This window comes from Rhizobium sp. HT1-10 (assembly GCF_049472505.1).
In the GTDB taxonomy this organism is placed as follows: domain Bacteria; phylum Pseudomonadota; class Alphaproteobacteria; order Rhizobiales; family Rhizobiaceae; genus Rhizobium.
Map to the genome: position 1 here is coordinate 628,151 of NZ_JBCEBQ010000002.1, position 115,343 is coordinate 743,493.

Below are 115,343 nucleotides of genomic sequence, written 5' to 3' on the forward strand. Positions count from 1 at the left end.
CATCAGCCGCGCGGGATGGGCGAGCGTCTTGAGAAGGCTTGCCACCTCCGTCGCGCGAGCCGCCATGTCGCGCGGCGTCATCGTCGTTGTCTCCGACTTCGTCTCATCCGCGCTCATGTCCACGAACCTCCGCCGAGGGCATTGAGCGGGTATTTGAGATAACGCTTCCCATCGCTCTCAGGCTCGGGCAGACGCCCACCCTGCACATTGACCTGCAAGGCGTGCAGGATCAGCTTGGGCATGGGGAGCATTTTGTCGCGGGCGGTGCGCAGCGCGACGAACTCCTCTTCGGTCACGCCAGCGATGTGGATGTTGCTCGCCTTCTGTTCGGCGACAGTGCTCTCCCAACGGGGTGTGCGCCCGCCGGCCTGGTAATCGTGGCCGGTGAACAGCCGCGTCTCGTCTGGAAGCGCCAGAATATCCCTGATCGATCGCCAAAGGAGATGGGGATCGCCGCCAGGGAAATCCGTTCGCGCGGTGCCGCTGTCCGGCATGAAAAGCGTGTCGTGAATGAAGGCCGCGTCGCCGATGAGGTAAGTGACGGACGCAAGCGTATGGCCCGGCGCGAGCATGACCTTCGCTTCGAGAGAACCGATCTTGAAGGTCTCGTTGGCTGAGAAGAGCCTGTCCCATTGCGAGCCGTCAGTCGCAAGCTCCGGCCAGTTGTAGATCTCTTTCCACAGGCGCTGGACCTTGACCACTTTTTCGCCAATGGCTGTCGGTGCACCTGTTTTCTGTTTCAAATAGTGCGCAGCGGAGAAATGATCGGCATGCGGATGGGTGTCGAGGATCCAGGCGACGGTCAGCCTGTTGTCCCGGATGTAGTCGAGCAGCATATCGGCGTTTAGCGATGCCGTTGCCCCTGCCCGCTCGTCGAAATCGAAAACCGGATCGATGATGGCGCATTGGCCGGTCTCGGGGTCCGATACCACGTACTGGATGCTGGAGGTGCGGGCGTCGAAAAAGCCCTTCACGACCGCGCGACGCGAAAAGTGGGTCGCAAGCCAGCGGGACGCTGCGGCAAGGTCGATGCCGTGCCGCAAGCCAAATGCAATCACCTCGCCGGGTTCCATGCGGCCATCCAGAACCTCGCCAATCGCATGGAGAAGCAGTGCCCGCATTCCCGATTTGCAGTGGGCGATAACGGGGCCGTCGGATTGTTCGATGGATCGCTGGAAAGCCCGGACATCCGCCTCGGTCAGGGTCGCAACGGTCACGGGGATAAAGGCGTAGCCGAGCTTCGCCTGCCCGGCTGCCGCCGCCTCGGCATTTGTTCCAGGCTGCGATGGCTCTTCGCCGTCTGGTCTGGCGTTGATCACGGTTGTGAAGCCAAGATCGGCCAACGCTTGAAAATCGACGGCTTTCGGCTGCGCCATCACCGACAGTCTGTTGCTGATCTTCGTTATCGACACGGGCTCGCCTCATCTTTGCAATATACAGTTATATATAATGTATATTGTTAGAGAGTCAAGCGGTGTGCAGATAGCGTTAAGCCGGGCGCTGATGGCCCGGCTTATATTCTCACTCATGACACCTACCGCACGGCAACCTCGGCCGGGCGATGGCGGTCTATTTCTGCATGGGCGGCTGCAGTGCGGCCTGATCGGCGACCACGGCGGACGCTTCATTCAGAAGAACGTCCTTGGCGTTCTTGCGGGCATTTTCAATCGCAAGATCAGCGCTGAGGCTACGCTCGTTGGCCTGCAGGCCATCGTCCTGGCCGGGGTCGACGCCGTCATTGATCTGCTCGCGCGACTTGGAGCGTTTGACCTGCGCCTCGAGCTCCTTGCGGCGCTCGCTTTCGTTCAGCGACAAAGTCCCCTTCTCGCGTTGCGCCTTCAGCTCGTTGATATCCTCGAGCAGGCGCTGGAAGTCGCGATCGTCCTTTGTGCGCGCCTCATGGCGCTTCTGCAGCTCCGGCAGCACCGCCGCGATATCGCCTTCCGTCTTGTAGTTGGCCGGCTTGATCTGCGTCCAGGGGAGCGCATTGTCATAGCTTGCCTCGCCAAAGGTCTTCGGGTCCGACAGGGTTGGCAAGGCCACATCCGGCGTCACGCCGCGCAGCTGCGTCGTTCCGCCGTTGACGCGGAAGAACTGGGCGATCGTCAGTTTCAGTTCGCCGAACTTCGGCTTGGCATTATGGGCAACCTGGTCGAGATTGATCACCGTCTGTACGGTGCCCTTGCCGAAACTGGGTTCGCCGATGATCACGCCGCGTCCGTAATCCTGGATCGCCGCGGCAAAGATTTCGGAGGCCGAGGCAGAGCCGCGATTGATCAGCACGCCCACAGGACCGGTCCAGGCCGGTGCCGGAAGATCGTCGCTCTCGACGGCAACCTTGCCACCGGCGTCGCGTTGCTGGACGACCGGACCCTTGCCGATGAACAGGCCCGTGAGGTCGATGGCCTCAGCCAGCGAGCCGCCGCCATTGTTGCGCAAGTCGATCAGGATGCCGTCCGCATTGTCCTGCTTCAGCTCGGTGATAAGCTTGGCGACGTCGCGGCTGGCGCTCCGGTAGTCCTTGTCGCCCTTCCGACGCGCCTCGAAGTCCTCGTAGAATGCCGGCAGGGTGATCACGCCGACCTTGCGGGTCGTCTCGCCATCCTTGACGGAAAGCAGCGTTTTCCTGGCAGCCTGCTTTTCCAGGCTGATCTTGTCGCGGGTAAGGCTGATGACATGATGGCCACCATCGGCACCGACCTCCGCCGGCAGAATGTCCAGCCGGACGATCGAATCCTTTGCGCCGCGAATCATCTGGACGATCTCGTCGAGCCGCGTGCCGACCACTTCCTTGATGGGACCGTCAGCGCCCTGCCCGACACCGACAATGCGATCGCCGACCGCAAGCTTGCCGGACAATTGCGCCGGTCCGCCCGGAACCAGTTCGCGGATCGTCGTGTAGTCGTCGCGCTCCTGCAGCACCGCGCCGATGCCGACGAGCGAGAGCTTCATCGAAATGTCGAACTCGGCCGAAGCCGTCGCGCCGAAATAGTCGGTGTGGGGGTCGATCGAGGTCGTGTAGGCGTCCATGAACGACTGGAACACGTCCTCGCTCTTGTATTTATAGGCGCGATCCAGCGAGTTCTGGTAGCGCTTGTCGAGCGTGTCGCGAATGGCGTCATCCGCCTTGCCGGCCAGCTTCAGGCGCAACCAATCGGCCTTGACGCGCTTGCGCCAGAGGTCGTCGATCTCGGCCTCGGTTTGCGGCCAGGGCGCCTTGTCGCGCAGGAAGGAATAGCTTTCCTCGGTGTTGAAATCGAAGCCCTTCTTCAGAAGTTCGCGCGCATAGGTCATGCGGTCGACAACGCGCTGCTCATAGAGATTGAACATCGAGAAAGGCAGGCGCAGATCTTCCCGGCTGATCGCATCGTCGATCTTGGTGTTGTCGGCGTTGAACTTGTCGATATCCGCTTGCAGAAACAGCATCCGGTCCGGATCGAGCGACTTGATGAAGCGGTCCATGATCTTGACCGACAGGGCGTCATCAAGCGGGACCGGCTTGTAGCCGAATCGGCTAAGAAACTGCGAACTCAGATGTGCGGCTTGTCCCTGCTGGGGCAGCGGCGCCAGGACGGGCAGCGGTCCCGTTTCCAAGGCATGAGCTGAAGTTGCAATGGCCAGAAAAACGCCAAGAAAACCATAAAGTCTACGCATTCAGCTTTGATCCAATTTCTGTGTCGGGCGCCGCGGTTCAGCGTTGGTGGAACAATTTTGCTCTTTTGGCAACAACTCCACGCGCAGAGGCTCTTTCAGACCTGCATATTCCCTACGCAGCGTTGTTACACATCAACAATGCGCGAGCGGTATTGGGCTTGCCGGTTCGCAGAGGCCGCTCTGTTCGAACGGCCGTCGGCACAGTGCGTCGACGCACTTCGACCGCACGTCAACGCCAACTTTCTCCCGCGATCAGACCTGCGTGCCGGTCTTGCTCTGCGCAACCATGGCTTCGATGTGGTCGACGAGATCATCGGCAAGTCCCAGGCGGCCCGCCAGAAGGTCGAGATAACCGCGCTCGGCCCGCGAATCAGGCTCGATCGTCAGCCGCGACGCGGTGTAGAGTTCGACCTTCTGCTCTTCCGTTACGGCCGCCGCAATGATTGCGTCGAGGTCGGTCGGCGCGGTCAGCTCGCCGTTGATAAAGGTCGCCGCTTCGCCCGTCACATCGGCTGCCGCGATCTTGTCCATGATCAGTTTGCGTTCGGTCTCGTCGATATGGCCGTCGGCCTTGGCTGCCGCGATCATGGCGCGGATGAGCACGAGGACGAATTCATTGCTATTGGCGCCTGACGAGGGCGAGAAGGGCGAATTTTCCGGTGGGGGGAGCGCCGGCTGGGGCGCTTGCGAGGATATGTCTGAAGGTGCGGAGCCGGCCTGGTAGTTCTTGTAGGCCTGGTAGCCGAGCCCGGCGATGGCTGCGAGCCCGCCGACGGCCAGACCTTTTCCGGCGATGCTGCGGCCGGTTTTCGTCCCCAGCAGGGCGCCGACGATGGCGGTCGCTGCAAGGGGATTGTCGCGGGCCTTGCCGACGGCCTCTCCGGCCCGGTCGCGCACCGTACCGCCAAGCCCCGGCACTTGCGAGGTGAGGAACTGATCGAGAAGCTTTTTGGCATCAAACATTCGCAGGGTCTCCCTATTGATCGTTCTTAGATAGGTAAGGGTTGTGCCAATGCAAAGGCCATCGGCCCGGGGTCGTCGGCCCACTTTGTCAGCCACGAACAGAAAGGCGCCACCTTTGCGGTCTATTTGCTGCAGTGCACCATCATCTATGTAATTGAATGTCCTGCTGAAGGAACGCCCATGGTCCTGCCCCAATCAGCGCGTCTGCACCGAATGCTCGGCTATATCGGGTGGCCGCTCGCCCTGTTGTTCATCTGGGATATCGTCGTCACCCTGGCCTATGTCTACCTGCCACATCCGGGGCTCGACCTGCCCTCGCTACCGATGAGCCTGCTCGGTTCGGCGCTCGCTCTGTTTCTCGGGTTTCGCAACAACAATGCCTATAATCGCTGGTGGGAAGCCCGCACGCTATGGGGCGCCATGGTGAATGCGTCCCGTTCCTACGGGCGCGAGGTTTTTCACCTGATCGACACGCTCCCCGAAAGCACCGATCTGCGCCACGACCTGGTGCGGCGACAGATTGCCTATGTGAATGCGCTGAGATGCCATCTGCGCCGGCAGCCGAACCGGGAGGAGATCCGGCCGTTTCTTTCGGAGGATGAGCTCGATGAATTGAGCACTGCCACCAACGCGCCCAACGCGATCCTCAATGAGACCGCAGCCCTGTTGGCGATGGCCCGCCGCAAAGGCTGGATCGACTCCATCCGCAGCGTCCAGATCGAAAAGGTGCTGGTCGACATGAGCAACGCCCAGGGTGGCATGGAGCGGATCAAGAACACGCCGCTGCCACGCGAATACGCCTACTATCCGACGTTGTTCGTCCACATCTTCTGCATTCTCCTGCCGATCGGGCTGGTCGACAGCTTGACGATCTATACGCCGCTTGCCTCCACCATCGTCGGCTTCATGCTGCTGGCCATGGATCGCATCGGTTCCGACCTGCAGGATCCCTTCGAGAACCGCGTACACGATGTGCCTTTGACGTCCCTTTGCCGCACGATCCAGATAGACTTGGAGCAGCTGGTTGGGAAGCAGGCGGTGACCACGCCCATCCGTCCGGTCGAGAACGTGCTCTGGTGATCGGCAGCTCGGCCGGCCCTCTGGCCAGCCGTTTTCCGCCTGCCCCTCAGATATCGTAGGTATTGGCGGCGTTGATCGTCGATATGAACTGGCGGGTGCGCTCCTGGCTCGGCGCGGTGAACAGAAGCCGGGCATCGCCGGTTTCGACGACGCTTCCGGCTTCCAGGAAGACGACATTGTTGGCGATCTTCGAGGCGAGCCTCAGATCGTGTGTGGCCATCACCATGGTCGTGCCTTCGCTGGCAAGTGCGCTCAGCACGTCGACGACCTCGGCCGCAAGCTCTGGGTCGAGCGCCGAGGTCGGCTCGTCGCAGAGAAGCACGCGCGGCGATGGCGCGAGCGCGCGGGCAATGGCGATACGCTGCTGCTGACCGCCGGAAAGGGTTGCCGGCCAGGCATCGGCCTTGGCTTCCATGCCGACCTTCTTCAACAGCTCCATGGCCTTGGCGCGGGCGCGATCCGTCGGCCATTTCAGCACCGTCACCAGACCCTCCATGACGTTTTCGATCGCGGTCTGGTGCGGGAAGAGCTGGAAGTTCTGGAAGACCATGCCCGTCTGACGCCGGATTTTCTGGATCGACTGCCAGCTGGTCTTCTGCTGCGGCACGAAGGTCAGGCTTTCGGTGCCCAGCCGGATGGCGCCCGATGTCGGAATTTCCAGGAGGTTGATGCACCGCAGCAGCGTGCTCTTGCCGCCGCCGGACGGGCCGACAAGCGCGGTGACGCTGCCTTCCGGAATGCGGATGTTGATGTTCTTGAGCACCAGGGCATCGCCGAACCGCTTTTCGATATTGGTGAGCTCGATCATGCATTGGCCTCCATCATACCGCCATAGCGCGCGAAGCGCCGCTCCAGACGAACCTGCAGCGTCGACAGAACCGAGCTGAGGGCGAGATAGATCAACGCGGCCTCGATATAGAGGATCAGCGGCTCGTAAGTGGTGGCAACGACCCGCTGCGCCGCCTGGAACAGTTCCGGCACGGTGATCGCCGCAGCCAGGGAGGTGTCCTTGACCAGCGAGATGAAGGTGTTCGACAAAGGCGGCACGGCGACGCGGGCGGCCTGCGGCAGGATCGTCCGGATCATCGCCTGGCGCCAGCTCATGCCGATCGAATAGGCCGCCTCCCACTGGCCCTTCGGCACAGAGGAGATGACGGCGCGAATGATTTCGGAGGTATAGGCGCCGATGTTGAGCGTAAAGCCGATCAAGGCTGCCGGAAAGGCATCGAGCAGGATGCCGACGCTCGGCAGCCCGTAGAAAATCACGAAGAGCTGGACGAGAAGCGGCGTACCGCGAATGATCCATACGTAGAAGCGGGCGATCGATGCCACAGGCGCCGGACCGAACAGCCGGGCAATCGCCGTGATAAGCCCGAGCACCAGCCCGAGCGCAAAGGACATCAGGGTCAGCGGTATGGTGAAGACCAGCCCGGCCCATAGAAGCGGCGCCAGTGAGTCCGCCATCAGTTGTAACCAGTGCGGCAAGGACGTCTCCTCAAAACAGACGATGCGCTCAACGAAAGATCGTTGAGCGCCCGTCCGGTCAATATAGCAGTTTCAATGTCCTGTGAACGGCGCGAGCGTCCGTTACTTGGAGACGTCCTGGCCGAAATATTTGTCGGAGATCGTCTTGTAGGTCCCGTCCGCCTTGATATCGGCCAGCGCCTTGTTGATGGCGGCCAGCAGCTCAGGCTCCTGCTTGCGGACGATGACGCCCGAATAGCTGGCGTCGTCTTCATGGGCGACGACCTTCACGGGGGCGTCCGGCTTGTGCTTCTTGAAGTCGAGGAAGGAAAGGTTGTCGTTGATCGTGGCATCGGCGCGGCGCGTCAGCACCAGCTGGATCGACTGGTCGAAGCCATCCGTGCCGACAAGCTCGGCGCCCGCCTGCTCAGCAAGCTTGCCGTAATTGCTCGTCAGCGACTGTGCCGCCTTCTTTCCCTTGAGGTCGGCGAAGCTCTTGATGCTGTCATCGTTGTCACGCACGATCAGCACGGCCTTCGAGGCGATGTAGGGATCGGAGAAGTCGTATTTCTGCTTGCGGGCGTCGGTAATGCCGACTTCGTTGATGACGCTGTCGTAGCGCTTGGCATCGAGGCCGGCGATCAGACCGTCCCACTTGCCTTCGACGAACTCAGCCTTGACCCCGAGCTTGGCGGCAATCGCCTCGGCGATCTCCACATCGAAACCCACCAGCTTGCCGCTTCCGTCATGGAATGTGAAAGGCGCATAGGTGCCTTCCGTCCCGACCTTGAAGACGCCGGACGACTTGATGGACGAAAGGTTTTCGCCAGCATGGGCGGGAAGCAGCAGCGCCGCTTGGACGAGCGCAATGGCGGCGATGGTTTTGAGCAGTGTCATGGGGGTAACAATCCGGTGTTGGTGTTCGGGGTTGGAACATCGCAGAAAGAGCCCATCAGATATGCGTCGCAAACTGCAAAGGAAATGAGCAGATGCAAATATTTTTCTCTTTATCGGGGCGTTCGTAGATGGTGCCCTCTTCCGGTTAGACAGCCGCAGGCGCTCGTCGCGTGGCCGAACGCTTGCAAGCGCCTCTTCTGAAGAGACGATCCAAAGACTGATACGAATGGTGCATGCTGTGCGGCGATAGCCAGCGGTTAACCGGCGCCAGCTTAGACGAGCGCGCAGACGGTCTTGGTTTCGAGATAGTTCTCGAGGCCCTGCGCACCATTTTCATAACCCCAGCCGGACTCCTTGTGCCCTCCCTTCGGCAGCTCTGGCGAAAAGTAGGAGTGGCAATTGATCCAGACGGTACCGGAGCGGATTTGCGTGGAAATTCGGTGGGCGCTGCTCAGATCCGAGGTCCAGAGGCTTGCGGCAAGGCCATAGGGAGAGTCATTGGCGAAGGAAAGCGCCTCCTCCACGTCATGAAACGGCGTGACCGCCACCACCGGTCCGAAGATCTCCTCGCGCATCATCCGCATGTCCTGCCGAACGTCGATGACGACGGTTGGCTGATAGAATGTCTGCAGATCGCCCATCTGGCCGCCGCCGGTGACGACCTGCGCGCCGTTGCCTCTGCCCTCGCTGACATAGCTGGCGACGCGGTCGGCCTGCTTGCGGTTGACCAACGGTCCGAGGTCGGTCTCGGGATCGAGCCCGTGGCCGAGCTTGAGCTTGGCGGCCTCAGCGGCCAAACCCTCGACCAGCCGGGCGTAGACAGAGTGATGCGCATAGACGCGCGAACCGGCGACACAGACCTGGCCGCCATTGGCAAAGATGCCGCGCGCAATGCCAGGGATGGCGAGTGCAAAGTCGGCATCCGGCATGACGATGGCCGGCGACTTGCCGCCGAGCTCGAGCGTCAGCTTCTTGAGGTTTCCGCGCGCTGCGCCGACAATCATCTTGCCCACCTCGGTCGAGCCGGTGAAGGCGACCTTGTCGACGCCGGGATGGGCGGTCAGCGCCGCGCCGACGGTTTCGCCAAATCCGGTCAGAATGTTGACGACGCCCGCAGGCAGACCCGCCTCCATCATCAGTTCGCCCAGCCGCAATGTCGTCAGCGATGTCTCCTCGGCAGGTTTCAAGACGATGGTGCAGCCGGCCGCAAGCGCCGGGGCGAGCTTCATCGCGGCCATCAGCATCGGCGAATTCCACGGCGTGATAGCGGCAACCACGCCGATCGGCTCGCGCGTGGTATAAACGAAGATCTTTTTCCCGGCCGGCTGATAGCCGATCGATGTGGGAATGGTCGTGCCGAGGATCTTTGTGGCAAAGCCCGCGTAATAGCGGAACTGCTCTGCGGAAGCGGGTATTTCGCCAAAGCGCCCGGTCTTTAGCGACTTGCCTTGATCGAGTGTTTCGAGTTCGGCCAGTTCATCGACATTGGCCTCGATCAGGTCAGCGATGCGCCAGAGCAATTTGCCGCGCGCCGAGGGCGTCATGCCGCGCCATGCATCGCTCTCGAAGGCTTTCCTGGCTGCTGAGACGGCCACATCCACATCCGCCGCATCGGCCGAGGAAAGCTCGGCCAGCACCTTTCCCGTGGCCGGGTCGCAGGTGGTGAATGTGGCGCCCGATGCGGCGTCGACCCATTGCCCGTCAATCAGCAGCTTCTTCGCGGTCTTTGCGAGGAAGCGAAGAGTGGCTTCTTTTGTGGGCTCTGAGGATCGAATGGCGATGGTCATGGATGAGGATCTCCCGGCCCTGCGGCCAAATCGGCGGCCCGAAGCCGCTCGGATGCATTGAGCGCACCCCGAATGATAGAATGATAGCCGGTACACCGGCAGAGATTGCCTTCGAGGGCAGCAATGATGTCCGTCTCTGTGGCCGCCGGCTGCTCGATGAACAACGCCGTCAGGGCCATCACGAAACCGGGCGCGCAATAGCCGCATTGGAAGGCGTTTTCCTCGGCGAGACCGACCTTGACGAACTCGGCAATGGCGATCGCATCGACCCCTTCCGGGGTGATCACCTCGGCGTCCTGCAACTGCCAGGCCATGATGAGGCAACTATTGACCGCACGACCGTTCATCAGCACCGTGCAGGCGCCGCAGCGGCCGATGCCGCAGGCGATCTTGGTGGCTGTCAGGCCGAGCCCGTCGCGCAAGAGATCGGAAAGCCTCGTTTCCGCCGACACATCAAGATCTCTAGCTTCGCCGTTGAGCCGGAAACGCAATAGCATGGTGTCCGCCCTGTTCATGCCATCCTCCCGATCGCATCGAGAATATCTTCCGGCGAGAATGGAAGGCTCAAGGGTCGATGGCCAATCGCGTCGGCGACGGCGTTGGCGATCGCCGGCGTAATGGCGCCGATGCCGAGTTCGCCTGCTCCGCGTGGTCCGAGCTCATCTCCGGCATCGAGGCCCTCGAGAGCATAGACAGAGATGGTCTCGGCGCTGTCCCTGATCCCCGGAAGCATATAGGTGTCGAAATTGCCGGTGACATAGGCGCCGTCGTGCATGATCGCATCCTCGGTCAGAGTGAAGCCAAGCCCTTGGATGGCGCCCCCCTCCATCTGGCCGAGATAGGCGGCGACATCGATCACGGGGCCTGCCGCGGTGTGCTGGCTTATCTCCAGCACCCTGACCGCGCCGGTGATCCTGTTGACGGCCACACGGGCAAGGCATGCGCCGTAGGCAAAAATGTAGCGCGCGTTGCCAGCTGTATAATCCGTTTTCGGGAAGTCGAAGTTGACGGTCGCGGAGGGCAACGCGTCCGGCGCCAGCCCATGGGCCAGATCGCGGAAGCTCAAAAGAAGATCGCCGCTGTTGCTGCCGGCTTCGGCAAAGCCCCCTGGCGCCAGTTTCAGGCTGCCGGCGGGCCGTCCGGTCTGGCGTGCGGCGGCATCCAGCAGCTTCGGCGTGAGCAACGCGCCTGCGGACTTCGCCACCTGCCAGACGACATAGCCGCCACGCGATGCCGTGGTTGAGCCGGAATCGGGCGTTCGTCCGGTATCGCTGGTCACCGGCCGAACGTCGTCGCGCGAACAGCCAAGCCGGTCGGCAACGGCAGCCTTGATGGAAGTCCACAGCCCCTGCCCCATCTCGTCGAGCCCATAGGCCGCCTCGATGAAGCCATCGCTGGAGAGAGAAAGCCTGCCACCCGCCGGGTCCGGCACCAGCGACCCGAGACCATTGCCCTGATAGTTCAGCGCCATCCCGACGCCGATGACTTCCGCAGGGTCGGTATCAACCGCACCCTCCCAGAGGGGGCTCGCGGCAGCGGCATCGAGCATCTCGGAAAGCCTTTCCGATGAGGATACCGTCTGGCCGAGATAGCCGGGCGAACCGACACTGCGCAGATTACGGCGCCGGATGTCGACCGGCGTCAGGCCGCACAGGTCCGCCAGGAGGTCCATCTGGCACTCGATGGCGTAGGTCATCTGGTTGGCGCCGAAACCGCGGAAGGCGCCGCAGACGCCGTTGTTGGTGTAAGCGAGGCAACCGCGCGTCTCGACGTTGTCGACGGCGTAGGGGCCGGCGGCATGTTCGAGCGCGGTTTCCAGGACGCCGGGGCCGAGCGATGCATAGGCGCCGGCATCGGCGATCACGTCGACCTCCTGGGCGAGCAACCGGCCGTCGGCGTCACAGCCGGTGCGCATCCGGATGGTCATGGGGTTGCGCTTGATACCCGCCTGGACGGACTCGGCACGCGACAGCTGGATGCGGACCGGCCGGCCCGATTTGAGCGCCAGCAGGGCGAGCGCCGGCTGTACCGTCAGCTCGTCCTTGCCGCCGAAGGCGCCACCTGTCGGACTGGTGACCACCCGGATCGATGCCTCGGGACGGCCGAGAATGCGCGACAGTTGTTCCCGGTCACGGGCGCCGTGCTGTCCACCCGCGAAGACAGAAAGTATCCCATCCGGCTCGACCTCGGCATAACCACCCTCGGTTTCCATGAAGCCGTGCATCTGGCGGGGTGTGGTGTAGGTGCGCTGGACCACATGGGCCGCCTCTGTAAATCCTCGAACGACATCGCCGCGCGAAAAATGCAGGACACGCTGCAGATTGCCGCCGGTATGCACGGCAGCGGCGTTCTCCTCCAGGGCCGCCGTCGGGTCGGTCACGAAAGGAAGCGGCGCATAGTCTACCTTGATCAGCCGAAGAGCTGCCTCCGCTGTTTCCTCGTCGACGGCGGCCACCGCTGCAACCGCATCGCCGCGATAACGCACCTTGTCGAAGCACAGCGCCGGCTGGTCCTGCACGACGATGCCGAAAGCATTGATGCCATGGATGTCGCGATGCGTGACGACGGCCGCGACACCCGGCAAAGCCTCCGCCTCGCGCGTGTCGATCGATACTATCCGGGCATGCCCTATCCCGGCTCTCAATATGCGTCCTACCAGCATCCCCGGTGCGCGTCGGTCGGTCAGATAGGCCAACTGGCCGGAGATCTTGGGCTCCATATCCGGACGGATATGCCAGCGCTTGGCCTGGTCCTGTCGACCCAAGCGAATCTCCGCTTGGAGAGGCGGGGTCTTTGACCACACCACGGCACGCCGCCTTGTAGCCTTGCCTGCAGGGCCAAGGCCGTGAACCAGGGCATTGGCGGCGGCCATCCGGCGATAACGGCCGGAGCGAAAGGCATCATCGGGAGCGGCGATTTCGGCGAGCAACTGCGCGTGCAACGAGGCCCAATCGACGTCCGCCCAGCTTGCCCCCATCAGGCTGGCTTCGCTCAAAGTGAGGCGGGCCGGCGGCACGGCACCACCGCCAACGGTCAGACGAAGGTGTCGGATAATTCCGTCTTCCAAAGCCACGACACCCGCAACGCCGATGACACTCGGCGTAAAGGCTGCGCGCAGCCCGATCTTCCGGGCGGTCCAGCGAAAGTATGGACCGGTGTCGGGCAAGATGATCGCGGTGATGATCTCATGCTGGTCGGCTGTCCGCGATAGCCAATTGCCCAGGCTTTCCAAAGTGGTCCCGTCCGGGCGGACAACTTCCAGTTCCGCGTCGAGAGCCAGCAATGCCGGCAGCAGGCAGCCGTTGCGACCGGCTATATTGCCGCCGATCGTGCCGATATTGCGCACAGCAGGGCCCGCCACTGTCGTTGCAGACGCGGCGAGAAGCGGCAGCCGCTCGGCAACGACGGGGTTCCTGCACAGCTCCGCCAGTGGCACGAGCGCACCGATGCGCACGCTGCTTGCCCCATGGGATATCGCTGCCATTCCGGCAATCCGCCCCAGATTGACCAGCGTCTTCGGTTTGGAAACGCCCCTTGCCCACTCCAGCTGCAGCGCTGTGCCACCGGCAACCAGACGCGCCTCCTCATGATCCCGCCTCACCCGCAGAGCATCCTCCACCGACGATGGGTGAACCACGGAGAAGGCGCTGGTCTTCATCGTCAACCTGCTCCCATGGTGGTGCCGTAGCGGACGCCCTTTTCCTTCAGCCAGCGGCGGTAGGCGACGGAGGAGCTGTCGGCGCGGGTCGGTATTTCCTGGCGCGGCTCCAGCGGCAGAAGCAGCGGACGCTGGTTTTCGACGACGATCCGGTCCTGAAGAAAGATGATCTGCTCGAAATGCAGGAGGGCCGTGTGGCTGGACGCGTTGTCGACCAGATACATGACGGGCTGGGCCCGGCAGAGCCCCTCCTCCATCGGCTGTATGAACAGCGCGATGGCATCGAGCCTATCGGGCGCCGTCGGGCATACCCGGTACAGCATGACGGAGAAAGGCGTCGGCACCCTGTAGGTCAGATGCACGAAGGCGCCTTCGCTTTCCGTTGCAGCGATGCGCGGCTGGAAGAAGGTACAGTTCGTCGCCCAGACCTCATCGACGTCGCGCCGGATTTCGCTGAGGTAGCCCGGCACTTCCGTATGGGGTTCGGAGCCGAGAATGTCGGTGTGAATGAAGGGAAAGTGCGCCATGTCGAGGAAGTTTTCGACAACGCGCAGGCCGGAGGCCCGCATGGTCACCCATCCGCAGGGCACAAAGCGTCGATCCGCTTCATCCGCTTCCGATATCTCGAATATGTCCTTGTTGGGATGGCCGAGCGTCGTCCAGACGCAGCCATATTTCTCCCGCGCCGGCAATGGGGCGCCAGAGGCAATGCCGGAGTTGATCTCACGGATGACGGCATCGCCAGCCGGACCTCTTGACAGTTCGATGTCCTGACCGAGCAACTTCGTTCGCACCGTCGCCTGGCCAAGGTCAGCCGCAGTCTCCACGGCGTACCATTCGTCCAGTGCTGCCCTGTCGGATGTCTTTGCCATGGCCAATCCTCAGTTCGTCTTGGTCCATTGGGCGGTGCCGCCAGCATTCTCCGCGAGCCACGCGGCGCGGCGCGCGAAATGCGGTGGCGCGATCCGGTGTATCTCCGCGATGATCTCCTTCATGTCTCCAGTCTTCAGCACCCCGTCCTCGACGAGGATCTTGCCGTCTACCATCGTCATCGTGACATCGCCGCCGCGAACGGCGTGGACGAGATTGTGCTGCAGGTTGAAATAAGGCCCTTCGCCGAAGACAGGCGTCATGCGCGGGGTATCGGTGCGAACCGCAATCAGGTCGGCACGCTTGCCGACTTCGAGCGAGCCAACTTCATGATCGAGACCAATGGCCTTGGCGCCGATTATCGTCGCCATCCGCAACACGTCCCAACTGTCCATGGCCGCAGCATCGAGGTCCTTCAGCTTGCCGAGCAATGAGGCGACCTTCATCTCCTCGAACATGTCGAAATTGTTGTTCTCCTTTTCACCATCCGTGCCGATACCGACGGGTACCCCGGCCGCCAGCATCTCGCCAACCAGCGCGATGCCGCTGGCAAGCTTCATGTTGCTTACGGGGTTGTGGGCGATGGAGACGTTATATTTGGAGATCAGTTCGACTTCGCCGGAATCGAGCCAAACGCCGTGGGCGATCATCGTCCGCGGCGCCTCGAAGAAGCCGAGTTCCTCCAGCGCGAACATCGGCCGCTTGCCGTAACGCCGGTCGAATTCCGCGAGCTCGATCTCGGCCTCGCTGCAATGGGTATGGAAGCCCGTGCCATGTTTCTTGGCCAGCGCAATGGCCCGCTGCTGCCCGGGCTCGTCGGCGTAAAAGAGGTGTTCGAGCCCGACCCAGACATTGATGCGGCCATTCGCCTTGCGATGCAAGGTCTCGATCATCGCTTCATTCATGTCGAGCGTATCGAAGTAATTATACTCCTCGTGCTCGCCGACATAGGGAACGGCGACCAGGCGGTTGCCGATGGCGGAAGCGGCCTTTGCGCTACCTTCCATGAACCGCCACATGTCGACGATCGTGGTCGTTCCACCCAGCACCGATTCCGCATAACACAGCCACGACGCCGCTTCTGCCTCATGCGGCTGCAACATGCGGTGCATGGGATTGATGTGGAGTGTCAGCCAGTCCCAGACCGGCAGATGTTCCGCCGTGCCGCGCAGGAAGCCGGAATGCGCATGGGCATTGATAAGACCCGGCATCAGAACTGCGTTGGCTATCTTCTTGACCGGCACACTCGGATGCGCCTCGACCAAGGTCGCCAGTGGCGCCACCGCCTCTATCCGGCCCGCCTCGATCAGAACTGCGCCGTTCGTCACCACGCGGTTTGCGGCATCCATCGTCAGGAGGTAGTCGCCGGCGACGATCTGCTTTTCAGTTGCCATGATTGCTTCCAGTTCGTTGGTTTCGCGCTGCCTGCATCATGCGGCGGCCAGCAGAAAATCAGATGCCCGCTCACCGATCATCGTCGCCGGCGCGTGGGTGTTGCAGGTGGGGATGATCGGGATGACGGATGCATCGGCGATGGTCAGGCCCTCGATGCCCCGGACCCGCAGTCTGCTATCGACAACCGCCATGTCGTCGCGGCCCATCGCGCATGTCCCGCAGACATGGAAAAAGGTCGAGCAGGCGTTTCGGATATAGGAGACAATATCTGGCCGCCGGAGTGCCGCCGCAGGCGCGGCGTAGCCGCCGAACCAGTCGGCATAGGCGGGCGTGGCGGCGAGCGCCATGATCGTCTCGACCGAGGTTACCAGCGCGTCGAGGTCGCTCGGTTCCGCGAGGTAGTTGGGCTGTATCTCGAGCGCACCGCCCGGTTCGGCGCTGAGCAGCTTCATGTAACCAATACTCTTCGAGCGCATCAGGCCGCAGCCGATGGAGAACAGGTCTCCCGACAGGTCGTAGAGTTCACGGATGCGCGGCTCGGCGCTGTTGCCCTGGACCGGAAAGGCGTGCAGGTCGGCTTGCGGCAGGCCGGCGCTCGATTTCCAGTTCATCATCGTGCCGCCGCCGTTCCCGACGGTCGGACCCAATGGCTGCTTGGCGCGGAAGACGCAGGCCTGCACCAGCGGATGATCCTGGAGATTGCGGCCGACACCGGCGAGCGCAACGCGGGTTTCTACGCCCAGCCGCGCCAGCTCGACCGGGTCGCCTATGCCCGACATCATCAGCAGGCGCGGCGTGTCGATCGCACCGAGGGCGAGGATCACCCCGGTCGTTGCTTCCGTCACCGTTGCGCGACCGTCGACCATATGCGTGACGGACACACAACGACCCCTGGCGAGGCCGAGGCGGATCGCGAGCGAGTTCGTCACGATCGTCAGCCGGTCGTTTTCGAGAACCGGCTCCAGATAGCCCTTTGCCGAGCTCCAACGCTTGCCGTTCGAAACATTGAAGTTTGCCGCCGCAGCACCTTCGTTGCTTTCGCCGTTCGGATCGTCGATGACCGGAATGCCAAGCTCTGCAGACCCATCAAGCATTGCTTCCGCGATCGCATGGAGGGACGCACAGCGCTCGATGCGCAGCGGCCCGCCGGAGCCGCGCAACGCCGTCTCTCCGTCCTCCCAGTCTTCCGAGCGCTTGAAGAAAGGCAGCACGTCCTTGAACGACCACCCTTCAGCGCCGGCTTCTTCCCATGCGTCATAGTCCATGGGATGGCCGCGATACCACATCATTGCGTTGATGCTGCTCGAGCCGCCAAGCACCTTGCCACGCGGAATGCCGATAACCCGTCCATTCACCTGTGGCGTCGGCGCGTAATCATAGCCCCAGTCATAGGCGCTCCTACCCAGCGGAACCCAGGCGGCCGGATCGTCGATCTCTGCCACGCCAAGGCTGGACGGCCCGGCCTCAATGAGGAGGACGCTTGCATCGCTGCCGTCGATCAGCCGCCGTGCCACCGCACAGCCACCCGATCCCGATCCGACGACGATATAGTCGTAAGCTCTGGCAAGCGGCCTCTGCGGAATGGCGGCGGACATCGCGGGCGATCCCTTCCTCAATTGTGCTCGCTCGGGCCCATGATGACGATGCCCTCACTGGCTTCGACGTGGCGCACGAAAATGTACTTGTCCTCGCGCCCGTCGCTGTGCTTGCGCTTGATGTCCGGCTGGACACTGCCGGCGACCTTGGCGACGACGACATAGGGAACCTCCGCGGCAAGCCCGGCGGCGCAATGGGCATCGAACTCATCCACCGTGTGTGCCGTAAAAGCGTTTTCGACGCCGCAGCCGCGCGCAATTGCGGCGATGTCGACGCGCCCGAATGCCGTGTGGGTCGGTGGGCCACCGATCGACTGGTAGCATTCGTTGTCCCAGACGACCACGAACAGGTTCTTCGGCTGCTCGTTGCCGAGCGTGGCGAGGATGCCGAGATTGAACATCATGCCGCCATCGGTATCGAGCGAAACGATCCGCCGGTGCGGCAGACCCGCAGCAAGGCCGAAGGCCTGTGGCGTGACGCAACCGAGTTGTTGCTGGAAGAGGCTCGCTTCACGCATGTGCGGTGCTGCGTTGTACCACTCGTCGACACTGCCGCCGAGCGAAAGGATGACCAGCTCATCCTTGAGGCGTGCCGCGAGGGCCTTCATGCAATCGAAGCGTTTCATCGGACGATCTCCCCGCCAAGTGCGATTGCAGAGTGATAATAGGCGGCATAGGACCACTTGTAGGCGTCCGTGATCGCCCGCTCGATGGCATCTTCTTCCCGGACGACGCGGTAGGGGATGCGCAAGGCATCGAGGACCGGTTCCATGGTGATGCCATGGGGGATCGCCCACCAGTTGTTTTCGCCGAGCTCACCGCGATAGCTCATCAGCATGACGACGGGAATGCCGGCACCGAGCCCCATGCGCGCCAGCGGCTCGACAGACGCCCTAAGCCCCGAATTCTCCATGACAAGTGCTGCGCGCTTGCCCGATAGAAAAACGCCGCCGCAGATGGCAGCCCCCTCGCCCTCGTTCGTCACCCGAATGGTACGGATGTCCGGATCGGCATCGAGCGCGGGATAGAGCTCCTTGAACAGTGAATCGGGAAGGTAGCAGACGACACTGACCCCGGCCTTTTTCAGGCCGCGTATCACAGCATCAACAGCGGATTTTTTCATGGATGCATCCTCTCTTCCGGCCAATGGTGGCAAACCGGAGATGTCCCGAATAGACCTATAATCTCACTCCTATCGGTGCGAAAAAGGCAACACCTCATGCCGCCTCCTCGTCGGATCGGTCGAGCAACTGCGCAAGCAGGCGGCCCATCGCCGACGCTGCGTCGGACATCTCCTTTTCGGATCTGGAGAGCAGCATCAGTTTGCGTGGATTGATCTTGGCGTCCTGCAGCGGGATGAACTTGAGCGAGCCGTCGGCGATCTCCTGTTCGATGCCGACACGGGTCTGCAGCACCGTTCCGAGATCGCGCTTGGCGAGATCGATCATCAGGCCGATCGAGTTGGTACGCGCCCGCGGTGCCAGATCGACGAACGACCGGCTGAACGCCTCCTCGACCCAGGCACCGAGCGTCAGGCTGGCATCGGAGAGAATGACCCGTTCCCCCGAGAGATCGAAAAGCTTCAGCTCCTTCTTCTTCGCGTGTCGGCTGTCCGGCAGCGCGAGAACCCCAAGCGGCAGCGCGATGGTCGCGATGCGGCGGATGTTGCGCGCGACGCGCACGTCGAAGACAACGGCGAGGTCGCATTCGCCGGCAGCCACCGCATCTGCCGCCTGTTGCGATCCCATGACGCGGACATCCACCGATATTTCCGGGTGCCGCTTCCAGAACTCCTGAAGCGCCTCAGGCATCAGGCCGCGCGAGACGCTTTCGATGATGGCGATGGAGACCGTGCCGCGATGCAGCCCGTTCAACTCGTTGATCTCGGTGCACGCCCGTTTCAGCTCCGACAAGCTGAGCCGGGCATGGTAAAGCATCAGTTCGCCGGCGCTTGTCAGCTTCAGGCGCTGGCGGACGCGATCAAACAGCGGCGTGCCGAGCTCTTCCTCCAACTGACGCAAAATCCGGCTGATCGACGACGGCGCGACGTTCAGCGCCTGGGCGGCCTGGCGGATAGAGCCGAGCCGCGCGACCAGTTGGAAATAATGCAGCCGTGTGGCCACCAATCCCAGGCGGAAGGGGTCCATCATGACGGGATGCCCCAGCGCGTGGCCAGGGCGGAAAGGTCGTTGAAGCCCAAGACCGCGGCTTCGAACTCGATGCAGCCAATGGTCATAGCAAACCTCAGTGATAGTCGGGAATGCCGGGCATGGTCAGGAAGCCCGGCAGCGAGCGAAAATGCCGAATCCAGCGCCGCAGGGCCGGGTATTCGCCATGGTCGATGCCAAAATCGCGGCTGAGCGCGAAGGACGGGAAAAGTGCCAGATCTGCAAGCGTCGGGCCGTCGCCCGCGAACCATTCGACGCCTTCGAAGTGCCGCAGCGTCATATGGTCGTCCATGATCCGGAAGGCCTTGCGGGCGGCTGTGCGGAGCGCGGCTTCATCGCCGGGGGTGTCGAAAAGGGCCTGCAGCCGCGCCTCGACGGCGGGACCAAGGGCCGTCTCGCAGAAACCAAGCCACGTCACCACCTCGGCGAAAGCCGTTGCATCGGCCGGCAGCCAGCGCTGCTCCTGGTCATGGGATCTGGCGAGGGAGAGCAGGACGGCGGTGGTGCCGTAAACGGTAACATCGTCCTGCCGCAGAACCGGCAGCGTGCCCAGCGGGTTGAGCGCCAGCATGGCCGGCTTGCGATGCTCCTGCCCGGGAAACATGTCGACGGCAACCGTCTGCCATTCCAGTCCGAGCATGGAAAGGAGCAGCCGGGCGCGATAGCTGTTTTCATCCAGTTCATAGCCGTAGAGGGTGATGTTTGGCATCAGGCAAACTCCGCCGCTTGCTCGAGGGCGTAACGCATCTTTTCAAGGCGGCGCGCATGATGGGCCTGCCTTTTGGCATTGTCGGCGGAGGGCGGACCAACCAGGACAACGTGCACTGCGGCTTTTGTCGCCGTGATGGCCTGTACGGCGATAAAGAGCTTGTCACCGTCGCAGGCCAGCAGCCCGGTGTCAGTGCTGATGTGCTCCAGTCCCTCCGCATCCAGGGCCTCGATGGCATCGGCTGCGGAGCAATCGACATACAGGCTTCGAACCGGCGTCGACCCGACCGCTGGCCCGATATCCGGCATGGCGGCATCCGGCGAAGCGGTCGCCCAGACGATCCCGTATTTTTCCTGCGAGACATAGGTCGGAACCTTGATCGTCGAGGGCACGTCGAGCGTCGGATGGGCCGGGATGTAGCGACACTGGCCGCCGGCATCATATTGCCAGCCGTGGTAGAGGCAGGCGATATGGTCGCCACGCACGAAGCCGAAACTCATGCGCATGCCGCGATGTGGGCAGCGATCCTCCCAGACGTGAACAACGCCGCTGTTGTCGCGCCAAACGACGATCTCGCTGCCCTCGACAACCGCGCCGGCGGACGTTGCGGCCTCGATCGAGGACGACAGTGCGACCGGCACCCACCCTGCTTCCAATTTCATATCCTGCTCCTCTTCACGCGGCTGTCTTCCGCTCGATATCCAGAATAATGCAATCATAGGGCCCAAGGCTGCAGGCCATCTCGAAGGCATCGACGAGATCGCCCTGCCCTCGCACGGAGAGGACGGCAGCCGCGCCATCGCAGGCTCCAAGATCGATCTCGAGGTCGAGCCGGTGTGCCCTGTGCAGCGCAAATTCCGTGAAGCTCTCACAGATCATCTGGCCGCGAAAGGTGAAGGTCGCAGCCTCGATCATGCTTTCTTCGCAGGATGCGCCGCCCATTTGCCCAGCACCTTGACCCTGTTCGACTGCATCAAAAACACCCGTTTTGCATATAATTTAATCACGCCTTTTGTTTGTGCATCTTAGTCATTCCGTGACGTGGAATTCAAGCGGTTTCGCAGGTCGAGATGTTGCCTTTTACGCGTCTCTCGCCGCAAGAAATTGTCTCTATTCCGAACATATGCGGTCTGACAGTCTGCTTTCTCGTCAGAGAACGAGAACGTCAGAAACGTCGGATGACGGTTATCCCGCATTTTGGCGACGTCGATCTCTGCCGCGCCGAACGCCCTGCGTTCCAATTCCGAATGCGATCGCCGTGCCAGGTGCGATGAGACCGATCTGGCATGGTTGTTGCGTCACTGCACCGAGGCTGCGCGCATGCCGGCCATATGAAGGGGATGTCCATGCTAGACTTGCGTACGCTTTCACGCCGCGGCTTTTTGAACATGACTGCCGCAGGCGCTGCCTCGGTGATGCTGCCGGCGGCCCTGGGCCAGAAGGCGCTTGCCGCCTCGCCGCTTCCCGCCATCAAGGAAGAGGACGCCGTCGTCGGCTTCGGACATGTCGGACCAATTTCCGATGAGGGCTGGACCTGGTCGCACCATCAGGGCCTTCTTGCCGTCAAGCAGGCCTATCCGAAGCTGAAGAAGGTTCTCGAAGTCGAGAACATCCCCTATTCTGCGGATGCGACGCGCACCTATCGCCAGTTTGTCAGTGAAGGCGCCAACATCATCTTCGATACATCCTCCAACGGCGACTTCCTGCACGAGGTGGTCAAGCGCGCAACGGATGTTGCCTTCATGGAATGCGACGGCCGCGTTACCATGGATAATCTCGGCTGGTACTATCTGGCGCACTGGTATCCGACCTATGTCATCGGCGTCGCCGCCGGCCATCTTTCGAAGACCGGCAAGCTTGGTTATGTCGCCTCCTTCCCTGTCGCCTCCGTCTTTGCTTCCACCAACGCCTTCCTGATGGGCGCGCGCAGCGTCAATCCGAATGCCGTTCTGCAGACCATCGTCATCAATTCCTGGTTCGATCCGCAGGCGGCAACGCAGGCCGGCACGGCGCTGATCGACAACGGCTGTGATTTCCTGTTCGGTATCATGGACGAGGCCGGCTACCTGCAGGTGGCCGAGAAGCGCGGCGTCTGGGCGGCGATGTGGAACACCGATATCCGCCGCTATGGCCCGAATTCCTACGTCTCTTCGGTGATGATCGATTTCACCAAGTTCTACGTCGATCAGGTCGGCAAGCGTCTGGCCGGCACCTGGGCACCCAGCGAGCAGCTGTTTGCCATGGGCGCCGGGGTCGATCGCGACAAGTGGGGCGAGAAGGTTCCGGCCGATGTCGCCGCTGCTGCCGATGCCGTCCGCGAGAAGATCCTGGGTGGGTGGTCGCCATTCGCCGGCGAGTTGAAAGACGCCACCGGTAAGGTGCGCGTCGCGGCCGGCCAGAAGATGACCGAGCTTGAGCTCTACAATTGGGACTGGTCGGTCGAAGGCGTCTCCGGCCTTTCGGCCTGATCGCCGCGCCCATTCCTGAACCAGATCCCGGCCTTCCCAGGCCGGGATCGCAGCCCTCCGCTACCGGTGCATTGCAATGACGGAACATCCCCCACGCTTCAAGGCGCCATCCGGCGCTCCGCCGCTGGTGCAACTGCGCGGCATCTCGAAGTATTTTCCGGGTGTCATTGCCAATGAGGCCGTCGATCTCGATGTGATGCCGGGCGAAATTCACGCGCTTCTGGGCGAAAACGGCGCCGGTAAATCGACGCTGATGAATATCCTGACCGGGATATACCAGCCGGATGCCGGCGAAGTCATCATCGATGGCTATGCCAAACAGTTCGCGACGCCGCTGCAGGCGATCGCTGCCGGCATCGGCATGGTGCACCAGCATTTCAAGCTCGTGCAGGCATTCACCGTTGCCGAAAACATTCATCTCGGCTGGTCGGAAACGCCGCGTCGTGCTTCTGCCCCTGTGCTTGAGGCACGCACCGCAGCCCTTGCCGCACGCTTCAATCTCCAGACCCGACCCGGCGCCAGGGTGAGCGATCTGTCGACCGGTGAGCAGCAGCGGGTCGAGATCCTGCGGGTGCTCGCCCGTCAGGCCCGCATCCTGATCCTCGATGAGCCGACGGCGGTACTCACGCCGGCAGAAGCCAGGGAACTGTTCCGGGCGCTGCGCGACTTCGTGGCCGGCGGCAATTCCGTCATCTTCATCAGCCATAAGCTCGACGAAGTGCTCGAGATCTCCGACCGCATCACCATCCTGCGCGGCGGCCGCAAGGTGGCCACTGAAAATGCCGCGGATTGCAATCCGCGCATGCTGGCGAGGCTGATGGTGGGGCGTGACATCGTTCTTGCCGACATGCGCCAGCGTTCCCCGAATGCGGCACCCCTTTCGCCCAATCCGGTTCTCAGTCTGGAACAGATTTCTGCCGCCGGCGACAATGGCAGCGAGGCCCTGCATGGGATATCGCTCGACGTCCGAGCCGGCGAAATTCTCGGGATTGCCGGGGTTGCCGGTAACGGACAGCGAGAACTCAGCCAGGTGCTCACCGGCATGCGACCGGTCACCTCCGGTCGGATCCTGATCGACGGCCGCCCCGTCGACAAGGCGAATGCCGCTGCCTTTGCGGATAGCGGCATCGGGCACATTCCCGAGGATCGCTTGCACAGCGGCCTTGCCCCTGCGCTCAGCATTACCGCCAACGCCGTCATGCGCGAATACAAGACGAGCGCGCTCTCGGCCGGGGGCATCTACCGGCCCAATGCCGCGACGGCCCTCGCAAAGGACATCGCCGCTGCTGCCGAAGTAGCCATTCCCGATTTCGGCATGCCTGTGCGCAACCTTTCCGGCGGCAACCAGCAGCGGCTCGTGGCCCGCCGCGAGATGCGGATCGCCAGCAAGGTTCTGATCGCCGCCTATCCCAGCCGCGGTCTCGATGTGGGGGCGATCAACACGATGCTGCGCTACATCGTCGAACTGCGCGATGCCGGCGCCGGCATCATTCTGATCTCTGAGGAACTGGAGGAACTGCTGAACGTCTCGGATCGGATCGCCGTCCTCTACGAGGGCAAGATCATGGGCATTGTCGAAAACGATCAGGTCGATCTCGATGAAATCGGTCTGCTCATGGGCGGCCGCACCTTGTCGCGCGAGGCTGCCTGACATGAGTGCAGCCTGGCGTTTCCAGCGTCTTCCATCGGCCTCGCCGGTGATCGCATTTTCGGCGCGTGCAGCCGCCATTCTCCTAGCACTCGTGATTGCCGGCGGCGTCCTGTCGTTGACGGGGGCAAGCCCACTCAAACTCGGTCAGCAGGTGCTGAGCGCCAGCTTCGGATCGAGCTTCGGGTTTGAGGACCTCGGCCTGCTGTTCATCCCGCTCATTCTCACCGGCCTCTCCGTTGCCGTTGCCCAGCAGATTGGCGCCTGGAATATCGGTGCCGAAGGACAGTTCTATGCTGGCGCCTTCGCGGCTGCGGCCGTCGGGCTGTTCGTGCCCGGGCTTCCCATGCTCATCCTGCCGATGATGTTCGTGGCTGGTCTTTTCGGAGGGGCTGTCTGGATCCTCGTGCCGACGCTCGCCCGCGCCTATGCCGGCGTCAGCGAGTTGATCACGACGCTGCTGATGAACTTCGTCGCCATATTGCTGGTCTATTATGTCTCGACCAATGCCTGGCGCGACCGGACGGCGAATTCGGCGACGCGGCGGCTTTCCGCCGAGATACCGGAATTCTGGGGCTCCGTGCACTGGGGCCTGCCGGTTGCCATTGTCGTCGCTCTCCTTATTGCCGCCCTCCTCTCCTTCTCGCGCTGGGGCTACGAGGTCAGGATGGTCGGCTCGAACCCGGCGGCGGCCCACTATGCCGGCATGCCGGTACGCCGGCATCTGATCACCGTGATGCTGTTGTCCGGCGCCATCGCCGGTCTTGCCGGCATGCTGGAGATCGCAGGCACCGTCCACCGCCTTCAAGGCGGCATTTCCAACAATTACGGCTACCTCGGCATCATGGTTGCGGTGCTGGCCCGGAACTCCGCCATCGGCGTCATCTTCTCGGCGGCGCTGATGGCCTTCATCCTCAACTCCGGCATCATCCTGCAGACGCAGGGCCTGACCACCTCCGCCGTGTTGGCGATCACCGGATTGATCCTGTTTCTGACCGCGATCGGCGACGAGCTCGCCCATTATCGCATCGCCCGCGACAAGGCTTGAGGAGACGGATTATGGACCTTCTGACCGGCCTTTTCACCACGGCATTTCTCGCAGGCGGCGTGCTTGCCCTGGCGGCGCTTGGCGAGGTACTGGCCGAGCGCGTCGGCGTCGTCAATCTCGGCGTCGAGGGGCTCATGGCCATGGGTGCGCTCACCGCCATTGCAACCGTTGCCGCCTTCCCCTCACCGACCTTAGGTTTTCTGGCGGCACTTGGGGTCGGTGCGCTGTTCGGCATGCTGTTCGCCTTCGCCACCGTCATCCTGCGGGCAAACCAGGTGCTGTGTGGTCTTGCCCTGACGCTGATGGGCAACGGCCTTGCCTCAACCATCGGCCGGGCCTATTCCGGCATGCCGGCCCGCGCCGTGTTTGCAGGAATAGAAGTGCCGTTTCTGAGCAGCCTGCCGATCCTCGGCAAGGCGTTCTTCTCCCAGAACATCCTTGTTTATCTCATCTATATCATCCTCCCCGTCGGCCTCAGCTATCTCATGTTTCGCACGCGCCACGGGCTCAATCTCCGTGCCGTCGGTGAAAATCCGGCCGCAGCCGATGCAGCCGGCATTTCGGTCAATCTGATCCGCTTCATCTATGTCACGGCAGGGTCGGCGCTGGCGGCCGGATCGGGCGCCTATCTGACGTTGACGTTCGTGCCCTCCTGGTCGGACGGCGTGGTTGCCGGGCGTGGATGGATCGCGGTTGCCCTCGTCATCTTCGCCGGCTACAGGCCGATCCCGGCCGTTCTGTCCGGTCTGCTGTTCGGCTTCATCACCGCGCTGGGCTTTGTCGGGCAGGCGCGCGGCTGGCCGGTGGCACCGGCCTTCCTGTCGATGCTGCCCTACCTCGGAACCATGGCCTTCATCATCGTGCCCGTGCTCGCCTGGCAGCGTATGCGCCGGATCATGGCAGCACCGGCTGCGATCGGGCTGCCCTATTATCGCGATGTGCGCTGACACAAGCGGCGTGAGTGGGCAATGACAATTTTGCGCTGGACCATCAGGGCGCCTTGGCATCAACTGTAACGCCGACCAAGATCAACAGACGGGAGTGTTCCATGAGCAAATGTTTGGACCAGGCGGCCCTCGACCAGTGGTACGCACTCGACACCGAGACGGAAATTCCGTTTGGCACATCAGGCAACCGTCTTCTCGGCGAAGACCTCTTGGTGACCAGAGACGCGGACGGCTCGATCACGGTTGCGGCGGAAGGCCAAGCGTCACCCCTTCCCGTCATCAAGCGCTTCGGTCTCGTCTGGACGAGCCTCGGGCAGCCGGCCGGCGGTCTGTTTTCCCTTCCCGAAGCCGATGAGGACGATCGGCGCGTCGTTAATTGCGGCTCCGTCATGGTGCGGGCCTCGGGGCTGCGCATCGTCGAGAACTTTCTCGACATGGCGCATTTCCCCTTCGTTCATACCGACATTCTCGGCGCCGAACCCCATACGGAGGTCCTGCACTACAACGCAGAAATCCGCCGCGACGTGGATGAGGTTTGGGCGACCAATTGTCAGTTCTTCCAGCCGCAGGCAGCACTTTCGGCCACGGATGGCATCATGACCGATTATATCTACCGGGTCATGACACCGTTCACGACGCTGCTCTACAAGACCTGCCCGAACGCTGCCAACCGCTGGGACGTGATCTGCCTCTTCGTCCAGCCTCTCGATCCGGGCCGTTGCCGCGCCCACCCGGTCATGTTCCTGATCGACGACGTCTCGACGACGACGGAGCTTGTGCATTTCCAGCAGCTGATCTTCCTGCAGGATCGGATCATCCTGGAAAACCAGCGTCCTGTGCTGCTACCGATGGAAGCGCGGGCCGAGATCCCGACGCGGGCCGATGCCAGCTCCATTGCCTATCGCCGCTGGCTGAAGGAAAAGGGGATCACCTACGGCACGACGGCGATGGCGGCGTAACGGCGGAATTCTGATGGATCTGCGCAACAGGACACTCCGCGCCAGCGGCTTTCATTCCCCCGAGCGTGGTACGATCGACGTCCTCGAGGACGTGCTCATCGACATCGATGGCAATGGTAGGATCGCGGCGGTTCATCGCACAGGCGATCCCGGCTACGATGTCATCTGCCGCGAGCATGACGCCAGCGGCCGGCTGGTCACCTTGCCTGCGGGCTCCTACCTGTTGCCGGGCTTCGTCGACCTGCATGTCCATGCGCCGCAATACCCGCAACTCGGCAATGCGCTCGACGTGCCGCTCGAGGTCTGGCTGCAGACCTACACCTTTCCGCTCGAGGCCAGATATCGGGATCTGGCCTTTGCAAGGCGCGCCTATGGGCTGCTCGTTGACGACCTCCTGTCGAACGGCACCACCACAGCCCTCTATTTCGCCACCGTTCACCAGGAGGCAACGCGCCTGCTGGTCGATCTGTGCCTGGAGAAGGGCCAGCGGGCTCTGGTCGGCAAGGTGGCGATGGACAATGTCGACGAATGTCCGGACTATTATCGGGACGCCTCACCGGACGCGGCGCTCGATGGAACGCGGGCGCTGATCGACTATATCCGGTCCCACCCGGAAAATGCCGAAAGCCGGGTCCTGCCGGTGGTCACGCCGCGCTTTATCCCGTCCTGCACGGACGCGACGCTCGAGGGGCTTGGTGCCATCGCCGGCGAATGCGACTGCCACGTCCAGACCCATTGCTCCGAAAGCGATTGGGCCCATGGCTACGTGCTTGCCCGATATGGCCTGACCGATACCGAGATGCTCGATCGGTTTGGCCTGCTGCGGCGTCGCACGGTGTTGGCACATGGCAACTTCCTGACGGCAGACGATTTGGAGATGATCCGCGTCCGTCAGTCGGCGATTGCCCATTGCCCCCTATCGAACGCCTATTTCGCCAACGCCGTCTTTCCGCTTCGGGCAGCGCTCGAGAAAGGGCTGCATGTCGGACTGGGCACCGATATCTCCGGTGGACCCAGTGCCTCGATGCTGGAGAATTGTCGCGGCGCCATTCTCGTCTCGCGGATGCTGCAGACCGGCGTCGACCCAAGGCTTGAAGCCGATGCGCGATCGACCTTCGGGCCGGCGCAGATCAATTTTCGCGACGCGTTCCATATTGCCACCGCAGGCGGCGGGATTGCGCTTGATCTGCCTGTCGGGCAATTCACGCCGGGCTATAAGTTCGACGCCATCGTCATCGATACCGATGCTGACGGTGGAACGGTTCGTCTTTGGGATGATCTCGATCACGCTGAAAACATCCTGCAGAAAATTGTCTACACCGCATCCAGCGCCAATATCGCTGCCGTCTGGATCGATGGCGAGCAACGGTCGGGAAGTGGGATCTGATGAGTTCTGGATATAGCGGATAGAAGCAATCGTCCTCGTCACGGGATCGTCGCATTGAAGTCGTCAATTAGCGTCTGCCTCTTGTGTCTTGGATCGTGAAAATCGAAATGGAGTCTTGAAATGGCAAAGGAAATCTTCTGCAGCTTTGGTGTCGACGTGGATGCGGTGGCCGGATGGCTCGGCTCCTATGGGGGCGAGGATTCGCCCGACGATATCTCGCGCGGCCTGTTTGCCGGCGAAGTCGGCAGCCCTCGCCTGCTGAAGCTGTTCGACCGTTTCGGCATCAAGACGACCTGGTTCATCCCCGGCCACTCGATCGAAACCTTTCCCGAGCAGATGCAGGCCGTTGCCGATGCCGGCCATGAGATCGGGATCCATGGCTATACCCACGAAAATCCGATTGCCATGACGCGCGAGCAGGAGATCGAGGTGCTCGATCACTGCATCGATCTCGTCACCAAGCTTTCCGGCAAACGCCCGACCGGCTATGTCGCGCCCTGGTGGGAGTTCTCGAACGTGACAAACGAACTGCTGCTGGAACGCGGCATCAAGTACGATCATTCGCTGATGCACGACGATTTCACGCCCTATCGCGTCCGGGTCGGCGATAGCTGGACGAAGATCGACTATTCCAAGAAGCCGTCGGAGTGGATGGTCCCGCTGAAGCGCGGGGAGGAAACCGACCTCATCGAAATTCCCGCGTCCTGGTATCTCGACGACCTGCCGCCGATGATGTTCATCAAGAAATCGCCGAACAGCCACGGCTTCGTCAACCCGCGCGATATCGAGCAGATGTGGCGCGACCAGTTCGATTGGGTCTATCGCGAGATGGACTATGCCGTCTTCCCGATCACCATCCACCCCGATGTCGCCGGCCGGCCGCAGGTGCTGATGATGCTGGAGCGGCTCTTTGCCCATATGAGCAAGCATCCCGGCGTCAAGTTCGTCACCATGAACGAGATCGCCGACGATTTTGCGGCGCGTTTTCCGCGCAAGTAGAAGGCGGCTCGATCGATGTGCTCGCTTTGCGGCATTCTGGGAGGCAACGAGCACTGGGCCGATGCCGTTGCGCGTCCCGGCGTCTACACCCGAAACACCGAGCGCATCGATCGGCGGCGGGAAAGAGCCTCGCGCGTGCGCATCGCCAATCGCGTGCTGGCGGCCTTCGGCCTTTCCCTGTCCGATTGGCAGGGAACATCCTTCCTGCTGTCGACCCGCACCGGCAAGACAGAGATCATCGAGGATCTCGGTCATCTCTGGCCGGCGGCCGAGAAGCTCGCGGGCCGGGATCTCGATCCGCTCGCACCGGCGCTTCTCGACAGGCTGGATGGGGCCCATGGCTGAAGCTTATCCGGCCTTCACGCCGGTCAACCTGTTGACCGGCTTTTTGGGTTCCGGAAAAACCACCCTCCTCCGGCGGCTCCTTACCGATCCGGCCATGGCCAACACCGCGGTGCTGATCAACGAATTCGGTGAAATCGGCCTCGATCACCATCTCCTCGAGCGGATCGACGAGACCATGGTGCTGCTGCAATCCGGCTGCCTCTGCTGCACGGTGCGCGGCGAGCTGGCCGAGGCGCTGCGCGATCTTCATGCCAGGCGCGAGCGGGGAGAGGTTCCCGCCTTCGACCGCGTGGTCATCGAAAGCACCGGCCTCGCCGACCCCTTCCCGGTGCTGTCGACCCTCAAGTCCGACGCCGTGCTGCGGCATCACTTCAGGGCCTCGAACACCATCACCACGGTCGACGCCGTCAATGCGGCCAGCCAGAGCAAGGACTACGGCGAATTCTCCCGCCAGGTCTCCGTCGCCGACCGGATCGTCCTCACCAAGACCGATCTCGCATCCCCGTCCCAGGCAAACAGCGCGCTGGCCGCCATCCGCCGGCTCAATCCCGATGCGCCTCTCCAGGTCTCCACCGATGATGGGCTTGATCTCCGAGCTCTGCTCGATGAAGGTCATGACGTCGCTGAGGCAAGCATGTTTCGGTGCGACGAGCCGCTTGCATCCGAGGGTCCCTCTCACACAGGACAGATCCGCTCCTTCATGCTGGAGGCGGAGACCAGCACCAACTGGACTGCCTTCGGCATCTGGCTGACCATGCTGCTGAACCGCCACGGTGACCGTATCCTGAGGGTCAAGGGCATCCTCGACATCGAGGGCGAAGACCGTCCGGTGGCCATTCATGGCGTCCAATATCTGGTCCATCCGCCCGTGCACATGCAGTCATGGCCTGCGGGCGCACGGCGCACCGCCATCGTCTTCATCGTCGATGGTATCGAGCCCAGCTTGATCGCCCGATCCTTTCACGCCTTCAACGCCCTGGGTTGAGGTTGAGCCACAGCCAGCTAGCCTCCATACAAGACCCCACCGTTTGAACTGCCGTTGATATGGGTTGCTCCCCCTTGAACTCGTTGTTCCGGCTTCTCATATGCTGGTCAACCCATGGTCCGGGCCCCTCTGGCAGTCGCTTCCGGCGCGTCTGTGATGTCGGACCCTCCCGACAGACGATGCCGGACTAGGACCGAGGGACATGACCTTTCCCGACATGACAACCGAAAACCGTAGTTCGCGACGGATATCGCGCGACACGATGAGCCCGCGTGGTGCCGCCCCGCGCTGGCGTGGTCATTTGGACCTGATGGACCAGAGCCTGCGCAGCGCAGCGCCCACTGCGTACTGACCGCCGCATGGGGGACACGATGTCTTTGACGTCTGCGGTGTCAGCCCTCCCCTTGCGGCCGAAAGGCAACCCCAGAATAGGCGGGACGGTTTTGGCCCGCAGCAAATGCCCAATGGAGTTCGACATGACGAAGCCTGACAGTGCCCTCCCTGACACGGCACACGAAGACGGGATGGACGGTATCCGCGCCCGCCGCAATCACCTGGTCGCCCATTGGGCGGCAGCCAGGATGGGGCTCGATGAGCTGGCCAAAGCCCGATATGGCTTCGAACTGCACCAGGCCGATCACGAAGAGCCGGGAGATGCGGACGTCTTGCGCAAACTGAGATTTGACCTAGTTGCGAACGGTGTGGCCGTCGACAATGCGGAACTCAGCCGTATCATCAGCGAGTGCCATAAGCGCGCCTTGCGCGATACGCATTCCACCGACTGAACCAACTGGTGTCATCGTCTTCGGCAAGTGGGGCTCGCCATGAACAAACTCGTTTTCGGACTCTGTCTCTTCGTCGGGATCGCCGCGCTTGGAGGCGCAGCCGTCCATTGGCGCTGGATAGACCTTCCCTCCGGCTGGGGCTTGAGCCAGTCCACGGCAAGTCAGGGCCCGAACAGTGCGCCACGCACGATCGCGGTCGAGGTGGCAACGGCGAAACAGGGCACGGCAACCAGCGACATCGGCGCCATCGGCTCGCTGCAGTCGGATGAATCGGTGCAACTGGCGCCTGAGGTCGCAGGCCGCATCAGCGAGATCCGTTTCGACGAGGGCCAGCCGGTCAAGGGCGGGGCTGTCCTTGTCCGTCTCGATGATACGCTCGCCAAGGCGTCCGAAGAGGAGATGAAGGTTCGTCTCGAACTCGCCAACAGCAATTACGACCGCGCCAAGCGCATGGCCGGCAGCGGAAGCGGCACCGGCCGCGATCTCGATGTGGCGCTTGCAGAAAAGAACACCGCCGAAGCCCTGTTGAATTCGCAGCGCGCCCAGCTTGCCAAGCTCGACATCACCGCGCCGTTCGAGGGCGTCGTCGGTCTGCGGCGGGTCTCCGTCGGCAGCTACGTCGCTGCAGGCACGACCCTGGTCAACATTGAAAAGATCGACGTCATCAAGGTCGATTTCAAGATCCCGGAGGCCAATCTGCGGCGCGTGCGCATTGGCCAGAGCGTCGAGATTTCGGTCGATGCGATTGCGGACCGCACTTTTACGGGCAAGATCTACGCCATCGATCCGATGCTCGACGTCAACGGCCGTGCCATCAGCATCCGGGCAAAGCTTGAAAATGCCGATCTTGCCCTGCGGCCGGGGCTGTTCGCGCGCGTCGTCGTCAAAGGCCTGGAGGAGCGCCAGATCGTCAGCGTTCCGGAGGCCGCGATCGTGGCCCGTGGCCAGGACCGTTTCATCTGGACCATTGTCGATGGCAAGGCAAAGGAGACGAAGGTGACGCTCGGCGCGCGCAAGGCCGGAATGGCCGAGCTGGAAGGCGTGGCGGGCGGCGCGACCGTGGTGACTGCAGGCCATAGCCGCCTTCGCAACGGTGCCGCCGTCGATATCGTCGAGAACCAGACGCCGCAACCGGCGACATGAGGAGAGGCTGATGGGTTTCTCCGAACTCTGCATCCGTCGACCGGTCTTTGCGACGGTTCTCAGCCTGCTGATGCTGCTCGTCGGCGTGGTTTCCTATGACCGGCTGGCGGTGCGGGAATATCCTAACATCGACGAGCCGGTCGTCTCCGTCGTCACCAGCTACCCCGGCGCATCCGCCAGCATAATCGAAAGCCAGGTGACGCAGATCCTCGAAGGCTCCATCGCCGGCATCGAGGGCATCGACGTGCTGGAATCCACCAGCCGTTCGGAATCGAGCCGGATTACCGTCCGTTTCCGGCTGGAGATCGATCCTGACGTCGCGGCCAGCGACGTTCGCGACCGGGTGAGCCGCGTGCGCCAGCGCCTGCCCGACGAGATCACCGAGCCGGTCATCTCCAAGGTCGAGGCCGATGCCCAGCCGGTGGTCTATGTGGTCTTCCGCAACGACCGCATGAGCCCGCTCGAACTGACGGATTATGTCGACCGCAACATCGTCGATCGCTTCAAGAACGTCACAGGCGTCGCCGATGTGCAGATCTACGGCGAGCGCCGCTACGCGATGCGGATCTGGATCGATCGCGAGAGGCTCGCCGCGCTCAATCTGACAGTCCAGGAAATCGAGGATTCGCTGCGCGCGCAGAACGTCGAGATCCCGGCCGGACGGCTTGAGAGCAACGACCGCGAGTTTACCGTGCTCTCCAAGTCCGCCATCGGCACGGTCGGCGAATTCGAGAACATCATCGTCAAGCGCGGCAATGGGGTGCTGGTGCGCCTGAGCGAAGTGGCGAGGGTCGAACTGGGTGCGGCCGACGAGCGTCGGGCCGGACGCTTCAACGGCGACAATGCCATCGTCGTCGGCTTCATCAAGCAGGCCGTCGCCAATCCGCTCGATGTGTCCGCCGGGATAAACGCCATCCTGCCCGACATCAATGCCAATCTGCCCGAAGGCATGACGGGTGCGATCGGCAACGACAATTCGATCTTCATCGACCGCGCGCTGAGCGCCGTCTACACGACGATTGTCGAGGCGATCGTGCTGGTGCTGCTGGTCATCGTCATCTTCCTGCGCTCGTGGCGGGCCTCGATCATTCCGATCGTCACCATTCCGATCTCGCTGATCACCACCTTTGCCATCATGTTCGCGCTCGGCTTCAGCGTCAACACGCTGACGCTTCTCGCCATCGTGCTTGCCATCGGCCTGGTGGTCGATGACGCCATCGTCGTGCTGGAAAATATCTTCCGGCATATCGAGGATGGCATGGCGCCGATACCGGCCGCCATCAAGGGAACGCGGGAGATCGGCTTTGCCGTCATCGCCATGACGTTGACGCTGGCTGCGGTCTACGCTCCGGTTGCCTTCGCCACCGGTCGGACGGGCAAACTTTTCCTCGAATTCTCCCTGACGCTGGCCGGCGCGGTCATCGTCTCCGGCTTCGTGGCGCTGACCCTGACGCCGATGATGTGTTCCAGGCTGCTGAAGCACGAGGCAGCACCCGGGCGCGTCTCCCGCTTCATCGAGCGTGGTCTCAACGGCCTCGAGAATGGCTATCGCCGGCTGCTCACCGCATCGCTGAAGATGCGCCCGATCATCGCGCTGGTTGCCGTGGTCATCGCCTCGGGGAGCGCCTACTTCTATTTCAGCCTGCCGCAGGAACTGGCGCCGGTCGAGGACCGTGGCATCATCCGCGTGGTCGGCACGGCACCCGAAGGATCGACGCTCGCTTACACAGCGCGCTACTCCAAGCAGGTGGAGGCGCTGCTGAAGCCGATCGCGGAGGTCGGCAGCATCCAGACGATCAACGGCATGCCGGAGGTCAATCGCTTCATGGTCATTGGCCGGCTCAGCGATTGGGATGCGCGCGACCGGCGCCAGCAGAAACTGGTGGCGGATCTGCTGCCGGCGCTCAGGCGGATTGCCGGCGTCAATGCCTTCGCCAACAACCCGCCGTCGCTCGGCACCTCGAACAACGCACGCCCGATCGAATTCGTGCTGCAAAGTTCCGGCACCTACGAGGAGCTGGACGCGCTGTCCCGGCGGTTCATGGAGCGCCTATCCGACTATCCGGGGCTGACCAACGTCGACAGCGATCTCAAGCTCAACAAGCCGGAGATGACCATCAACATCGACCGGGAAAAGGCTTCCGATCTCGGCATTGATATCTCCGTGATCGGCAGGACGCTGGAGACGCTTCTCGGCGGCCGGCAGGTCACGCGTTTCGAGAACGACGGCGAGCAGTATGACGTCTATGTGCAGCTTGCCGCCGAAGATCGCACCTCGCCCTCCACTCTTTCGACCATCTTCCTGAAGTCGCCGACCGACCAGATGGTGCAGCTTTCCAATCTGGTCGCGGTCAAGGAGACCGTGGCGCCGCAGGAGCTGAAGCGATTCAACCAGCTGCGCGCCGTGACCATTTCCGCCAATCTTGCCACAGGCGTCTCGACCGGCGAGGCGCTGGCTTTCATGGAGACGGTCGCCAGCGAAGTCCTGCCGGATACGGTCCAGACCGATGTCGCCGGTCCGAGCCGTGAATTTCGTGCGTCCGGGCAAAGCCTGCTGGTGGTGTTCCTGCTGGCTCTCGGCTTCATCTATCTGGTTCTGGCAGCCCAGTTCGAGAGCTTCCGCGATCCCTTGATCATCATGGTGACCGTGCCGCTATCGATGACCGGCGCACTGGCCGCGCTCTATCTGGCCGGGGGATCCCTGAACGTCTACTCGCAGATCGGCCTGGTCACTCTTGTCGGGCTGATCACCAAGCACGGCATTCTCATCGTCGAATTCGCCAACCAGCGGCAACAGGCGGGCGACGAACGGTTGCCTGCGATCATCGACGCAGCCGTAGTGCGGCTCCGCCCGATCTTGATGACGACGGGCGCCATGGTTCTGGGCGCCGTGCCGCTGGCGATCGCCGAGGGTGCCGGCGCCGAAAGCCGGCAGCAGATCGGCCTCGTCATCGTCGGCGGAATGACCCTGGGAACCTTGCTGACGCTGTTCGTGATCCCGATGGTCTACTCGATTGCCGGACGAAGATTTGCCGCGGCTGCCGAAAGGGACCAAGTCGATGTGCCGCAAGCGCCAGCCACGCCTGCAGCTCGAATGCATTGATCCTTGGAAGATGTCGCGTCGTCAGAGCAGCCGGAACAGGGAAACGATGCCTTCCAGCACCGACGATCCGCAGAAAGGCCCGACCAGCGCCATCAGCAGGTTAAAAGCCAGAACAATGATAAGAAGTCGCTCCTGCTTGGCCGTCAGCTGCCTGTATTTCTTCTCCGGCTGTGGCTCTCTGCGTGGCTGGTAACTGTTGAGGTCGCGAAACATCCGTTTATCCTTTGAGTAGAGGACGAATAGAAAGGGGAAGCAAACGATGAAAAGGGACTGTCGCAAATCTACGCCATCTACGACCCCTTGCAAGCGCCAGTCGGTTCACCCGCTCAATCGTAGCTATTCCGGTTTGCGCAATCCGAGGTGAGAATGAGCGACAGGCGCCGTCTGTGAGGGAACCAAACCCGAAGGCTCGTTTCGTCCCACCGAACTTCTACGGCACCGGACTCCCATTGGATGACATCTATGTTATCCGCACGGACGCAGGCGGTCTGAAACGCCAGAGCGGGTTGCGCCTGATGCAAGCGTTGCGCGCAAACCCGGCGATGGCGGGTTCTATGCTTTCGCGCTTTCCCTTTCGACGAAGGCACGCCAGCCGCCATAGGCCGAGATGTCCTCGGCCCCCTCAAGGCCTATCTGCTCGACCAGGAATCCCTTTATCCGGCTGCCGTCGCTGAGGACAATGGTACCGATACCGAGCGGCGGAGGAATGGCGGCGACGAACCTGCCGAAGGCGGCGGCGGTGAGCCGCCAGACCTCGACCGCAATCCTTGTGCCGGTGTTTTCCGGGCAGCGAGTGAGGCCGGGCTTGGCCGGCGTCTGACCGGCAAGGCTGAAGAGCCGGTAGTCGGCTGATGTCTCCGCCTCACGCACAAATCGGGCATCGAGTTCACGCAGCTGGATATTGAGCGGCATGCCGGAGAGGTGCGCGCCCACCACAACAAGGTCGATTGTGTCGGCTTCGACGATTTCCTCCATCGGCATCGCCGGCGGCTGCGGCCATCCGGTGGCGCCGAGCGTCAATCCGCTTGCTCTTTGGATTTCTGCCGCAAGGGCGGCCGTCAGCCCGTCCTTGCCGGCGGAGGCGAGCAATGTCACGCTTGCCGGCAATCCGTCATCTCGCTTGCCCGTCGGCACGGCGATGCCGCACATGTCGAGTAGATTGACGAAATTGGTGTAGGTCCCCAACCGGCTGTTTTCGCGGATCGGTTCCTGCTCCAGTTCTGTCCGGGTGTAGTGACGGGGCGCCGTCGGCACGCAGAAGAGATCGACGGAGGCAATCAGCGGCGCGACTGACTTCTTCAACGCCTGCAGTGCATAGAGACCGTTGAAGGCGTCGGCGGCAGACAGGGACCTCGCGCCGCCGCAGATCTTGCGAGTCACGGGGTGGAAGCTTTCCTCCCTGCTGTCGAAGAAATCTTTGACTGCCGCATAGCGCTCGGCCACCCAGGCGCCCTCATACAGCAGATCGGCGGTTTTGTAGAAGTCGCCGAAAGGCACCGTGATCAGTCGGTGGCCGAGACTTGCGAACAGCGACAGCGCGTCTTCATAGGCAGCTTCCATGGACGCATCGCCGAAGAAGCGCCGGTCTTCACGAGCCGGAACGCCGATCGTCAGCACCGGCGGCAGGGCGCCATGGCCTGTCACGGGTATCGCTTTCGAATAGGCGTCCGCAGGATCGTAGGTCGCGGCGATGGAAAACACTTTCCAGGCATCGTCGGCAGTCAGCGCGAAGATGGAAACGCAGTCCAGCGTGCGGCAGGCGGGAATGACGCCGGTGGTCGAAAGGGCGCCGACACTCGGCTTCAGGCCGACGATGTTGTTGAGGCCCGCAGGAATGCGCCCCGAACCCGCCGTGTCGGTGCCGAGTGCGAAGGTGACGATGCCGTGCGCGGTGGCAACGGCTGAACCGGAGCTCGATCCGCCGGGGACCAGCGAGGCGTCGATCACATTGCGCGGCACCGGAAAGGGCGTGCGGACGCCGACGAGGCCGGTTGCAAACTGATCGAGATTGGTCTTGCCGATGACAATCGCGCCTGCCTCCTTCAGCAGGCGCACGACCGTGGCATCGGTTTGCGGCTGGTAGGCATAATCCGGGCAGGCTGCGGTGGTCGGCATGCCGGCAACGTCGATGTTGTCCTTGACGGCGAAAGGAACGCCCCACAGCGGCTTGGCGACCGGATCGTAATCACCGAGCTTTGCAGCCTGCGCAAGCAGGTCCTGCCTGTCGGCGATGTGCAGAAATATACCAGCGTCATCGACGGCGGCGATGCGCGCGAAAACCGTCTCAATCATCTCGGCGGCGGTCCAGCCGTTGGAATAAGCGGCGTGCAGCGAGGCAAGATCGAATGCCTGTCCTTCAGTCATTGTCATTCTCTTCCAAAATTTTCACAGGCCGGTCCCATTGAATGAGCACGACACATCCCGTTTCCGACCAGACCGAATGCTCGGTTCCGGTCCTGTTGATCACCAGGCTCCCCGGGCCGTAGTCGCCGGTTTCGTCGGATTGGACACCCTGCAGCACCAGGATCGTTTCCAGCCCCATGTGGCGGTGGCGAGGCACGGAGGCACCGGCCTCGTATTTCAAAAGGGCGACGCCCGGCTGATCGTCCTCGAAATTCTGCACCCAGTGGAGCGTCACTCCCGGCCGGAAAGGACCGAACTCAAGCGTCTTCCAGCCGCCGGACGTAAGGCTTTCGCGTGTCGTCTCAGCCATGGGTCAGTGCCTCCAGAATATCGTCGAGATGGGCCGTCCAGCCGACGATTGCCCCCTGGGCGCGGATCATCGCGATGGCAGCCATCTTGAATTCCTCGAAATAGCTCTCCGTTGCCTCCTCGCAGAGCAGGCACTCGTAGCCACGATCATTGGCCTCGCGCATCGTCGTCTGCACGCAGACCTCCGTTGTAACGCCGGCAAATACCAACTGTTCGATGCCGCGCGCTTTCAGGATCTCTCCGAGAGGTGTCGCATAGAAGGCGCCCTTGCCGGGCTTCTCGATCACCACTTCACCATGGATGGGCGCCACAGCATCGAGAATGGCGGTCCCGGCCTCGCCGGCAATCAGAACCCTTCCCATCGGTCCGAGATCGCCAATCCGCAGGCTCGGATTGCCGCGGTCGCGTTTGGCCGGCGGCAGGTCGGACAGATCCGCCCTATGGCACTCCATCGTGTGGATGACCGGCAGTCCGGCCGTCCGGAATCCTTCGATCAGCCTGGCGACGTCAGGGATGATCCTGGTGATGCGGCTGACATCGTTGCCGAGGCTTTCGCCGAAGCCGCCCGGTTCGGCGAAGTCGCGCTGCATGTCGATGACGACGAGCGCGATCCGCTCGCGCCTCAGGGGGAATGGAAAGGGCTGGGCTTTAATCTCTCGCATCAGTGGTGCCCCGCCATGTGGGCGCCGATAACCCCGATATCCGCATCGCGGATCGGTGTCTCGTAGACCAGCTTGCCTTCGGACATCACCATGATCCGGTCCGACATTTCCATCAACTCGTCGAGGTCCTCGGAGAGCAGCAGCACGGCTGTGCCGGCGTTGCGGGCCCTCATGATGCGGGCGCGGATTTCGGCGACGGCCGAAAAATCGAGACCGAAGCATGGATTGGAGACGATCAGCAGATCAACCTCGCCGGTGAGTTCCCGGGCGAGCACCGCGCGTTGGACATTGCCGCCGGACAGCGAGGCTATCGGCGATGACATCGACGCGGTCTTGACCTTGAAGTCGGCAATCAGCGCCGCCGCCCGCTGGCGCATTGATGCCTTGTCCAGCCAGGCGGCCGTCTCACCCGTCTTCGGTTTGACGTCGAAGGTCCGGAAGGCGAGGTTCTCGGCAACCGTCATCCTGGGCGCGCAGGCGTTTGTGAGCGGCTCCTCGGGAATGAAGCGGACATTGTGGATGCGGGTTTCCTGTCGCGTCGCGCCATAGGCCTTGTCCATGACGAAAACGCTGCCGGTTTCAGGCGGACGCTGGCCGGCAAGGATTTCCGCCAGCTTCTTCTGTCCGTTGCCGGAAATCCCGGCGATACCGACGATCTCGCCGGCATGCACCTTCAGGTCTTCGATATCGATGCTCTTCAATCCCGACCGATCCTTCGCCCGCACACCGCTCACCGTCAGCACCGATCTCGCCGCGTCATCGACAGGCAGACGCGAGTCGAGCTTGGCGAGCTTGACGTCGCCGATCATCATGGCAGCCATGTCCTTGGTAGTAAGGTCGCTGACCTTGCCGCCACCGGCCATCTTGCCGCGCCTCAGAACGGTGACGGCGTCGGCGAATTTCGTCACTTCGTGGAATTTGTGGCTGATCATCAGCACGGTCAATTCGCCGCGTTCGGTCATGCCGCGCACCAGGCCGAGCATCTCGTCTGCCTCCGCCGGTGTCAAAACCGAGGTCGGCTCGTCGAGCACCAGAAACGAGCGGCCGAGATAGAGCTGCTTGACGATTTCGAGCTTCTGCTTCTCGCCGGCGGCGAGTTCGCGCACCGGACGGTCGAGGGGGATCCTGAAGGGCATCCGCTCCATGAACAAGGCGAGATCTCGGTTTTCTTTCGCCCAGTTGATGACAGGAGGCACCTGCGCGCGGCTGATCACCAGGTTCTCGGCCCCGGTCAGCGACGGCACCAGCGTAAAGTGCTGGTAGACCATGCCGAGCCCGTAGCTTGCCGCATCCTTCGGCGAGTCGATCGTCACTTCGCGGCCTTCGACTGACAGCGAGCCAGATGTCTGGTGATAGAAACCCATGATGCATTTCACCAGCGTCGACTTGCCGGCGCCGTTTTCGCCGAGCAAAGCATGGAAAGAGCCTGCGGGCACGTCGATCGACACATGATCGAGCGCGGTGAAGCCACCGAAGCGCATGGTCATGTCGAGGGTCTGTATCCCCACGGCCTTGCCGCGCGGCGGTAACGGGGTGTCGCGGATCTGGATCATGTCAGCCCTGCCTTTCCACAATGATGGCAACGGGTCCGCCTCCAGGCGGCCCCTGGTGTTCGGCACCGCCGGAGACGTAGAGATCGGTCATGCCGAACAGGCCCGCAAGGACGCCGCCGACGAAGGCGCGTGCATGGCGGGTCGCGGAGATATCGCTGTCGTCAAGCATGGTGTGCCGGCGTCCGCGCACGGCGCCGGAAGGGTCTGCCTCGGCCTTGGCGAGAACTGCGACGAGGGCGGCGTCCATCGGCAGCCGCTCGCGTGCGGCTTTCACAGCGGCCAAGTCGATGGCATCTTGCATGACGGCATGATCGATGGCGAGCGGCCCCGACCAGCGGGGGCTCATGCCGAGCACGACGATTTCGTGGTCCACCAGTTCTACGCCGGCGGAGGTCGAGGCTCGGGCGGAGAAGATGTCTAGCCGGCTACCGATATCGGCATCGGAGATCACATCCGGATCGAGTTCGCGAAGCGCCACCGCCACGCCGAGCGCCGCGGCGCCGCGGGAGTAGCCCATGGATTTCAGGGCATCGCGGGTCACCGTCGTGCCGCCGGCTTGCTCGACCTGCTGCACCCGACTTTGGGTTAGAAGCGGGCATTTGATCTGGACGAAGTGGACGTCTTCCAGCGTCTCGATCCCGGCATCGGCGATGGCCGCGCGCACCGCGTCTGCCACCATCAGGACCTGTTGCCTGCGGCCGAGATGCTGCCAGGGCAAGGCCGGCGTGCGGGCGACGCCGATAGCGAGCGCGCCTGTGCCTTCCTCCGCCACCTCCTGCCTGCCGAACACGGTCCAGTGGGGCGATAATGCGCCCTCCGTGCCGCCGGACATTACGAGCGAGGCTCCGGATATGCCGTGTTTTGCAAAGAGCGTTTCGAAGCTTGAGGTGGCGAAGGCGCGGGTGAAGTCGTTGACGCAGCCATTTCCCTCCGTCTTGCCGAGGATTGCAACGAGATCGCCCGGTGCCAGGGCGGCATCGAACAGGGCCTCGACGCCGCTGGTGTCGTTGGGTCCATCAGCTGCAATACGGGCGACGAAGGCGCGGCGGGAGGGCATCAGCCGATCCCCTCGATGACCGCCTGCGACGTCGACACGGCGCCGAAGACGCCGCCCTGCATCTTGATCATCTTGATGGCGGCGAGATGGTTGCCATAGTCGGTGGCCCCGCAGCAATCTTCCAGCATGACGCATTCGAAGCCGCGGTCATTGGCCTCGCGCATGGTGGTGTGGACGCAGACGTCGGTGGTGATGCCGGTGAGGACGATGTTTTCGATACGCTTCTGGTGGAGGATGAGCTCCAGGTCGGTCGCGGAGAAGGATCCCTTACCCGGCTTATCGATGATGGCTTCTCCCTCGATCGGGTAGAGTTCCTCGATGATGTCCCAGCCCGGCTCGCCGCGCACCAGGATACGGCCACAGGGGCCGACATCGCCGATGCCGGCACCGATGCGCTGCGAGCGCCAGCGCTTGTTGGCCGGCAGGTCGGCGAGATCCGGCCGGTGACCCTCGCGCGTATGGATGATGTGATAGCCCTTTTCCCGCATGGTCGTGAGCACCGCCTTGATCGGCGCGATCGGTGCGCGCACCAGCGACAGGTCGTAGCCCATATGGTCGACATAGCCGCCGGGACCACAGAAGTCGGTCTGCATGTCGATGATGATGAGCGCGGTATTGTCGGGTCGCAATGCACCGTTATAGGGCCAGGAATAGGGATCGGCCTTGATGTAGCGCCCCGTGGCTTGCGTTTGTCCATCCATATCGAGACCTCCTCCTATTCGCCGCTTGGCTTCGATGTATTTCCATAGACACGTGTCGGCTTCTCGAAGCCGCATGTCGTTCCATCCTTGACCTTGATCTCATCCTCCCAGGGCAACCGGTATTGCCCGGCGATGAGATCGTGCATGTAGCTATAGGGCGCATCGCCGGCGCCGCCGGCCACGGCCACGTAGCCGCGATGTCCGAACTGGTAGATATTGTTCTCGACACCCCAGCCGCGCCGCGCCTCGCGGACCAGATCGGGACGCACTTCGGCGGTGATGATTTCGTTGACGCGGCCGGAGGTGCCGTGGGCGATGATCGCGCCGTCGAAATTGCAGATCATCCCCTCACCCATGGAATCGAAGCTTCCATCCGAACCGGACATGCAGACGCTGGCGGTGACCATGAGGTTGCAGAAGGCGTTGGACTGGTTGGTGAAGCGCCAGCTGTCGCGGATCGGCGCGGTATAGCCTGCGGTGCGGATCATGATCTCCGCGCCCTTGTAGGCGCATTCCCGGGCCATCTCCGGGAACATGCCGTCGTGGCAGATGATGAGAGCGAGCTTCGCACCCTTGGGTCCGTCGATGACGGGAATGCCGAGATCGCCGGGCTCCCAGGGCTCCACCGGCACCCAAGGGTGCATCTTGCGGTAATAGAGTTTAAGTTCGCCCTGGTCGTCGATGACGATGCCGGAATTGTAGGGCATGCCGTCGGGATTGAATTCCATGATGGAGAAGCAGCCCCAGATATGGTTGTCGCGGCAGGCCTTCTTGAAAGCGGCAACTTCCGGACCGTCCATCCGGCACATGATCTCCGGGTTGATGTCCATCGACAGGCCGTGCAGCGCATATTCGGGAAACACGACGAGATCCATGCCGGACTGGTTGCGCCGCGCCTTGCCGACGAGATCGACGATCACCTGCGTCTGCCTTGCGAGGTCGGCCTTCGTCACCGTGACCGGCAGTTGCAGTTGAACGAGGCCGATGCCGACGCCGTTTTCCGAAATGTTCAGTCCACCGAGACCGTTCATGGGATGTCCTTCTACTTGGTGATGGAGAGCGACGCCGGTGCCCCGGCAAGCGATCGGTTCGGAGAGGATGTGGCGATCAGGATGACCAGCGTCAGAACGTAGGGTGCGGCGTAGAACAGGTAGTAGCCCTGCGTCACCCCGACCGACTGCAATGCGGGACCGAGCGCCCCGGCGCCGCCGAACAGGAGAGCGGCCAGGAAGCAACCGATCGGGTTCCAGCGGGCAAAAATCACCAGTGCGACGGCCATCAGCCCCTGCCCCGAGGAAATTCCCTCGTTCCAGGAGCCTGGGTAGAACAGCGACAGATAGGCGCCGCCGACGGCCGCCAGCGATCCGCCGACCGCAGTTGCCAGCAGGCGCACGGTGTCGGGGTTGAGGCCCATGGCGCGCGCCGCGTCCGAACTGTCCCCCACGACCCGCAGGATGAGGCCGATCCGGGTGTTGCGAAAGCTCCACCACAACGCGACGGCGAGAAGAGCGCCAAGGACGAACAGCACATTGATGTTCAGCGCCGACTGGATCTGCGGCAGATGCGACCATGCGCCGAGCGGAATGGATGGCAGATGGGGCGCGACGGGTTTGATAAAGGACTTGCCGAGGAAGAAGGCGAGCCCCAGCCCGAACTGCATCATGGCAATGCCGATGGCGATGTCGTTGACCTTGGGAAACTTGCAGATGAAGCCATGGACGAGGCCGAAGACCGCGCCTGTCGCCATGGCCGCCAGCACGCCGAGCCAGGGCGAGCCTGTCATTACGGCGACGGCATAGGCCGTCATCGCGCCGAACACCAGCGTGCCCTCGAGACCGAGATTGATGCGCCCGGAACGCTCGGTGATCGATTCGCCGAGGCTGACGAAGATGAACGGCGTCGAGACGCGGATGGCGCCGGCGAAGATGGCAAGCGGGACCCCCCAAAGGCCGATTGAAGTGTCGTCCATCAGGCGCTCCTCTTCCAAAGGTCGGGATTGAAAATCCTGAAGCGGCCGTAAAAGGTCTCGCAGAACAGGATGATGACGAACAGTGTTCCCTGCAGCACGAGCACGGTCGCATCCGGCAGGCCCATCCGGCGCTGGATCAGCCCCCCGGAAGCGTCGATGCCGCCGAGCAGGATGGCGACGGGTATGATCGCCAGCGGATTGTGGCGCGCCAGGAACGCCACCAGAATGCCGGTATAGCCATAGCCGGCAGCCAGCGACGCATTGGCGCTGCCCTGCACGGCCGAGACCTGCACCATGCCAGCCAATCCGGCAAAGCTCCCGGCCAGCGCCGTGAAGCCGACGACCAGACGCCCGACCGGCAGCCCCTGGATCTGCGCGGCCCGAACATTGCCGCCGGCTATCCGGGCGGCAAAGCCGATGCTGGTGGCCTCGATCAGGATCCAGCACAGGACACAGGCAACAATGCCGATCGCCAAGCCCCAGTTGACGTCCATGCCGGGTATATGGCCGAGCATGAAATTGGCGGGCAGGGTCGCGGTCGACGGCTTGTTGAGACTGGCCGGATCGCGCAGCGGCCCCTCGATCAGATGGTTCATCAGGGCGATGGCAATATAGGCGAGCAGCAGAGAGGCAATGGTTTCGTTGACGCCGCGATAGTGTCTGAGGAAGCCGGCAAGGCCGATCCACAGGGCGCCGGCCAACATGCCGGCAATAGCCATCGTCGGAATGACCAGGATTGGCGGCATGGAGGCCGTCAGCGGCAGCGCGACTGCCGCTGCGGCAACGCCGCCAAGCACGACAGCCCCCTCCCCCCCGATGATCACGAGACCGAGACGGGCAGGCAGCGCCACGCAGAGCGCCGTCAGCAGGAGCGGCGCCGCGCGGCTCAGCGCGTTCTGGACGGAGAACCAGCTGCCGAAGCCACCGGCATACATCAGCTGGAAGAGGACGGCCGGCGACTTGCCGACCGAAAGGATGAAGAGCGAAAAAAGCGCCAGCCCGATGACGATCGCGGCAAGCGAGATAATGACCGGCTCGGCCCGCCGAGCCAGCCATTCACGGGCCGGCATAAAGCGCGCCGTTGCTGATGCCAGCGAAGATGTCGTTGACGTTTCGGTGTCGATCGCCATGGCGCGCCCTCCCCTTCGGATGATCAAGCCGTCGAGCCGACGACGCCTTCGGCGAGATAGTTCATGCTTTCAAGCTCGATGGCGTCTTCGGCAAAGGCCTTGCCCGCGGTAACGACGACATTTCCCTTGTTGTCCTTCAGCGGACCCTTGAAGACGGAGAAGCCGCCCGCCTTCATCGATGCCAATGTCGCCTCGAACTTGGTGCGGGCCTCGGCGGAGACGCCAGGCCCGAGCGGGCTCATCTTGACGAAGCCGTCCTTGATGCCACCGCGCACGAAATTGCCCAGCGGCTTGCCAGCCTGGGCGTCGGCAACAAAGTTCGTATAGACGTTACCCCATGCCCATTCGGCGCCGGTCAGGTACTTCTCCGGTGCGAGCGGGCTCTGGTTTGCATGGTATCCGCAAACGAAGGCGCCACGGCGCGCGGCCGTTTCGACCACCACCTTGGGACTATCGACATGGCAGGTGACAACATCGGCACCCTGATCGATCAAGGCGTTGGTGGCCTCTGCCTCCTTGACGGCCAGCGACCACTCGCCGGTGAAGATCACCTGGCAGGTGATCGTCGGATCGACCGAGCGGGCGCCGAGCAGGAAGGAGTTGATATTGATCAACACCTGCGGGATGGGCTTTGCCGCGACGAAGCCGATCTTCTTGCTTTTCGAGGCATAACCGGCGGCGATGCCGTTGAGGAACTGGCCCTGCCCGATATAGCCGAAGTAAGACCCGGTGTTCATCGGGTTCTTGTCCTTCTGCCACAGTCCGCCGCAGTGGCGGAACTGGATGTCGGGGTATTTCGCCGCCATGGCCAGCATGTGCGGGTCGAAATAGCCGAACGAGGTCGGAAAGACGAGCTTTGCGCCATCCAGGTTGATCATCGACTCCATGGTCTTTTGCACGTCGACCGTTTCCGGGACGTTTTCCTCTTCGACGACCGTCACCCCCGGCATGGCCTTGACCACGGCGGCGCCTTCGGCGTGGGCCTGGTTGTAGCCGTAGTCATCCTTTGGGCCGACATAGATAAAGCCGACAGTGAGCGCCGTTTGCGCGGCGGCGGCTGCGGTGAAAATCGAAGGAGAGAGGCCGAGGGCGGCACCGGCGCCAATGGTGGTCTGGAGAAACGTGCGGCGGTTCATAGGCAGGAGTTTGGTCATGATAATCTCCTCGCGGCAATGCCGGGTTAAATTGCTTACGCCAGGTATGATGCAACGACCGTGCCAACTCGAAAAGACTAACAATATCAGTGGATAAACACGAAGCAATGGCGCCACAGCACAAACTGTATGCAGTTTTGACAACGTGATGAATAGATAAGCGGCAGACCGAAAATTTGACAGCGGGCCGGTGCAATTCTTGGGTATAAGCTGGATAATCCATTATTTTCAGTAGCTTGCAGAAACGTTGACATGACGCTCTGAGATCTGCATGTGTATACACACCGATTCATGGTGCGAGACATCTGGTGAAGCCGCCTCCTAAAAAAACGATCCTCCGTGCTGGCACAACCGTCGAGCAGATGGTCCGCGCCATCGCCGATCTGATCATCACCGGAGAGATGCAGCCGGGAGAAAAGCTCGACGAGGTATCGCTCGCAGCACGCTTCGATGTCTCCCGCACCCCCGTTCGCGAAGCGCTCAGTCAGCTATGCGCGATCGGGCTGGTTGGCCGTCAGCCGAACCGGAGCGCCGTCGTTACCAAGGTGACGCAGCAGCATCTTGTGTCGATGTTCGAGGCGATGGCGGAACTGGAAGGCATCTGCGCCAGGCTGTCTGCCGAGCGGATGAGTGTCGAGGAGCGGCGAGAGCTGGAGAGCGAGCACCGGGCCTCCGCAAAGCTGGTCCATGTTGGATCGGAAGAAGACTACGCCGCCCACAACACCGAATTCCATTCGCGTCTGTACCGGGGCGCTCATAACGATCATATCTACGAGCTAGTGACCCAGACGCGCGCTCGGCTGGCACCGTTCAGGCGCGCGCAGTTTCGCCTGGTGGGGCGCATGGCGCGGTCCTACGAGGAACACGACACCATTGTCACGGCCATCCTGCGGGGAGACGCAGCTCTTGCAGGGCGCGCGGCTCATGCCCATGTTGCCATCGTCAGCGATGCCAGCCTCGTGTTTGCCGGCGCCACCGACTGACAGCGCCGACAAGCTAACGCGAACCTGCCGCCAAGCCCGTCACGGGTTGGGCCCGATGCCACAAACGCCCCCAAATCTAAAATCCTTGTCAGAATCAGCGAATCGGGGATAATGGCGACAATTCACCGCTAGACAGAAAAATATCGCCAGAACGGTCCGCTGCTATGAACGCTTTCACACCCTTGCCGTCGTTCGAATTCGACGACAAGATCTTGACCCAGGGTGCAGAAATTTCGCGCAAGCTTGATCAGCTGCGTTTTGAGAAATTTCCGCCCAACGCCCGCAAGACCCTGCGGAAATTTTCGATGGCCGAGGTGGCTCACTATCTCGGTGTCAGTCCCAACAATTTGAAGCGTCTGCATCTCGAAGGCAAGGGTCCCATTCCCGAGACCTCGTCGGGTGGACGCCGCCTCTATACGGCTGAGCAGATGAGCGAGTTGCGCATGCTGCTCGACAAGACCGGCAAGGCCGAGGCCAAGAAGTATGTGCCGCACCGCAAGCCGGGAGACAAGCTGCAGGTGGTCGCCGTCGTCAACTTCAAGGGCGGATCGGGAAAGACCACATCGGCCGCCCATCTGGCCCAGCACCTGGCCCTCACCGGCCACCGTATTCTCGCCATCGATCTCGATCCGCAGGCATCCCTGTCGGCCCTGCACGGCTTTCAGCCGGAGTTGGACAAGAACCCATCCCTTTACGACACCATCCGCTACGATGACGAACGCAAGCCGATCACAGAGGTGATCCTGCAGACGAATTTCCCCGGGCTCGACATCATTCCGGCCAATCTCGAGCTGCAGGAATACGAGTACGATACGCCGCTTGCCATGCAGGCCGGCAGCGAGGGCAAGCGCTTTTTCACCCGGCTTGGAAAAGCGCTGCTCGATGTCGAGGATCGCTACGACGTCGTCGTCATCGACTGCCCACCGCAACTCGGCTATCTGACGCTGACGGCGCTGACGGCCTCGACGTCTGTGCTGATCACCGTCCATCCGCAGATGCTCGACCTGATGTCGATGAGCCAGTTCCTGCTGATGCTCGGCAACATAACGCGGACGATCAAAAAAGCCGGCGCGGACGTGCGCATGGATTGGCTGCGCTATCTGATCACGCGCTATGAGCCCACCGACGTGCCGCAAGTCCAGATGCTTGGCTTTATGCAGTCTATGCTGGCAGAGGAAATCCTGAAGAGCCCGATGGTGAAGACGACCGCGATCTCCGATGCCGGCCTCACAAAGCAGACCCTTTACGAAGTCGAACGCTCGAATTTCACCCGTGGCACCTATGATCGCGCGATCGAATGCATGGATGCCGTGAATTTTGAGATTCAGGGGCTGATCCACCGGGCCTGGGGGAGGGTGTAGTCATGTTGACTGCCGTCAAAATCCGCAGATTTACGAATAGTTTCAAAGCCCTAGTTGATTTGGGAGGCCAATCCCATGGCGCGTAAGAACCCTTTTGCCCATGTCATGGAAGAGGGGGCATCGGATGAAAGCCGTCCGGTCCTCGATTATGCCATCAAGGGCGCCTCCCGTTCCATTCTGAATTCCATTGACGAACTTGCAAGCCGCGCGGACAAGCTGCTTGAGGGCGAGACCATAGTCGAGCTTGACCCTGGTATCGTCGACGTCTCCTTTATCAAAGATCGTCTAGAGGACAACGAGCAGGAGTTCGAAGAACTGCTTGTGGCGATCCGGGAGAGGGGGCAGGACAGCCCAATCCTCGTGCGACCGCACCCCGAGGCCGACGGCCGCTACATGGTGGTCTTCGGCCACCGCCGTCTGAAGGCGGCCCGGGCGCTTGGTCGACCGGTGAGGGCCGTCATCAAGGCGATGAAGGATCAGGAGCATGTGGTTGCCCAAGGTCAGGAGAATTCGGCCCGCGCCAATCTCTCCTTCATCGAGCGTGCAGTGTTCGCCGGGGCCCTATCGCGTCTGCGCTACGACAGCGACAACAACATCATCATGACGGCCCTGTCGCTGGACCGTGCGACGCTTTCGAAGATGCTGGCGGTGACCAGCATTCCGCCTGAAATTCTACAAGGCATTGGAGCCGCTAAGGCAATCGGCCGCGATCGTTGGTATGAGCTCAAGATCTTGCTGGAAAAACCATCCAGTCTCGACAAGGCCATGGATTTCGTTTCGGCGCCCGATTTTGCAGCCAAGACCAGCGACGAGCGCTTCAACAGCTTGATGGCCCATCTCAAGCAGGCGAAGCGGCCGAGCGGCAAGGCGCAGGAGAAGTCATGGTCCATCGCCGACAAGGGCATGGCAGTGACGGCAAAGCAGGCAGGAAAGGTCTTCTCATTGACGCTGAAGTCGAAGGACGCAGCGGCGTTTGGCAGCTACCTCTCCGATAGGCTGGAGGAGTTCTACAAAGAATTCTCCGGCGCAGAAAAGATAAAAAGAGGAGATTGACGGCAAAGAAAAAAGGCCCCCAAACGTTTCCGTCCAGGAAGCCTTCCTCGTATTCTAGCAGGTCGAGAATCGCATTTCCCGGAATCACTGTCAACCGTCCGAGCGCTCTTGGCGAGGTGATTTTTGTCGCCTCGCAGAGATCGCCTTCGCCCATTTGTTTCGATCTCGTGCGTAGCGACAGCAAGGCGTAACGCGGGGAATTGGTTAGAGCCTCTCGCCATGGGGAGTTCCCCGAGATAGCTGGTGCTTGGCGTCAGGCCGGCGCGAGAGATAGATTGTGAGCCCAAGAAGTCGGATCGCATGGATGCTTTTTTAAAATGGTTATCGTTCGATCCGGTACTTGATCTCGCCAGCAACTACCTGGCTGGCGTCAATCAGCCCACTAACTCCGGCTCTGGATGGTGATCGGCTTATTTCTCTGAGCCATTGCGGGCATTGGCCGCGAAATTGACAATCCGCCACCAACGGAAATATAGCTCGTTTTTGCTACCGTTAGAAAAATTAGATATTACATTTTATTTAGTTAACAGAAGCGCGAAAACTGCGGTTCTAGGGTTGAGAGCGGCACGCAACGCAAACCATTGGCCTTAGTTCGCGAGTGTCGTCGAACGGTTACGGAACCGGCGATGCCCACAAAGATTTGCGTTTTCTGGCAAATCATCGCTGGATTTGATTTATCATTTTCTTCATCAAAACGGAACCGGAAACCCGTGTTGTCTGGGATGGCGAGACATGCGGTGCGTATTTGCAGAGTTGCCCGCTTTCCGCTTGAAGCCCTTCATCCAGGCGGCATAGATGGGCATCTGCCGTGGGGCGGCACGGTCGCGTACCGGCAGATCCAAGCAGTTTCTGGTTACGGTAAAAGCGCCACTGAAATCGGTCGCCGGCGAATTGTTGAGAGCGGCCCGGCATGGTCGGGCTCGATTCATACCGGCGAAGACGACAGCCTCGGAAGGAGTGCGTTTCCCCCGCATATTTCCCGCGCCTTCCCATTGTTATATTGAGCAGGCGCCACAATTGCGTCCTATCCGCGAAATTGACGAGTAGCGTGTCGCGAGATGGGGGAGCATATGGCCGCGATAGAAGGTGCGATTGCAGGATCGCAAGACAGTAGCAGCTTGAAGGACTCCGGACACCGGCCTTCCAGATTTCCGCGCTGGGCACTGATCGGACTGTTCCTCTACGCGTCGGTCTTCACGCTCAACTATGCCAAGGATTTCCTCGTCCCGATCGTACTCGCCTTCCTGCTTTCCATGGTCTTCGCGCCGATCCGCAGGGTCTTCGACAGACGCGGCATTCCTTCATCGCTGACGTCGATCGTGATTGTTTTCGTCCTGCTCGGTGGTCTGTTGATGCTGGTGAGCGCCCTGATATTGCCGGTTAGCGGATGGATAGAGCGAGGCCCTCAAATCCAGAGGGACGTGCAGAGCAAACTTAGCGGCCTTTCGAGCACCTTCTCCGGCGTAGTGGACGCAACGTCCCGCCTGGGGGAGCTCACGAAGAGCCATTCGGAAGATGTCCAGCAGGTGGAGGTCCGCGACAGCAGCTTTATCTCCAGCGCCGCACTGTTTGCGCCAGCTGCCATCACGCAGTTTCTGTTCACTCTGGTGCTTCTGCTCTTTCTGCTTGCCTCTGGAGACATGTTCTACGAGAAATTGGTCCATGTCATGCCGACGTTCAAGGACAAGAAAAGGGCGATGCGCATCGCCCATGACATCGAACGCAAGCTATCGCGCTACCTCCTGACGATTACGATCATCAACGCTGGGCTAGGGGTTGCCGTCGCGATGCTCCTCTGGATGGTGGGCATGCCAAGCCCGATTATATTCGGCGTCCTGGCATTCCTCCTCAACTATGTACCGTATCTCGGTGCGTTTGTGGGGATCCTGGTCGCTACGGGTGTCGCGCTCGTATCCTTCGACGGCCCCGGATGGTCGCTCGCAGTCGGCGTTCTCTACCTCGCGCTTACCAGCATCGAAGGGCAATTGATAACGCCCTACTTCGTGGGGAGAAGCCTGCGCCTCAATACGGTCGTCGTTTTTATCGCGGTATCGTTCTGGGCATGGTTGTGGTCGGCCGTGGGCATGCTGGTTGCCGTGCCGCTGTTGGTCGCCGTAAACACCTTCTGCGAGCATATTGACTGCCTCAAGGGGCTAGGAGACTTCCTCTCGGAAAGGCATTCCGAAAAAGAGGAAGACGGCGCATCCGCGACGGCCGGCACACCGTAGGGCGCATCGTCAGCGGCGGCATGGGCGATCTTGGTGACCGGTTTACCGTAATGGTACCCTGCAAAGACAGCGTTCCGAGCGCGCGCCTCTCCGCGTCCCTTTTCAACTTTGCTTATTCGTTCACCGGCTCCTGCTGAAACGCTTAGCTCGGCAGGATTTTGAAATCGGCGCCTTCCGGCAGCAATTGTCCGCCGTCGACGACGATCGTTGTGCCCGTCACATATTTCGCGTCGCCCGAGACGAGGAATAGGAAGGCATTTGCAACGTCCTGGGGTGCTCAAGGCAACCGAACGGAATGGTCTTCACAGAAAGCGCGCCGCCCTGCCGGTGCGCCGAGTTAGGTCGTTGTAATAACTCGTTGCCTGTTGCACCGACCGATGGCGAGACTGCTCCATCGCCTCAGGCAACGGAATGCCGTGACTGGCAGCTTCGGTCAAATATCCAGATCGCAGGCCATGCGCAGAGTAGTCTGCCGGCTCCAGCCCTGCCATCGTCGCACGCTGCTTGACGATTGCATTCACAGCGCTCAGCTCAAGAGCGCGCGGGGAAACATTGCCCCATCGATCGATCTTGCGAAAGATGCTGCCGCTCTCGATACGCGCCGCGCGAAGCCACTCACTCAGTGCCTCTACCGGCCGACCGGTCAGATATACCACCTCGTCCTGGTCGGCGCTCGACGTCTTGGTCCGACCAAGATGGATGGCGAGCGACGGGAGGGGAGGGCCGCCTTCTATTGGGATCAGCGCCTCGACCGTGAGCTGTTCCTTGCGGAGGCTGGCGATTTCACTTCGTCTCCGGCCACCGGAGGCAAAAGCCACCATCAGAATGGCGCGGTCTCTGACATCACGCAGGCTACCGGATGCGCAGGTAGCCAGCAGTTTTGCCCGCACATCACCGGTGACGGCCTTGGCACTCTTGCGCTTTCTCGGCCGCGGCGTGGCGCGGACGGCCAGACGGATTGCCGACTTTAGCGTAGGTGAGGAGAACTCGCCTTCGAGGCCGCGCCATTTCGTCAGGGTCGACCAGGTCGCAAGCCGTCGGCCGACTGTATCGGGGGCGTGCGGGTCGAGCGACCGCAGAAACCCTTGGGTTCGCAAGCTTTGGGTAACGGCCTCCGGCATGCCGTGATCGGGTTCAGTCTTGCGCTTCTCCGAATCCCACAGATGGTGGGCGACGAATTTGAGAAGCAAAGCGACCGGCGCCGGCCAGGGCAGGGTGGCATCGCGGCGAGCGACCAAGCCTGCAGGTAGGCAAGGTCGGACGCAAGCGCGCGCAAGGTGTTCTGACCCATGCCCTCGTTGACGAGATGGCGCAGCGTCGCGACATCCTGGTCGGTGAGCAGCTAGGCGAGCTCGTCGCGGCGTTCGATCGGCAGCACGGCGGCGATGGTGTCGAGTTCTTCGGCACGGTGTTCAGCTGGAGACATGGATTTCTTGGACATCGCCGGGCCTCAGCGTAGTGTTGTTGACGGCCTTGCGACCGTCGGCGCTTTTCCAAGCATTTAGCATATTTGGACTCGGACCAAGAGCTGTTCCAAATCATACGCTAGCGAAATATGGAAGCAAATTCAGATAGATGACAAATAGGGATATTTCTCGAAATCTTGAAACTATGTCCGGTCATTAGCTTGCGACAGATATGGACACTCATCGTTCATGATTTGTCCAGTAAAACGCCTGATTTGGAACAGTTCTTGTTCCGCCCCCGTTTTGCAATGGTTTTCTCGCGCGCATTTCGAGTGCCCTGTACAAACAAGGAGTGCGTCATAAAAATACCAGTTGCAAGCGTGTATTATGGTCGACATTCGGCCCCGCCAGACTCGAAACGGCGCCTCGGACAGGCATGCGGTCATCATCAACACCCAACGCGCTCTGGTGGCCATTTATGGCCGAAATCGGCGATCAGCGTCTGGATCATGGCTATGATCTCCTCAGCCATGACCTCCTCCTTCTCCCCCTATATCACAGGTAAACCCAAGCGCTCCCGCAGCATGTCACTGGACTTAGGCCCCCGTATCCCTCTCTTCTCCAACTCTGGTATAACCAGTTCACTGAAGATCTGGAGATCGCGAGGCATAACGGGGCACATGACATTAAATCCGTCAGCCGCGCCGGTTTCAAACCATTCTTCCATGATCGAGGCAATGTCAGAGCCTGTGCCCACTGCGAGCAAATGGCCGCGGCCGCTCGCTAGCCGCATAAGAAGTTGCCTGAGGCTTAGCCGATCTCGACGTGCAATGCCAAGCAGTGCGTCCACGCGACTTCGACTCGCCTGCGATCCCTTCGCGTTCAAAAGCTCGGTTGGAAATGGCGCATCCAGCGCAAGCCCGGATAGGTCCCGTCCGAGAAATGACGATAGCTTCGCCATTAAATGCTCTGGCACAGCGAACGAATTCATCGCATTGATGCGATCCTCGGCGTGCTTTTTCGTGCTTGCAGTAATCGGTATGATCCCGGGCATAACGAGGAGGTGGCCAGGATTGCGCCCGCATTCTGCTGCAAGGCGCTTCATCTCGGCATAGAAGGTCCGTGCTTCGTCCAGGGAAGATTGGACGGTAAAGACGATATCGGCATGCCGCGCAGCAAATGCTTTGCCGGCAGGCGAAGATCCTGCTTGGGCAAGAACGGGATGGCCTTGCGGGGGACGGGGGATATTGAGCGGACCTCGAGTGCGGACATATGGCCCGGTGTGGTCGACTTGATGGACTGCTGCATTATCGAAATATCGGCCATTGATCTTGTCAGCCAACCTGGCATTGACCTCCCAGCTTTGCCACAGTGCCTTGACGGCGGTGACGACATCGTCTGCTCTTGCGTAGCGCTCCTGATGGTCAGGCATGGAAGCCAGCCCGAAATTGTGGGCCTCAAGCTCGTTTGAAGATGTGACGATATTCCAGCCGGCGCGGCCCTTGCTGATATGGTCGAGCGAGCCAAATCGGCGTGCAAGGTGAAACGGGTGATCGAAGGTCGTCGAGGCGGTGCCGATCAGTCCAATTTGCGTCGTCACCGCAGCAAGGGCAGACAGGAGGACCAACGGGTCCATCGCACTGGAGAGATGTTTGTCGGCTTCGTCCTGCAGAGCTAGCACATCACCAAGGAAAAGGGCATCGAACCCGCTCATCTCGGCCCGCTTTGCGATATCGATCCAATAGTCGAGCGTCATTGACGCATACGGATCGCTTTCCGGCATACGCCATGCGGCTTCATGGCTCCCGAGACCGTAAATCACGGCGTTGAGGTGAAGGCGGCGGGAAGACGCGGTATTGCGATTGGAAACCATCTTTGCCTCGCTCCGCTGGCACTATCCAGATCAGCTTGAGGGTTCATGACTATGACCGCCATGTCTCAGCCCCGGCGATACGGAGCACCCCTGTTCGATCGAGACATAGCTGATGTTAAATGGCAGGCGCAAGCTCAGGCGCCGAACATAAAGAAGAGGGGAGACCAAGGCCGACGTGGATCTATCCCATTCGCCGGCACTCGACCATCTCATCTGGTATCATTACCGTCTCCTAACCGCCGATATTGCGATCATCATCTCGGCAGTTGAAGATGCCAATACCGGATGAAATTTCCCCTATTGCGGAGTATTCATCCGGTATCGACACGTCACAGCATCTTAACAATTCTCTGGCGAAATGCGGCGATGAAAAAGCCATCTCGCCCGCAACCCCTTCTTCGCGATACCGACGCGCCGATCCGCGGTCGACCTCGTAAACGCCGTGACCCGCAGCAGCCGCAGCTTGCGTTGGATCCAATGCCCGAGCGCATCGAGCCCTGTCTGGCCCTTTTGAAAGCTAAACCGCCCGTCGGGCCGGAGTGGGCGTTCGAGATCAAGTGGGATGGATATCGCCTGGCGGTTCACGTCGAAGGCGCCAAGGTCCGCATCATCACACGCGGTGGCCACGATTGGACGCATCGCTTTCCTGCAATCGCCGCGGCCGCCAAGGATTTGGGGGCGGCAACGCTCATTCTCGACGGCGAGGCGGTCGTCTTGGACGGCGAGGGGCGATCCGATTTCGGCGCGTTGCAGAGAGCCCTTGGCGGCCGCAGTGGCAAGCGGCCTGCGGGTGAGGTGATATTCTACGCCTTCGATCTTCTCTATCTCGATGGCCATGACCTAACAGGCATGGACCTTTCGGAACGGCGGCACTTGCTCGAAGACCTGTCTCTCGACCCATCCGGCACGATCAGGTTGTCCGAGGACGTGACGGGCGACGGCCAGGCTTTGATGGAAGCAGCCCGAGAGCATGGCCTCGAAGGCATTATCGCCAAGCATCGCGACCGGCCCTATCGCTCGGGGAGGACCGACGACTGGCTCAAGATCAAATGCGTCCAGAGCGACAGCTTTATCGTGGTCGGATATGAGCATTCGACATCGGCAAGGGGTGGCATCGGCAGCCTGCTGCTGGCAGCAAGGCGCGGAAATAACTTTATCTACGTCGGCAACGTCGGCACCGGCTTCAAGGAAAGCGACGCTACCTACCTCCGAAAAACCCTGGATATTTTGAAGACGAAGAAGGCCCCGGTTGCCTTCGAAGGCCGCAGCAAAGACATCGTCTGGGTCCAGCCGACACTCATCGCCGAGATCGAGTATCGGGCATGGACGGATGATGGCAAGCTCAGGCATGCGTCCTACAAGGGTCTCCGCGAGGTCCAGGACAACGCCGCGATCATGGACCTTGCCGAACGTCTGTGAAGGAAAGTTTTGGCGGGCTGATTGCTCTTAAAGGAATTTAGCTATCTGGAACGACGACCTACTGTCGGCGCAGCTCAGATGCTGAAATCCAGACGCGTCCGTCGTAGGCCCGCTCCCCTCGCTCGGTCTTCATGCTTGCCAAGTGCTCGATCATACCGATGTCGTGGCCGCCGTTCGCCAGCTCGCTCGTCTCGCATTGAACGCAGACTGCATGCTTGGTCTCTCCATCCGCCATGATGATGAGTGTGTGCCCGCCCTGGGGAATAATCTTGTCGGGAACCGCAACAAGCCGCATGGCCGCCTCCATATTTCGCAAGTGGTATCCGATCCGCTCAAGGCTGGACCCATCTGGTTAACAAGAAGTTAATGAGCCTGCGTGGAGCAGATGTGACGGGTTGCGGCAATCCCCAGTTTCCAGGCTCGTTGGCTACGATGATGAGGCGCAGCGTATCGGCCGGCGAGCTTTCCTGCCGCATGCTCCTTCTAAGGCCGATCCTCGTCAAATTGCTCGGTGCCCGCAATGGGTTGAAGCCAAGCCTCGCGGCGCTTGACCCAGAGTTCGTAGGTGGGGATCAAAGTGGTCGGCGCTTCGTCCAGTGCGCCGAGTTTGATCTCACTTCTTTGTCGTCGACCGAAAAAAGCCGCGACCCGCAAGCTGGGCAAAACTCTCATCCTTCCCAATCGATAGTCTCTCCTGTCGTCTCGAAGTACGAAACATCCCAAACACCGAAGAACGTAAACGCCGATCCGCTCTCCTGGCGACAATCCGTGCAATGGCAGATCCCGACATATTTGGGCTCGCCGTCAACCTGAAAGCCAACTTGACCGCACCTGCAACCTCCAAATCGCAAAGCCATTTTGCCCCGCCTATCCTCCCTGCACGTCCGTCGAGGTGGCGTATTGATCAACAAAGGCAAGGACGAGGCGGGGCGTGTTCTAGCCCGCGCCGCGCCGGAGTGCCTCCGTCGCGGCAACGTTCCGATCGCCATTGGTGACCAGGGCGCCCGTCTGGCCGAGCGGGATATCCGGGTCGATCAGCCATTCACACGGGAAATGCGTCTGCCTCCTGGTCGCCAATGAAAACAGACTGGTGGGCATTGATGTGGAAAAGGTGGCGACGGGCCGATTGGATATTGGAAGCCTAGCCTTGCCGGCGGAGTACGCTCGGTTGACTGTAGTCAGCAGTTCGTCTCGGTGCAACCGTTGCCGTCCTACACGTTACCGGTGGTTGGTTTTCAGCGTGAAAGCAGGCAAGCTTCTCGAGCCAGGTTGCGACGTCATTGGGGATCTTGAGCTCGCCGCTTTCTAGCGCCTCAATCCAGGCTAGGTCGCATTGCAGGGCGTTGACGATGTCGACCGACGTCCAGCGTATTGACTGCAGGCACTGTCGGAAGCGGGCAGGGGTCATCTCAGATCCTCCGGGCTATCGAACCGATCACAGGATCGGACCGACTTTGTTACAACGCAACAGTATTCTCGCTCCGAGTCTTTTGCTGGACGAAATCTGGTGTCATGTGTGGCGGCAGGGCCGCAATCCTCAACGATGGTGCTACGCCGCCAACTGATAGTTCATCAATTATTAAACCTCATCGGGTGAAATATGCGCGTTCTAGATGCATAGAACTTTCAGCCGCGCAGTGCGTGCGCGTCGCCCTCAGCATAATGACTTTGCTTTCGGGATTTGTCATCTTTCGAAACCCGCCAATGTTTCTGGGCGGCAGGAGCCATCATGCAAAATATATCCATTGTGGGAAAATTCCTGACTGTGTTCGCCATTTTTGGCGTCTTCGCTTTGGGTGTCGCTGGGTACTCCGCAAGCCAGATGGAGACGATCGATGCGGCCTATAGCGACCTGATTGACCAAGACAACGCGGCAGGTCTTGCGGTCCTGCAGGCCAACCGGTCGCTCCAGATTGGCCGTGCGGCGATGGCCGATCTGATGATCGCCTTCACGGACGAGGGAAACGCCAAAGCGGCAGCTGAGGTCAAGGCCACTCGCACCGAGTTCGTGAACCAGATGGACAAAGCGATAAGCCTTGCGCCATCCAACGCGGATCTAACTCCCTTGAAAAATGACGGTCTGACCGTTTTCGATACGACCTGCACCAAAGCCATAACTTTGGGGAGCACCGCATCTAACACCGATGAGGCTGTTGCATCACAGAAAGTCTTTGGTCTGGAATGCCAGCCCGCTTTCGCTGTGGTGGGGGAAAGATTTACCGCGGAAGTGCAAAAAATCGCCGCCAGCAACAATGACAAAAGTGACAAGCTCTCAAACATCACCGATTTCACAGCCTTTTCGGCGGTCGCCGGCGTCATCGTTGGCTTCTTCGCGGTCCTTGGCATCGGGTTCATCGCAATCCGGGCATGGCTTGTCACGCCAATCCGTAATCTTGCCGGAACCATGGGAACTCTGGCTGGCGGCGACCTGAGCGTCGAAGTGATCGGAGCGGCACGGCGTGACGAAGTGGGTACAATGGCAAAGGCCGTCCAGGTGTTCAAAGACAATGGCCTGAAAGCCGTGCGGCTTGCTGCCGAGTCCGACAGCATGAGAGGCGAGGTTGAAGCAACACGCCTACGGACGGCGGAAACGGAGCGCGCGCGCGCAGAGCAAATGGCGCAGGCAACGAGCGGACTTGGCAAAGGCTTGAAGCATCTGGCCAGTGGTGACCTCACCTTCCGGCTTTCGGAGCCGTTTGCTGCCGATTTCGAGACCCTGCGGACCGACTTCAATGCAGCGGTCGGCCAACTCGCCGAAACACTGCGCGCAGTCGCCGATGCCACCAGCACAATCGATACAGGCAGCCGTGAGGTCAGCGCCAGTGCCGACGATCTGTCCAAGCGGACGGAACAACAGGCTTCCTCGCTCGAAGAAACGGCAGCCGCCCTCGACCAGATTACCGTCAACGTCGCAAATTCCTCCAAGCGGGCCGATGAGGCACGCAAGGTTGCCGTCCTTGCCAATGACAGTGCCGCGCAGTCCGGCCGGGTGGTCGCAGATGCCGTCGATGCCATGCAGAAGATCGAGCAGTCATCGAACGAAATCTCCAACATCATCGGAGTGATCGACGAAATTGCGTTCCAGACGAACCTGTTGGCCCGAATGCGGGTGTCGAAGCAGCGCGCGCGGGTGAGGCGGGCAAGGGGTTTGCTGTCGTGGCCCAGGAAGTGCGCGAACTCGCCCAGCGGTCTGCAAAGGCCGCTAAGGAGATCAAGGACCTCATCCGTAACTCCTCAATGGACGTTCAGAGTGGTGTCAAGCTTGTCAGCGACACGGGCGAGGCGCTGAAAACCATCGAAGGCTACATCGTCACGGTCAACCAGCACATGGAATCCATCGCGACCTCATCCAAGGAACAGTCGGTCGGTCTGGCGGAAGTCAATACTGCCGTCAACCAGATGGACCAGGTCACACAGCAGAACGCGGCCATGGTCGAGGAGACGAGCGCAGCAGGTGTCAGCCTTGCCAACGAAAGCGGCAGACTGCGGGAGCTAATCTCACAGTTCCAGCTTGGTGGGGGGGCCCGTCTCTCTGCTGTCATGGTTGCCAACCTAGATCATCAACCCGTGCAATCGCCTGTTCGCCGCCTTGCCGGGAAGGTCGCCAAGGCATTTTCCGGGAATGCTGCCATCAAGGAAAGCTGGGAAGAGTTTTGAAACCCAGGGCAGGTTTCAGAGCTTATCTGACGACTATCTTGTAAAACGGCTTTAGAAATAGCAGGGTCTCAAGCTGCACACCAAATTAGACATACCGGGGAAGGTCGCGCGAAGCGTCATCTTTCCCTGGTATCGTCTAACACCGATGCTGCGTGCTCTATGCCCATTGACGAGGCGGATGCGTGTTGCGGATATTGGCAACGACGCGTCGCGCTGGCTATCCCGTGTCAGATTGTCAGTGACGTCGGGTACGTTCCTCTGTCACGTTCTCGAAGCTCGGGGGCATGGTTTTCACGCACGTGCCGAACTTCTGGATCGAGGGGGCCTCGAGAATAGCGGCGATCTTGGATAACTTCTTCGCCAGCTGCGCATCGGTGAAAACCCGTAGACGTGGCTATGGCATATGCGACGGAGGGCAGCCTGAGATTGCCGTCTTTGCCATTGGGATCCAGATGGTGGTGCTCTATCTGGTCGTCCGTTTGGCTTCGGTAGATCATCCTCTGCCTGCTGACAACAAAAGGGACGGGGCGAAATCGCACCGACCTTCCTCATCTTCGTCCAGTCAGGATCTCCGCGGAGCGGTTGTCCCGGCCGGACGAGTGGATGACAGCGAGTAGCCGCTTCATCTCGATACGGGCTACTGCAGAGGGGCACCCATGAAGCTCGTTAGGCCACCTCTTTCCGCCATCGGTTCTGCCCAAGGCCACTTTCCTTTGCCAAACGCGAACGCGCTTCTGCGTAAGCAGGCGCGACCATGGGGTAGTCGGTCGATAGATCCCATTTCTCACGATATTGGTCAGGAGAAAGCGCGTGATGGCTCATCAGATGACGCTTCAGTGACTTGAAGCCATTCCCGCATTCTAGGCACGTCAGTTGATCTTCCTGGAGAGACTTGCGGACCGAAACAGCCGGCTTCTGCTTCTCGACGATGACTTCATCAGCGGCAAGTATCGACCTCGACGTCAATGCCGCGTGGACATCGGCTATCAGCAAACGGAGTTCACTCACCGGGATGACATGGTTGCCGACGTAGGCCGATACGATATCGGACGTCAGCACAGCCAGTCGGCTTTTGTTGTGGGTCATCGGTAATTTGTCCATCGATAATCTTCTTCCAATGCCGCATTCAGCGGTCGGGTAAGCCAAGCCATAAATATCTTTGCCGTTTTCCGTATAAATCCCCGGCGGGCAACAGCCTCGAGTATAACTGCGATTTGGCATCTTTGAGGCCGTCGCGAAGTGATTTTGGCGGCGAGATTGTCCTGCGAGCAATTAAATTCGCCGTTTTCCCTACGCGATTGACGCTAACGGGCGGCTCTTTGCTGACCCTAACCTTTTCCTGTGGGTTTCAACCAGCCCTGGAGACACTCCCAAGGTTCTGCGCTAGCTTTCCTCAAGGTCTGAAGGGGCAAGCGCATGAACACGATAGGCATCGAGCAACTGCAACCCAACCATTTCTACTGGGCTCGCCTCCTGCCGAATGAGGGTAGTCTAGCCTCCGAACCGAACGAAATTCAGGTCGTCCAGGTGTCGACGGTGTTCGGCGCCGCCTCTGAGTTCTGGACCGTCGCCGTGATGGGAAGCGACGAGCACTTCGATTTTGCCTCTTTCGAGTTCTTCCACAAGGTCCCGACCCCACCTTCGTCAGGGGAGCAGCGTTCGAACTTGAAACTGGTTTCATCGGTGTCGCTCGCCGCAAATCATTGAGCACGACCGAGTATCGCGGGTAGTGCCAGCATCAGGCGGTGGCAAAGCAAATGATCGAACGGCATCGAGCATGGGATGGGATCTGCAGCACGAAGTTCGCCATTAACTTCGAATGACACGCGGTATCAACCCTGCCAGATAAAGCGATCCGGCTACAAGCACCCACCCCCGGACGACAGCAGCCTCCACCAATGCTCGCATGTAAGCTTGGTGCGGTTCGATTTCGACGAGGCTCGTGATGCCTAGAGTTTCAGCCATACCCTTCAGTTGGAAAGGCACACGCGTCGTTGCGCCGACACTCGTGAAAATGATCGAAACATAGCAAATCTGAATCAGCTTGCGGGGACCGGCCGTCCGATTAGCCATTTTGTGCCACCGCACCCATAGTTCGGATTGTCCAGCGCCGCCCGTCGGAGCTCATCTCTGTTCTACTTAACGGTTCTATTCCAAGGCGCCAGAATGATTGTGCTGGGGCCTCGATGATCCCAAGGATCAGGGCGCGCACCATGGACTGGTTCGCGATGACCACATGCCGTCCTCCACGCTCCATCTGGGCGCCGAGCCAGATACGTGCCCTCTCAAGCAGCGCAACGATTGTTTCGCCACCATGTGGCGCAATGTTGGGATCCGTGAGCCAAGCCTGTAAGTTTTCTGGCTCTGCCGCCGCGATCGCCTGGAGCTTCGCACCTTTCCAGCGGCCATAGTCAAGCTCCGCCAAAGCCTCTTCGACCTCAAAGGTCCCCGAGATCATGGATGCCGTCTGGAGCGCATTTTCTTCCGGGGCCGATACAATAGGTGTTGTAGTTTTGCTGATCGAGGTGAACGCATGTTGGATTCGCACCTCCTCTCCTGGGAGCAGACCAAGATTGCCAAATGTCGATGTGTGAACCCCTGCACTCCTGCCGGCGCATATCAGCGAGACTCGAGTGGCTCTACATGTCTTCATCCTACCCCCTGCGTGAGCACCAAGTTGCGACATACTTCACATTGCCGCGTCACCTGACGCCTGTTATAGAAAAGTGGCCAGTATTCGGGAAGCCAGTGAAACTCTGGAGCGGTCGCGCCACTGTAATCGACAAACTATGGTCGAAAGCCAGACCCCGACAACCGACAGTCCGTATTAGAACGCGCCATTCAGGAGGACCGAATGACCACTGCTACTTACACTACAGGCACCATTATTGAACCGATCCCGGTCGGGCAAATTGTTCCTTGGGCGATTTTTGCGGGCCTGTTGGCTATGATCGCTCTGTATTTCATCAGCACGGAAGAGGGTGCGATGCAGATCGTGCCTGGCATGGAGGTGCATGAATTCGTTCATGACGGCCGCCACCTGCTCGGATTTCCCTGCCACTGAAGGAACACGCCTATGATGGGAAGACTTTTGGCAAGAGGCCTGATCGCAGGTCTCCTAGCAGGTTTGCTCGCTTTTGGCTTCGCCCGCGTGTTCGGGGAACCGCAGGTCGATAGGGCGATCGCTTTCGAAGAGCAAATGGCAGCGGCGACAAACGTACCTGCCGAGCCGGAGCTGGTCAGCCGTCAAACACAGGCGGGAATTGGCTTGTTCACCGGCATTATGACCTACAGTGTCGCCATCGGAGGGATTTTCTCGCTGGTTTTTGCTTTCATATATGGGCGTGGCAGTAAGCTCAGCCCCCGCGCCCTTTCTGCGGTGATTGGTCTTGCCGCGTTCGTAGCCATGGTGGTGGTCCCTGACCTTGAGTATCCGCCAAATCCCCCAGCCGTCGGAAGTCCGGATACAATCGGGGTTCGTACCCAACTATTTTTCGTGATGCTCGTCGTCTCAATCGGCAGCATGGCGGCCGCGTTCGTGTTGGCGAAGAAGCTGCGTGTTCGCTTGGGTACATGGGATGGCGCAATTCTCGCGGGCGTATGCTACGTCGCCTTCCTCGCGATCGTGCAGGCGCTGATGCCATCGATCAATGAAGTGCCCGAGAACTTCTCAGCGATGACGCTTTACAGTTTCCGGATCGCAACGATCGGCCTTCAGGTGATCATTTGGGCAGTGCTATCTCTTGCTTTCGGCTTTCTTGCTGAGAAGCTGTTGGCCGAAAACGGTAAATACCGTCCAGGCGCACTTGCGTTTCGCTAGGGTAAAGAGGGGCCGGCTTATCGCCGACCTCACGTCCGTTGAAATGAAGCGCGTTGTTTTACTGCTGACCGCATGCCTGCTGATCTCAGGTACGGCGGCGGCGCATTCGAAGCGGATTGCCTCCGGTGAAAGGAGCGGTCTGCAGTTTGGCAGCATCGGCCACGGAGAGCTCATAATTTTATCCCGGTACAGTGGGTTGATCTTTAAGCTTGCCCATTTTTTCCAATGAATCGGACCTTACATTCCGACGGCTGGCCAACTATGCCTCGATTGAATACTCATATTGTCTCTGGGGACTTGCGCCGCGTGCGGCCAACGATGAGGCAAGCCCGTTCAACGAATGTATGCATGCCTATCTGTCGGCACAGAAAGCTCTGCTTTTTCACATGCGTACCATGCGCGATGTGAAGGGACAGGCAGAGGAACTCATTTCCGTAATTGATGCAGAAGCCGCACTAAGCGGCGCAGCCTTGATAGGATGTGTGTTTAGCGGTGAGCAATTCACGACTGCGGAATTTGTGACCCCACATTGGGAATTGTTGCCGGATCATTGGCCGAGCCTTCTGGCGACGATACTTCTTCTTGTTACGTTTTTTTCTGTCGCCTTCGCTATAATTCCTTGGCTGCGTGGGACACCTACGACTTGATGATCTTCATCATTCTGCCCGTCTCAATATGCTACATTTGTGGATTAAACACGGCTCAAGAAGCTTCTCAGAAGCGTCCGACAACTCTCCAGCCTCCGAGTTTGCTTTGCCGTTGACGGGGCCAGTCGCGCCGATGCCCATCAAGTCGCAATCGTTTGGTCGGCTAGCGTCTGCGATATAGGGCGGGAACTTGACGAATCATCGAGGACTTGCCACGAGGCAGGAGAAAATCGAGATTTTCACCTTTTCGGACCCAATCTGTAAATGTCGGCCACTGATGCTGTGGTCGGCGGTTCCAGACGTTTTGAGTCGCTCGGTGAGCGGGAAATCCATTTTAGCGGGCAATGGCCGACATGATGCTTCCAATCGAGATCTATCCACCGTCGCATTCGAGTTTGGCTCACAGGAGAAGGGGTGCGGGCATCTTTACTGACACAAGCCATCGTTCTGGACGACATTGAGAAAAATTTTACCGTAGTGCTTCATATTTGGCATGTGACAATATCTTTGGATCAGCGAAAACTCGATGAATGGTGCGGCATTTTTCTTGGCGGTCAATTTCATCGTGGCCATGTCATTTGGTATCGTCTTTATTGTCATAGCGGGCAAAAGCCGATCACGTATCGCAGCGCTTTGGATAGGTGCCGGGTTTGCCGTAGCTTCGCTTTCCGCTGTCTGCGAGCTTCTCGTCGCCTATACCGACACGCCCAAACCATGGGCAATATCTGCTTTCGCGACAGTGCTCACAGGAATGACTTTGCTTACCCTTGGTGTCAGCATCCTATACGAGCGACGCCTAGATCTCCGCATCATCATAGTCTTTCTCAGTCTTAGTCTTCTCGTATGTTTTGCGATTTACGATCTGCCCCGGGGAACGCCCTTACAGGCATTTTCCTATCAAACCCCCTTCGCAGTAGCAGTTTTGACGGGCGCGTTGATCGTATTCAGATCGCATAGCCTGTCGGCGATTGATCGCTTTCTCGGCATTGTGCTACTGGTGACGGGCCTCCATTTTTTCGCAAAAGCAGCCTTGGCCATCAGAGTAGGATCAGGAGCCACTGCGACAGATTACGTCCATACCGACTACGCATTGATTTCGCAGAGTCTAACGGCAGTGCTGGTTGTGGCGGTCGGGCTGACATTGCTGGCGACGCTTGTTCTCGAAATCATGGCTCACGAGCGAAGTGAATCGGAAATTGATGCTCTATCTGGCCTTGCTAATAGGCGAGGCTTCGACCGGAGGGTCCAGGCTTTTCTGACAGAACAGCCATATGGCAACCACACCGTAATGCTCTGCGATCTCGATAACTTTAAAAACGTTAACGACAGTTATGGGCATCATGTGGGCGATCTCGTAATTCAAGGCTTCGGGAAGCTAATACGAGACCAGATGCCGGCGGGAGCGGTTGCCGGCCGGGTGGGGGGAGAAGAATTTGCGGTTTTCCTGTCAAATACCGACAGCGACGCTGCCATTCAATTTGCTCAATCCTTTAGGGCAGCTATAACGAAGCTGCCGAATCTCCCGCGTGACCTACATCCAACCTGTAGCATCGGCGTATCGTCGTTGACCGCTTCAGACAAGCTGGCCGAGGCTTATCGGCAGGCTGATGTCGCTCTTTATGCAGCTAAAAAGGCAGGACGGAACAGGGTGAAGCTTGCATCTCGAAGCTGATGCATCCTTAGCCTCGTGCTGGTAAATGAAAAACTTGCATGATTTTACATTCGCAATATCGTCCGTCTTGCTCGCATGGCGCAGTGTTCTCAAGGGGAACAGCCGTATTGGGCGGAGACGTGACGAATGACGTGTTATGGGCAGGGGAGCCATTGCAGATCCAAAGGCTGTAGGGCGGCTCACAATAGGATGGCTTAGGCAACGCATTTCCCACGATAGATACCTTGGAAATCGTTCAGACCATTCAGTTCAGCCGGCCTCAGCCATTGCCGCGACGGCAGCAATTTGTGGCCACTTCTCTTCGAAAGCTGCAACGCAATCGGGATCGAAATGTGTGCCGCTGCCTTTGAGTATCTCGTCACGCGCCTTCTCTACAGGCCAAGCCGCCTTATAGGGCCTTTTTGAGCAAAGCGCGTCGAACACATCTGCGACAGCCACAATCCTTGCCTCTAATGAAATGCCCTCACCAACGAGGCTGGAGGGATAGCCACTTCCATCCCATTTTTCATGATGACCTGCGACGATCCGTTCTGCAGTCTGAATCAGTTCGCTGCTGCTTTCACCGAGGATTTTTCTTCCGACCTCGACATGTTTTCGCATGGCAGCAGTTTCCTCTGGCGACAGCGGGCCGCGTTTGTTCAGGATACCGTCACTGATCGCAATTTTTCCGATGTCGTGCAGCGGCGTTGCGAGGTAGATCAACCGGGCTTTCTCCTCAGAAAGACCCAGTCCGCCGGCGATCAACTGAGCGATCTGTGCCACGCGGTCGATGTGATCCCCCGTTTCTCCATCCCGATAAGCCATCGCTCGGCTTAATCTCCAGATGATCTCTTCCTCGCGGATACGCATCACGCTCGTCGCGCTAATCACTTCAGCCTCAAGCATGCGTGCCCGGTCCGCCAAGGAGACCTGAGCTGAACGTAAGTTTAGGAGGTTTCTTACTCGCGTAGAAAGTTCTATTGGATCGAAAGGCTTGGTCACGAACTCAGTCGCGCCGGCGTCAAGGGCCTCTAGGCGCGTTTCGCGGTCTCCCTCCGAAGTGATCATAATTACGGGTATGTCGGGATGCAAAGCTACGGCCGCCCGGATCACCTCCAGGCCGCTCAGGTAGGGCATAGTTTGATCAACCATAAGGAGATCGACCGAATTCTGCTGTAGCCAAGAGAGACCTTCACGCGGATCGGCAAACGCGTATACGCGTCTTAGCAATGTCGGCGCCATTGTTGAAGCCTCCAAGGAGCAGGCAACTGGTCTCAAGGAAATCAACCTGGCCGTCAACACGATCGATCAGGGGACGCAGCAAAATGCTGCAATGGTCGAGGAAACGAGTGCGGCAGCCCACAGCCTTTCCAGGGAGGCGGCGCAGTTGTTCGAGCTTATCGGCCAGTTCAATACCGGAACCATGGCTGCGAGACCTCGGTCCGCACCGGTTGTTGCCAACCAGCAAACAAGACCGGTCGCATCCCCCGCGCGGCAGATGACGGCCAGATTAGCCCATGCGTTCAACGGCAACGCCGCCGTCAAGAGCGACGATAGCTGGGAAGAGTTTTGAGGTCGGAGCGTGAGAGGGGTTCCTTTGTCAGGATAATGCTTGTCCGAGATTAGGAGAAGGGACAGGGGAGACTGTTCGAGTGGCCTTAACGCTATTCTACGTTAGGTCGCGGCTAATTTTTGCCAAATCGCCATCACCATCCGCGGTGTTCGCGGATGGCTTGTGTGAGACGGTTGGGCAACACTTTTGGGCCGACGGGAAGCTACTTAGATCGGGAAAAGGAGCAATATCGTGCAAGACGCTGTCATACTTAAAATGACCCCTTCTAGGGCTTCGCGCCGTGCTCATACGCCAGAGTTGGAGCTGTTTAACCAGCTCAATACATTAAAGAACTGCCTAGAGAGAATGAAGGTAAAGTTAGAATTCATTGCTCAACGGGACAATGACGCGCAACACGGCGTCACCGACTAGGAAACCCGTGAGGCCCAAACAGCACCGAACCAATACGGCGTGGATATAGTCATAACGGTTGATAAAAAACCACTATTCCTTTTGCTGGTGCAACTGCAGAAATAATGGTGCAATAGACCTCCGATCCTGTTTCTGGCCACCGAGAGTCCTCGAAGCTGATATTGTGGCTGTCGCAAGAAATGCGCAGAATGACCGTGCTGTCGTCCTCGACATCAGCGCCGCGGATTTTGCCGCAAATGTTAGGGAAGTGAGCGAGGGCTACTGAATCAGCCGTGCAGCCCGTCCTGTTCGCCGGGTCGCGTTATTGTAGTAGCTGGACGCCTGCTGAACCGATCTATGCCGGGATTGCTCCATCGCTTCCGGCAAGGGGACGCCACGATTGGCCGCCTCGGTCAGGTAGCCTGATCGTAGCCCGTGCGCCGAAAACTCCCCCGGTTCCAGCCCGGCAAGCGCCGCCCGCTGCTTGACGATCTGGTTGACTGCACTCGGCTCCAGCGCCCGCTGTGAAACGTTGCCCCAACGATCGACCTTCCGAAAAATACTCCCGCTCTCAACTCTGGCAGCGGTCATCCAGGCATTCAGCGCATCCACCGGCCGACCGGTCAGATAAACGACCTCCTCGAGCTCGGAGCCCGACGTTTTGGTACGACCCAAATGGATGGCGAGAGAGGGAAGGGGAGGACCACCCTCGACGGCGGTTGGCAGCTCGACCGTGAGCTGCTCCCTGCGCAAACCGGCAATCTCGCTACGACGCCGACCGCCGGACGCGAACGCCACCATCAAAATTGCCCGGTCACGGATGTCGCGCAGGCTGTCCGTTTTGCACGTGGCAATCAGCTTTGCTAGGATGTCGCCCGTGACCGCCTTGGCGCTCTTGCGTTTCCTTGGCCGCGGCGTCGCCCGCACGGCGAGGCGTATCGCGGATTTCAGGGACGGGGAGGAGAAGAAACCGGTCAGCCCGCGCCATTTCGTCAGCGTCGACCAGCTGGCAAGTCGCCGGCGCACCGTATCGGGTGCATGCGGTCCGGACGAACGAAGGAAGCGTTGCTCGCGCAGGCTCTGCTCGACAGCGGCTGGCATGCCGTGGTGAGGATCGATATCGCGCTGTTCGGGCTGCCAGAGATGGTGGGCAACGAATTTCAGCAATATGGCCTCGGGCGCTGGCCAGGGGAGGGAAGCGCCGGTTGCGGCCAGCGACCATGCCTGCAGGTACGCAAGATCGGAGGTCAGTGCCCTCAGCGTATTTGCGCCCATGCCCTCGTTGACCAGGTGGCGCAGCGTTTCGACATCCTGGTCGGTCAGCAGTTCCGCGAGTTCATCGCGCCGGTCAATCGGCAGGACGGCGGCGATCGTGTCCAAGGTCTCGGTGCGTTTTTCGATCGAACGTGACAGCGAGATGCTCATTTCGGCAGCCCGTTGTCATCATAAAATTCATCGTGGTTAAAAGTTTGCCCGTCAGCCGCAGGTCTTCCTTCAGCCATCAGTTCCAAAAGCCTGCCGCTGCTCCGATCGAAATCTTCCCGCACAGCCACTAACACCGCAATCGGTACTCCTTCCCGGCAGATGATCACCTCATCGTTGCGCTCGGCAAGAGAGATGAGTTCCTCAAGCCGTTCGGCCGCCTCAACAGGTTCCGCGAAGATCTTCATTTGTCACACCTCCTACCAGACCCGCTCATGCAAGATCGCATCGAACGCCAGATCCGTCGAGACGAAGGTGCAGTGCTCGAGCCGCGCCTGGGCGGCGAGAATGCGGTCCCACGGATCGCGGTGATCCCAGTCGAACGCGGCTGCAAGCTCGGCATGCAGATCGCTGATGCCCAGGGTCTGCAGGCCGCTTTCTGTGACGGCTGCCCGCAGCTCCTGTGGCTTGAGGTCGAGCTTGTTCAGACGCATCTTGTTGTCCAGCTCATAGAACGTCACCGCACTCACGAGGATGGCGTTTGCCTTGTACTCGATCAGCGCTCGTGCCCTTGTGGACAGGCGATCACTGCCAATCGTCCACCAGTAGACGGCATGGCTGTCGAGCAGGACTTTCATTGCGTGCTGTCGCTATCGTTGGATTTGCCTTGCCAGACGCCGGTATCGTCATTCCAATCGCCAGCGTCGATCGCGGCCTGCTCTGCGTCGACTGCATCGAACAGGGTGTCGGGCAGGCCACGGTGACGCAGCAGGCCAAAGGGACGCCTGCCGCCGTCGGCCGCTGGACCGATGCGGGCATAAACTTGGTTGCCGCGCATGATGACGATTTCCTCGCCCTGACTGGCGCGCTCTAGGACTTCTGCGAACTTCTTTCGGGCTTCGCTGATCTTGTAGCTTGTCTGGGGCATGGGGTCTCCGAATTGGCTTCAGGGCATAGATACCATCGCTTCTCTCTACGTACAAGTACAACGTACATATCACCCCCGATAAGGGATACTTATCGATGGTTTAAACCTGCACCCACGACCATGCCATGTGACGAACTGCAATATTTATATAGAGTTCGTTTAGCAAATCATTTACCATGATTTCAATGGCTTACGATCTCGCGAAAATCAGCATCACAGCCCTGATGCGACCGGCTTTTGACGCTGGTGTCACGCTCACGCGTCTGGACGAGCGCATCGCCCGTTCGCCAGTCGGGCGGGGCTTTATCGAGCGCACCCATTTTGCCGATGCTTGCGCCTCGCTGTGGATCGACGGCGAACTCGTCCATCTCGAAGACCTCGTCCTTCACGACGACACCCGCGATATTCGCACGCCCACCCATGAGCTGACAATCGCCCGCGACGTGCTGCGCACTCGCCGGCGATTGTCAGCTCATCTCCCCGGCTGGGCATTATCGGCAGAGGGTATCCGAACTTTACGACAGACGTCGGACATCAATCCGGTCGGCGCTGAGGCGGTGGAGCCGGCCAGCGTCGTTCGGCCAGCGTTGGCCATCGATCCGGAAGGCGGGGGGGAAGACGCCGACGATATCGGACATCTGCCCGGCATCGATTATGCCGCCATCGATGCAGTTCTCGCCCGTTCGGAGGCGACAATCGAGAACGCAACACGGCCCGGTCGGAGGGGCGACCAAGAGAAAGATCCAATGATCTACGATCTCGACTGGGACGAGGATGCGCGGCTTGACGAATGGCGTGCTGTGCTGCGCCAAGTCGAAAACCTGCCGGCGGTGCTGCAGGCGATCGTCACCGTCGATGCCTGGAACGAGCTTTCTGTCTTGCAGCACGCGCCGTGGCTCGGCCGGTTGCTCTCCGTTTCCATCCTGCGCCAGGCTGGTGTCACCACTGGTACCCACCTCGCGGCGATCAACCTCGGCCTCAAAACCATTCCGGTTGATCGGCGCCGGCATCGCGACCGCGAAACCCGGCTGCTGGCCATCGCCCAAGGGTTTTTGGCGGCCGCGGAGATCGGCATGAAAGAGCATGATCGGCTGACACTGGCGAAAACGATGATGGACCGAAAATTGGAAGGACGGCGGACGTCGTCAAAACTGCCGGACCTGGTCGAGCTGGTGATGGCAAAGCCATTGGTGTCGGCCGGGATGGTGGCGAAGGCGCTCGATGTGACGCCGCAGGCGGCGCGGCGGATTGTTTTGGAGCTGGGCTTGAGAGAAATGACGGGGAGGGGGAGGTTTCGGGCATGGGGGGTGAGCTGAAATGAACATCCACTTCAATCGAGAAAGGTTGCGTGCAATGCAAATGTGTCACGTCGATTAAAGCGAAAAGCTCCTTGTTCCCCTGGGCTAACAGAAATCTTGTAGTTATCTTCCGTAGAAGGGGAGCCAAGCGATCATTTAACAGGCCAACTCGGGGTTGGTATTGCGAGGTTAGTTAGCCTAAGCTCAGTCTCCGGTTTTAGAATCAGCAAAAATTATTATGAGTGGAGCATAGACGTTGTCTGTCGATCAGGGTGCATTTGTGGAACTCCGCGGAAGGTCATGGCTCGTTGAAGGGATCCGCGAGGAAGGAAGTATCTTACGCACTTTCAACTTGTCATGCATCTCGGACGACGCCCAAGGGGAAAAGCTCGAGGTACTTTGGGATGCGGAGATTGGTGCGGCTCTCCTAGATGAAGATGGTTGGAATAAGGTCGGGGTCGGCCTGCCCGATCAAGCGGAGGTTTTAGCTGCACATCTGCGCGCGATTAGGTGGCGCTCGGCAACAGCAGCTGACCGCGACCTTTTACAGGCACCATTTCGCTGCTCGATCGCTTCCGGCTTTTCTCGGATGGCGACGACCGGCGCTTGCCCGCGCTGTTAAAGCGTAGCCGTGATGCGCAAGCCCTTGTTTCAACCGCGCTAGCCGAGCAGGTACTGGGTGCGCTGCATGAGCTGCTACGCGGTTTAGACGCCGCCGAACCGGCACTGGTGCGCGATCTCAGCATCACTCGTCCGGATCATCTCTATGAGGGGCTGCTCACTGTCCTGATGCGCCTCGTTTTCGTGTTATATGCTGAGGACCGCGATCTTCTGCCGTCGCTACCGGGGGCGCGGGCGCGGGAAATCTACGAGACCAGTTATTCCGTGCGCGGATTTTACGCGAAACTCACTGAGGACGCGACGCTTAACCCCGACACGATGGACGAGCGGCGCGGCAGTTGGGGCGGACTGCTGGCGCTGTTCCGCATGATCCACAAGGGGCATAGCACCGGCTTCGTGCAGGCGCGCAGCGGCAAACTGTTCGACCCCGATGAGTTTCCCTTCCTCGAAGGTCGAGCCGCGAAGGACGACGTCCCGCGCATCCTACATGTCTCCGATGGCTGCCTCCTGCGCATTCTCGAAGGGCTGATGACCATCAAGCTTCGCGGGCAAAACCGCGAGCGCCTCAGCTACCGCACCCTCGATGTCGAGCAGATCGGTTCGGTCTATGAAACCGTGATGGGCTTCACGGCCCAGGCGGCGACATCGCGCGTGCTGGCCATCAAGGCGGGCAAGAACAACAAAACGCCGGTGTTCGTGGCGCTCGATGATTTGCTGACCAAAAAAGGGAAGGACCGGATCAAGTCGCTTAAGGAGGATGTCGGGCGTGTGCTAACAGCGGCGCAGGCCAAGCCGGTCGAGGATGCGACAACCGTCGAGGAACTCGTTGCTGCGCTCGACTCCATGGTCGACGAACGTGGCTCTCCGAAGAAGCGGATCGCCGCATCCGGAACGCCGATCCTGCAGCCGACCGACGAGCGCCGCCGCACCGGCAGCCATTACACGCCCCGCTCGCTCACCGCGCCAATCGTCAAGCATGCGCTGGAGCCAGCCTTCGCGCGCCTCGGCCAGGATGCTACGCCGGAGCAGGTGCTGGACCTGAAGGTTTGCGATCTCGCCATGGGCTCGGGCGCGTTTCTGGTCGAGGCCTGCCGTGCAATCGGCGAGCGGCTGACCGCGGCCTGGGCGCGCTGGCCTGACAAGCGGCCCAAAATTCCGGCAGATGAGGACGAGGAGCTGCATGCACGCCGGCTAGTGGCGCAGCGCTGCCTCTATGGCATCGACAAGAACCCGCGCGCGGTCGATCTGGCGCGCCTGTCGCTTTGGCTCGCCACGCTGGCTCGCGATCATGAATTCACCTTCCTCGATCATGCATTGAAGTGCGGCGACAGTCTCGTTGGGCTCACGAAAGACCAGATTGCGGCAACGCATTGGGATGAATCCAGACCGCCAACGTTTGTGGGAAAGTTGGTCAGCGATCATCTGCGTGAAGCCGAGGAGGGTCGCGCCCGCATCCGCAACGCAGACGATTCTGCCACAGAGGCTGAGCTTCGGCCACAACTGCGTGCCGTAGATGCTGAACTTGACGTGGCCCGATATATCGGCGACGGCATAGTCGCTGCCTTCTTTCACGGTGATAAGGCGAAAAAACGCATCGAAAAGTTAGTCCAGTTTCAGAAGGCTGTTCAAAGCAATTTGGGATCGACGCGTTGGATTGAAGCGTCCAAAGCGTTTTCCTTATCGCTGCGCGCGGGCGAGCACGGCATCACGCCGTTCCATTGGCAGATCGAATTCCCCGAGGTCTTCACCCGCGATAATGGCGGGTTCGACGCAATTGTCGGCAACCCGCCCTTCGCGGGCAAGAATACGATCATCGCCGGCAGCGCCAAGAACTTTCTGCCTTGGCTGCAAACCCTGCATGCGGGCGCGCATGGCAATGCCGATCTTGTGGCGCATTTCTTCCGACGCGCCTTTGGCTTGCTCCGCCAGGGAGGTGTGTTCGGGCTGATCGCCACCAACACCATTGGTCAGGGGGATACGCGCGCTTCGGGCCTAGCGAAAATCATCGCAGAAGGCGGCGTGATCTCACGCGCCACACGCAGGCTGAAATGGCCGGGAGAAGCGGCGGTGGTGGTATCGGTCGTGCATATTGTGAAGGGTGCGGCGGAAGCGCCGGTACTCGATACCCGGCCTGTGCGCCGCATTTCGGCCTATCTGGTCGAGGGTGATCTCGACACATCGCCGTTGGCGCTGGCGGCCAACTCCAGCAAGGCGTTTGTGGGCTCATACGTGCTCGGTATGGGCTTCACGTTTGATGATGCCGCCGCCGCGAAGGGGCAGGCTGAAAGCCTAGAGACGATGCGGGCGCTGATCGCGAAAGAACCGAGAAACAAGGAACGGATTTTTCCGTTTATTGGCGGGGAGGAAGTGAACACGGACCCTCAGCACCGTCACGAGCGCTACGTCATCGACTTTTTCGATCGACCCTTGAAGCGCGATCCAACTTTGCGGTCTTGGGTGAATATGGACGACAGTGAGATTGCGAGATGCCGCGTCGAAGGGATCGTTCCGGCAGACTACCCGAATGAAGTTGCTGAAGATTGGCCGGACTTGATCGAAATCATCCGACGCCGGGTCAAACCCGAACGCGACAAGCAGACACGTCCAGCACTGAAAACACGCTGGTGGCAGTACGCGGAAAAGCGGCCGGGGCTCTACCGGAAAACTGCTCCCCTCCTGTCGGTTTTCGTGAACTCCAGCAAAGCTGCGCCCCAATATGCGATTGCGTTGCTGTCTAACGGCCTAGTCTATTCGCAAAACCTCAATGTTTTTGCCCTTGAAGGTTTCGCGTCCTTTGCGTGCCTTCAAACTTCGGCCCATGAGATTTGGGCTAGATTCGTTGGGACAACCATGAAGGACGATCTGACATATACAATCGAAGACTGCTTTCGCACCTTCCCGTTCCCCGTCAATTTTGAAACCGTCCCCTCCCTCGAAGCGGCCGGCGACGTCTATCACGCCTTCCGCGCGCAACTGATGGTCGACCGAAACCAGGGCCTGACCAAGACCTACAACCGCTTCCATGCGCGTGCTGAGAACGCTGCCGACATCGTTCGCCTGCGGGCGCTCCATCACGAAATGGACGTAGCCGTGCTGCGTGCCTATGGCTGGAAGGATCTGGCCGACCGCGCCGCGCCTGAATTCATCGAGCAGGACGCCGACGAAGGCAAAACACCCAAGACCCGCCTCGACTGGCCGACCGAGTTCAAGGACGAAGTTCTCGCCCGCCTCCTCGCCCTCAACGCCACCCGCGCCGCTGAAGAACGTGCCGCAGGGCTCGTGGTGGCGGATGAAGCGGAGGATGAGGACATTGAAGAAGGGGATGCGGAATGAGCAAGGCCGAAACGATCCGGACCGGCAAACTGGGCAAGAAGGAGCTTCGGCTCGTCAAGATGAACGGCAGGTTTTTCGGCCTGGCCGATGGCGTCAGATGCACGGAAGGCGACAATGCCGATGATGTCTGGCTGCAGTTGCATGATGACGCTGGTAAGAGCGACCCAACTTATTTCGGCTTCGATGGCGCACGCAGCCGCTTCCAGAAGTTCTTTCCCAACGGCTTCGATTCCGATGGCTATGCATCGCAGGAGCGCGACTACAAGATCGCAGCGAAAGCGAAGCTCGACGAAACCGTGCCGCTCAATAAGGCCGTCGATGGAAAGGGATATGGCGAAGCGGTGCTCGCGGTCTTTCGCGCAACGAATATGCTGTCGCCGTTCGAAAAGACGCGCCTGCAGGACGTACTACGCGGACCCCGCGCCGATGACTTCGTCCAAGCAGCAGCCCGCTTTACGCTCGACGGCAGCAAACCCAATCTCCTCGCGATGGAACTTGCACTGAAGCCACATGACAACGCCAAATGGACGGTCGTCACTTATCTTCCCTATCTCTGGCGGCCTGAGACGCACATGTTCCTGAAGCCCGAAGCCACCAAGGATTTTGCAACCCGCGTCGGCCATCGCTTTGCCTCGGACTATGAAGCCCGCCTGCACGTGCCGGTTTATGAGAGTCTGCTCGACCTCGCGAACCGGGCCACACAGGAATTGGTCGATTTGAAGCCACGCGACGGGATCGACATCCAAAGCTTCATCTGGGTGGTGGGCGACTACCAGGAGGGGCGCGAGGCAGTCTACGTTTAACAGTTTGCAATATTTTCTTGCAATTATGAATTTGCAAGATTACATCGGCAATCTCTGGAGTATCCAAATGGCGGCCAATTTCATCGGACCACGAATCAAGGCCCTGCGCGAGGAGCGAAACCTCAGCCAGGACGATCTTGCGCGCCTCTTCGGCTTTAAGGATCGCCAAACGGTTTCGGCGATCGAGACCGGCGAACGCCGCGTCACAGCGGAGGAACTGATGATCGCGGTCGAGAAGCTGGGTGCTTCACTCGATTATTTCACCGATCCCTTCCTGCTCATCGGCGAAGGCCGGTTCTCATGGCGGCAGACCAACGTCGGTCCGCAGCGCCTCAACGCCTATGAGCGCAGCGCCGGGCGCTGGATCGCGGCCTTCCGCGCCATCGCCCCGCAGGTGGGGCGGGTGGCGCCCTTGCTGCGCCGCGCGCTCGGCCTGCACAAAGGCTCGCGCTTCGAGGATGCCATGGAAGCGGGCGAGCGCTTCGTCGCCGAATTCGAACTCGGCGATGTCCCCGCCGCCCGCCTCGCCGAAGTAATGGAGCGCGAACTCGGCATCTTGGTTCTGCATGTCAATGCGTTTGACGGCATTTCCGGCGCGGCCTGCCGTCTGCCTGAGCTCGATGTGGTTTTGATCAACCGCCACGAGGTCGGAGGCCGTCGCCATTTTGACCTCGCGCATGAGCTGTTCCACATTCTCACGTGGGACGCGATGCCGCCCGAGCATTCCGAAGAAGCGCGCGAGACCGGCGGTAACCGCGTCGAGCAGCTCGCGAACAATTTCGCCTCTGCCGTGTTGATGCCCGCTGCGGTTCTCGATCGCTTCGGTGATTGGGCGGCAATCCCTGAGCGGGAACTTCCTGCCCGGCTGAACGCGGCGGCGGATGCGCTTTTGGTCACGGCCTCGGCGCTAAAATGGCGGTTAGTGGCGCTCGACCGGCTGAAGCCCGCTGCGGCGCGCGCCGTGCCAGACGCGACCCTGCGCAACAACGGCCGCGATGTCGCACCTGTGCCGCCGCCGCCGCTGTTCTCGAAACCGTTCTTGGAAGTGATCGCGCTCGCCGTCGATCAGGGCCGTGTTTCGGCGCGGCGAGCGGCGGGGTTGGTCGATCTTACTGTCGATGAACTCGACGACCTCCTCACAACGCATGGGGTTCCTTCCCCGCTTGAATTGTGAGGGACCATGGCACGCCATCATGGCCCGGTTCTGCTCGATACCAACGCCATACTGGAAAGCTACCGGGTGGGCTCGTGGCGCGCGCTCAGCGGTGGCTATGCTGTGGAGACCGTTGAGGATTGCATCACCGAGACGCAAACCGGCTTCCAGCGCCGTAGCCCGGAAATGCAGATCGATGAGGCGGAACTTCGTGCGTCCCTCAAGGCGATCCATCCGGTCAGAGACGCGGAGCGCGCCGTCGTCGCGGTGCGCGCGCCAGATATCGCTCTGGACGTAGGCGAGCGATCCCTATGGGCGCACGCGCTTACCCGTAGCGACGCCTGGGTTCTTTGTGGCCCCGACAAGGCCAGCATGCGCTTCGGCGTCCGCCTCGGCCTGAAAGACCGGCTGATCGCGCTGGAAACCCTGCTCACCGATGCTGGCCATCGCCCAAAGGAAGCGCTCAAGCCCGCCTACACCGCCAAATGGCTCGACAGGCTGCTCGGCGAACTCTTCATGTCGGAAGGATTTTGAACATGAAAACATCTGAGCAAGTCCGCGCCCAGATCGTCAACGTCTTCCGCCGCGATCTGATCGGTCCGGACCCGCAGGACGTTGATCTCGCCACCGAGCGCCTGAACGAGAGTCCCGCGCGCTGGTATCTCGCCGGTTTCATTGCGCCCGCCGAAGACCCGCTCGGTCTTGATGGCGACAATGACGATGCCGATCCATCGGCGCAGGAAGAAATGGAACTTGATGTCGAGGAGCCGGATGCGGACGGCACGAACGGCGCGGCTGCCGACAACGAGGAGCCGGAGGCGCCGGTCACGCGAAGGCGCTTCCTTCCATCCTCGATCGGCTTGACGGTGTTGCTGGATCCCGATGTCACCGAGATCGAGGCGCGGGTGTCATGGGGCGATTATCGCACCGAGCCGCAATTGCCAGAGGAAGTTCTTCTTCCCGAACCTAAGGGCGAGGAAGTCGACGAGGACGGAAAAAAAAGGCGTATCGAGCGGCCGATGGTCGATTGGGTCCGCAGCCCGAAGGAGCGCTTCGTTGCCTTGCAGGTGCAGGAAGGTCGGGGCACCCCGGTTGTCGTGCCGGAAAGCGCAGCCGAGCAAAGGCGCGGCGGTGGCCTCGTGCTTGAAACGCATTCGCGCCTGTTCAGCTACACGACGCCGGACGGCCAGACCGAACGCGTGCGCGCGTTAACGGTATTCCTCGTCAATCGCCGCGCCACGGTGCACCGCTTCTATTCCGATGTCAGCTACGCCTTTCAGGCGCGGCTCGAACTCGTATCGGAAACCGGCTTTCGGCCGCGTCGTGACCTGTCTGGCTACCGTGCCCAGGATTGGGATTTGCGGATCGCCGATCTGCACTATCGCGATCTCAACGAATGGGCCGTGGGTCGAAATGCCGCCGCGGGCTGGGATGCGCCCGAGGGCAACGCTCACGGTGTGACGCGAGTCTGGACCGACCCCCTGCCATCGGCCGAAGTCGAACGCGTCGCGCCGAACGAAGACGCGGATTTGAAAGCGCGTGTCTCTTTCGGGATGGAGGCTCTGGCACAGTTGGCAGAGGGAGATGGCTTGGGGCTCAGGTCAGCCCTTGCCGATCTGCCAAGCCTATATGGCGCCTGGATCGATGCCGAGCGGGGAAAGCTCGGCGGGCTGCCCGCACGGCGCAAGGAAACTGCGGAACGCCTAATCGCTGACATGGAGAAGGCCAAGGCCCGGATCGCAACCGGCATCGAGCTACTCGCAACAGATACCAAGGCGCGGACCGCCTTCCATTTCATGAATCTTGCCGTAGCGATGGCGGCGCGCCGCCGCGTTGCAGGCGCGACAGGTGATCCTGCGGCGCTTGCCGAGCCGCAATGGCGCCCATTCCAGCTCGCGTTCGTGCTGCTCAATCTGGCGGGCCTAGTCGATCGGCGCCACGTTGACCGTGAGACAGCGGACCTCCTGTTTTTCCCTACTGGCGGCGGCAAAACCGAAGCCTACCTCGGCCTCGCGGCACTCGTCATCGCCCATCGGCGGCTCGGCGGGTTAGGCTTGCTTGGAGCCGGTGTGGCGGTAATCATGCGCTACACCCTTCGCCTTCTCACACTTGACCAGCTTGCCCGCGCGGCCGGCGTCGTTTGTGCGCTGGAACTCATGCGCACTGACGCTAAGAACATTGATGACAAAGGCCGACGCTTGCTCGGTGACTGGCCCATCGAGATCGGCTTATGGGTTGGCTCCGACGCCTCGCCGAACAAACTTGGTGGTAAAGGCAACAGTGATGAAACCACCGCCGTCGGACGGGTGCGGCGTTATCAAAGCGGACGTGACAAACGTGCTCCGGCTCCGCTGAAGGCTTGCCCGTGGTGCGGGACGGAGTTTAAGCCGTCATCGTTCTCATGCACCCCAAACATGCATGCGCCGACCAATCTCGAAATCCGCTGCGTCAACACTAGTTGTGACTTCAGTCGAAGCCGGCCGCTGCCCGTCCTCACAGTCGATGAGCCGATCTATCGCCGCCTGCCAGCGTTTCTGATCGCAACTGTCGATAAGTTCGCTGCATTGCCCTGGGTCGGTGAAACCGGCGCTTTCTTCGGTCACGTTGACCGATTCCAAAAGGACGTAGGCTTTTACGGCGCCGCTGAGCCGGGCCTTGGAAGCCCACTAGGCAATGGCTGGTCGCTCGATCCGCCCGATCTGATTATTCAAGACGAATTGCATCTTATCGCGGGGCCGCTTGGGACAGTCGCCGGTCTATATGAAGCGGCCATTGATCATCTCGCATCTCGAGGTTCCGGGGAAACGCGCATTCGCCCGAAGATCGTGGCTTCGACTGCAACGGTCAGACGCGCAGCAGATCAAATTTCGGCGTTGTTCGATCGCAGCAATACGAGCATCTTCCCGCCGCCCGGGATTGATCGGATTGACAGTTTCTTTGCACGGACGGTTCCTTCAACCACCAACGCAGCCAGGCTTTATCTTGGCATTGCCGCACAAGGACGCGGCCCAAAGCTAGTCTTTCTGCGTTCCTTGACAACGCTCGTTGCCGCGGCTCAGGCGGCATATGATGCGAACCTTCCCACTGATGCCAAGCATATAAACCCGGCCGATCCGTTCATGACGGCGCTTTGCTATTTCAACGCTTTGCGCGAACTAGGGGGGGCCCGCCGGATTGTTGAAGACGAAGTGCGTGATCGCGCGGCCCGCTATGGCGCCCAACGCCGCAGGGTTGACCCGACCGATAGCCCTTTCGCCGACCGCCGGATCAAGGAACCTATGGAGCTTACTTCGCGCGTCTCAACCGACGAGGTCGCGAAGGCGAAGCAGCGCCTCGAGGCCGTATTTGGCCGGGAGGCAGAGACAGTCGACATTGCCCTCGCGACCAACATGATATCGGTTGGACTCGATATTACGCGCCTCGGTCTCATGGTGGTGCAAGGTCAGCCAAAGACCGCTGCGGAATATATCCAGGCGACCAGCCGCGTGGGCCGAGACCACACGAGGCCCGGCATTGTGCTTGCGGTGCTGAACCTGCATAAGCCACGCGACCGCATGCATTTTGAACAGTTTGGACAATTCCATCGCACTTTCTACCGGGCCGTCGAAGCGACAAGCGTAACACCTTGGGCGGCGCGGGCACTCGATCGTGCTTTGGCAGCTGTTGTGGTCGCCGCCGCACGGCATATCGACGCAACTCTTACGCCAGAAGCTGCGGTCAGTGAGCTTAAGAATAACACCGGGATTCGCAGCCTTGTGCGCGACACGATCGTAAGTCGGGCACCAGAGAAGATGATCGCAGGCGGGCGAGCAGCGCTCGCGAAGTTGATAGATGACATCCTAGATGCCTGGATCGATACCGCTGACGAGCAGGCAGCTGGCGGAAATTCCTTCGCTTACGCGAAGAAGACAAGCCCGCATCGGCTTCTGCACATGCCGCTTGAGCCAGAGATCGGAAATCTGGCGGCGCCCCATCGCCGGTTTATCGCTGGGCGTTCGATGCGCGACGTGGAATCGAACGTTGCTCTGAAGGTCAAAGACCCGCATGGAAACACCATCGCAAACGCGGATGACTTGTCATGACAAAGAACGCTCAGCGGCTAAGCCAACTTATATCGACCTTTGGTCCTGGTGCAATGATCGACTTGCCGACCCGATCGGTTGTGGTCGGTGGTTTGGAGCAGTGGGACATGAAGGGCAATGCCTTCACCACGCTTGCCGAGCCGCGCTTGACGATGCGACTCGAGCAAATTTTGAAGGAGCAAGGGCGCCTCAATTCTGCCGCCCACCTCTCACTGCGCACTCCCCCTATGTCGGCAAACGCCCGAGACGGGATTCCCAACGGGGTTGCGGCGCCGGTATTCCCGACATGGTTTATCTGCGAGCAGCTCGAGACGAATTCTTCCGTAGTGAGTACAACGAGACGGCGCCGGCTGGTGCGTTGGCAGGATCTCGACAGTAAAGGACGTCGACGCTTCCAATTTGACGACGGGCGGAAAAGCGATGTGACGCCAATCCGGTTTGTTTGTGCATGCGACAATGGCCATCTTCAGGACATCGACTGGCGGTGGGTTGTCCACGGTTCAGTCGCTTGCCAAGAGGCGATGTGGGTCGAAGAGAAGGGAACGAGCGCCGACCCTGCCGATACAAATGTCATTTGCGGCTGCGGGCGACATTTGTCGCTTCAGGATACGTTTCAGCCAGGGCGGCTTGGAAAGTGTCGTGGGGAGCGTCCATGGCTTCTCGACAGAGACCCAGCAGGATGTGGCGATAATCTCAAGCTTCTAACTCGAACAGCAACGAATACTTATTTTCCTCAGGTCCATACCGTTATTTCGCTCCCCTCCGAGGAAGATGAGCTAAGTCAACTCGTTGAAGACTTGTCCGGGGATTTGGTTGGCGTCCAGACAGTCGAAGATGTTGGGCAAGCAAAGCGATTCAATCCAAAAGTCGCAGCTTCGCTTGGTCCTTTCGCCGACGATGAAATCTTCGCGAGACTTGTACGCATTCGCGAAGGCGCAAAGTCCGACGCAAGTCGATCGCCCAAGCTTGCCGAGTTTGACACCTTTGCAAGTGGAAGCCCGGAAATCGGCACCAACCATCCAACTGCCAAACTATATGCGCAAACGCTCGCGCGCGCGGAATGGGCCGACCCTGCTGCCGAGATCGATATTTCAGGTATCAAAAACCTAGTCGCGGTGCATCGACTGAGAGAAGTTTCCTGTCTCTATGGATTCACGCGGTTCGAAGCGGCGCCAACCAGCGCTGATGGAGATATTGAGGATGTCCAGTTGAGCGTTCGTGGAGCACCAATTTCGCGTGATGCGGATTGGCTCCCGGCGATTGAGCAGTTTGGAGAAGGCATATTCATTCACTTTGACGAAATTGCCATCAAAGACTGGTTACACGCTGACGCGACAGCGCATCGAAATCGGCAGCTCCTCGTTGGCTACAACCATTGGCAAAAGCGGTTTACGGGAAAAGCTCCCGCGTACCCTGGTACTTCTTACGTGCTCCTCCATAGCATCTCACATGCCCTAATGGCTGAGATAGCGTTAGATTGCGGCTATCCTGCAAGCTCTCTAAAGGAGCGGGTCTATGCTTTGTCCAGTAAGAAAGGGGCGGGAGAGATTGATCGATGTGGCATCCTAATCTACACCGCAAGCACGGGGGCTCAAGGTACTCTCGGAGGCCTCGTCGCGACCGCTCCTCGTTTTGCAAGCATCCTCAAAAATGCCTTGGAGCGCCTTGGAATTTGTTCGAATGACCCGGTGTGTGCGGATCACGAGCCAGATGACCGCAGCGGTGATCGCGCGACCCATGGTGCCGCTTGCCATGGTTGTCTGCTAATTGCTGAAACAAGTTGCGAAATGAGGAATCTCTTTCTTGATCGGAGTCTGCTTATCCCGACAATGTCCGGAGATCAGTCGTGCTTCTTTAAGTAAGATAGTGCGTCCAAAGTTGTCGTGCTTCTTAATGGTTGGATCACCTCAGGCAACTGAGAGCCACCAAAGTACTGATCTCTCTATCTCGCCGATGTCGTTTCGGCCATACATGAAGTATTTGCCCCTGTCCTAAAGGTTCATCTGCGAGTTTAAAGTGTTCGAAATTTGAACTCGACTATTTAAGCTCAAAGATCCGATACCGCAGGAATGCTATAGCCCTGAAGCCGGCTGCTACTCAGCGCTTTGAGTAGAGTAGGGCAGTTCTTAGGTGGTCTGCCCACGGTGCGGCCACAGGGATCTGCCCCGCCTCAATGAGGTGGAAATCCTAATTTTTCAAAGAACGCACGGTGACGCTCTTTCGCGCTTTTTAGAAGTCCATCAAAAGAAATCACCTGAATGTAGGCGTTGTATGCTGGTTTGGGGTGGTGACCAAAATAACCCATACCGTCAGCGGTCTTCGTAAGGTTGAAGAGTTCGCAGCTTTGGACGAGATCGTCAGTCAAATCTGCAATGACGTAAATGAAGCCGGGAATTTGCTCCGCGTTCGGAATTTTGCGACCTCGACGTGTGGCGGCGCCATTTCTTAGCCGCGAGAGGTAGTCCAAGGATTGAAGTATCGGATCCGACTTCTCGTCTTTCCCAGCAATGTAGCCTTTCCGCATTGGTTTTTTAATTTCAATAACGGTAAGCGACGCGGGCGGCGGCCCCTTTTCACCCAGAAGAACCGGCATGTCATACATGCGCAGCGCTACAACGTCGGGTTCTTTACCGCTCGAGTCGCTCGTGATCGGCATAGCCGAAAGCGGCTTATCGGACGCGAGGAAATCGTGAAAAGCTAGGCGCTCGTCAATCAACCATAAGTTTTCACGCCGGAACTCGTAGTCTTCAGATGTCTTTCGCATCGGCACAATGAGTTCATGAATTTTGTCTTCCCTCGCGAATTTCCCATCGTCGTCCTGATAGATCGCCGCCCCCAAAAGGTCGAGAATAATGCGCCGATGGGTAACGTAATCAACTAGGCTAGACTCGTTGAGGTCAGCGACCGTGTTCAGATATTTTTCAAGGCGGTTCTGATAATCAACCTCAGTTTCGTCCTTCAGCGGGACCATGATGTCATGACCCTCTTCGAGGATCCGCTCCTCAAGTTTATACAGTTGCCGGTGCAAGACTATGTCTAGGTCACGATCGGACGTATTGGGGTCTACGATGAGCTCTTCCGTATCAACATGTCGAAGGACCGCCTTATACCTGGGCGCTTTAGTTTGAATAAAGCTGTCTATCCGTTCAGCGCTTGCCTCAATATTTTGACGTAGGCTGGCTTCCAAGAACGATTTCACGCGCGGCACGACCGCGTCGCGGATATCCTGGAACGTCAGCTCCGCACCGCTGAACAAGCCGACGCCCTCATCCTCAATGTGAAAACCGATCCGCTGCTCGACAACCCTTTCGTCTAAATACGGGCCCGTCAGATATGCCGCGTACGTGAAGGTCCCTTGGTCGTCGCACATGGTACTTGTGAGACCGGGAACTCGGCCCTTAAGACTCTCACCTTTAACCAAACGACCGGCAGCACAATAGTTGAGGGTGTTCGACTTGTTTAAGTTCGCGCGGAACTTCACGTGGGTAATTTCGAACGGATGTTCTCCGATCAGTAACTCTTCGGCACGGGCATCGGAATGCATATGCTCGTCAAAAAGATCGTCGAGTAAGATGCTTTCCGCGTTATCGATCACCCGCATCATTGGTACGCCCTCAGCCCGCACAAAATACCAAAGGCAATGCTCCAAGATCCCACCAGCGATGGCTCGAAGAGTTTTGGGAGATTGATCGGCGTAGGCCCGAACAAATCCCTTCAAAGACACGCTCGTCCCGCGTGGTGCACTTGACTTTTGCGGGTCTCCGTCGGGCACAACATCCCGATCTGGATTGAACGTGAAAATTCTCCGAAGGAGTGTAGCGTCAGACATGCCAAAGACGCTGTCGATTCTCACATCTCGGAAGGCTTTTAGCCACATGAGCCTGCCGATGCCTCGACTGCCTTTCTGAGCCTTGTATAGAGAATCAAGAGTCTTGAATGAAGACCAGTTCTCTTCGGTGAAGCCGATCCCGTTGTCCTCGATCAAAAACCCATCGATACGATCTTCAGAGCGTCCGTCAGTTGAAGATAGCAGGGTTTCCTCGCGAATGACCGTGATCGCGATCGTATGGTCGCGCACGGGACGGCCACTAAGCGCAGCCTGCTCTTCGATCGCATGTATCGAGTTCACGATTGCTTCATACAGTGGGATCATCGCCTTGCTGGCTGGCAGGTGCGTATTCCGAAGCCTTCCTTGCAGCGTACTTTCCATAGCCCGTTCCCCCATTGAACTGGCAGTCTTATTTCATCCGCGATCTTGATCAAATAACAAAATTATTGTCCTGACTTTTCCTAAGAAGCCTATTGCGGTTGCCACGGGCAATTTGGCTCTGGCTTACGAATGTCACTAGCTTCAGCCGTTGTCTCCCGATAAGCCATAGGACGAATTTGATCAAAAATTCAATTGATAGTCAGATACTTATAATATTCAGCAAGCTGACCGATGGTTCACCTCCCGTGACCTTGCTTCAACTACTTAACTTGACTGCCGTCAAATGCGGACATCACGCCATCCGAACTTCCAAATGACGTAGATCGACTTCCAACTTTTTGGTTCGGATGGTGAAAGCAGTTGCAGATTTCGATATTTTTCTCGTTTCGCCATTTTGATGGCGTGCATTCTCTCGTATGTGATCAGGCAAAAGGATGTCGTTCATGACTGTACATTGGGGCTTGCTTGCAAAGGAAAACGTGAAACCGGCGCGCCGGAGGCTCACCCTCGACCTTGGCAGGGCCGTCATGCTCTACAACGAGGCTGCTGCTCCCGGATTAGGCGGTCTGTGGTTTATCCGCCAGGCCGCACTTGCGCTGCTAGGCATTCGGGTTGCAACGGAAGCGCAGGAGGCCGGCAGCAAGATCGAAATTTCGAATGCTATAGAAGCGCTCGCCTGCTGGATCGGCTATGAACACGAGCGCTGGGAACGCGGCGACTGGCGGCTACGCGGTCCACGCAAGCTCCGAGTGCTGCAGGAGGCCGGCAAGGACAGGAGCTTCCAGGTCCTCACAGGGACGTCCGCCTATGTCACGCAGCCCATGCGCATGGCCTGCGTGGGGGCCTTGCGGGGGCTCGGCCTGGTCGATGCCGATGGGTCCAGGTACAACAGCTTTTCTGTCAATGCAAAGGGCCAGCTGCTCATCGACGCGGTCTTCGGCAATGGTGGCCCGGGACAGAAAAATCTTCAGAAATCTCTTCGTGACTGGGTGAATGGCCGCGACGTAAACTTCACGCCGTTTTTGAAACGCAAATTGAACCCCACCAGCGAGGCCGAAGAGGGCGCGCGCAAGGTGATGCGCGAAGCGATAGGCTTTATGGGAGATGTCGGGAGCGGCTCGAATGACGCCGCCGCACGTCGCCGCAATGCTATGGCATGGATGCGGCGGATAGATGTCGAGGATTTTGGCTCGAATCCCCACACGGATTGGGATGACCGCCCTCTCGGAATCGCCGTGGATCACTGGCAGGACATGCGCGCCGGCGCGGCGCTGCTGCAAACTCGCGGTGCCGCGATCGATGTACTGTTGCAGATCGAACAGCACCTCGTCCTCCAGCCACGTATAAATCTTGCCCGGCCGCTGCCCGAAAAAATTCTAGATGCGCTGAGCGCTTGGCGAGCCCAGGCGAGGAGCTTTCAATCCCTGGACAGCTATGGTCCAAGGGAGGCTGCCAGCGCGGCGGAGGCATTCTGCGCAGAAGCTCTTCAATCTGACGCTGCCGCAATCACTATGCTGGTGAAGCGCGAAAACCACATGCTGCGAGTGACGGGCGGCGTGGTCCTTCCGACCGCTGCCTGGAGAAGCGACGCTGCGCTGGCCGTTTACGATGGCGATGTCACCGAAGCTGAGACCGAGGACACGGTCGACGGCGCGCCGAAGCGCGCCGAGCGGGACCTGTTGCCGCCGTACATATCCGTGCGCATGATCCACCTGCGCCGCCTGACGCTCGACGTGGATGGGCGACTTGGCACTTACATCCAGATACAGAGACAGCCATGACGATCGATCCGCACCATCCGCTTTCGCTGATCGAACATGCTGCCCCCCCGGAGGGAATGCGTGGCCATGCCGGCTGGGTCTGTGGCTTTTCTGCGGATGCTGACTTCATGGATGCCTTTGTCGAGCGCTTTACCGGCCTCGGGAAGCGGGCTCGCGCCGATCTTGGGCGTACATTCATCTGCCTATGCCTAGACAGTTCTCAGCCGCAGATACCGCCCGGGGAAGCGCCCGGCGTCTTGCAGCTGCCTGCCCTCAACGAAACACCACCCTACCGCTTGATGCATGCCAAGGTTGCGCTCCTGGCGTTTCGTGACATATCTGATGACAGGAACTGGGCCTTGCGCCTGCTGGTGGCGACGGGCAACTGGACCCGGCAGACCACCCAGGACAGCATCGATCTTGTCTGGCGGCTGGATCTGACGACCAACGATCTGGAAGCCGGAGAGACCAGCGACGCGTTTCTCGCCGACTTGGCCGATATCGCTGCGGCGCGCGACTTCTGGCGCTGGTTGCGGCAGCATTATCAGTGCGGTCTTTTCGAAGACAAGGCTGCTGGAGGCAAGGCGTTGGTCACGCAGCGTGGTGCCTTTGAGGAGATGCATCGCTGGGTCGATGCGATTGCGCCGGACGATGACGTCCGGCCACGTTTCGTCCATACCGCTCAGCAGGCGCTCATCACGCAGCTTGACGAGCGCGTCAGAGTTCACGCCGGGGCGCAGCGACGCAATACCCTCGTTCTCGGCTCCGGCTTCTGGGAGGGCGTGCCCGGTGACAGACTGCCGATCGTCCCGAGCGCGATCATCGATACCTTGACCGGTGGTGGCCTGCTGACGCGGGGTGCGGAAATCAACCTCGTCATCGAGACGGACAGTTGTGCTGCCCTAGCAGACGAAAGGGTCTTTGCCGCCATGCAGGAAAGGAAATGGAAGCTCCGTCCCGCATTGAAATATCCGTCGAAGGGTGACGACGACACGCGACGCCTCCACGCCAAGTTTATCTTTTCAGCCAACTATCAGGACAGCAGCGACAGATGCTCCGCTGCCTGGTTCTATCTTGGCTCCGGCAACCTGACGCGTGCCGGTTTTCTCGACGCTCTGCGGCAGGGCGGCAACCTCGAGGCCGGCATCATCGCGGCCGCTCCCGGCCTGCATTGGCACGAGAGCAAGGTACCTGGCGTCACTCATCTCAGTAAGGTCCTGCCGGTAAGCTGGCATCACGAGATTACCAATGTTTCGCAACTCGAGCCGGGCGACGGACCGCCCGAGCGCGAAACGCGTTTCATCGCCGCGCCGGTTTCCCACCTCTTGTGGAGGGAAACGGATGCGACGGGGCTTCTCTTGGTGCCAGAGGGCGAGGACGGCTCGGGTATCGTCGTGATCGGTCCGGGAGGCGAGCGGGTTGCAGCGGGTAGCTCGGGGCGCTTCCCTTGGCCAGGCGAGCAACCCGCACAGGTAGGCGTGCGGTTCGAGGACCGGCTCGGCCGCGGATCGGTTGTCCAAGTTCCGGTGCTAGATATCTACGGAAGGCTTGCAGCAAGTCCGCTGGAAGCGATCGAGCTCGAGCGGGCGATCGAGCTTCTCGAGCGCTTCCCGGCGGCCCCGGAAGGCGGCAATGCCGACGACGAGGGTAATGACTCCTCGAGCGCTAGCGATACCCGGGCAAGCCTACCCGGCGGTGCTGGTTCGGATACTCACTACGCCATTCGCCGGACCATGCAGCTGATCGAGTCGATCGCCGAGCGCCAGACCATGGTGCTCGAAGCGGACTGGTGGTCCTGGACGCAGCGTCTCCAGTGCGTGCTTTCGCAATTGGGCAATCTGCCAGGAAACAAGCGCCGCGGAGCCAAGGAAGGAAAGGCGAGGGCTGGGCTCCTCGTCGAAGCGTTGGTGAAGCTCAAGACAAATCCCCTCACCTGCCTGCGTCTGGCGCCGTTCCTGCCGGACTATGTTACGCCGGGCGGTGAGGCGCTTGAATCTCTCGATGCTGCGCTCAAAGCAGTCGAGGCCAATTGGGGTGTCAAAGATTTTCGTGGGTTTGAGGATAGGAGTTCATATGCCGGCTAGGATGCGCAAGTTTGCTGGTTGGGATGCCGTTGCGACTTGTCTAGGCGCGATGCACGAACAGCAGTTGGTTCCGTCGTATTATCTCGACCAAGGCCAGATTCATGGAGTCAAAGCTCTTGCAAGATCGCTGAAGGACCACGGCGCCGTACTTGCCGACGAGGTCGGCATGGGCAAGACGCGCATCGCCGTTGCTCTTGCACTCGCCGTCAACCGATGCGGCGGTCGCGTTGCCATCGTCATGCCCCCCATCGTCGAGCCACAATGGCATAAGGAGTTCGCCGACGCGGGAATTCGAGTCGGACAGATGCTGAGAAGCTTCGACAACCTAATGAGCGAATACCAGGCCAACGGTTCGTCAAGAATGACCGAGCCTACGGTTCTGCTCTCCAACCGCTTCGGCGACGTACGAGCAGCACGGGGGATGCGTTGGCGCGCAGATCTCCTCAAGAACATCATCCGGGACTTCGATCCACATCTTAGGCTGGGGCGAAAGCCGGCAGGTTGGCGTCATCCCGGTATCGACATCGCATCCGCCGCGATCTTCGATCGCGCCGGCATCCGCAGTCACACGAAAGCCGCTGCTGACAAGATCATCGATGAGTTTCGCCAGTTGCATGACCGCGCCGCGCTGGACGACGCCGACTCCGACAGATTCCAGAACCATTCCCCGGAGCTGAAGCTGCTTGAGCGCAGTCTTGGCCTTGCCCTTGGCGCGTTCGATCTCGTCGTTGTTGATGAAGCACACAAGGCCCGCAGCGAGTGGAGCAAGTTGACGGCCCTTCTTGAAAGCGTACTGCTTCGACGCGGGAAAACCTTCAGGATGCTGGGTCTCACGGCGACCCCTGTCGAACTCGATGTTTGGCAGTGGGAAAATACGCTCCGCCGCGTCGGCATGGACGGCAAAGAATGGGCGAGGATAAAGCCCTCGATCTATGAGTTTCGCGACGCCGCCGCAGCCGTCCGGCAACGCTGGCGCAGCGACGAGATGGCTCGCGATGTCTATGTCAAGGCATCCACGGCTTTTCAGAAAGCTCTCGCACCCTGGGTCGTGCGCCGGGACAAGCGGCTCGACGAGACGATCAAGATGTTCAATGAACTTGCGAAGGACGGTTCCAGTTACCGGAAAGAACGTCCCATTGCGGTCGAAGCCGATGAATTGTCCGAAAAGTGGCGCCAAGTCGTGTTTGCCGCCGAAGCGCTTTCGGTGATTGGCCAATCGGCCGCAGGCACGACGGAGGCGAGGGCAAGGCTAACGATCAGCAATGGTCACGGCGTGGCGGGCATAATCGATAAGCTGACTAAGCAGGCGACAGGAGGCTACTCTGCCTTAGAGAACAAGGCCGATGTTCAACAGCTCAACGAAGACCTTGTCGACGACGGCGTCAAGCCCTTGGATGAGCAATATGGGAGCCGCAAACGCAAGCAGCGTGCAGATTTCTGGAAGAGCGTGCTGCAGGCGCCGTTCGTCAATGGCGATGCAAGCCTATTCGACCATCCCGTTCTGTTTGCGGCGACCCGCGAAATTGAGGCGCATACGGGGGCCAGCGAAAAGGTTCTGGTATTCGGCCGCTTCACGCGTCCCATGCGTATCCTGACGGAGCTTCTAAATGCACGTGCTTTGCTTCGGGCGGTAAGCGAGGGAAAGACTTGGCCTCATGGAAGCACAAGCGACGGCGAGCAGGATGCCCTGCGGGTCGCCGCCGGACAACTTGGCATGGGCTACAACCGCCAGGCGATCGACGAATATCTGAGCGGCAAATATCGCGACTTCGAGAAACACCGGCAGTCACTGCGAGATCACCTCGATGCATTCATCGACAAAGCGTCTGTAGATAAAAGTTTGAAGTTGGCAGATTTGCTGACCGAGATAGGACGCAGTGGTCTGCGGCCGCAATCCGTCGTCTTGCTTGCCCGCGCCATAGAGCCATTTCTGCCGATCGACACGCCCTTGAGGCCCGACGTTGTACTCGATGCTTTCATTGAGGTTGTCCGCGCGCTGCAGGGAGAAAGCGGAGACGAAAATTGGTCGAGCCTGCATGACATGCTCGACCAGGAATTCAAGGCGCCGCGCGCCTCATTCGCGCGAATGCTTCATGGCAGCACATCGGTTACCACGCGCCGGCTGGTCCAGTTGGCCTTCAATCGCTCGGGAAGCGAGCCGCATGTTCTGGTGGCGCAGTCACTGGTCGGGCGCGAAGGTTTGAACCTGCATGAAAGCTGCCGCACTGTCATCCTACTGCACCTGGAATGGAACCCGGCCGTGGTGGAACAGCAGATTGGCCGCGTAGATCGGATGAACAGCCATTGGTCTCGCAAACTGCGGGCTGCGATAGGTCTGCACAACGCCGACTTGCCAAGAATAGAATTCCGTCCGGTGATCTTTCGCGGCACCTATGACGAACACCATTGGTCGGTCCTGTCCCGCCGCTGGGACGAGCAGCGCTCACAGCTGCACGGTCAGGTAGTGTCCGATGGCGATCGTGCCAACCTCAACAGCGAGGAGATGGCATTACTGGGGTCGCTTGAGGAGCGCAGTCCGAACTTTTCACCCTTGCCTAAGGGCAACCGCGGTTCCTAATGCGACAGATTTCTTCCGTGCATCCAGTAGATAGGACTGTATAAACGTTTGAAACTCCTTGTCCAGCTGAGAGGGTCGGCACAGGGGACGGCGGAACGGACTGAAGATGGGACTGGGAGCCGCCACGGAGGGGGCGACATTCCTACTGCGAAATTTCACTTGTTGAATACATCGTTGCAGCGCTCAACGACAGATCACAATCAGATTTTGTTATCTGCCTGAAATCGCAAGATCTTGGTAGCCGTTTTTATTGGAACGCTTTCGTTTCCGTTCACATCGAGCGATCTGATTTTGATTGACTGGACTATCCGGTACAGGAGACATTGCAAGCCAACGCGCCCGAAATTTTTGCCTCTGCGCCAGCTAGAAATGCTGCTATCCCCCTTAGGCAGCGACAGCCTTGTCGTCCTCAAACACATAGAAGTGCGGGGTCGCCACGGCATCTCCGACGAAGTTCCGGCTGATCTCGACAGTTATTAGGCTATCGCCAGCGAACGCCGGGCTCAGTTCGAGCGTCAGGTACTCGAACAGGGCCCGTTCGTGCACCGCGATAACTACCTGCTTGCCGAGACCCTTTGAGAAGGTCCGCAAGAGGGCTGCGAACTGCGCGATGTGTACGTCGTCCATCGACTGCACGGGGTCGTCAAGCAAAAGCCATGGCAACTGCGGCGGCACAGACAGGTTCAATGCGAGGAACAGAGTTAGAGCTGCGGTATTGAGGTTGCCTTGGCTAAGTATAGCTCCCGGAGGACCGGAAGACTGTCCCGACCGATGGAAAGTTTCGAGCACGGCCTCCACCTTTTCGTTACCCTGATCGGGAAGCCGGAATTGAGGAACGAACTGCTCGTTTGGAGCAAGCCGTACGAATAGGTCCCGCCAAACTTTATTGAGCGACCCGCTGAAGACGTCGCGGACGATCCCCGAACGGACCTGGGTCGCCGCTGTCGCGAGGTTTTTTGCCGTGTCCCGAATTTGACCAATTGAAGCAAAGGTCGCCTTCACCGTCGCACTGCGCTCCTCGAGCTGCTTGGCCCGTGCTACGCGATCCGAAAGCAATTGGGCTTCGCGGGAATACTGCTCAATTTCGGTTTCGACCGAGACGCGCGACGAAAGAGCCGTCTGAACCGCTCGGAGCCGGCCGCTTAGTGCTTCAATCGCGCCCTCAAGCGCCTCGCGTAGGCTTGGGAAGCTCGTCGTCGGCAGGCCCGTTGCCCGCTCCACCGCCGCATTGATCTCCGGAAGCAGGGAGGCCGACTGCAACCCTGCTCGCCTCGTGGTGACAAGTGTTCGGCGAGCGTTATCGAGGCTGACGAGGAGGCTTTGCCCGCGACCTGCTTCTCCCTGCAGCGGCTCAAGCCTTGACCTGATCGACGCAATCCCGGACTGGCGTCTGCGCAGATCGACAAGCTCATCGGGCTGCATCACCAGCCGCTCAGCAGAGACCTCATCCCGTCTCGCCTTTGTCAACCGTTCGCTTTCTGACGCACGTTCCGTCGAGAGAGCCTGAAGGCGTCCCGCCTCCGATGTGAGACTCGCTATCGTGGCCGCAATGTGCGCGGTAAGCGAGCCACTATCAACCTCGGCGTAGTCGCGGTTGCATACCGGACACATGTCCCCTTCAACATGGGGCGCTATTCCCGCGAGGGCAGCGGCCAGGGTACGCGCATCCCCGGCGCCCGCCTCTAGCGCCTGATTTATCTCATCAATTCGCGTCGTCGCCCTCTGGATGGTTGTTCTCGCCGTCGCCAGCTGCTGGCTGGTAGTTTCGTGTCGATCCAGCAGTCGCTGGCAGCGCTCAACCTCTACAGCACACCAGCTCAAAGCATCCCGGATCTGTTCGTCTACGCTTGCGCCATCGAGGGGCGACAGTTCCGAATGAAAATGTCTGAGGGCGTCCAGCGTCTCAGCGATCTGCGTTCCCACTCCATTCCGCCACGTCTCGTATTCGGTCCCAATGGCGGCAGCGTCGCGCTCCAGCGCCGCGATCTCGGTATCCGGACTTCCCGCCGCAGTCTGCTCCAGACGGCTCATCAAAGAGCTCACGTCTGAGCCCTGCTGGGCGACACTGGCGAGTTCGATCTGGTCTTCGTCCCGGTTTCCGACACGAGCGAGCACCGCACCAACATCGAAACCAAGACGGACTGGCACCGCGGTGGGGTCTATCAAGGAAAGCAAGTCATTGAGGCGGGCAATCCGTTGCATTGTCGCCTCCTCAGCGGATTCGACATTCGACCGCTCGCGATCGAGTTGCTTGTCGAGCAGATCACTGGCTTCTTCGAGTTGCCGGTAGACAGGAGCGAGTTTGCGAATCCGGGTGACATTGAACGCGTGGTCGAGGCCGTCCACGAGGGCATCGAGCGCGTCGAGCCGCAGCAACTCCTTCACGAACTCCGTTAGCCGCGAGTTCGAGGTCTTCTTTTGATCGTATATGTCGAGCAACCGGCCCAGCACGGCCTGCGGCAGGGAACACCGCTCTGCAAAGAAGCTGGCATCCGCTTCATTGAGCGCCGGCGTCGCGGTGAATGTGCCGGGAGCGAATGCGACCTGGCCAGCACCGCTCGAACGGCCATTCATGCCTTCAAGGGTGAGCTGAATCGAACCGCTTGCTGTGTCAATGTGGGTAAGGAACTCGTGGTACTTCGACTGGTCTTCCAGATGGGCGATGGCGCCAGTGAGCCCAAGCTCGATGGCAGACATAACACTCGTCTTGCCCATGCCGTTGGTGCCGTGAACCAGTACCACCTGCGCGTCGAGTGGAATGACCACGGATCCACGTAAGGAACGGAAATTCTGAATCGAGAGCGACTTGAGGCGCGGTTTCATCATTGCTCGGCTCCGTCCTCCAGCACTTGGTCGGCAAGGGTTGAAATCTGCAAGGCCAGCGCCGTTTCTACGGCCTCCTTGCCTTCTTCGGCCAGTAGGACGAAACGGCCGACAGCCGGTTCTTTTTGAGTGTCCTCAAGCTGCTTATCGAGACTGGCCTTCCAATCTGCCAGATGCTCGACCGGCGGAGGGCTCTTAAGCGGCAGCAGCACGGCCAACCAGTCACGCACCATTTCTTCTGCCGACGGCCCGCTGGGCGCACCGACCGGCAGAACTCGGCAGACGCGACTGATCGAGTTCACCAGGTTGCTGTCTGCTTGGCCGGAGGTGAGGACGGCGGTTACCGATCGCTTCGAACCCACCACATCCAACGCACGCGTAAAGGCGAGGACCGACCTCGTGACTTGTGCGTCGTCTGACGCACCAGTGAGTTCGATTACAATGACAAGGTCGTTTGCCCGTTCGCCGGCCACCAGTACATGGGTGAAATCGAAGGCCTGCGAACCGATCTTGATCGGCTTCCCGAGCGGTCGATAACCGCCGTCCTTCGTCAGTATGTCGTAGACGGTTTCCGCTGTCGTCATAGTCCGACCTCAGAGTTGAACCTGTTCTGGATCTCTTCGAACGACGGGGAGGCGTCCAGGAGGTCGCTCACGCTAACATAGCGCGGCGACGCCTTACCTGTCCTCCATGACGCAGAAGGGCTCCGTTGCTGCCGCGGAGTGACCTTGCGCGAGCACATGACGACCACGTCGGCATCTTCCTCGTCGAATGCCCCGGACGCGATGAGCTGGTTAATGTTTTCGTCATTGGCGGCCAGAAACACGCGGGCCTGTGCCGCGGGGGCTACCAGTCGTAGCGCCCCGCTCGTTGGTTGTTCCGGGTCGTCGACCGCGACGGACCATTTGTTGGCGGCAAGACCCTGTCCGATCAACCCCAGTGCGGCAGCGGCTTCCGGCCGGCCAGAGAGCATGACCGCCGGATCCTGCTGCATCAAATGCGCCGGCTGCAAACTGAGCGGCATGTAGCTGCGGCGGCCGGCGCTTCCCTGACCTCCGAGGAACTGATCGGAGACCCTGCCAATCAAAGCGGCGATGGTCCGGGCGCAATCATAGCGGTTGGCGTTCCCGGCTCGCGCCGCAGAACGTTCGAGCGCCTTAAGACCCTCGGCCAGGCTTTGCTTGCCCACGGCGCCAACGGCTGGCGACGTAAGCAGACCAGTGAGGGCGGCAAGCTTGCCGAACAATGTGCGCAGCAGGAGCGCCAATAGCAGTGGTTTTGCAAAAGCAGGTATGGTGGCGTCCGCCCGGATCTGTTCGCGGTTGGCTTCATAATCGCCCTGATAAGCACCCTCGAGAATAGATTTTTGGCCCTCGGAGAGATCCTGAGCCGCAAAGACGATGGGCACCGGGACGGAATTCCACACCCAACCATTCGCCCCGAAGAGCTGCTGGATGTTCGTGTCCTGCCCAGACAATCCGATCATCAGCGTTCTTGAACGAGCAATGAGCGCCCTGAGCTGTTCCCGCATCTGCGTGAAGCGCTGATTCTGCGCCCAATGGGTTATGGCTGCTTCCCGGGCTACCAGCAGTGGTCGGTAGTTAGCCTCATTCTCGATTGCCCGGTTTGCGCATCCATGGAACTTGTACAACGTTCCGATCCCCGGCGGTCCGTGGAGATCGCCTCCGGTAACGGCGACACGGAACGTCTCGTTCGGCCGACCAAGCTCTACCATTGCAGCTTCCAGCAGCCCATCCCAGTTGGCTGTCGCGAGATCCAACACCACGCCTTCGAGTACAAGCATCGCGATTGCCAAGTGCTCCGCATCGGCCTTTTGTGAGGCAAACGTCGTGGGGAAGTCGAGGATGTCCCAGAGAAGGTAGTCGAGCGGCTGGCCCTGAACCTCGGTGCCAAGCACCTTCGAGTATTTGTTCCAGAGCCGATTTATTAGTTCGTCGTGGATTGGCCAGGAAGCAATCGGCTGCGTGAGGTCGATCTGCGCTTTTTCGGGGGGAGACAGGTCGGCAAGAGCAAGGATCTTCTCGAAGGCCCGATGGTGTTCGCAATCTGCGCCGGTGATGCGGAGGCGCAGATTCTCGAGCAGCTTGGCCAGCACCCCGTCCAGCCCGACTACGCGTTCACGCGAAATGCCCGATCCCAACCAGAGGGTGTAAAGCCCGGCCTGGAAGCCTGCGGAAAAGCTGCCCAGCGGACCGTCGAGCAAGTCGATCGTCTCCGCGACTGAAATAGTTGTAGCTGTCGACACGGCGCCCCTCCAACACCACGCCTAGCGTGGTGGAATCAAAAATTCCACCACTATCTTGGTGTTAAGGTTCAATTCTCATTTGAAGCTTCGAGTTGCCGCCAGTCTACCGGTCCCATACCCGCCATCTTGGAGCGCAAGCCTTTGTCGGATTTAGGAAATTGGAGCAAAATACGCCACCTGCAAGACGGGGTCGCTGGTTCGAGTCCTTTCAAGGCGTTCACATTTGCCTCAAGCGACTTGCGGCGGTCTCTATTTCGGAGCGCATCCTGGCGCTGGCAGCCGCCAGTTTGGTTTCCGCTTTTACCGGCGGTCATCTAATCGGGGCACGGAGGTCACCTATGGTCGGTTAGGTATTCGACGCGTGGGCCAGATGTAACGGCGTGATGATCGAAACAGGACACCATCAACGGGATGCCCACGACATTTCAAATTGTGCAACGGGTATCCGATTTAATGGTTGAAAGTAAAATTTTACGAACTTGATCAAGGGTAATGTCACGACCACAACTGTACTCTCAAGGGTGGACCGCCGTCGCGTATATCCGTATGGCCACTCGTAGGAACTGTATGCGTATTGCCTTTCGTTTTGTCTTGGTCCTCTGCATTGTTGGGCTGTCTTGGTTCCAATTCGGCCAGCACCGCAGCTTTGGCGAGCTACAGCAACGCGTTACCGACAATTTTGACGCCCGCCCGGCTCGCGAAATTCTAATGCTTGGCAACAGTCGGACTTATTACAATCATATGCCGCAGATGTTGCGCGAGATTGCAGATTCCGCAGGCAGCCCCGAAAAGTATCAAATTACACAGCAGACCCCCGCCGGCTCCAGCCTCGAACTGCTGTGGGATAGCTCATACACCCAGCAGTTGCTGCAACAGACCTGGGACGACGCCATCGTACAGGCGGAGAGTAGGGCCTTCTCTGATCCAGGACTTACGGAGAGCTTTGAGACCTACGGGCCCAAACTCCTCAGCGCTATTAAGCTGCGCAGGGCTAAACCAGATTTGGTCGTAAACTGGTCCTACGAACCAACTGCGGCAAATCCATTTAGCGAAACGCAACGAAGCTCCTATCAGAACGAGATCGACAGAGGCCATGAGCTCATTGCCCAAAAGTCGAACGCCCACGAGATCAAGTTGGGTACAGTTTGGAACGATCTGCGCAGCAACCATCCTGAAATCGCTATGACAGTTGATGGCAATCATCCAACACTCGCGGGTAGCTATCTGTACGCGCTGCTGCTCTACAGGGACCTGTCTAAAGGTAGTGATATTGAAAACGTAAAGTTTGTTCCCAACGGGCTGTCGGTTCAAACTGCGCTCATCATTAAAAATGTCGTTGCTCGATATTCGCCCGAAGTTTGGGGCTATCGAGGTAGCCTTGCTTTACGAGATGCGCAAAGGAGTGCTGTTGCGACCCGATGACATCGTCGTATTGCACAGGGCGGGATCCGCTCATGATTGGTATTCAGCTTCGTAGAAGAAGACTTGCCATACCAACGCAAAATTGACTCGGCCGGGACCCCTTTGATAGCATCAATCAGGCCTACCGCTCCTGCATTGCCTCCGATGTGATTTCGGCGAGCGGCGAAAACAAATATTCCAGAATTCGTCGTTTGCCAGTCTTGATCTCGACCGTCGTGGCCATGCCCGACGATAGCGGCAAGGTCTTTCCGTCAACATTGATGGTTGAGACATCTGGCCTGATCGTCACAGGAAATACGAGGTTTTGAACCCGCTGGACATTACCGATCGGGATCAGGCTTTGAAGTTCTTTTGCCGGTTGCCCTTCGAGGGCCTGCGCATCGGGTTCGGGAATAGCATCTGTTCCGACCTCGGTGACGTGGCCGCTGATGATTCCGTAGCGAGTGAAGGGAAACGCTTCAACCTTGATCACAGCCTCCTGCCCAACCGAGACAAAGCCGATATCGCTGTTGGGTATGTACGCTTCGATCTCCAACGCAGCACCCTTCGGCACCACCCGCATCAACTCGGTACCGGCCGAGACGACTTGACCGATGGTCGTGATGGCCGAGGTCTGAACTACACCGTCTATCGGGCTTTTGATTGTCATAGCCTCCCGCCGCGCTTCGGCTTTTACCAACTGCTGCTCCAACTGATCCACCTGGCGGGAGGCGTCCCCTTCCTTCACGACGTTGTCGGCAATAAATGCCCGAAGCGTCTTATTGCCTTCGGTCGTGGCAACCACAAAGGCCGCGCGCGCCTCCTCAAGCTGGCCCAGCTGCTCGGCAAGGTCAGACTCTTCCTTCTGTTGGCCTTCCATCGCATCGATCAGGCCTGCTCTAGAACCTGCGGCACTCGTCATAAGACTGGAGCGCATCGCAACGCGTTCCGCCAAAGTTGCGATCAGCAATCGGTGAGCAGCGATGGCGCCCGTCAGCCGATTGATTGTGGCTTGCTGCTGTTGGCGCTGCGCTGCGAGGTTATCAAGAGAGGTGTCGAGTTGGGATAAGTCAGCAGCGTAGATCAACTGCTCGCGGTTGCGAATGGTCACGGGCGTCCCATCCGCGAAGGGTAGGGGATCGTTGGCTATCAATCTATCGCTGTTCCAAATGCCGTCCGTCTGCCATTTGGCTGCCACAGCCAGCACAGCGTTGCGCCTCACGAGCTCCCCGCGATAGGACGCGAGGCTGGAAGACGCAGCGAGCTCGTCAGACTGGAGTTCGGTGGCATCTAACTCGACCAGAATATCGCCCGCCTTCACCTCGGACCCATTGGTAACAGGCACCGATCTCGTCTTGCCCATCTCAAGGGCCTGGATGATTTTTACCCGCCCCGTGGGTTGGATCTTTCCCTGCGCCGTCGAGACAATATCGAACGTGCCGAAATAACTCCAAAGGATGGTCGCCGAGCACAGGATGCAGATGAACCAGATGAATGCAGTGCGGGTTGGCGATGCCGGCGTTTCCAAGATCTCAAGCGCAGCAGGCAAAAACTCGTTGTCGACAGGCTGTCGCTTGACCGGCCGTTCAGGCTTCGGCAATTTTTGGATTGCTACATTCATGGCTGGTTCGATCCCGACTGCAGGTCCCAAAGATGCGCATAAAGTCCTCCAGGCCGGGCGAGGAGGCTCTCATGCGTTCCCTCTTCGACGATGCGCCCGTCCTTCATGCCGATGATGCGATTGCAGTGACGGACGGTCGCTAGCCTATGGGCAATGATGATCACGGTTCGACCGCGAACAATCTCGCGCATGTTGCCAAGAATGATGCGCTCGCTCTCGTAGTCGAGAGCGCTCGTGGCCTCATCAAGGATGAGGATAGGAGGATTGGTTGCCAAGGCACGCGCGATCGCCAGACGCTGGCGCTGCCCACCAGACAGGTTGGCGCCGCGCTCCTCGATGATCGTGTCATATCCACGCGGGAGTTTTGAAATGAACTCGTCTGCTCCGGAAAGTTTGGCCATATGAATTGCAGCCGCCCGCGACATCGCCGGATTGACGAGACAGATGTTGTCGTGAATGCTGCGATTAAACAGCATGTTTTCTTGCAACACGACGCCGATATTCGATCGGAGCCACGCCGGATCGATCTGGGCGATGTCATGGCCGTCGACATGGACCTGGCCATTGTTCGGAATATAGAACCTCTGGACCAACTTGGTCAGTGTTGACTTGCCCGAGCCCGACGGACCGACGATCCCGATCACCTCACCTGGCCTAACGGAGAACGTGATGTCCTTCAGCACGTCCTGACCATCCGGAGCGTAGCGAAAATTGACGGACTTGAAAGTGATGGCGCCTTTTGGCGTCGGCAGGCTTACCGCCACAGCTGGGCGAGGTTCCTGCGGTGCATTCAATATATCGGCCAGGCGAGCGACAGAAACCTGAACCTGCTGAAAGTCCTGCCAAAGCTGCGACAGGCGAAGGATCGGCTGCGAGACTTGTCCGGCAATCATGTTGAAAGCTACAAGGGCACCAACCGTAAGCTCCCCGTTGATCACGGCTTGCGCTCCAAACAATAGGAGGGCCGCAGACGTGATCTTATTGATATACTGGATGGCGTTCTGACCCTTGGCGGCCAGCATGGTGGTCCAAAATGATGACTGGACATAGGCTGCGAGCCGCTCCTCCCATTGAGCAGCGACGACAGGCTCGACAGCAGATGCCTTCAGGGTCTGAATACCGACCACGGATTCGACGAGAAGCTGCTGGCTAAACGCGCCGCGGTCGAATTTCTCATCAATTTTGGTTTTGAGGAAAGGGCGTATCAGGAAACCAATAGCGAGGTAGAACGGAATAGAGGCGACGACAATCCAGGCGAGCTTCGAAGAATACGAAAACAGCACGAAGATGAAGACGATCGTGAATATGAAATCCAGCCCAGAAAACAGCCCCTGACCGGTCAGGAAGTTTCGGATGGTCTCGAGCTCCCGGACACGAGCCACGGTTTGACCTGCAGCTCTGGTCTCGAAGTAGCTCAGCGGTAGGTTGAGAAGATGGCGGAACAGCCGGCGGCCTAGCTCGACATCGATGCGGTTCGTCGTGTGCGACAGGGCGTAGGTCCGCAGATACTGCAGAATGACGTCGAAGAGCCCGATCGCAACCAGACCGATGACGAGAACAATCAGCGTCGAATAGCTGCGGTGGGCCAGCACCTTGTCTACGACCACCTGGAAAAATAGCGGTGTCACCAAAGCGAACAGCTGCACGAACAGCGAGGCCAGGAGCACATTGCCAAATGCTTTCCGGTAGCGCCAGATCGACGGTAGGAACCAGGAAAAACCAAACGTCTTGGCCGGTGCCCCGGCTCCTGCAAATTTACGCTGCACCAGGATGAACTTGCCATGGGTAGCGTCGAGCACCTCACGCGGCGTCATGTTGCGCACGCTGAAGTCCAGCGGATTGATCACGCGATAGGTTCCATCGCCCATGACGCCGCCGAACACGGCGAATGTTCCATCGGACAAAGACGCAAGGGCCGGCGCTGGCAGCGTCGTCAGCCGCTTTTCGTCGCCAACGGTAATCACCTTAGCCTTGAGGCCGAGTTTCATTGACGCGCGCAGAATGTCTTCGCGAGAGGCTGGGCGAGTCAGAGCCAGCTCGCGTGATAGGGTTTCCGGCCGAGATGCTATCCGGTAGTAGCCGGCCACGGCGGTCAATGCTGCTAGGCCACTGTCCGGAGTGTTGGGATCCGGCTTAAGGGTGTCCGGCTGCTCGCCGGCCGCCAACGCAAAACTATTCACGCCTTAGATGTCCTTGAGGTCAGGCAGATGCATGTCGAACCGGTGGTTGCTGCCAACCCCTCAATGAGATTGGCAGCCTAGCGGATAGCTTGTCTATGCGGCAGCGGGCACTGGCACTGCCGGTTGAGACATCAATGTAGCATCGCCGACCAGGTACTTCGCACCATTGGTCATCTCATATGAGCTGGTGCCGCTGATCGATGAACCATCAGAAAACGCCTGTGCTCCATCGCTGGACGGAAGAAGGTTGATCAATTTGATCCCAGCGTCGCTCATAGTCAAAAGCTCGCCCGGATCACTGACGCCATTCTGGTTGCTATCGCGCCAGACGCGGAACTCGCTCCAACGCGCGTCGTTCGCATCCAGGATATTGTCATGGTTGCTATCGAAGGCGAGCCTCAAGCCGTCGAGGTCAGAGACAGATCCGCCATTTGCAGCGACGTCGGCGTCACTGGCCCAGAGCGAGAATGCCAGCTCCTTGGCTTGGTCGATCGACCCATCTGGCCCTGATTGTCCATCGGCCCCCAAATCAATCGCCAGAAAACCATCGTTGGGTCCAACCCATGCTGTTCCGTCTTTCGCGCCATCGCTATTCCAGTCAAAGGTCGTGCTGGAACCGGTGGCAAGTGCGCTGAGGTCAAGCGGGCGCAGGTCAATATGCCCATCGCCGTCAAGATCCAACAAAACTGGTCCGTGACCGGAGCGGGGCACCGGATACTGGTCGATCATAACCCAAGTGTTACCTGAGTGCGGCCCGCTTTGATATTGATATCGTTGCCAAGCCGTCACGGCTCCGGAGCTATTGTACTGGTAATTTGTGTAGGTCCCATCATCGTTGTTCGAACGGGCGGTTGTGATGTGACCTGAGTTGATGAAGTTTTGGACCAGAGAGGTCCAGCCCTGGTTATTGTTGACGTCGTAGGACGTCGCAGTCCATTTGCTGGCGTCATCGCTGTAGACGTAGTCTGTGGCAAGCTGGCCGCCGCTGGTGTATACGTCCGCCACGCTCGACCAAGGCTGCGCGTTATTTACGTCATATTGATACTGAACGCGTCCGCCATCATCATTGTTTTGTGTCTGGCTCGTCATCCGCCCAGAGGTATCGAACACCTGAGTGATGGTCGACCAAGGCTGGGCGTTGGTGACGTCGTAAATATAGGCATTCCGCGTTCCATCGTCGTTGAAGACGCTTTGGGTAGGCAGTCGTCCCGCTGTGTCAAAACTCTGCTCTATGCGCGACCATGGCTGGCTGTTGGCAGGATCATAGGTGACAGCAGATCGAGATCCATCATCATTGTTCTGGGATTGGTAGGTGAGCCTGCCACTGGTGTCGAAATTTTGATCGATCCTGCTCCAGGGCTGCGTGTTGGCTGGATCGTAGGTGTATGCGTACTTAGTCCCATCGTCATTGGTATTGATTTGATAGGTCAGGCGACCGCTAGTGTCGAAGTTTTGATCGACGCGCGACCAGCCCTGCACGTTTGCAGGATCGAAAGTTGTGACATTGCGTGTGCCGTCGTCGTTATTCTGGGCCTGGTAGGCGAGCCGTCCCGCCGTATCAAAATTCTGGTCGATCCTACTCCAGGACTGATTGCTCGCGGCATCGAAGGTGTAGGCGGCTTTAGTACCATCGTCTTCTGCGTTGAGCTGGTACGTCATTCGACCGCTCGTATCGAAGGTCTGGTCAATCCTTGACCAATCCTGGGTGTTCGCTGGATCGAACAGAGCGATATTTTTCGTGCTGTTGTCGTTGTATTGGGTTTGGACTATCAGTTGGCCTGCAGCATTGAAGGACTGCGTGATGCTCGAATAACTCTGAGCGTTGGCAGCATCGTAGGTATACGCGGTTTTCGTGCCATCGTCGTTAAATTCTGCACGGTAAGTGACGCGTGCGGCTGCGTCGTAGGAGATTTCGACTCTCGCCCATGATGCAGTGTTCAACAGGTCGTAGTCGATCGAACTCGTCCTGACGCCCGAGGTGTTGAAGTAGTCGATATGCTGTTGTGCGCCAGTCGGGGTGTAGAACGAGATCTCGGTCCGGGTTCCATTATCGTTGAACTGCTTTTCGAGCGTCTTTTTGCCCGATGCATCGAAAGACTGCTCGACCCGTGTCCAAGCCTGGGCGTTCAGTGGGTCGTAGAGAACGCCACTCGTGAGCAGGCCGGCTTTATTGACATTGCTGACGCTGAGCTGCTGGCCACTTGGCCCGTCATAGGTTGTCACGATCGACGATCCGTCGGAAGCGATTAGAACTTGCGACGTCTTATGGCTCAGACTGTCTGACGTGACGCGCATGACCAGGCTGCCAAGCGCCGAGACGCTATCGACCACTGTTTGCTTCAGCGAGCTATCAGCATTGCGGTCGACCTTGGTCAACGTCACCGAGCCGTCGGCATGGGTGACGGACGTTTCGATGTGGTCGATGATACCGTCATTGTTGGTATCTTTGTTTAAGATGGTTGTCTGCCCATCGGCGCTCGTGGTTATCGTCCCCTTGGCCACGGTGGCGCCAGCGGCGGTTGTCTCAGCGACTGTCGTCGCAACCAATCCATCGATCTGTAGCTGCGATTGCATGATCGTTTCGAAGATGCCGTCACCATTATAATCGAATTTGATGGTTTTTGACCGACCATCAGGCGAACTATCAGTCTCAATTTTTGCTGCGATCGCCTGTTTCCAGTAAACGCCGCCCGCCGTGAGGTAGGACGCGCTTTGTGCTGTCGCCGTGTTCGTCACGATATCGACGCTGGCACCTCGGCTATCAGTCGTCAGCGTATCGCTCTGATCGATCACACCGTCGCCGTTGACATCCTTCGAAGTCGTCCGACGCGTGCCATCAGCAGAGCGTGTTGTCGTGATTTTCGACGCTAGTTTATTCGTGGTAAGATCAGTATCGGATATGACGCTTGTTCGGCTACCGTCGGCATTGTTGCTGTCTGCCTCGACACGGCGACGGTCAGTCGTCCCATTGCCATCGAGATCCCAGTCGATCGTGGTTTGAAGCCCATTGGCAGATACGGTGGTCGTAGACCGATCCAGGACGGTGCCGCTGGACTTTAGGTCAGTCATCACAGAGGTGACGATACCCGAGTTCGCTACCACCGACTGCTGATGCTGATCGACAATTCCGTCGCCATTGGCATCACGGTCGACCGTCACCGTCAGCCTGTCCGCGCTCGTCAGCCTGACCATTTTGTCTAGCAATTTACCAGCGCCATCAGTCGTCGTCGCGGTTTCTCTGACCGCGCCGTCTGCAAGCACCTCAGTGGTGTCGCTCAAGATTTCTGTCGCAAAGCCTGTCCTTTGGTCGTTCGAAGAGATGACCTGTCCATTCGGGCTTGTCCTAATGACGGAAGAGGAAATGACCGTGCCGTCCGCCTTTGTCGCCGAAATCGTCCGCGTCACCGATCCATCGGCATTCAATACCTTAACGTCGGTGGAGCTCTGTCCATAGGTTCCGGCACCCGTTATGTCCGACTGCGATGTGATCGACAGGCCGTTGGCGCTGGTGGTCGTCAGATAGCGGCTCGACAACGTGCCACCTGAGAAATTGCTGACGGTTCGAGTTTTTGAACCGTCGGCATTCAGTGTCGTCACATCCGTCTGGGTCTTGTCGAACGTGCCAGAGCCGGTCGTATCCCATTTCGTGGAAACGGTCAGGCCATCCCCCGATGTGTCGACCACTGTGGACCCCTTTGCCGTCAAAGTTCCGGCTACAGCGATCAGCAGCGTAGTCGTTGAGGTCGTGCTGCCATTTGCGTTCAAAACGGTTGTCGTCGTCGTCCGCCTGTCCACAACACCATTTCCGTCGGTGTCGAAATCGACAGTCTGGACAAGACCGTTACCGCTGACCGTCGTCGATTTGCTATCGAGCGTTGCGCCCGTCGCCGAAAGGTCTGCGAGGACTTGCCCAACGCTCCCGTCCGCGTTTCTCGTTGTCACGGAGCGTTGGTCGACAACACCATCTCCATTGATGTCAGAAGTGACTGTGGCAACCAAGTTGTGAGGCGTTGCGCTTGAGACTGCTTTGCTCTCGAGGGTGCCGCCGGCCTTGAACACCGAGAGGGTCTCGGTTGTCGTGCCATCAGCATTGACGACCGAGACATCGCTTTCGGAACGTACAGTGGTCCCGCTCCCATCCGCCCAGGAGACAGTCTTGGAAAGACCGTTTGCACTGACGGTTGTTGTGGTGCGGGAGGTCAACACGCTGTTGGCGCCAAATTTGGAAATTATGCGCGTTTGGCTTCCGTCCGTATTCAACGTGGTGACGTCTGTCGTCACAAGCTCGAATACACCGTCGCCGTCAAGGTCAGAGCTTGACGTTCTCGACAGTCCGTTTGATGTCGTCGCAACAACGGATCGGCTACCAAGCGCACCGGCTGCCTTGTATTGTTCGACGGTGTCCGTGGTCAGACCTGCCGCGTTAAGGGCTACCGTTTCCTTCACGTCGATGACAGTGTCACCGTTGATGTCCCAGCTCGTGACAAAAGTCTTCGCGTCGGCACTCGTCGACTTCGTCGTCTTTGATATCAATGCCCCGCTGTTAGACGATATCGAGACGATCTCGCCCGTCGAACCGTCGGTGTTCAGGGTCTTTGTATCCGCTGTGGAACGGTCGATCGTCCCATTGCCATCTTGGTCGACGTCAACCCGTGTCGAAAGACCATTGGCGCTAAGGGTCGTCGTCGCCTTGTCGGTGAGGCTCGTACCAGCGTAGTCAGAAACCGCTGTAATTGTGGAGCCGGCGTTGCTGTATGCAACGGTCTTTACAGTTTTTGCGTCGACAATCCCGTCGCCGTTGCTGTCAGTCTCGATTGTGATGGTTGTGCCGTTCCCAGTAACTGTCGTCGTAGACTTGTTGAGCAGCGTAGAATTGGCGCTCTTATTCGTTTGGGTTTCAACCCGACTGCCGTCGACACGCAGCACCGTCTGGTCGACAAAGGTGAGATCGAGGTTTCCATCGCCGTCGAGATCGGTGTTCACTGTCTTCGTCAAACCATCGCCACTAACAACTGTGCTCGTCTTTTTGAGCAGCACACCGCTGGCACTGGTTTGAGACGTGGTTGTCGTTTGGGTAGCGTCTCCGGCAGTCGTTTGAAGTAAATTCGTGTCGGCATGGCCATCGCCGTTGCTGTCAGTCGTGACCGTTGTTGTCCTGCGATCAGGACTGACCGTCGTGATTACCGAGGATGCTAACGTCCCATCCGCGCTCTTGACATTAACCGTCTCTGTCCGTCCTCCGACGGAATTGAGGACAATTGTGTCTGACGACGTTTGGTCGAAGACACCATCGCCATTGATGTCGAGCTTCTGAGCCTGCGTCAGGCTGTCAGCAGATGTCGTCGTTACGGATTGAGAGAGGATTGCGCCGGAAGCACTTTTGGCGGTGACGGTCTCTGTCCGTGAACTGTCGGTGTTCGTCACGATAACATCACTGGAGATGCGATCGGAAGTGCCGTCACCGTTCAGATCGGAACTGGTCGTCCTGGAAAGGCCGTTTGCCGCAGCGACTGAGGTCACCCGTGAAATGACGGAACCATCCGCGCTCGTTGCGGCTACGGTATCGGTGGTGACGCCGGATCCGTCGACCGAGATCGTCTCCAGGCTATCTAGAGCGCCGTCGCCGTTCGTATCCTTCGATATGGACGTCGTCTTGCCATTGACATCGATGGTGGTAACGACCTTCGACAGTAAGGCCCCGTTACCGCTCTTGCTCTGCACTGTCTCGACGCGGCTGAGGTCGGCAGCCACCACTGTGACGTCGGAGCTGACGACATCGTAGTGTGTGTCTCCGTCGATGTCCGTGGAAACCGTTTTTGACAAGCCATCGGCAGTCGTGACGGTCGTAGTTCTTCCGCGCAACGAATTGTCACCGTTGTTCGTCGTCACATCGACGGTGATTGCACCCGCCGTGCCTACACTCGTGACCACCTGAACGCGGGAGTCGATGCTGCCGTTGGCGTCAATATCCGAGGTGATGGATTTGGTTCGGCTATCAGCACTGGTCGTGGTGATCGTGCTGCTAAGTAAAGTGGCATTATTGCTGCGATCCTGCACGGTGCGGGTTTTGCTGCCGTCTGCGGCAATCGTTATGACGTCGCTCAGTACATCGTCGTCGACCCCGTCGCCGTTGATATCGGTGCGCGTTGTCTTGGACAGACCCGTGGCATCCGATTGCACCACGACTTGTTGCAGCAGAGTGCCACTAAAACTCAGGCCTTTTGTCGTGGTCGTCGATGATCCATCCGCAGCGGTTGTGAAGACCTGGCTCTGGTCGTTCGTACCGTTGCCATCCTGGTCGATTGTTGTCGTGATCGTCTGATGGTCGGCACTGGTTACCGTCGTCGTTTTGCTAACGAGAGAGCTGTCCGCGTTGAAGTCAGAGACAGTCTGCGTCCTTATGCCATTAGCATCCACTGAAATGACGTTCGTCTGGCTGCGGTCGAAGGTGCCGTTGCCATCGTCGTCGAAGTTGGTGGTGATGGTCTTGCCGTCAGCGCTCGTATTGATCAGGTTCTTGAATGCAAGGCTGCCGTCGGAGTTGTAGCCGAGGAGAGTTTCGGTTGTGGTGCTATCAGCATTCGTCACCGACTGGCAGGAAATAATGTAGCCATTTGCATCCGTTGTAAAAATAGCGTCACCGACGGCCCCGGTCGAGCCATCGGCTTTCGTATAGGTGGTCGTACCGGTGATTGCAGAACCGTCGCTGAACGTCTGGCCGCTTCCCTTTGGGGTTAGGTCGATCGACGTAATACCCAGCGATCCCAGGGTTACAAGCTGGCCGTTTACCGAAACCTTGAACTGAGACCAGGCGCCATCGCCTGCGTCGAGTTTGCCGTTCCCGTTCGTGTCGAAGACGTCTCTGATGGCTTGGAGGTCAGATGTGGCTGAAGGATCCCACTGTGTGAATTCATATTCCGACGCATTGGTGATTTTCCCATTGCCATCTGCATCGATGACAAGCACACCCGTTCCGTCGCCGGCCCAGGCAGTACGATGTTGGTAGCCGTCACCTTGTTCCTCTACAAAGTAGGTTGATGTCGATATAGGATTAATATTGATTCCGTTACCTGTCAGATCTAATAAAACCGGCGGACTATCGTCGTCGGATCCTGAGCCGTTTAACGATCCGGAAGGAGCTCCGACCTGTCCGTGATCATTTTCCTCGGCATCAAAGCTATTGCCGTTATTAAGATCCACGTGGTCTGCAGCTTTTCCATTGGCGTCTGTATATGAGTATCCATGGCCAACTACATTCCCATCTTGATCCGTGTAGTCCCAAGAGCCCGTTACCGTGACGCTACCGGACCCGCCGCCACCAAATGGGCTCGCTCCGTTAGCGCCAATGCCTCCAACAACACCGCCTTTTGCGCCACTCGAGCCGCTATGATGACTCGTACCTGTTGACGCAGATTTTTGGCCGCCGGAAGAGCCGTTTGCACCGCTGCCGCTTTGAGATCCGTTATCTGTCGAGCCGGTGTCTGTACTCGCGTCGCTGTCTGTAGACCCATGATATCCCGAGTAGCCTAGGCCTCCCCCGGCGCCATCCCCTTTCGAATTTAAAGAGGATCCATTGTAATTGCTGCCCGGCATGTAGGAAAAATCAAAGGCAGTCGCTGGGTAAGTCGGCATAACTGGCATGACGGGCGTCAGCGATATGGGCTGGACTATTGGCACTGATAGACTGCCAATAGCAGTGGCCGGAATCATGTGCGCGATCGCAACAGGCGTTGCAAGAGTGGCTGCTGGGGCCGCCCCCATCTCGGAAGGGGTATCCAGCCCCATATTTTGACCTGTGTATCCGGACGTGATCGGCCCGTAGGCAGGATCAGTGATGCTATAGGGGTTAAAGTCACCAGTCCCAGAAAGTGGGTCGAAGTGCCAGGAATTACCCGCTCCGGATTGTGAGCCTGATCCCGACCGAGACGACAGGAGCGAACTTAAAGCATCAGGTGTTCCATAATTTCCGACCCCGTATTGAAAACTTGAGCTGGGAAAGCTATAATTCGCGGCGTTTGAAGAAATTTCATCAAAGATTGCTCCTGCCGCAGCTCCCGCAAGGTTTCCCATAACAAAAGATACAACTGGCCCGCCTAGCTCAAAGCCTATTATAGCTCCCGCTACGCTCGAAGCCCCTTGAAGTTCAGCCTTCACCAGCTTCCCAAGGTCTTTTTGACTTAAACCGTAGACAGTGCTTATGACTAGTGTCCCGATGTAACCTGACGCTCGGCCAACTTGCTGGTATGCACTTAAGTTTTTCCCGTCAAAGAGACTTTTGGCCAAAACTCCACTGGCAGCAATAAATCCAGAAATAGTCACCGTGGCTGTAATTTTCGCCGGCCCGAAAGCCTGTACTGCCTTGGTTTCGGCCTCATGTAGTCGATCGAAAGTCGATCCTGCTCTTTTGTCGCCAGTAAACGTGGTCATGCCTTATACCTATTGGAGTTGATAATCAATCATGATAGTATTTTCTGATCGCCGCCGACGCGATCTCTCCCAAACACAGATATGCAATAAATATCTCTGCGATACTTCTAACAACGTTGACTGCCATCGGAACGGCGAGACTTGGCTGAAAAGGACTAAAGTCTCTTGTGAAACTACTCATGGATGCGGCCAACGCGACAAAGATGCATATCAAGCAGTATATAGTTAGCTTTACCGACAGCCTCTGCTTGTTAAACTTTTTTCTAAAAAAAATGCGGATAGTGAAAAATACAAAGAATATGAAACTAGATATGGCGTTAACGTTTAGAAACATACACACGTCAAAGAGGTTGATATTTTCGGCGAAAAGCTGGCGTGAAAGATAGTAATTTTGCGGCCACATTAAAAATACTAAAGAGCGTTCGCTGCATCTATTTAAACCAGGGAATGTATAAAAAAACAAAATGCCGCACAAAGCCATGCCGAATGCTGCAAAGCCCCATTTCAAGACGGTTCGGTCTAAGAGCGGACGAAAAGTTGGTTGTTGGCGCAATATCGGTCTCATCATTGTTATCCGCCGGATCTGAATGGCACTGAAACTAAAAAGCCCAGCACCATGTGGTTTGGCGTTCATATAATCCCACGAAAGAATGAGTTCAAATGTGTATCTCCACCCAAACCCCTTGCTGCTTCGTAGACTACGCGCGTATGACCTCACACGCGTGTTTAATAGTAGATCCGTACTGCTGTTTAATTGCCATAGACGTTGTTGCTAAACCCAATTAAGGCAGCAAACTGAAGCGAGGCTGAAGCCAAACTGAGCACCGCCTAGTCAAACCTGTAGTAACGGAGAAGGAAGCTAAGCCGATTAGCCTATCTGTGAAGCCAGACGGCGTGAGGAACGATCTGCCGCCCAGCTTTTCGACCAACTCTCGCATTTCATTATGGTTATCCCTTCTTCGGCATCTCCGAGCACGCGGAAATCTGAGAAGTTTCTGCAAAACCCGTCACATCAACCATCTAGTGCATTGAAGCAGTCATAAAATTCCCATTTACGTTCAGTTGCGCGAATCCGGGTTATGTCCCAGACCGTTTGCATTATATTGAAACCTCTCAGGTCGCACCTCCGCTCAAGCACGTCCAGCGGGCAGGTTCATTTTGTTTCCGGCGGAACGTCAGATCTCAACCAGGCGATGACCGGTACCGACGAGAAGGGCATGGTCAAGTTATTCTTCGAGCTTATTGGCCAGCCGCGCCACATCAAGGGGCCAGATCGCGTCCATGCTGGTGCCGGTGGCGCCGTTCCCCGCAAGACTGAGGCTAGGAATGCCGCCCATGGCGGCGCGCTGATGCCTGGCGTCATCTCGCGCGTTTTCGTTTCACCTGGTCAGACGATCAAGGCAGGCGATGTGCTGGCTTCCGTCGAAGCCATGAAGATGGAACCGCCATCCATGCAGAAGCAACCAACACCGTTGGCGAACTGCTCGTACCAGCCGGCGACCAGCTGGACGCATAGAACCTGCTTGTGGTGTGCGGGTTCTAGAAGATGCTGCGATGTTTGCGATTTGTAGCGTAGTTCTTAAATCTTAAATCCGCCGCCTAAGTCGTTGAATTCTGGAGTCGAAGTTCCATAAATTGCCGTTACGCTTCATCCGGCCGAATTGGTTAGAAATATATTTTGAAACCGAGTGCTCGGCGGTTCCTATCTCTTCAAGACCGTTGATCAATTCTTGGCAGCAGCGGACATTGGCTGGAGAACAGCTCTCTGCTTACGAAGCCGGCCAGCAGCAACATTGTACGACCATCGGCAAATAATAGAAGCGCGGGTGAGTTGCTAAGGGGCCGACCACCACCGGGCACTGCGAGACAACCTATAACAAATCAATGCAGTGGCCAGTCGATAGAGCGTGTCAGAGGGTGTCGATCAACCCACCGTCCGCACGCATCGAAGCGCCAGTCGTTGCGGACGCCAGAGGCGAGGCGAGGTATGTGACAAGATTGGCGACTTCGTCCACGCTGGCCGCGCGCTGAATGATCGAACTGCTGCGATGCTTTTTGACGAAATCCGCCGCGACCTCCTGGATGGGCTTGCCTGTCTTCGCACGCTCGTCGGCGAGCATTGACTCTACGCCTTCGGATAGTGTGGGACCCGGGAGCACCGAGTTTACGGTGACGTCGGTCCCGGCCATGCGCTTGGCTAGGCCGCGGGCAACCGCGATGTCCGCAGTCTTGCTGACGCCGTAGTGGATCATCTCCACCGGTATGTTGAATCCGGATTCTGACGCGATGAAGATCACGCGGCCCCAGTCGCGCTTTTGCATTCCGGGAAGATACGCCCGTGAAAGCCTGACGGCCGACATGACGTTCACCTGCCAGTGGCGGTCCCACACCTCGTCGCCGGCCTCGAAGAAGTCGAGCGGCTGGAAGATGCCCGCATTGTTGATGAGGATGTCCACATGAGGAACATTGGTGACCAGGGCGCCGCATCCTTCAGCGGTGGCGACGTCAGCTGGGACGGCAGTGACGGTACGCTTGGCGCCTTCGCCCTTCAGACGTTCGGCTGCCTTGGAGGTCTTCTCGTCGGATCGGCCGTTGATCACCACGTCTGCGCCCGCCCGCGCGAGTTGACGGGCGATGGCGTATCCGATGCCTTCTGTGGATCCGGTAACAAGGGCTGTCTTGCCTGTGAGGTCTATCTGCATTTTTTGCTCCTGTTGGGTTTGATTATAAAACGTATGAAAACTGACAATTGGCCGCGTCACAGCCACCCTGTCTAGGCGGCGGCCTGCTTCGACGCCTCGCGGAACACAAGTTCGATCAAGATCTGACCGGGCGTTCTCACGAACAGGCGTCGCTCGCCCAGATCGGGCAAATCCATTGTCGAGTAAGGGGTTTGCCTTTTGTCGAGGTCAGCCCGGAATTCATTGTAACCGTCCAGCCGGAAACCGATATGATCGATGATCTCGGCGCCACGTCCAACGGGCGCCCCACCACCAGGGATAAGATGCACGATCGGCTGGTCGCCTTCGTAAAGCCAGTAGCCCGGAAAGCCGAACGCGGGACGGTATCCGACAGTCAGACCAAGCAGGTCCTGAAGGAACTGTCTGGTGCCTTCCAAGTCGGCAGTCCGCAAGGTCACGTGATCGAGGTTCACGGCGTTCACCCGATCACACCACCACCATCGACCCGGACAGTCGACCCGGTCGCGAACGGCGTCGTCATGAGGAAGAGCACTGCATTGGCGATGTCAGAGGGCTGACCAATCGCCTTGGCGGGCAAGCTAGCGGCAACGCGCTC

At 59.4% G+C, this 115,343-nt stretch carries 87 protein-coding genes and 6 pseudogenes (2 of these 93 running past the window's edge); 40 read left to right on the top strand and 53 right to left on the bottom strand.

The window, feature by feature from the left end; all coding sequences use genetic code 11:
• From bigR to VH564_RS08100, 4 genes are all read right to left on the bottom strand, one after another.
• Nucleotides 1-117 carry the 5' end (the start) of a sulfite-sensing transcriptional repressor BigR gene (gene bigR / locus VH564_RS08085; protein WP_423339289.1) on the bottom strand. 228 nt of this gene lie to the left of the window's left edge, so only the first 117 of its 345 coding nucleotides appear in the window; its start codon is at nt 115-117; the stop codon falls past the left edge of the window.
• A complete protein-coding gene (gene blh, locus VH564_RS08090; RefSeq protein WP_423339290.1) occupies nt 114-1,412 on the bottom strand; it encodes a bifunctional sulfur transferase/dioxygenase Blh in 1,299 nt (432 codons plus the stop codon). Before blh ends, bigR begins: the two co-directional genes overlap by 4 nt.
• Nucleotides 1,413-1,569: 157 nt before the next feature.
• Nucleotides 1,570-3,654 (bottom strand): carboxy terminal-processing peptidase, encoded by a 2,085-nt coding sequence (locus VH564_RS08095; protein ID WP_423339291.1) that lies wholly within the window; start codon nt 3,652-3,654, stop codon nt 1,570-1,572.
• 252 nt (nt 3,655-3,906) lie between these two features.
• Nucleotides 3,907-4,617, bottom strand: a complete 711-nt coding sequence (locus VH564_RS08100; RefSeq protein ID WP_423339292.1) for a tellurite resistance TerB family protein — start codon at nt 4,615-4,617, stop codon at nt 3,907-3,909.
• A gap of 180 nt (nt 4,618-4,797) precedes the next feature.
• Here VH564_RS08100 and VH564_RS08105 point away from each other — a divergent pair, with 180 nt between their 5' ends.
• Entirely contained in the window at nt 4,798-5,697 is a 900-nt protein-coding gene (locus VH564_RS08105) for a bestrophin family protein (RefSeq protein ID WP_423339293.1), read from the top strand.
• A 46-nt stretch (nt 5,698-5,743) separates the two neighbouring features.
• On the opposite strand, the gene VH564_RS08110 is transcribed toward VH564_RS08105, so the two are convergent.
• The 15 genes from VH564_RS08110 to VH564_RS08180 all read right to left on the bottom strand — a co-directional run bounded on the left by VH564_RS08110 (nt 5,744) and on the right by VH564_RS08180 (nt 21,182).
• Entirely contained in the window at nt 5,744-6,505 is a 762-nt protein-coding gene (locus tag VH564_RS08110; protein ID WP_423339294.1) for an amino acid ABC transporter ATP-binding protein, read from the bottom strand.
• A complete protein-coding gene (locus VH564_RS08115; protein WP_423339295.1) occupies nt 6,502-7,182 on the bottom strand; it encodes an amino acid ABC transporter permease in 681 nt (226 codons plus the stop codon). The genes VH564_RS08110 and VH564_RS08115 overlap by 4 nt, the downstream gene beginning before the upstream one ends.
• Nucleotides 7,183-7,284: 102 nt before the next feature.
• Entirely contained in the window at nt 7,285-8,058 is a 774-nt protein-coding gene (locus tag VH564_RS08120; RefSeq protein WP_423339296.1) for an amino acid ABC transporter substrate-binding protein, read from the bottom strand.
• A 272-nt stretch (nt 8,059-8,330) separates the two neighbouring features.
• Nucleotides 8,331-9,845, bottom strand: coding sequence for an aldehyde dehydrogenase family protein (locus tag VH564_RS08125; RefSeq protein ID WP_423339297.1), 1,515 nt, complete (start codon nt 9,843-9,845; stop codon nt 8,331-8,333).
• A complete protein-coding gene (locus VH564_RS08130; RefSeq protein WP_423339298.1) occupies nt 9,842-10,360 on the bottom strand; it encodes a (2Fe-2S)-binding protein in 519 nt (172 codons plus the stop codon). Before VH564_RS08130 ends, VH564_RS08125 begins: the two co-directional genes overlap by 4 nt.
• Nucleotides 10,357-13,503 (bottom strand): molybdopterin cofactor-binding domain-containing protein, encoded by a 3,147-nt coding sequence (locus VH564_RS08135; RefSeq protein ID WP_423339299.1) that lies wholly within the window; start codon nt 13,501-13,503, stop codon nt 10,357-10,359. Before VH564_RS08135 ends, VH564_RS08130 begins: the two co-directional genes overlap by 4 nt.
• A 2-nt stretch (nt 13,504-13,505) precedes the next feature.
• The gene (locus VH564_RS08140) at nt 13,506-14,375 is read right to left on the bottom strand and encodes an aromatic ring-hydroxylating dioxygenase subunit alpha (protein ID WP_423339300.1); all 870 of its coding nucleotides are present in this window, start codon (nt 14,373-14,375) and stop codon (nt 13,506-13,508) included.
• Between the two features lie 9 nt (nt 14,376-14,384).
• The gene (locus VH564_RS08145; protein WP_423339301.1) at nt 14,385-15,767 is read right to left on the bottom strand and encodes an amidohydrolase family protein; all 1,383 of its coding nucleotides are present in this window, start codon (nt 15,765-15,767) and stop codon (nt 14,385-14,387) included.
• A gap of 36 nt (nt 15,768-15,803) precedes the next feature.
• The gene (locus VH564_RS08150; protein ID WP_423339302.1) at nt 15,804-17,363 is read right to left on the bottom strand and encodes a GMC family oxidoreductase; all 1,560 of its coding nucleotides are present in this window, start codon (nt 17,361-17,363) and stop codon (nt 15,804-15,806) included.
• Nucleotides 17,364-17,380: 17 nt separating this feature from the next.
• Nucleotides 17,381-17,989, bottom strand: coding sequence for a thiamine pyrophosphate-dependent enzyme (locus tag VH564_RS08155; RefSeq protein WP_423339303.1), 609 nt, complete (start codon nt 17,987-17,989; stop codon nt 17,381-17,383).
• A complete protein-coding gene (locus VH564_RS08160) occupies nt 17,986-18,486 on the bottom strand; it encodes a thiamine pyrophosphate-binding protein (protein WP_423339304.1) in 501 nt (166 codons plus the stop codon). The genes VH564_RS08155 and VH564_RS08160 overlap by 4 nt, the downstream gene beginning before the upstream one ends.
• A 94-nt stretch (nt 18,487-18,580) precedes the next feature.
• Entirely contained in the window at nt 18,581-19,513 is a 933-nt protein-coding gene (locus tag VH564_RS08165) for a LysR family transcriptional regulator (RefSeq protein WP_423339305.1), read from the bottom strand.
• Nucleotides 19,514-19,607: 94 nt separating this feature from the next.
• The gene (locus VH564_RS08170) at nt 19,608-20,240 is read right to left on the bottom strand and encodes a glutathione S-transferase family protein (RefSeq protein WP_423339306.1); all 633 of its coding nucleotides are present in this window, start codon (nt 20,238-20,240) and stop codon (nt 19,608-19,610) included.
• Entirely contained in the window at nt 20,240-20,902 is a 663-nt protein-coding gene (locus VH564_RS08175; RefSeq protein WP_423339307.1) for a Rieske 2Fe-2S domain-containing protein, read from the bottom strand. Before VH564_RS08175 ends, VH564_RS08170 begins: the two co-directional genes overlap by 1 nt.
• A 13-nt stretch (nt 20,903-20,915) precedes the next feature.
• Nucleotides 20,916-21,182, bottom strand: a complete 267-nt coding sequence (locus VH564_RS08180) for a hypothetical protein (protein WP_423339308.1) — start codon at nt 21,180-21,182, stop codon at nt 20,916-20,918.
• A 404-nt stretch (nt 21,183-21,586) separates the two neighbouring features.
• Here VH564_RS08180 and VH564_RS08185 point away from each other — a divergent pair, with 404 nt between their 5' ends.
• The 12 genes from VH564_RS08185 (at nt 21,587) to VH564_RS08240 (ending at nt 36,057) form a co-directional block, all read left to right on the top strand.
• Nucleotides 21,587-22,708, top strand: coding sequence for a BMP family ABC transporter substrate-binding protein (locus VH564_RS08185; protein ID WP_423339309.1), 1,122 nt, complete (start codon nt 21,587-21,589; stop codon nt 22,706-22,708).
• Between the two features lie 76 nt (nt 22,709-22,784).
• Nucleotides 22,785-24,359: an ABC transporter ATP-binding protein gene (locus tag VH564_RS08190; protein WP_423339310.1), complete on the top strand. Its 1,575-nt coding sequence runs from the start codon at nt 22,785-22,787 to the stop codon at nt 24,357-24,359.
• A gap of 1 nt (nt 24,360) precedes the next feature.
• Nucleotides 24,361-25,404: an ABC transporter permease gene (locus tag VH564_RS08195; protein ID WP_423339311.1), complete on the top strand. Its 1,044-nt coding sequence runs from the start codon at nt 24,361-24,363 to the stop codon at nt 25,402-25,404.
• A gap of 11 nt (nt 25,405-25,415) precedes the next feature.
• Entirely contained in the window at nt 25,416-26,351 is a 936-nt protein-coding gene (locus VH564_RS08200; protein ID WP_423339312.1) for an ABC transporter permease, read from the top strand.
• A gap of 101 nt (nt 26,352-26,452) precedes the next feature.
• On the top strand, nt 26,453-27,310 hold the full coding sequence (locus VH564_RS08205) for an aromatic ring-hydroxylating dioxygenase subunit alpha (RefSeq protein ID WP_423339313.1): 858 nt from the start codon (nt 26,453-26,455) through the stop codon (nt 27,308-27,310).
• 13 nt (nt 27,311-27,323) lie between these two features.
• Nucleotides 27,324-28,697 carry a guanine deaminase gene (gene guaD, locus VH564_RS08210; RefSeq protein WP_423339314.1) on the top strand — a complete coding sequence of 458 codons (1,374 nt, stop codon included), beginning with the start codon at nt 27,324-27,326 and terminating at the stop codon, nt 28,695-28,697.
• Between the two features lie 120 nt (nt 28,698-28,817).
• Nucleotides 28,818-29,696 carry a polysaccharide deacetylase family protein gene (locus tag VH564_RS08215; protein WP_423339315.1) on the top strand — a complete coding sequence of 293 codons (879 nt, stop codon included), beginning with the start codon at nt 28,818-28,820 and terminating at the stop codon, nt 29,694-29,696.
• Between the two features lie 15 nt (nt 29,697-29,711).
• Nucleotides 29,712-30,041, top strand: coding sequence for a hypothetical protein (locus VH564_RS08220; RefSeq protein WP_423339316.1), 330 nt, complete (start codon nt 29,712-29,714; stop codon nt 30,039-30,041).
• Nucleotides 30,034-31,026, top strand: a complete 993-nt coding sequence (locus VH564_RS08225) for a CobW family GTP-binding protein (protein WP_423339317.1) — start codon at nt 30,034-30,036, stop codon at nt 31,024-31,026. The genes VH564_RS08220 and VH564_RS08225 overlap by 8 nt, the downstream gene beginning before the upstream one ends.
• A gap of 476 nt (nt 31,027-31,502) precedes the next feature.
• Nucleotides 31,503-31,811 (top strand): ATPase inhibitor subunit zeta, encoded by a 309-nt coding sequence (locus tag VH564_RS08230; protein WP_423339318.1) that lies wholly within the window; start codon nt 31,503-31,505, stop codon nt 31,809-31,811.
• A gap of 39 nt (nt 31,812-31,850) precedes the next feature.
• Nucleotides 31,851-32,954, top strand: coding sequence for an efflux RND transporter periplasmic adaptor subunit (locus tag VH564_RS08235; RefSeq protein WP_423339319.1), 1,104 nt, complete (start codon nt 31,851-31,853; stop codon nt 32,952-32,954).
• A gap of 10 nt (nt 32,955-32,964) precedes the next feature.
• Nucleotides 32,965-36,057: an efflux RND transporter permease subunit gene (locus tag VH564_RS08240; RefSeq protein ID WP_423339320.1), complete on the top strand. Its 3,093-nt coding sequence runs from the start codon at nt 32,965-32,967 to the stop codon at nt 36,055-36,057.
• Nucleotides 36,058-36,078: 21 nt separating this feature from the next.
• Here the strand turns inward: VH564_RS08240 and VH564_RS08245 are convergent, their stop codons facing one another.
• The 11 genes from VH564_RS08245 to VH564_RS08295 form a co-directional block, all read right to left on the bottom strand.
• Entirely contained in the window at nt 36,079-36,270 is a 192-nt protein-coding gene (locus tag VH564_RS08245) for a hypothetical protein (RefSeq protein ID WP_423339321.1), read from the bottom strand.
• A 339-nt stretch (nt 36,271-36,609) separates the two neighbouring features.
• On the bottom strand, nt 36,610-38,421 hold the full coding sequence (gene atzF, locus VH564_RS08250) for an allophanate hydrolase (RefSeq protein ID WP_423339322.1): 1,812 nt from the start codon (nt 38,419-38,421) through the stop codon (nt 36,610-36,612).
• Nucleotides 38,414-38,770, bottom strand: coding sequence for a cupin domain-containing protein (locus VH564_RS08255; RefSeq protein ID WP_423339323.1), 357 nt, complete (start codon nt 38,768-38,770; stop codon nt 38,414-38,416). The genes atzF and VH564_RS08255 overlap by 8 nt, the downstream gene beginning before the upstream one ends.
• Nucleotides 38,763-39,431, bottom strand: a complete 669-nt coding sequence (locus VH564_RS08260; RefSeq protein ID WP_423339324.1) for a cysteine hydrolase family protein — start codon at nt 39,429-39,431, stop codon at nt 38,763-38,765. The genes VH564_RS08255 and VH564_RS08260 overlap by 8 nt, the downstream gene beginning before the upstream one ends.
• Nucleotides 39,431-40,984 carry an ABC transporter ATP-binding protein gene (locus tag VH564_RS08265; protein WP_423339325.1) on the bottom strand — a complete coding sequence of 518 codons (1,554 nt, stop codon included), beginning with the start codon at nt 40,982-40,984 and terminating at the stop codon, nt 39,431-39,433. The genes VH564_RS08260 and VH564_RS08265 overlap by 1 nt, the downstream gene beginning before the upstream one ends.
• A gap of 1 nt (nt 40,985) precedes the next feature.
• Complete coding sequence (locus VH564_RS08270; RefSeq protein WP_423339326.1) at nt 40,986-42,041, bottom strand: ring-opening amidohydrolase; 1,056 nt, start codon at nt 42,039-42,041, stop codon at nt 40,986-40,988.
• Nucleotides 42,041-42,742 carry a cysteine hydrolase family protein gene (locus tag VH564_RS08275; protein ID WP_423339327.1) on the bottom strand — a complete coding sequence of 234 codons (702 nt, stop codon included), beginning with the start codon at nt 42,740-42,742 and terminating at the stop codon, nt 42,041-42,043. Before VH564_RS08275 ends, VH564_RS08270 begins: the two co-directional genes overlap by 1 nt.
• A gap of 14 nt (nt 42,743-42,756) precedes the next feature.
• Nucleotides 42,757-43,773, bottom strand: a complete 1,017-nt coding sequence (locus VH564_RS08280; RefSeq protein WP_423339328.1) for a formamidase — start codon at nt 43,771-43,773, stop codon at nt 42,757-42,759.
• Nucleotides 43,774-43,784: 11 nt separating this feature from the next.
• Nucleotides 43,785-44,711, bottom strand: coding sequence for an ABC transporter permease (locus VH564_RS08285; protein WP_423339329.1), 927 nt, complete (start codon nt 44,709-44,711; stop codon nt 43,785-43,787).
• Entirely contained in the window at nt 44,711-45,781 is a 1,071-nt protein-coding gene (locus tag VH564_RS08290; RefSeq protein ID WP_423339408.1) for an ABC transporter permease, read from the bottom strand. Before VH564_RS08290 ends, VH564_RS08285 begins: the two co-directional genes overlap by 1 nt.
• Before the next feature lie 83 nt (nt 45,782-45,864).
• Entirely contained in the window at nt 45,865-46,995 is a 1,131-nt protein-coding gene (locus VH564_RS08295; protein ID WP_423339330.1) for a BMP family ABC transporter substrate-binding protein, read from the bottom strand.
• 362 nt (nt 46,996-47,357) lie between these two features.
• On the opposite strand from VH564_RS08295, the gene VH564_RS08300 reads away from it, so the two are divergent.
• From VH564_RS08300 to VH564_RS08320, 5 genes are all read left to right on the top strand, one after another.
• Nucleotides 47,358-47,978 (top strand): GntR family transcriptional regulator, encoded by a 621-nt coding sequence (locus VH564_RS08300; RefSeq protein ID WP_423339409.1) that lies wholly within the window; start codon nt 47,358-47,360, stop codon nt 47,976-47,978.
• Between the two features lie 164 nt (nt 47,979-48,142).
• Nucleotides 48,143-49,339, top strand: coding sequence for a plasmid partitioning protein RepA (gene repA / locus VH564_RS08305; protein WP_423339331.1), 1,197 nt, complete (start codon nt 48,143-48,145; stop codon nt 49,337-49,339).
• Between the two features lie 75 nt (nt 49,340-49,414).
• On the top strand, nt 49,415-50,392 hold the full coding sequence (gene repB / locus VH564_RS08310; RefSeq protein ID WP_423339332.1) for a plasmid partitioning protein RepB: 978 nt from the start codon (nt 49,415-49,417) through the stop codon (nt 50,390-50,392).
• A 626-nt stretch (nt 50,393-51,018) separates the two neighbouring features.
• On the top strand, nt 51,019-51,396 hold the full coding sequence (locus VH564_RS08315; RefSeq protein WP_423339333.1) for a hypothetical protein: 378 nt from the start codon (nt 51,019-51,021) through the stop codon (nt 51,394-51,396).
• Between the two features lie 66 nt (nt 51,397-51,462).
• The gene (locus VH564_RS08320; RefSeq protein ID WP_423339334.1) at nt 51,463-52,620 is read left to right on the top strand and encodes an AI-2E family transporter; all 1,158 of its coding nucleotides are present in this window, start codon (nt 51,463-51,465) and stop codon (nt 52,618-52,620) included.
• 142 nt (nt 52,621-52,762) lie between these two features.
• Here the strand turns inward: VH564_RS08320 and VH564_RS08325 are convergent.
• The 3 genes and pseudogenes from VH564_RS08325 to VH564_RS08335 all read right to left on the bottom strand — a co-directional run.
• Nucleotides 52,763-52,897, bottom strand: a pseudogene (locus VH564_RS08325) (SDR family oxidoreductase); the annotation flags it as partial.
• A 25-nt stretch (nt 52,898-52,922) separates the two neighbouring features.
• Nucleotides 52,923-54,061 (bottom strand): annotated as a pseudogene (locus VH564_RS08330) (site-specific integrase).
• 515 nt (nt 54,062-54,576) lie between these two features.
• Nucleotides 54,577-55,899, bottom strand: a complete 1,323-nt coding sequence (locus tag VH564_RS08335; RefSeq protein WP_423339335.1) for an LLM class flavin-dependent oxidoreductase — start codon at nt 55,897-55,899, stop codon at nt 54,577-54,579.
• Nucleotides 55,900-56,265: 366 nt separating this feature from the next.
• Here VH564_RS08335 and ligD point away from each other — a divergent pair, with 366 nt between their 5' ends.
• Nucleotides 56,266-57,318: a non-homologous end-joining DNA ligase gene (gene ligD, locus VH564_RS08340; protein WP_423339336.1), complete on the top strand. Its 1,053-nt coding sequence runs from the start codon at nt 56,266-56,268 to the stop codon at nt 57,316-57,318.
• 58 nt (nt 57,319-57,376) lie between these two features.
• Here ligD and VH564_RS08345 read toward each other — a convergent pair whose 3' ends face one another.
• Together VH564_RS08345 and VH564_RS08350 are read right to left on the bottom strand one after the other, a co-directional pair.
• On the bottom strand, nt 57,377-57,613 hold the full coding sequence (locus VH564_RS08345) for a hypothetical protein (RefSeq protein WP_423339337.1): 237 nt from the start codon (nt 57,611-57,613) through the stop codon (nt 57,377-57,379).
• Nucleotides 57,614-57,801: 188 nt separating this feature from the next.
• Nucleotides 57,802-58,175 (bottom strand): annotated as a pseudogene (locus VH564_RS08350) (GFA family protein).
• Between the two features lie 43 nt (nt 58,176-58,218).
• On the opposite strand from VH564_RS08350, the gene VH564_RS08355 reads away from it, so the two are divergent.
• The 3 genes and pseudogenes from VH564_RS08355 (at nt 58,219) to VH564_RS08365 (ending at nt 60,975) form a co-directional block, all read left to right on the top strand.
• Nucleotides 58,219-58,398, top strand: a complete 180-nt coding sequence (locus VH564_RS08355) for a hypothetical protein (protein WP_423339414.1) — start codon at nt 58,219-58,221, stop codon at nt 58,396-58,398.
• Nucleotides 58,340-58,627 (top strand): hypothetical protein, encoded by a 288-nt coding sequence (locus tag VH564_RS08360; protein WP_423339410.1) that lies wholly within the window; start codon nt 58,340-58,342, stop codon nt 58,625-58,627. Before VH564_RS08355 ends, VH564_RS08360 begins: the two co-directional genes overlap by 59 nt.
• A gap of 420 nt (nt 58,628-59,047) precedes the next feature.
• Nucleotides 59,048-60,975: pseudogene (locus VH564_RS08365) on the top strand (methyl-accepting chemotaxis protein).
• A gap of 666 nt (nt 60,976-61,641) precedes the next feature.
• Here VH564_RS08365 and VH564_RS08370 read toward each other — a convergent pair.
• A complete protein-coding gene (locus VH564_RS08370) occupies nt 61,642-62,076 on the bottom strand; it encodes a MucR family transcriptional regulator (RefSeq protein ID WP_423339338.1) in 435 nt (144 codons plus the stop codon).
• A 315-nt stretch (nt 62,077-62,391) separates the two neighbouring features.
• On the opposite strand from VH564_RS08370, the gene VH564_RS08375 reads away from it, so the two are divergent.
• The gene (locus tag VH564_RS08375) at nt 62,392-62,682 is read left to right on the top strand and encodes a hypothetical protein (protein ID WP_423339339.1); all 291 of its coding nucleotides are present in this window, start codon (nt 62,392-62,394) and stop codon (nt 62,680-62,682) included.
• Between the two features lie 358 nt (nt 62,683-63,040).
• Here the strand turns inward: VH564_RS08375 and VH564_RS08380 are convergent, their stop codons facing one another.
• Nucleotides 63,041-63,523, bottom strand: coding sequence for a histidine phosphatase family protein (locus VH564_RS08380; protein WP_423339340.1), 483 nt, complete (start codon nt 63,521-63,523; stop codon nt 63,041-63,043).
• Between the two features lie 306 nt (nt 63,524-63,829).
• Between VH564_RS08380 and VH564_RS08385 the strand changes: the two genes are divergently transcribed.
• From VH564_RS08385 to VH564_RS08400, 4 genes are all read left to right on the top strand, one after another.
• On the top strand, nt 63,830-64,039 hold the full coding sequence (locus VH564_RS08385; RefSeq protein ID WP_423339341.1) for a CbtB domain-containing protein: 210 nt from the start codon (nt 63,830-63,832) through the stop codon (nt 64,037-64,039).
• A 12-nt stretch (nt 64,040-64,051) separates the two neighbouring features.
• Nucleotides 64,052-64,795, top strand: coding sequence for a CbtA family protein (locus VH564_RS08390; RefSeq protein ID WP_423339342.1), 744 nt, complete (start codon nt 64,052-64,054; stop codon nt 64,793-64,795).
• Nucleotides 64,796-65,004: 209 nt separating this feature from the next.
• On the top strand, nt 65,005-65,442 hold the full coding sequence (locus tag VH564_RS08395) for a hypothetical protein (protein WP_423339343.1): 438 nt from the start codon (nt 65,005-65,007) through the stop codon (nt 65,440-65,442).
• A 526-nt stretch (nt 65,443-65,968) separates the two neighbouring features.
• Nucleotides 65,969-67,114: a diguanylate cyclase domain-containing protein gene (locus VH564_RS08400; RefSeq protein WP_423339344.1), complete on the top strand. Its 1,146-nt coding sequence runs from the start codon at nt 65,969-65,971 to the stop codon at nt 67,112-67,114.
• A gap of 249 nt (nt 67,115-67,363) precedes the next feature.
• Here VH564_RS08400 and VH564_RS08405 read toward each other — a convergent pair whose 3' ends face one another.
• Nucleotides 67,364-68,335 (bottom strand): HD-GYP domain-containing protein, encoded by a 972-nt coding sequence (locus tag VH564_RS08405; RefSeq protein ID WP_423339345.1) that lies wholly within the window; start codon nt 68,333-68,335, stop codon nt 67,364-67,366.
• Here VH564_RS08405 and VH564_RS08410 point away from each other — a divergent pair.
• A pseudogene (locus VH564_RS08410) lies at nt 68,322-68,666 on the top strand (chemotaxis protein); the annotation flags it as partial. The gene VH564_RS08405 and the pseudogene VH564_RS08410 sit on opposite strands and share 14 nt — an antisense overlap.
• A gap of 669 nt (nt 68,667-69,335) precedes the next feature.
• Here VH564_RS08410 and VH564_RS08415 read toward each other — a convergent pair.
• From VH564_RS08415 to VH564_RS08430, 4 genes are read right to left on the bottom strand one after another with little or no spacing between them, the layout of a single operon-like run.
• A complete protein-coding gene (locus tag VH564_RS08415) occupies nt 69,336-70,481 on the bottom strand; it encodes a site-specific integrase (RefSeq protein ID WP_423339346.1) in 1,146 nt (381 codons plus the stop codon).
• Nucleotides 70,478-70,726 (bottom strand): type II toxin-antitoxin system Phd/YefM family antitoxin, encoded by a 249-nt coding sequence (locus VH564_RS08420; RefSeq protein ID WP_423339347.1) that lies wholly within the window; start codon nt 70,724-70,726, stop codon nt 70,478-70,480. Before VH564_RS08420 ends, VH564_RS08415 begins: the two co-directional genes overlap by 4 nt.
• A gap of 12 nt (nt 70,727-70,738) precedes the next feature.
• The gene (locus VH564_RS08425; RefSeq protein WP_423339348.1) at nt 70,739-71,116 is read right to left on the bottom strand and encodes a type II toxin-antitoxin system VapC family toxin; all 378 of its coding nucleotides are present in this window, start codon (nt 71,114-71,116) and stop codon (nt 70,739-70,741) included.
• On the bottom strand, nt 71,113-71,406 hold the full coding sequence (locus VH564_RS08430; protein ID WP_423339349.1) for a type II toxin-antitoxin system Phd/YefM family antitoxin: 294 nt from the start codon (nt 71,404-71,406) through the stop codon (nt 71,113-71,115). Before VH564_RS08430 ends, VH564_RS08425 begins: the two co-directional genes overlap by 4 nt.
• Nucleotides 71,407-71,582: 176 nt before the next feature.
• On the opposite strand from VH564_RS08430, the gene VH564_RS08435 reads away from it, so the two are divergent.
• The 7 genes from VH564_RS08435 to drmB all read left to right on the top strand — a co-directional run bounded on the left by VH564_RS08435 (nt 71,583) and on the right by drmB (nt 84,558).
• Nucleotides 71,583-72,722 (top strand): RHE_PE00001 family protein, encoded by a 1,140-nt coding sequence (locus tag VH564_RS08435; RefSeq protein ID WP_423339350.1) that lies wholly within the window; start codon nt 71,583-71,585, stop codon nt 72,720-72,722.
• 588 nt (nt 72,723-73,310) lie between these two features.
• Entirely contained in the window at nt 73,311-76,658 is a 3,348-nt protein-coding gene (locus tag VH564_RS08440; RefSeq protein WP_423339351.1) for an Eco57I restriction-modification methylase domain-containing protein, read from the top strand.
• On the top strand, nt 76,655-77,461 hold the full coding sequence (locus VH564_RS08445; RefSeq protein ID WP_423339352.1) for a hypothetical protein: 807 nt from the start codon (nt 76,655-76,657) through the stop codon (nt 77,459-77,461). Before VH564_RS08440 ends, VH564_RS08445 begins: the two co-directional genes overlap by 4 nt.
• Before the next feature lie 67 nt (nt 77,462-77,528).
• Nucleotides 77,529-78,635: an XRE family transcriptional regulator gene (locus VH564_RS08450; protein ID WP_423339353.1), complete on the top strand. Its 1,107-nt coding sequence runs from the start codon at nt 77,529-77,531 to the stop codon at nt 78,633-78,635.
• Between the two features lie 6 nt (nt 78,636-78,641).
• On the top strand, nt 78,642-79,148 hold the full coding sequence (locus tag VH564_RS08455; RefSeq protein ID WP_423339354.1) for a hypothetical protein: 507 nt from the start codon (nt 78,642-78,644) through the stop codon (nt 79,146-79,148).
• A 2-nt stretch (nt 79,149-79,150) separates the two neighbouring features.
• On the top strand, nt 79,151-82,696 hold the full coding sequence (gene drmA, locus VH564_RS08460) for a DISARM system helicase DrmA (protein ID WP_423339355.1): 3,546 nt from the start codon (nt 79,151-79,153) through the stop codon (nt 82,694-82,696).
• Entirely contained in the window at nt 82,693-84,558 is a 1,866-nt protein-coding gene (gene drmB, locus VH564_RS08465) for a DrmB family protein (RefSeq protein ID WP_423339356.1), read from the top strand. The genes drmA and drmB overlap by 4 nt, the downstream gene beginning before the upstream one ends.
• 308 nt (nt 84,559-84,866) lie before the next feature.
• Here the strand turns inward: drmB and VH564_RS08470 are convergent, their stop codons facing one another.
• Nucleotides 84,867-86,906: an ATP-binding protein gene (locus VH564_RS08470; RefSeq protein WP_423339357.1), complete on the bottom strand. Its 2,040-nt coding sequence runs from the start codon at nt 86,904-86,906 to the stop codon at nt 84,867-84,869.
• A gap of 434 nt (nt 86,907-87,340) precedes the next feature.
• Between VH564_RS08470 and VH564_RS08475 the strand changes: the two genes are divergently transcribed.
• From VH564_RS08475 to VH564_RS08485, 3 genes are all read left to right on the top strand, one after another.
• Complete coding sequence (locus tag VH564_RS08475) at nt 87,341-88,687, top strand: hypothetical protein (protein ID WP_423339358.1); 1,347 nt, start codon at nt 87,341-87,343, stop codon at nt 88,685-88,687.
• A 338-nt stretch (nt 88,688-89,025) separates the two neighbouring features.
• Nucleotides 89,026-90,750, top strand: coding sequence for a hypothetical protein (locus VH564_RS08480; RefSeq protein ID WP_423339359.1), 1,725 nt, complete (start codon nt 89,026-89,028; stop codon nt 90,748-90,750).
• Nucleotides 90,740-93,328 (top strand): helicase-related protein, encoded by a 2,589-nt coding sequence (locus tag VH564_RS08485; protein ID WP_423339360.1) that lies wholly within the window; start codon nt 90,740-90,742, stop codon nt 93,326-93,328. Before VH564_RS08480 ends, VH564_RS08485 begins: the two co-directional genes overlap by 11 nt.
• A gap of 384 nt (nt 93,329-93,712) precedes the next feature.
• Here the strand turns inward: VH564_RS08485 and VH564_RS08490 are convergent, their stop codons facing one another.
• From VH564_RS08490 to VH564_RS08500, 3 genes are read right to left on the bottom strand one after another with little or no spacing between them, the layout of a single operon-like run.
• Nucleotides 93,713-96,154 (bottom strand): AAA family ATPase, encoded by a 2,442-nt coding sequence (locus VH564_RS08490; protein WP_423339361.1) that lies wholly within the window; start codon nt 96,152-96,154, stop codon nt 93,713-93,715.
• A complete protein-coding gene (locus VH564_RS08495) occupies nt 96,151-96,735 on the bottom strand; it encodes a hypothetical protein (RefSeq protein ID WP_423339362.1) in 585 nt (194 codons plus the stop codon). Before VH564_RS08495 ends, VH564_RS08490 begins: the two co-directional genes overlap by 4 nt.
• Complete coding sequence (locus VH564_RS08500; RefSeq protein WP_423339363.1) at nt 96,732-98,417, bottom strand: SIR2 family protein; 1,686 nt, start codon at nt 98,415-98,417, stop codon at nt 96,732-96,734. Before VH564_RS08500 ends, VH564_RS08495 begins: the two co-directional genes overlap by 4 nt.
• A gap of 567 nt (nt 98,418-98,984) precedes the next feature.
• Here VH564_RS08500 and VH564_RS08505 point away from each other — a divergent pair.
• Nucleotides 98,985-99,839, top strand: coding sequence for a hypothetical protein (locus VH564_RS08505; protein WP_423339364.1), 855 nt, complete (start codon nt 98,985-98,987; stop codon nt 99,837-99,839).
• A 121-nt stretch (nt 99,840-99,960) separates the two neighbouring features.
• On the opposite strand, the gene VH564_RS08510 is transcribed toward VH564_RS08505, so the two are convergent.
• The 4 genes from VH564_RS08510 to VH564_RS08525 all read right to left on the bottom strand — a co-directional run bounded on the left by VH564_RS08510 (nt 99,961) and on the right by VH564_RS08525 (nt 112,680).
• The gene (locus VH564_RS08510; RefSeq protein ID WP_423339365.1) at nt 99,961-101,439 is read right to left on the bottom strand and encodes an HlyD family type I secretion periplasmic adaptor subunit; all 1,479 of its coding nucleotides are present in this window, start codon (nt 101,437-101,439) and stop codon (nt 99,961-99,963) included.
• The gene (locus VH564_RS08515) at nt 101,436-103,604 is read right to left on the bottom strand and encodes a type I secretion system permease/ATPase (RefSeq protein ID WP_423339411.1); all 2,169 of its coding nucleotides are present in this window, start codon (nt 103,602-103,604) and stop codon (nt 101,436-101,438) included. The genes VH564_RS08510 and VH564_RS08515 overlap by 4 nt, the downstream gene beginning before the upstream one ends.
• Nucleotides 103,605-103,712: 108 nt before the next feature.
• On the bottom strand, nt 103,713-112,046 hold the full coding sequence (locus tag VH564_RS08520; protein WP_423339366.1) for a beta strand repeat-containing protein: 8,334 nt from the start codon (nt 112,044-112,046) through the stop codon (nt 103,713-103,715).
• Nucleotides 112,047-112,071: 25 nt separating this feature from the next.
• The gene (locus VH564_RS08525) at nt 112,072-112,680 is read right to left on the bottom strand and encodes a hypothetical protein (RefSeq protein WP_423339367.1); all 609 of its coding nucleotides are present in this window, start codon (nt 112,678-112,680) and stop codon (nt 112,072-112,074) included.
• 547 nt (nt 112,681-113,227) lie between these two features.
• Here VH564_RS08525 and VH564_RS08530 point away from each other — a divergent pair.
• Nucleotides 113,228-113,562 (top strand): annotated as a pseudogene (locus VH564_RS08530) (biotin/lipoyl-containing protein); the annotation flags it as partial.
• Between the two features lie 394 nt (nt 113,563-113,956).
• Here the strand turns inward: VH564_RS08530 and VH564_RS08535 are convergent.
• From VH564_RS08535 to VH564_RS08545, 3 genes are all read right to left on the bottom strand, one after another.
• Nucleotides 113,957-114,748 carry an SDR family NAD(P)-dependent oxidoreductase gene (locus VH564_RS08535; RefSeq protein ID WP_423339368.1) on the bottom strand — a complete coding sequence of 264 codons (792 nt, stop codon included), beginning with the start codon at nt 114,746-114,748 and terminating at the stop codon, nt 113,957-113,959.
• 71 nt (nt 114,749-114,819) lie between these two features.
• Nucleotides 114,820-115,200, bottom strand: coding sequence for a glyoxalase (locus VH564_RS08540; RefSeq protein ID WP_423339369.1), 381 nt, complete (start codon nt 115,198-115,200; stop codon nt 114,820-114,822).
• 5 nt (nt 115,201-115,205) lie between these two features.
• A protein-coding gene (locus VH564_RS08545) for an SDR family oxidoreductase (RefSeq protein ID WP_423339370.1) crosses the window boundary here: on the bottom strand, nt 115,206-115,343 show its end. 573 nt of this gene lie beyond the right edge of the window; only the last 138 of its 711 coding nucleotides appear in the window; the start codon falls outside the window, past its right edge; its stop codon occupies nt 115,206-115,208.

Coding starts and splice junctions, on each gene's coding strand:
- VH564_RS08125 (WP_423339297.1), bottom strand. CDS start 9,845: ATGACCATCGCCATTCGATCCTCAGAGCCCACAAAAGAAGCCACTCTT.
- VH564_RS08270 (WP_423339326.1), bottom strand. CDS start 42,041: ATGCCCTCCCGCCGCGCCTTCGTCGCCCGTATTGCAGCTGATGGACCC.
- VH564_RS08505 (WP_423339364.1), top strand. CDS start 98,985: ATGCGTATTGCCTTTCGTTTTGTCTTGGTCCTCTGCATTGTTGGGCTG.
- VH564_RS08375 (WP_423339339.1), top strand. CDS start 62,392: ATGAACACGATAGGCATCGAGCAACTGCAACCCAACCATTTCTACTGG.
- VH564_RS08255 (WP_423339323.1), bottom strand. CDS start 38,770: ATGGCTGAGACGACACGCGAAAGCCTTACGTCCGGCGGCTGGAAGACG.
- drmB (WP_423339356.1), top strand. CDS start 82,693: ATGACAAAGAACGCTCAGCGGCTAAGCCAACTTATATCGACCTTTGGT.
- VH564_RS08215 (WP_423339315.1), top strand. CDS start 28,818: ATGGCAAAGGAAATCTTCTGCAGCTTTGGTGTCGACGTGGATGCGGTG.
- VH564_RS08290 (WP_423339408.1), bottom strand. CDS start 45,781: ATGCCGGCCCGTGAATGGCTGGCTCGGCGGGCCGAGCCGGTCATTATC.
- VH564_RS08345 (WP_423339337.1), bottom strand. CDS start 57,613: ATGCGGCTTGTTGCGGTTCCCGACAAGATTATTCCCCAGGGCGGGCAC.
- VH564_RS08245 (WP_423339321.1), bottom strand. CDS start 36,270: ATGTTTCGCGACCTCAACAGTTACCAGCCACGCAGAGAGCCACAGCCG.
- repA (WP_423339331.1), top strand. CDS start 48,143: ATGAACGCTTTCACACCCTTGCCGTCGTTCGAATTCGACGACAAGATC.
- VH564_RS08120 (WP_423339296.1), bottom strand. CDS start 8,058: ATGACACTGCTCAAAACCATCGCCGCCATTGCGCTCGTCCAAGCGGCG.
- VH564_RS08535 (WP_423339368.1), bottom strand. CDS start 114,748: ATGCAGATAGACCTCACAGGCAAGACAGCCCTTGTTACCGGATCCACA.
- VH564_RS08240 (WP_423339320.1), top strand. CDS start 32,965: ATGGGTTTCTCCGAACTCTGCATCCGTCGACCGGTCTTTGCGACGGTT.
- VH564_RS08435 (WP_423339350.1), top strand. CDS start 71,583: ATGATTTCAATGGCTTACGATCTCGCGAAAATCAGCATCACAGCCCTG.
- VH564_RS08185 (WP_423339309.1), top strand. CDS start 21,587: ATGCTAGACTTGCGTACGCTTTCACGCCGCGGCTTTTTGAACATGACT.
- VH564_RS08475 (WP_423339358.1), top strand. CDS start 87,341: ATGTCGTTCATGACTGTACATTGGGGCTTGCTTGCAAAGGAAAACGTG.
- VH564_RS08455 (WP_423339354.1), top strand. CDS start 78,642: ATGGCACGCCATCATGGCCCGGTTCTGCTCGATACCAACGCCATACTG.
- VH564_RS08165 (WP_423339305.1), bottom strand. CDS start 19,513: ATGATGGACCCCTTCCGCCTGGGATTGGTGGCCACACGGCTGCATTAT.
- VH564_RS08130 (WP_423339298.1), bottom strand. CDS start 10,360: ATGAACAGGGCGGACACCATGCTATTGCGTTTCCGGCTCAACGGCGAA.
- VH564_RS08230 (WP_423339318.1), top strand. CDS start 31,503: ATGACGAAGCCTGACAGTGCCCTCCCTGACACGGCACACGAAGACGGG.
- VH564_RS08400 (WP_423339344.1), top strand. CDS start 65,969: ATGAATGGTGCGGCATTTTTCTTGGCGGTCAATTTCATCGTGGCCATG.
- drmA (WP_423339355.1), top strand. CDS start 79,151: ATGAAAACATCTGAGCAAGTCCGCGCCCAGATCGTCAACGTCTTCCGC.
- VH564_RS08430 (WP_423339349.1), bottom strand. CDS start 71,406: ATGCCCCAGACAAGCTACAAGATCAGCGAAGCCCGAAAGAAGTTCGCA.
- repB (WP_423339332.1), top strand. CDS start 49,415: ATGGCGCGTAAGAACCCTTTTGCCCATGTCATGGAAGAGGGGGCATCG.
- VH564_RS08390 (WP_423339342.1), top strand. CDS start 64,052: ATGATGGGAAGACTTTTGGCAAGAGGCCTGATCGCAGGTCTCCTAGCA.
- VH564_RS08260 (WP_423339324.1), bottom strand. CDS start 39,431: ATGCGAGAGATTAAAGCCCAGCCCTTTCCATTCCCCCTGAGGCGCGAG.
- VH564_RS08495 (WP_423339362.1), bottom strand. CDS start 96,735: ATGACGACAGCGGAAACCGTCTACGACATACTGACGAAGGACGGCGGT.
- VH564_RS08405 (WP_423339345.1), bottom strand. CDS start 68,335: ATGGCGCCGACATTGCTAAGACGCGTATACGCGTTTGCCGATCCGCGT.
- VH564_RS08135 (WP_423339299.1), bottom strand. CDS start 13,503: ATGAAGACCAGCGCCTTCTCCGTGGTTCACCCATCGTCGGTGGAGGAT.
- VH564_RS08300 (WP_423339409.1), top strand. CDS start 47,358: ATGGTCCGCGCCATCGCCGATCTGATCATCACCGGAGAGATGCAGCCG.
- VH564_RS08205 (WP_423339313.1), top strand. CDS start 26,453: ATGAGCAAATGTTTGGACCAGGCGGCCCTCGACCAGTGGTACGCACTC.
- VH564_RS08190 (WP_423339310.1), top strand. CDS start 22,785: ATGACGGAACATCCCCCACGCTTCAAGGCGCCATCCGGCGCTCCGCCG.
- VH564_RS08140 (WP_423339300.1), bottom strand. CDS start 14,375: ATGGCAAAGACATCCGACAGGGCAGCACTGGACGAATGGTACGCCGTG.
- VH564_RS08225 (WP_423339317.1), top strand. CDS start 30,034: ATGGCTGAAGCTTATCCGGCCTTCACGCCGGTCAACCTGTTGACCGGC.
- VH564_RS08145 (WP_423339301.1), bottom strand. CDS start 15,767: ATGGCAACTGAAAAGCAGATCGTCGCCGGCGACTACCTCCTGACGATG.
- VH564_RS08195 (WP_423339311.1), top strand. CDS start 24,361: ATGAGTGCAGCCTGGCGTTTCCAGCGTCTTCCATCGGCCTCGCCGGTG.
- VH564_RS08295 (WP_423339330.1), bottom strand. CDS start 46,995: ATGACCAAACTCCTGCCTATGAACCGCCGCACGTTTCTCCAGACCACC.
- VH564_RS08175 (WP_423339307.1), bottom strand. CDS start 20,902: ATGAAATTGGAAGCAGGGTGGGTGCCGGTCGCACTGTCGTCCTCGATC.
- VH564_RS08370 (WP_423339338.1), bottom strand. CDS start 62,076: ATGGACAAATTACCGATGACCCACAACAAAAGCCGACTGGCTGTGCTG.
- VH564_RS08510 (WP_423339365.1), bottom strand. CDS start 101,439: ATGAATGTAGCAATCCAAAAATTGCCGAAGCCTGAACGGCCGGTCAAG.
- VH564_RS08285 (WP_423339329.1), bottom strand. CDS start 44,711: ATGGACGACACTTCAATCGGCCTTTGGGGGGTCCCGCTTGCCATCTTC.
- VH564_RS08280 (WP_423339328.1), bottom strand. CDS start 43,773: ATGAACGGTCTCGGTGGACTGAACATTTCGGAAAACGGCGTCGGCATC.
- guaD (WP_423339314.1), top strand. CDS start 27,324: ATGGATCTGCGCAACAGGACACTCCGCGCCAGCGGCTTTCATTCCCCC.
- VH564_RS08320 (WP_423339334.1), top strand. CDS start 51,463: ATGGCCGCGATAGAAGGTGCGATTGCAGGATCGCAAGACAGTAGCAGC.
- VH564_RS08520 (WP_423339366.1), bottom strand. CDS start 112,046: ATGACCACGTTTACTGGCGACAAAAGAGCAGGATCGACTTTCGATCGA.
- VH564_RS08235 (WP_423339319.1), top strand. CDS start 31,851: ATGAACAAACTCGTTTTCGGACTCTGTCTCTTCGTCGGGATCGCCGCG.
- VH564_RS08095 (WP_423339291.1), bottom strand. CDS start 3,654: ATGCGTAGACTTTATGGTTTTCTTGGCGTTTTTCTGGCCATTGCAACT.
- VH564_RS08160 (WP_423339304.1), bottom strand. CDS start 18,486: ATGAAAAAATCCGCTGTTGATGCTGTGATACGCGGCCTGAAAAAGGCC.
- VH564_RS08170 (WP_423339306.1), bottom strand. CDS start 20,240: ATGCCAAACATCACCCTCTACGGCTATGAACTGGATGAAAACAGCTAT.
- VH564_RS08445 (WP_423339352.1), top strand. CDS start 76,655: ATGAGCAAGGCCGAAACGATCCGGACCGGCAAACTGGGCAAGAAGGAG.
- VH564_RS08525 (WP_423339367.1), bottom strand. CDS start 112,680: ATGAACGCCAAACCACATGGTGCTGGGCTTTTTAGTTTCAGTGCCATT.
- VH564_RS08450 (WP_423339353.1), top strand. CDS start 77,529: ATGGCGGCCAATTTCATCGGACCACGAATCAAGGCCCTGCGCGAGGAG.
- atzF (WP_423339322.1), bottom strand. CDS start 38,421: ATGACTGAAGGACAGGCATTCGATCTTGCCTCGCTGCACGCCGCTTAT.
- VH564_RS08315 (WP_423339333.1), top strand. CDS start 51,019: ATGCCCACAAAGATTTGCGTTTTCTGGCAAATCATCGCTGGATTTGAT.
- VH564_RS08490 (WP_423339361.1), bottom strand. CDS start 96,154: ATGATGAAACCGCGCCTCAAGTCGCTCTCGATTCAGAATTTCCGTTCC.
- VH564_RS08335 (WP_423339335.1), bottom strand. CDS start 55,899: ATGGTTTCCAATCGCAATACCGCGTCTTCCCGCCGCCTTCACCTCAAC.
- VH564_RS08385 (WP_423339341.1), top strand. CDS start 63,830: ATGACCACTGCTACTTACACTACAGGCACCATTATTGAACCGATCCCG.
- VH564_RS08100 (WP_423339292.1), bottom strand. CDS start 4,617: ATGTTTGATGCCAAAAAGCTTCTCGATCAGTTCCTCACCTCGCAAGTG.
- VH564_RS08275 (WP_423339327.1), bottom strand. CDS start 42,742: ATGGATGGACAAACGCAAGCCACGGGGCGCTACATCAAGGCCGATCCC.
- VH564_RS08485 (WP_423339360.1), top strand. CDS start 90,740: ATGCCGGCTAGGATGCGCAAGTTTGCTGGTTGGGATGCCGTTGCGACT.
- VH564_RS08180 (WP_423339308.1), bottom strand. CDS start 21,182: ATGGGCGGCGCATCCTGCGAAGAAAGCATGATCGAGGCTGCGACCTTC.
- VH564_RS08110 (WP_423339294.1), bottom strand. CDS start 6,505: ATGATCGAGCTCACCAATATCGAAAAGCGGTTCGGCGATGCCCTGGTG.
- VH564_RS08420 (WP_423339347.1), bottom strand. CDS start 70,726: ATGAAGATCTTCGCGGAACCTGTTGAGGCGGCCGAACGGCTTGAGGAA.
- VH564_RS08105 (WP_423339293.1), top strand. CDS start 4,798: ATGGTCCTGCCCCAATCAGCGCGTCTGCACCGAATGCTCGGCTATATC.
- VH564_RS08155 (WP_423339303.1), bottom strand. CDS start 17,989: ATGAAACGCTTCGATTGCATGAAGGCCCTCGCGGCACGCCTCAAGGAT.
- ligD (WP_423339336.1), top strand. CDS start 56,266: ATGAAAAAGCCATCTCGCCCGCAACCCCTTCTTCGCGATACCGACGCG.
- VH564_RS08415 (WP_423339346.1), bottom strand. CDS start 70,481: ATGAGCATCTCGCTGTCACGTTCGATCGAAAAACGCACCGAGACCTTG.
- VH564_RS08265 (WP_423339325.1), bottom strand. CDS start 40,984: ATGATCCAGATCCGCGACACCCCGTTACCGCCGCGCGGCAAGGCCGTG.
- VH564_RS08220 (WP_423339316.1), top strand. CDS start 29,712: ATGTGCTCGCTTTGCGGCATTCTGGGAGGCAACGAGCACTGGGCCGAT.
- VH564_RS08200 (WP_423339312.1), top strand. CDS start 25,416: ATGGACCTTCTGACCGGCCTTTTCACCACGGCATTTCTCGCAGGCGGC.
- VH564_RS08425 (WP_423339348.1), bottom strand. CDS start 71,116: ATGAAAGTCCTGCTCGACAGCCATGCCGTCTACTGGTGGACGATTGGC.
- VH564_RS08150 (WP_423339302.1), bottom strand. CDS start 17,363: ATGTCCGCCGCCATTCCGCAGAGGCCGCTTGCCAGAGCTTACGACTAT.
- VH564_RS08470 (WP_423339357.1), bottom strand. CDS start 86,906: ATGGAAAGTACGCTGCAAGGAAGGCTTCGGAATACGCACCTGCCAGCC.